Genomic DNA, 105,483 nt, shown 5'->3' on the forward strand with positions numbered 1-105,483 from the left:
GCAACGCGTTGCGCTGAGTCCTGAGGCTGTTGCAATGAAGATGAGAATCAAGGTTTAACATAAATTTGATTTTCAATTTCGAGCATTCTCGTGAAATTCAAGTCAAAAAAAGGTATATTAGGCGAGTGGTTAGTTTGTGGGCCTCAACGGCGGGCGCTGTAGCTTGCGGGGGCCTTACGAAAGGAGACACAATGGCAGTAAAGGTTGCTATTAACGGCTTCGGTCGCATCGGTCGTCTGGCTTTCCGTCAGATGTTCGGTCATGAGGGCTCCGAGATCGTCGCTATCAACGACCTCACCTCTCCCGATATGCTCGCTTACCTGCTGAAGTACGACTCCACGCAGGGCAACTACGCTCGCGATCACGAGGTCGTTGCTGGCGAGGATTCCATCACCGTTGACGGCAAGGAGATCAAGATCTACAAGGAGGCCGACGCCAACAACCTGCCTTGGGGCGACCTCGACGTCGACGTCGTTCTCGAGTGCACCGGCTTCTACACCAGCAAGGCTAAGGCTCAGGCCCACATCAACGCTGGCGCCAAGAAGGTCGTCATCTCCGCTCCGGCCGGCAGCGATCTGCCCACCATCGTGTACAACGTCAACCACGAGACGCTGACCGCTGAGGACAACATCATCTCCGCTGCTTCCTGCACCACCAACTGCCTTGCCCCGATGGCCAAGGGTCTGAACGACTTCGCTCCCATCGTGTCCGGCATCATGACCACCATTCACGCCTGGACTGGCGACCAGATGCCGCTCGACGGCCCGCAGCGCAAGGGCAACAAGCGTCGTAGCCGCGCCTGCGCCGTCAACATCGTCCCCAACACCACCGGTGCTGCCAAGGCTATCGGCCTGGTTCTCCCCGAGCTCAACGGTAAGCTCATCGGTGCCGCCCAGCGCGTCCCGACGCCGACCGGCTCCATCACCAACCTCTACGCTGTCGTTGACAAGAAGGTCACCGTCGACGAGGTCAACGCCGCTATGAAGGCCTACGCTGCCACCATCTCCGAGACCTTCGGTTACAACGAGGACGACATCGTCTCCACCGACATCATCGGCGAGACCCACGGCTCCATCTTCGACGCCACTCAGACCATGTGCTCTGATCTCGGCAACGGCCAGACCCTCGTTCAGGTCACCTCTTGGTACGACAACGAGAACTCCTACACCTCTCAGATGGTCCGCACCATCAAGTACTTCGAGAAGTTCGTTGCTTAATTTAGCTTTTAGCGAATAGCTCGTTGAGCGTCTAAAGAAGGGCGCGGCCTCATAGGGCTTACACCCTAGGGTCGCGCCCTTTTTATAGGAAATCGTCTGCCGTAATGGGAGGCAGACACGTACGAAAGGTAGAAGCAAACATGGCCTTTACCAAGAAGACCGTCCGCGACATCGATGTCGACGGCAAGCGCGTTCTCGTCCGCGTTGACTTCAACGTGCCTATCAAGGATGGCGTCGTTGGCGACACCACCCGCATCAAGGCTGCCCTGCCCACCATCAACTACCTCGTTGAGCACAACGCTCGCGTCATTCTCATGAGCCACCTCGGCCGTCCCGATGGCACTGGCTTCCAGCCCGAGCTGTCCCTCGAGCCCGTCGCCAAGAAGCTCGCTGAGCTCTCTGGTCTCGACGTTGCCTTTGTCGCCGACACCTACGGCGAGAAGGCTGCTGAGGCTGTTGCCTCCGTCGAGCCGGGCAAGGTCCTCGTTCTCGAGAACGTCCGTTTTGACAAGCGTGAGAAGAAGAACGATCCCGAGATCGCCAAGAAGCTCGCTTCCTATGGTGACGTCTTCGTTCTCGATGCTTTCGGTACCGCTCACCGCGCCCAGGGTTCCGTCGTGGGTCCCGCCGCTTACCTGCCTGCCGTCGCCGGCTTCCTGCTCGAGAAGGAGGTCGACACGCTGACCGGCATCTTCGCCGAGCCCGAGCGCCCCTTCGTCGCTATCGTCGGCGGTTCCAAGGTTTCCTCCAAGATCGGCGTTCTCGATCACCTCATCGACTCCGCTGATACCCTGATCATCGGTGGCGGCATGGCCTACACCTTCTTCCTGGCTCAGGGCCTGACCGTCGGTCAGTCCCTCAAGGAAGAGGACTGGGTCGAGCGCGCTGGCGAGATGCTCAAGAAGGCCGAGGAGAAGGGCGTCAAGATCCTGCTCCCCATCGACAACCGCGTTGCCGATCACTTTGGCGAGGACGCTGTCCCCGAGGTTGTCGCGTCCGACGCTATCCCCGACGATCGTGAGGGCATGGACATCGGCCCCAAGACCGAGGAACTTTACGCCGAGGCCGTCAAGGGTGCCAAGACCGTGTTCTGGAACGGCCCCATGGGTGTCTTCGAGTTCGACAACTTCGCTCACGGCACCCAGGCTATCGCCGAGGCCGTCGCCGAGGCCGACTGCACCTCGATCATCGGCGGTGGCGACTCTGTCGCGGCTGTCAACAAGTTCAACCTGGCCGACAAGATGAGCTGGATCTCCACCGGTGGTGGCGCTTCCATGGAGCTCGTCGAGGGTAAGGCCCTGCCCGGAGTGGAGGCGCTTCTCGATGCCTAATCGCACCCTTCTTATCGCTGGTAACTGGAAGATGAACAACGACGTCGCTGAGGCCGCCAAGCTCGCCGACGAGCTGGCTCAGGCTCTGCCCGAGGTTCCGGCTGGCGTCGAGGTGCTCGTCTGCCCTCCGACCATTGACATCACCACGGTTCATGACCGCATTCAGGCTGCCCCCATCGCCCTCGGTGCACAGAACGTGTACTGGGAGGCCAAGGGTGCCTTCACCGGTGAGTCCTCTTGCGACATGCTCAAGTCCGCTGGCTGCACCTACTGCATCATCGGCCACTCCGAGCGTCGCGACTACTTCCACGAGACCGACGAGGACCAGAACAAGAAGGCCAAGGCCCTCGTTGCCGCCGGTCTTGTTCCCGTCTTCTGCTGCGGCGAGTCCCTCGAGGTCCGCGAGGCTGGTACCTATGTCGAGCACGTCGTGAACCAGGTCAAGGCTGGCCTTGCTGGTCTTGAGATCACCTGCCCCAAGCAGGTCGTCGTCGCCTACGAGCCCATCTGGGCCATCGGCACCGGAAAGACCGCTACCGCTGAGGACGCCCAGGAGGTCTGCGGCGCTATCCGTGAGACCCTCAAGGAGATGTTTGGCGAGGAGCTCGCCGACGGTATCCGCGTCCTGTACGGTGGTTCCGCTAAGCCCGGCAACATTGCCGAGCTCGTCGCCAAGCCCGACGTTGACGGCGCCCTCGTGGGCGGCGCTTCGCTCAAGGCTGCCGACTTCGCCTCTATGGTCGTCAAGGCAGGCGAGTAGGACATATGGCACAGCGTCATCTTCCTGCACTCCTGATCATCATGGATGGCTGCGGCCTTGCTCCGGCTGATGGCGAGAACGCCGTCGCCGCTGCCAAGACGCCCTTCCTTGATAGCCTGTACGAGAAGTATCCTCACACCACGCTCGGTGCTTCGGGCGAGGACGTGGGCCTTCCCGACGGTCAGATGGGCAACTCCGAGGTAGGCCACCTCAACATCGGTGCCGGCCGCATCGTGTTCCAGGAGCTTTCGCGCATCAACAATGCCATCAAGGACGGCTCCATCGCCAAGAACGAGGTCTTCGTCAAAGCTATGGACGACGTCAAGGCCGAAGGCAAGACCCTGCATCTCATGGGCCTTATGAGCCCTGGCGGTGTTCATTCTCACATGAACCACGTCGAGGCTCTGGTCAAGATGGCTGCCCAGCATGGCGTCAAGACCGTTCGCGTCCACGCCTTCATGGATGGCCGCGACGTCGACCCGCAGTCCGGTGCCGGCTACATGAGCGAGTTCTGCGCTTTCCTGGCTAAGATCTCCGAGGAGACCGGTTGCGACGCTCGCGTTGCCACCGTTTCGGGCCGCTATTGGGCCATGGACCGCGACAACCGTTGGGAGCGCATCCAGCGCGCCTACGACGTCATGGTCAACGCGTCCGATGCCGATACCGACCCCGTTGCCGGTATCAAGGCCTACTACGAGAAGGATCCGCGCGGCGACGAGTTCGTCGAGCCTTTCGCGGCCCACAACGAGGGCATCCACGAGGGCGACGCGGCCATCTTCTTCAACTTCCGTCCCGACCGCGCTCGTCAGATGACCCGCGTGTTCACGGACAAGGAGTTCGATGGCTTTGAGCGCGAGCAGATTAAGCTCTCGCACTTTGTGACGATGACCGAGTACGATCCGACGTTTGACGTCGAGGTCGCCTTCCCCAAGACGTTCCCCGAGAACGTCCTGGCCGACGTTATCGCCGCCAATGGCCTGAAGCAGCTGCACACCGCCGAGACCGAGAAGTACGCTCACGTGACGTTCTTCCTCAACGGCGGCATCGAGGAGCCCAAGGAGGGCGAGGAGCGCGTGCTCGTCGCTTCCCCCAAGGTCGCTACCTACGATCTGCAGCCCGAGATGAGCGCTCCCGAGGTTACCGAGAAGCTTGTCGCCGCTATCATCGAGGATCGCGCTGATTTCTACATCGTGAACTTCGCAAATTGCGACATGGTTGGTCACACCGGTGTCTTCGACGCCGCCGTTAAGGCCGTCGAGGCTGTTGACGATGCTCTGTCCAAGGTTGTCCCGGCGATTCTCGCCAAGGGCGGCTTTGCGCTGATTACCGCCGACCATGGCAACGCCGATCACATGTTTGACGTTGCTTCCGACGGTTCCAAGCATCCGTTTACGGCTCACACCACCAACCGCGTGCCGTTCATCATCGTTGATGATAAGGCCAAGCTCACCGGTATCGAGGACGGCCGTCTTTCCGATATCGCTCCGACCATGCTCACCATGGCTGGTATTGAGCCTTCCGCCGAGATGACGGGTCGCGTGCTCGCCACCGAGGCCTAATAGAAAACAAATACCGTTTTCTAGTAAGGGGGTTGTCCACAACCGGACGACCCCCTTTTTGGTATTTCTGCCATTTCTACCCCGTCCCTAAATGGCAGGTGGGGGAGTGTTGGAGGTTGTGGTACAGTACTGGAGTTTGAATTGTTCTATTAAGGAGCTTATCTATGGGTCCGTTTCAGATTCTTCTGTTTGTCGTTTGGGCTGTTTCTGCCGTGGCGCTGACGATTCTCGTTCTGATGCATTCCGGTAAGGGCACCGGCGTTTCGGATATGATCGCTAGCTCGCTGTATAACTCCAGCTCTGCCACGGGCGTCATGGAGCAGAACCTCGATCGCCTGACGGTAATTATGGCCGTCGTTTTTGCCGTGTGTGTCGTTCTGTGCATGTTCTTCTTCCCGCAGGGCATCGTCGGCTACTAAGCATCGGCGTATATACGTTTGTAAAGGGTCCCGCATGTGCGGGGCCCTTTTTGTTTACAGAGTTGTAACAGAGCCAAAATATCCCCACATACTTCGCCCAACTAAAGAAATTCTCGACCGTTAACCGGAATCAGCGCCAAATTGTGCATAAAATGCGCTACTGTATTGCAAAACGTTGGTCTGTTGTGCATAACCAGCCATAGCAGCGGGCGGCGTTTTGATGGTTCGGATCGGATTGTCTCGACATATGTCCGACTGAACATTTCTTTGTCCTATCTCATAAGGAGGATGGCATGGCTGATTCTATGTTCCACCAGCCCGTTATGGGTCGTCGCGCCTTTGTTGGCGGCACCCTCGCTGCGAGCTCCATGGCTTTTCTTGCCGCATGCGGCAAGAAGGGCGGCGACGCTTCCGGTTCTGAGTCCGGTTCGACGCTGAACTTCTACATCAACAACCCGGTCTGCATCGACCCCTACAACGTCCAGGAGGATCAGGGCACTCAGGTCGAGTACCAGCTCTTCGACGCTCTGACGGAGTACGATAACGAGAAGGGCGAGATCGTTCCGCTGGCTTGCGAGTCCTTTGAGGCTAACGACGACGCCACCGAGTTCACCTTCAAGATCAAGAAGGCCAAGTTCCATAACGGTGACGACGTTACCTCCAAGTCCTTCAAGCTCGGTTGGGAGCGCCTGGTCAACACCAAGTCGGCCATCGCCACCGAGTATGGTCCTTCCGAGGTCTCCTATCACCTTTCCATGGTCGAGGGCTATGACGATCTGGTTGCCGGTAAGGCTACCGAGCTGACCGGTGTCACCTGCCCGGATGACGAGACCCTCGTCGTCAAGCTGACTTCTGCCTACGCCGACTTCCCCTTCGTCGCCTCTCACCCGGCTCTGTCCCCGGTCCCCGAGTGCGCCGAGACCGATGTCAAGAGCTTCTATCTTGCCCCGGTCGGCAACGGCCCGTTCATGATGGACGGCAAGTGGGAGGATGGTCAGGAGATCAACCTCAAGAAGTTCGACGATTATTATGGCGACAAGGCCAAGATCGACGCCATCCACTTCCAGGTCATCAAGGACGTGGAGACCGCTTACAAGGAGTTCCAGGCCGGTAACCTTGATGTCTGCGACGTTCCCGTTGCTCAGATCGACGCCGCCAAGAAGGACCGCGGCGAGTCCAAGGATGGCTACACCATGAGTGATGGTGCGCGCATGCTGCTCGGTTCCGAGCCTTCCACGTACTATCTGACGTGCAACACCACGGCCGAGCCGTTCAACAACGCTGACCTGCGTAGGGGCATCTCCCTGGCTATCAACCGTGAGGCCATCTGCAAGACCATCTTCAAGGGCACCCGTACCCCCGCTGACGGCATCGTTCCTCCGGGAATCGCCGGCTACAAGGAGGGCGCATGGGAGTTCTGCGCCTACGACGTCGACAAGGCTAACGAGTACCTCGACAAGGTCGCTCCCGCTGGCGCTAACGGCGATCGTGGCATCAATGTGACCCTGTCCTACAACCAGGACGGCGGCCACAAGGAGATCATGGAGTCCATCATCGGCGACCTCGCCAAGGTGGGCGTCACCGCCGTCTCCGATACCCCTGAGTGGTCTGCCCTGCTCGAGCAGTATCAGAATTTCAACTATCAGTTCGGCCGTCTGGGCTGGATCGCCGATTACCCGATCATGGACAACTTCCTGTATCCGCTGTTCCACTCCGACTCCCTGGGTGGCGACAACCGCTCCGGTTACAGCAACCCCGACTTTGACGCCAAGGTTGACGAGGCCCGTGCCACGGTTGACGACGACGAGCGTATCGCCAAGATGCAGGAGGCCGACGCCATGGTCGCCGCCGACTGCCCGGTCATCCCGGTGATGTTCTACACGCACACCATCGCTGGCTCCGACCGCGTCAAGTACCTCTACGTTGATCCGCAGAAGCACGCCGATCTGGGTACCGCTGAGCTCGCCTAAGAGTTTGCAGCTTCCGTGAGGGTCAAGTATTTACGTAGACCTCATGGGAAACATACAGTTCCCCCTAACCTGGGGTAAACTGGCTGATGGTAATTTTGGGATGCCGGTCTGGCGATCGGCATCCCATTTAGGTTAATCCCTAGATAGGGGAGTGGTATGGGTAAGTACATCGTTAAACGTGTGCTTCAGTTCATCCCGGTGTTTTTGGGCGTCACGCTGATTCTGTTCGCCCTCCAGAATATCGTGCCGGGAGATCCGATCAAGCTGATCGGTGGAGACAAGGCTCTGTCCCCCGAGGTAGAGCTTCAGCTTCGCGTACGCTATCACCTGGTCCAGACGGACGAGGACGGTAACGCGATCCTTGACGAGAACGGCGATCCCGTTCAGACGTCGCTTGTAGACCGTTATCTGTATTACATGAACGGTCTGCTTCATGGCGATCTGGGTAATTCGTACCAGCGCAAGCTGCCGGTTACGGAAATCTTTGCCCAGAAGTATCCGTATACGGTCAAACTCGCCGCGTGCGCCATCGTGCTCGAGGCGATCATGGGTATCGGTGCGGGTATCATTTCGGCGGTAAAGCGTTATTCCTTCTGGGATATTTTGGTAACGCTGACCACGTCGATCCTCGTTGCCGTTCCCGCCTTCTGGCTCGGCATGCTGCTGCAGCTGTTCTTCGGCGTCATCCTTAAGGACCTCACCGGCGGCGCATTCTCCATGCCGATTTCGGGTGCCGGCGGTTCCAGCTCTCAGTATCAGGATTGGATGCACTATGTGCTTCCGACCATTACGCTGGCTTCGGTTTCGACCGCTTATGCTGCCCGCATTATGCGTTCGCAGCTGCTTGACGTCATGAACCAAGATTACATCCGTACGGCAAAGGCCAAGGGTCTCTCCAATCGCGCGATCATCATCAAGCATGCGCTTAAGAATGCACTCATCCCCGTCGTTACCTATATTGGTGTCGACTTTGGCGGCATGCTTTCGGGTGCTATCCTGACCGAAACGGTCTTTAACTGGCCCGGTATCGGCTATGAGGTCTATCGCGCCATCAGCATGCGTGACTGGCCCATCGTTATGGGCGGCGTTACGCTCATCGTCGTCGTCGTCATGGTGATCAACCTGCTCGTCGACATTAGCTATGCATTCCTCGACCCGCGCATCCGCCTTGGCGGTCCGTCGGATAAGGCCTAAGGGAGGTACGTCTCATGCAGGAAACTGATTCTCAGTCTCAGGAGCAGGCTACCGCCACCAAGGCCGCATCTGCTCCCGCCAAGTCCCGCACGCTGTGGGGCGACGCTTTTAAGCGTCTTCGCAAGAACAAGCTCGCCGTTATCGGTGTCTGCTGGATCATCGTCGTCGTTTTGGTTGCCCTGACCGCAGATCTGTGGGCTAAGCCCTGGCTCGGTTCGCCGACGGCTTCCGACTCGACCACCATGGCCGAGACGTCGTTGCTGGCTCCGTGTGCCGAGCACCCGTTTGGCACCGACGCCCTTGGCCGCGACATTCTCGTTCGTGTTATCTACGGTGCACGTGTTTCGCTTTCCGTCGGTATTATGGCCACCGCCATCTCCACGGTGATCGGTCTGGTCATGGGCGCCCTTGCCGGTTTCTATGGCGGCATCTGGGATACGATTATCATGCGCTGCGCGGACATCTTCCTGGCGTTCCCGTACGTGCTGTTCGTCGTCGCCATGATCGCCGTTATCGGTCGTGGTCTTCAGAACGTCTTTATCGCCATCGGTATTCTCGGCTGGCCTTCGATTGCGCGCGTCTTCCGATCCGCGATCCTGACGGTCAAGGAAAACGACTATGTTGACGCTGCGCGCGCGATGGGCGCATCCGATGCTCGTATCGTCGTGCGTCACATCTTCCCGAACTCCGTCGCCTCCATCGTGGTCTACGCGACCATGAACATTGGTGGCGCCATTCTGACCGAGTCCGCTCTGTCCTTCCTCGGCATGGGCGTTATTCCGCCTACGCCTTCGTGGGGCTCCATGATTCAGGACGGTCAGCAGTATCTTCTGACTGCTCCCTGGATGATGATCATGCCCGGTCTGGCAATTCTCTCGACGGTGCTCGCCTTCACCCTGCTGGGTGACGGTTTGCGCGACGCCCTCGACGTCAAGATGAAGGACGCATAAGGATGAAGAAGAACAAGAACTATGTGGACCTGAAGGACCAGCCGGTTCCCGAGGGCCAGCATCTGCTCGAGGTCGATGACCTTAAGATGTATTTCCACACCGAAGATGGCGTTGTTCGCGCTGTCGACGGTGTCTCCTACACGCTCGATCGCGGCGAGACCCTCGGTGTCGTCGGTGAGTCCGGCTCCGGTAAGTCCGTGACCGCCATGACCATCATGGGTCTTATCTCGATGCCTCCGGGAAAGATTGAGGGCGGCGACGTTCGCTATCGCGGCCGTTCTATCCTCGAGATGACCGAGGAAGAGATGCAGCACATTCGCGGTAACGACATCGCGATGATCTTCCAGGATCCTATGACCTCCTTGAACCCGGTCTATAAGATCGGCAAGCAGGTGGGCGAGGGCCTTCGCTTGCACCGTGGCTACTCCAAGCAGGAGGCGCTCAAGCGCGCCACCGAGCTCTTGGACCTCGTGGGTATTCCCGAGCCCGAGAAGCGCGTCAACGAGTATCCGCACCAGTTCTCCGGCGGTATGCGTCAGCGCGTCATGATCGCCATGGCTCTTGCCTGCGATCCCGATATTCTGATTGCCGACGAGCCCACGACTGCTCTGGACGTTACCATCCAGGCTCAGATTATTGAGCTCATGCAGGAAATGCAGGAGAAGAACGGCAACGCCATCATCATGATTACTCACGACCTGGGCGTTGTCGCCGACATGGCCGACAAGATCATGGTTATGTATGCCGGCCGTCCCGTCGAGTTCGGTACTGCTGACGAGATCTTCTATGAGAGCCGTCATCCCTATACTTGGGGTCTTATCCGTTCCATCCCGGAGCAGGCCATCGATGAGAAGAAGCCGCTTACGCCGATTCACGGCAATCCGCCCTCGCTCATGAACCTGCCCCAGGGCTGCGTCTTCTCCCCTCGTTGCCCCTATGCGACCGACAAGTGCCGCAAGCAGCGCCCCGAGCGCGTTGTCACCGAGTCTGGTCATTACTCTGCGTGCCACTACTCCGGTGACCCCGAGTTCCTCAAGAACGCTCCTGAGACGTCCCGTACGCGCAAGGATTCCGAGAAGGGAGGCGAGGCGTAATGGCAGATACCAACGAGCGTACTCCACTGCTGAAGGTCGAGCACCTCTCTAAGGAGTTTCCCGCTGAGTCCGGCATGTTCGCCAAGCGCTTCTCCAAGCGTGTCGTCTCTGCTGTGAATGACATTTCGTTCGAGATTTATCCGGGCGAGACCTTTGGCCTGGTCGGCGAGTCTGGTTGCGGTAAGTCCACCACGGGCCGCACCATCATGCGCCTGACCAAGCCGACGGCAGGTAAAGTGTTCTTCCAGGGCAAAGACGTTGCCGAGATGAGCAAGCATGAGATCAAGGACATGCGTCGTGAGATGCAGTTCATCTTCCAGGACCCCTATGCTTCGCTCAATCCTCGTATGACCATTGGCGAGATCGTCTCCGAGCCCATGACCATTCATGGCGTGGGTACTAAGGAGGAGCGCATTGAGCGCGTCCGCGAGCTGCTGGACGTCGTCGGCCTGAACCCCGAGCACATCAACCGTTATCCGCACGAGTTCTCGGGCGGTCAGCGCCAGCGTGTCGGCATCGCCCGCGCGTTCGCTCTGAAGCCCAAGCTGATCATCTGCGACGAGCCCGTTTCCGCTCTGGATGTTTCCATTCAGGCCCAGGTTCTGAACCTGCTCAAGGAACTTCAGGACAAGTTCGGTACGGCGTATCTGTTTATCGCCCACGACCTGTCCGTCGTGCAGCACATCTCCGATCGCGTTGCCGTTATGTATCTGGGTAAGATGGTCGAGGTTTCGGACTGGAAGACACTCTATAGCGAGCCGCACCACCCGTACACGCAGTCACTGCTGTCTGCCGTGCCGGTGCCCGATCCTGATATCCAGAAGACCCGCAAGCGCATCATTCTTGCCGGCGATCCGCCCTCACCGCTGGATCCGCCGTCGGGCTGCCGTTTCCACACTCGCTGCCCGATCGCGCAGGGCATCTGCTCCGAGAAGCTTCCAGAGTTTAAGGAAGTTGCCCCGGGTCACTGCTGCGCCTGCCACTTCGCGGAGCCGTTCCCGATCAAGGAATCTCACATCGACCTGTAGTCGGTTGTTTTCGTCCGGGCCCGCCCTGGTGTTACTTTTCAGAACGTCCTCGGACATGCAAGTAACCCCCGCTGCGCACTTCGTGCGGCGGGGGTTACTTGCGTCCTGCGGAGTATTCTGAAAAGTAACACCAGGGCGGGCCCTGCGGTAACGCGGCAGGGAGGGGTGCGATTCCTTGATCGCTCACTAACTCTAATAGGAAATTGAGCGAGGCCGGAGCTTTAGCTCCGGCCTCCTTATACAAGGGCTCGGCAAAGCCGAGCCACAAACTTTTTATCAGCCCCCAGAACATATTTGGGAATTGTGTTTGGAGAATGTGGCCGTAGGCCCCGAATCGGTGCTGCCTCCCGGCGCATTCCGCAGGGGGAGCGATATTTTGCAGCACGAAGTGCGTAGCAAAATATCGCTCATGCCCGAGGACGCGCCGGGAGGCAACACCGATCCGGGACCGAACATATAGATCTACCAGCGCATTTACAAATTCGTAAACTTTTTTCAAAAAAGTGCTTGCACAGTTCTCGAATCATAGGTTATTATCTTCCTCGTTGAACGCGCGGGTTCAACAAAACGAACCGCGAATCAACAACATAGCATGTCGGAGTGGCGGAATTGGCAGACGCGCTAGCTTGAGGTGCTAGTGACCGCTTTTTGGTCATGCGGGTTCAAGTCCCGCCTCCGACACCATCGCATTTGAGAAGCCTCTTCGGAGGCTTTTTTGTTACCGATAGACGGTGGGGTCCACGATGGAAACGCTTGAACGCAACGAGTGGGCAGACGTTGCCCAACTAGTCGAGATCACGAGCGATGCTGTCATCATCTGCGAGCTCGACGGAACCATTCTGCATGTGAATAATCGCTTACTTGGTTTGATGTGCGAGGAACGCGCCGACGTCATCGGTGGAGATGTTAAAGACGTCCTTTACTCGTCCGCTTTTGAGCGTGCGACGGAACATCGTCTGCCATTTGAAACTGATGGCTCCGAGAGCGAACTGATGCTCAAACTGAGTGACGGCTCTTTTATTCCCGTCTTGGTTCGTGCGGGCTCCGTAACGCCTCCGCGCATCTTTGGGCGCCGCGCGCCACGTGTCCTGGTGGCACTTCACAGTATCGAGGAACAGTATTCTCACGACCGGCAACTCAAGCGTGCGTTATCGGAGCTTAGAGTGGCGAACAAGCGTCTCTCTGGCACGCTCTCGGTCATTATGAGTACCGTGGGCTCCGATGAGTTACCCAGCCTGCTTGATACCGTTTTGAACCAGCTTGTAGGAACGCTCGATGCTTCGGGTGCTGCTATCTATTTTTCTGAGAGCGGCGGCTTTAAGCTCCGCGGTGTTTCCAAGGAGCTGCTCGACAGCTACCTGCCCGAGTTTTTGCCGTATGGCGCTGGCATTCCGACGTATGTTCTTCGCGAGTCGCGTGCCTGTCGCTTGTCGATTCAACAGGACCTTGAGGGCGATAAGGCCGCCTCCGGTATGTTCATGGACCTGGATAATCGTTCTAAGCACCTGTTGCGCATGCAGGATATGCCTCCGTACCGCAGTGAAATCTGTCTTCCCGTTTTTTACGGTACGCAGATCCTCGGCGTGCTTGAAGTTGGTTGGAAACGCCCCCAGGCACCGCTCGCTTATGATGTTAATGTACTTGAGGTCATTTGCGATTACCTGTCTATCCAACTGGTCGGCATGGCATCGAGCCTTCGCTCCCGTCGCACGGCCGAGCTTGGCCGCTCGCTCAATGTCTTGCGGGATGAGTTGTTTACCTTTCTAGACGATTCTGCCGCGGCTACCCAGGCGGTATCGTCCGAGATCTGCAATATGCTCAACTGCCATTTTTGCCCTATTGAGTATGACGCCAGTCTGGATTCCTACGTCATAGATTTTGAAGGCGGCAGTCGCGTTGCTTTGCCGGACGATCCCGAGAAGCTTTTCTTTTCCACGACGGCGCCAGCGGCACGTTTGGGGGCTGCCCCTGATGGCTTTGAGGCATCTGTTTTGGGCGGCACGAGTGCCGAGGACCTTAAACACGTCCGTATAACTCGCGTTGACGAATCGATGCCTATGGGAGGCTGGCTTAGAGCGCATGGCCTGCCTTGCCAGGGTCTCTACGTCGACGCCGGCATCGAGGCGGGGCGCCCACGCCCTGAGGGCGATGGCAAGCACAGTAACGACGCAATCGTTCCTGCTTCTGTTGCGAAGGGGCCGACGACGCGTGCGCTGCTGCTTCGTGATGGTAGCCAAGAGCCGATTGATGACCTTGAATATGACTACTTGGTGCACTTGGCTCATGACTTTGAACTGATCTATGAAGGCGAATCTCAAAAGCGCGAGGAACGCCATATCGCCCAGACCCTCCAGATTGGCATGAGAAATTCACTGGGGGATGTTCCGGGAATCGCCGCCGATTCGGTGTACCTGTCGGCCACGAACTCGGCGTTGGTCGGCGGCGATTTCTATACGCTCATCCGTCTTCCCGACGATTGCGCCGTCATGATTCTGGGCGATGTGTCTGGCAAAGGCATTGAGGCTGCATCGATGTCCGCGCTCGTCAAGACGGCCCTGACGGCATATGCCTGGGAGGGCGCTGGACCGGCCCGCATGGCACGCTCCCTTAACAGCATGCTCATGGGCTTTTCGAGGGTCGAGACGTTCGTGACGGCCTTTATCGCCAAGATTGACCTTAAAGCCGGACGCGCAACGTATTGTTCGGCGGGCCATCCTCCGACCATGGTCATCAGGCCAGAGTCGATGCCGCTGGGTGGCGACGAGGCTCGTGGGGGAGAGGTCGAGCTGCTTGGATGCCAATCGGGGGTAATCGGTGCCTTTGAGAGCATGGTGTACGAGACAGGCGTGTTTACGTTCGCTCCTGGTGACATGCTATTTATGTACACCGACGGAACGATTGAAGCACGCGATCGCTCGGGTGCTTTCTTTGGCGAGCAGCGCCTTCGTGACCTTCTGCTCTCTGTCTCGGGTGAGGGCGTATCGGGAATCTGCGGCAAGGTCTTGGGCGAGCTCGACCGATTTACCGAATCGGCGCTGGACGATGACATTGCATTGGTGTCCCTTGAGTTTTTACGGGGTCGTTCATAGACGACGCTGGGCGGGCTGAATCCGTACGGTTGGGGAAACGAATGCATCGAGTGGGCTTTTTTGGGGAACCATGGTCGTATGAATGAGTGGAATGACATAGCGGTTTTGACGCCACCAGGCGATATCGACATCGCCACGGTGCCTGCGCTGCGTCGGCGGTTGGATGCTTTGATTGGCCGCGGCGTGCGTCGTGTCGTCATCAACTGTCAGGCTGTTAGCTTTATCGATTCGACGGGCTTGGCATTCCTGCTTACGCGCGCTCGTGAGCTCATGAGGCGAGAAGGCCTGCTTTCGCTCGTCAATGCATCAGCTGAAGTTGTTCGCTTTTTGGAGATTGCTCGTCTTGTCGATATCCTTCATGTCGCGGGGCCGGCACGGGAGTCTATTCCCGCCATTCCGGTGGGGGAGCTGCCTCGCTGGAGTAAGAGCGTCGAGGTCCGTCAGGGTATCGAGAATCTTCCATACTACCGACATCGCATCGCCGAACTCCTTGAATCGCTTCCGTTGCGCCGTGACGAGCGCTACGATGTCGCATTGGCGTCGGGGGAGGCGCTGGGTAATGCCTATGACCATGCGGGCGGTATCGGGTGCGTCCTGACGGTTCAGGCCTATGGCGATCGCGTTGTGGTTGAGGTGCTTGATCGAGGTGCCGGCTATTCTATCGATGAAACGAGCGAACCGGTCGCATCAGAGGAGCGCGGCCGTGGTATCAAGCTTATGCGTATGCTCGTCGATAACGTGGAGGTTGCTCGTCGTACGGACGGCGCCGGCACGCGCGTGCAGATGGTGAAGCTGTTTAGCGGAGCGCTGGAATCGTGTGCCTAGCCAATCGCTTTAGCGCGTTTGGCTACTAAGAACATGCGGCAGACAAGTTTTTTGAAAAAAGTACTTGCGTCTTTTGGACAACTCGCGTAAATTAATAACCCGCAAGCGGACATGGCTCAGTTGGTAGAGCACAACCTTGCCAAGGTTGGGGTCGCGGGTTCGAGCCCCGTTGTCCGCTCCATTGCATTTCCGGACCGTTTAGGCGGTCCTTTTTCGGCGAAGTGGCCAAGTGGTAAGGCAGAGGCCTGCAAAGCCTTTACCCCCGGTTCGAATCCGGGCTTCGCCTCCAGGCAACATCCGGGCGCTCCGGCGCCCGTTTTGTTTTACATATGCGGACATGGCTCAGTTGGTAGAGCACAACCTTGCCAAGGTTGGGGTCGCGGGTTCGAGCCCCGTTGTCCGCTCCAAACGCAGCAGCCCGACTACTACGGTAGCCGGGCTTTTTCGTACCCATCGCTTGGGCTCGAACCCGAGAGGGAGCGAGCGTTTTGGGGCGTGGCTGTGGCGTTGTTTGCCGCGAATGTCAGCTTTGGGCGTATCATCGTGGGCATCTCGCAAAACCTCGTTGCAAGGGAGATTCATCCCATGGCTACAGAAAAGTCCTCTTCGCGCTCATGGATGTCCGATGCCGCGATCTATCAGATCTACCCGCGCTCGTTTAAGGATTCGACTGGTTCGGGTCTGGGCGATATCGCGGGCATTACCCAGCAGATGGACTATCTTGAGCGGCTGGGTATCGAGGCCATCTGGCTGAGCCCGTTTTACCCATCGCCTCTTGTCGATGGCGGCTATGATGTGGCGGACTACTGCGATGTCGACCCACGTCTCGGCTCGCTTGATGACTTCGATGACATGATCGCTGCGGCTCATGCGCGCGACATCAAGGTCATCGTCGACATCGTGCCCAACCATTCGTCCAACCAGCACCCCTGGTTCAAAGCCGCTCTTGCCGCCGGCCCCGGATCGCCCGAGCGCGCCCGTTATATCTTCCGCGATGGTCGCGGCGAGCACGGCGAGCTGCCTCCCACCAATTGGAATGCCAACTTTGGCGGCCCCGCCTGGACGCGTGTTGCGGACGGTCAGTGGTATCTGCACATGTTTACGCCCGAGCAGCCGGACTTTGACTGGTCATGCCCCGAGGTTCGCGCGTTCTTTTGCGATGTTCTGGCGTTTTGGAGCGATCGAGGCGTCGATGGCTTTCGCATTGATGTGGCGCACGGTCTCGCCAAGGATCTCGACCGCGATGACCTCGACCGGTGGCATCTCGCCGAGGGCGATGACATGGTTGAGGACGGCACCCATCCGCTGTGGGACCGCAACGAGGTCCACGAGATCTATCGCGAGTGGCGCCGCGTGTTCGACCGCTATGATCCGCCACGCAGCGCCGTTGCCGAGGCGTGGGTGCTGCCCGAGCGCCAGTATCTCTACGCGCGTCCCAGCGAGCTTGGCCAGACATTCAACTTTGAGTTTGCCAAGGCCACTTGGACCTATGATGACATGCACGCTGCAATCGAGGAGGGCTTGAAGGCAGCTATAGAATCCGATTCCGCCTCGACCTGGGTGCTCTCCAACCACGACGTGCCGCGCGTGGCGACGCGCTATGCCCTGCCGCAGATCAAGGCGACGCGCTACCACCAGATTGCGCTCGACTGGCTCTTACGCGACGGGTCGTCTTATGACGAGGAACGTGAACTCGGCGAGCGCCGCGCGCGGGCGGCCCTTTTGCTCGAGCTGGCGCTTCCGGGCTCGGCATACGTGTATCAGGGTGAGGAGCTCGGCCTTTTTGAGGTGGCTGACATTCCGTGGGCCGCACTCGAAGATCCTACTGCGACCAATACGCACGGACCGAAGCGCGAGAAGGGGCGCGACGGCTGCCGTGTGCCCCTGCCGTGGGTGGCGGCGGACGATCCCGCGCAGGGCGGATCGTTTGGGTTTTCACCGGCGGACGCCGATGCGGCGCCCCATCTGCCGCAGCCTGCATGGTTTTCCGATTACGCTGCCGATAGGGAAGAAGCGGACCCGACATCGATGCTTGCGCTCTATCGTGACGCCCTCTGGCTGCGGCGCAAGCTGCGCGGGTGCGCCAACGATCTTGCGTGGCTCGATCTTGACGGGCGCACCGGCCTTGCGGATGGTGCCGAGGGCGCTGAGGGCGGCGTCATCGCCTATCGCCGCGACAACGGCTGGGCGTGTGTGACGAACTTCGGTGCAGCGCCCGTGGAGCTGCCTGCGGGCAGGGTCCTGCTCGCCTCATCACCGCTTGCAGACGGTAAGCTCGCGCAGGACAGCTCTGCCTGGATCATGCTCGGTGAGATGTAGGGGTCTCTTGCGGCGAGCTTGCGTTTGCCTGCGCCTTCCGCGGCGGCTGATGTCTTCGCGAGGTTCGCGAGGGCGTCGCAAAACTTTTCAAAAAAAGTTCTTGCATTTGGGTGGATCATCCCGTATATTGAATCCTCGCAGGCGGACATGGCTCAGTTGGTAGAGCACAACCTTGCCAAGGTTGGGGTCGCGGGTTCGAGCCCCGTTGTCCGCTCCATTTGGGCGTTTAGCTCAGGGGGAGAGCGCTTCCCTGACACGGAAGAGGTCAGAAGTTCAAATCTTCTAACGCCCACCAAATGTTCGCAGCTCAGAGGCATCGCCTCTGGGCTGTTTTGTTTTGGTCGCCAAATGGGTCGCCAAATACGTCACCAAATTTCGAGTTTTTGATCTTCCGGGATGCTTCTCAGTAGTCATCCGAGGAAACTCTCGTCTTCTCCGTTTGCATACACATATCTTTCAAGGATTCGTGCCGCGGTTGCATGAGGCTCGGCAAGGCACGACCGCAACATGTTGGTCAAGCATAATCTTTTGGATTCTTTTGGCGTGAGCGGCTTGGTTTTGGTAGGATTTGTCAGCGGCTTGACTAAGGGGGTTTTATAACTGCCATGCAGGTAGCCGTGTTGGTAACGTTTTACCGACTTGTCAAATACCCCTCATTTTTAATGCGTCTGCAAAATGACTAATTGCTTTGACCTGCTGAAACACTATATGTTGTGTTTGACCTAAAAAAAGAATACAGGATATAGATGCGTCTTTGTCGTATGATAGATAGCGGACAGAGAACGAAGACCTTAACTGCCTCTTTTGAACGTGTCCTTGAGCCGCTTGATCGGCTTCTGGGAATGTCCGCATGGAGGCTTATGGTTTATCGAGAACACAGATTGCGCGACGGCGCCGCAAGACAGGGACAGGCCCTGCCGGGCATCGTTTGGCTCTGAAGCGCAATGAGACTACGACGCGAAAGAGGCAAGAGGATGAAGATCATCAAGCGCAGCGGCACCGAGGTTGTCTTTGACATCGATAAGATCGTCAATGCCATCCGCGCCGCCAACTTGGAGGTCGAGGAGAGCTCTCGTCTAACCGACCGCCAGGTGGTTTACGCGGCACAAAACGTCGCCGAGGCATGCGAGAACGCGGGCCACACCGTTTCGGTCGAGGAGATCCAGGATTTGGTCGAAGACGAGATCATGCGTCTCGACTGCTACGAGGTTGCTCGCCACTACATCATCTATCGCTATGTTCAGAGCCTGAAGCGCCAGAAGAACACGACCGACGACAAGATTTTGTCGCTGATCGAGTGCAATAACGAAGAGGTCAAGCAGGAGAACTCTAACAAGAACCCGACCGTCAATTCCGTCCAGCGCGACTATATGGCCGGCGAGATTTCCAAGGACCTGACTCAGCGCGTGCTGCTGCCCCAGGAGATCGTGGATGCCCACAATGAGGGGCTGATCCACTTCCACGATTCCGACTACTTTGCCCAGCACATGCATAACTGCGACCTGGTGAACCTGGAGGACATGCTCCAGAACGGCACCGTTATCTCGGGCACGCTGATTGAGAAGCCGCACAGCTTCTCGACTGCCTGCAACATCGCGACGCAGATTATCGCCCAGGTTGCTTCCTCCCAGTACGGCGGCCAGTCTATTTCGCTGACCCATCTCGCCCCCTTTGTTGAGGTGAGCCGTCAAAAGATTCGCGGCGAGGTTGCCCGCGAGCTCGAGGAGCTCGGTGTTTCGGCATCTGCCGAAAAGGTCCGCGAGGTCGTTGAGGACCGTCTGCGTGACGAGATCCGTCGCGGCGTCCAGACGATTCAGTATCAGGTCGTGACCCTTATGACCACAAACGGCCAGGCGCCGTTTGTGACGGTCTTTATGTATCTCAACGAGGCTCGCTCAGCGCAGGAGAAGCACGACCTTGCCATGATCGTGGAGGAGACGCTTCGTCAGCGCTATGAGGGCGTTAAGAACGAAGCCGGTGTGTGGATTACCCCGGCATTCCCCAAGCTTATCTATGTACTCGAGGACGATAACGTTCACGAGAATTCCCCGTACTTCTACCTGACCCAGCTGGCTGCCAAGTGCACCGCCAAGCGCATGGTGCCCGACTACATCTCCGAGAAGAAGATGCGCGAGCTCAAGCTGTCTAAGGGCGAGACCGCCGGCAACGGCGATTGCTACACCTGCATGGGTTGCCGCAGCTTCTTGACGCCCGACCGCTCCGGTAACGGATTTAACAATGTGGCCAACGCGCTGAACTATGACCCGAACAAGCCCAAGTACTACGGTCGCTTTAACCAGGGCGTTGTGACCATCAACCTGCCCGATGTCGCGCTGAGCTCGCATCAGGACATGGACAAGTTCTGGAAAATCTTCGACGAGCGCCTCGAGCTGTGCCACCGCGCCCTGCTGTGCCGTCATGAGCGTCTGATGGGCACGCTTTCGGATGCCGCGCCGATTCTTTGGCAGTACGGTGCCCTGGCGCGTCTGAAGAAGGGCGAGACGATCGATAAGCTGCTCGTGGGCGGCTATTCCACCATCAGCCTGGGGTATGCCGGTCTGTATGAGTGCGTCAAGTACATGACGGGTCACAGCCACACCGAGAAGGAGGGCACGCCGTTTGCCATGGCCGTCATGCAGCGCATGAACGACAAGTGCGCCGAGTGGAAGGCCGAAAGCGATATCGACTTCTCGCTGTACGGCACCCCGCTTGAGTCGACGACCTACAAGTTCGCCAAGTGCCTGCAGCGTCGTTTTGGCATTATCCCGGGCGTGACGGACAAGGGCTACATCACCAACAGCTACCACGTCCACGTGTCCGAGGAGATCGACGCATTCGACAAGCTCAAGTTCGAGGGCATGTTCCAGCAGCTTTCGCCGGGCGGTGCTATCTCCTACGTCGAGGTTCCCAACATGCAGGACAACCTCAAGGCTGTCATTCGCGTGATGCAGTACATCTACGACAACATCATGTACGCCGAGCTCAACACCAAGAGCGACTACTGCCAGGTGTGCGGCTACGATGGCGAGATCAAGATTGTCGAGGATGACGGCAAGCTGGTGTGGGAGTGCCCCAGCTGCGGCAACCGCGACCAGGAGAAGATGAATGTCGCCCGTCGCACGTGCGGCTACATCGGTACCCAGTTCTGGAACCAGGGTCGAACCGAGGAGATCCGCGACCGCGTGCTGCATCTCTAATAACCATCCCAGGCTGCCCCGTAGCGAGGCCCCGGACCTTTACTCGCTATTTCGGACAGTCCTGGCTCACGACGGAGGCGCCACTGGCGCCTCCTGTTCGTGCGGAACTCATATCGAGCAAAGGTCCAGGCCCTCGCTACGGGGCAGCCGAGCTGACGTAGCTGAGATGCAGCACACAGCCTGCTCACTCCTCGAAGTTCTTAGCGGAAATGAGTTGACCTGCGACAACGGTCTGCTTGCGATAACGGTTGAGCTGCAGCATTGTTTTTATTGGACCTCGAACCCTATACTCGATGTTCGCTGAGTTCATTGAGTATCGCTCGCGAGGGGTCTGGAGTATATCGTCCCGCCCGCAGTTTCGCAGGCCGAAGGCCGAGAATGTTTGAGGACGGAATGATATACTCCAGACCCCCAGGAAGGTTACTTATGAACTACGCGAACATTAAGTATTTCGACATTGCTGATGGGGAAGGCGTTCGTACTTCTCTGTTTGTGAGCGGGTGCCGTCGTGGGTGCAAGAATTGCTTTAACTCTGTTGCGTGGGACTTTGCTGCGGGCGAGCCCTTTGATCGTGCCGTCGAGGACAAGATTATCGAGAGCCTCGATCATCCCTTTATTGACGGCCTGACGATTCTGGGCGGAGAGCCCATGGAACCCGAGAACCAGGCGGGGCTCGTTGAGTTTGTCGAGCGTGTTCGTGCCGCTTATCCTGCGGGGTCAGGAAAGACCATTTGGTGTTTTACCGGCGACGCGCTCGAGGAGCTTATGCCGGGTGGTCGTCACCATACTGAGGTGACGGACCGTATCCTTGCCTGCCTCGACATGTTGGTGGATGGCCCGTTTGTTCAGGATCTTTATGATATCTCGTTGCGCTTTAGGGGCTCGAGTAACCAGCGTGTGATCGATATGAACGCTACGCGCGACCGCGCTGTGCGTGAGGGCGTTGCGCTTTGCGACGCTGTGCAGCTTTGGCGGGACGATCCAGTCTATTCAACCCATACTATGTAGCTTGTGGTCGATGCCGGAGGGCGTGGTACCATAGCGCGAACGTGAAATCGGAAAAGTGAGGCCCAGATGGTCGATCAGGAAAAAGTCGAGGCCGCCATTAAGCTGTTGCTTGAGGGCATAGGCGAGGACCCAACTCGTGAGGGCCTGCTGGAGACCCCGGCGCGCGTTGCCCGTATGTATGGTGAGATCGCCGGCGGCATGGACCAGAGTGCTGAGGAGCACCTGTCCAAAACCTTTGCCGTCGCTTCGAACGATTTGGTTATCGAGCGCGACATCACGTTCTACTCGCTGTGCGAACATCATCTGCTGCCGTTTTATGGCAAGGCCGCCATTGGTTATATCCCTAACGGTCGGGTGGCTGGGCTTTCCAAGCTCGCCCGCACGGTTGAGGTTTATGCCCGTCGTCTTCAGCTGCAGGAGCAACTGTGTGCACAGGTTGCCGATGCCCTCATGGACTATCTCGCTCCCCAGGGAGCGATTGTGTTGATGGAGGCCGAGCATATGTGCATGACGATGCGTGGCGTGCAAAAGCCCGGCACCAAGACCGTGACGCTCGCTCGCCGTGGCGTCTTTGAGACCGATCCCGCGCTCGAGGAGCGTTTCTTTAGGATGCTGGGCCGCTAACCATGAGAGTCGTCAACGACTTTACATCGAAGACCGATGAGGGGACGTCGCGTCGCGGCTTTATGGCTTCGGGCCTGGCCCCCTTTGGTGCCATGCCTCGCATTGATTACATTTGTGCCAACGGGCTGTTCCGGCGGCACCTGGGCAACATTGCACGGTTGGAATCGGGGCGCATCTTCTGCCGCCACGGTATTGACCATCTGCTCGATGTCGCTCGCATTATGTGGATCAAGAATCTCGAGGAACAGCTCGAATTTGACCGCGAGGTCATCTACGCCACGGCACTTCTTCACGATATCGGCAAAGATGAACAGTATGAATCGGGTATATCCCATGATGTTGCAAGCGAACGCGTCGCTGATGCGATTCTCGGCGGCATGCCCGATGACGTGGCGTTTGAGCCGGCCGATGCCGCAGCCATTAAGACGGCCATTCTGGGCCATCGAAAGCTGCGCGTGAACAGCCAACCGCTTGAGCGTCTGCTCTATGCAGCCGACAAAGCGTCGCGTGCCTGCTTTGCATGCCCCGCGCGCAACGCTTGCAACTGGAGCGATGATAAAAAGAACCTGTCTATTCGCGTGTAGTTAGTTTGCGCGGTCGGGGTTCTAAACGAAGGAGACGATCGCGTTGAGTAACAAGAAACTGCCCGAGAATGCAACCAAGACCGAAGGCGCCGAGCTCGCCCGCCGTGGAAGGGGCGAAATATCCACCGCAACGGCGGTGCCTCACGTGAGCTATGACGATCTGCGCCATGCCGATCGCATTGTCATTGACGGTCTTGAGGTTTTTGCCAACCATGGCGTGTATCCCGAGGAGAACGCGCTGGGTCAGAAGTTCATCGTTTCTCTGGTGCTCTATGCCGACCTGCGCGCGGCGGGGGAGCACGATAACCTGGACGCTTCGATTGACTACGGCTCGGTGTGCCACGATGTCGATGGCTATCTGCGCGAGCATACGTTTAAGCTCATCGAGGCGGCAGCCGAGGGGACAGCCCAGATGCTGCTGCGCCGTTATCCCTCGCTGCTTGGTGTGCGCATAAAGCTCGATAAGCCGTGGGCTCCTGTTGGCCTGCCCCTGGCAAGCTGCGGCGTCGAGATCGAGCGCGTGCGCTAGTCGACGCTAGAGCTTGTTGAGGGGTGGCTGCTTGAGCCGCTGAGACAGTGCTCTATTGTTGGGACAGTACGTGTCGAGCAGGGCGTGAAAGCGCTGATTGTGGCTCGGCTCGAGCAGATGGACGAGCTCGTGGGCGACAACCATGTCGAGGCATTCGACAGGGTAGGCGGCGAGCTCGCGCGCGATGCGAATGGCGCCGGTTTTGGGTGTGCAGGAGCCCCAACGCGTTTTCATGCTGCGCACGGAGACGCGGGCCACGGTGACGCCCATTGCGATTTCGTACGCGTGCACGATGTCGCGTAGCGCTGCGGTGACCTCGGACGCGTAGAGCTGGTCGATGTGGGCTTGGAGCTCATCGGACGTTAGGCCGTCGAGGATTGCGTGCCGCTTGGCCTGTGGGCCTTCGTCCGATTCATCGGTACCCATAAAACTTGCGAAGGTGGCCTGTTTGGGTCGCGGTGCGGGTGATGCAAAGTTGTGATCGAGTGCATCCTGTACCGTGATGGGCTTGCCCCAAAGTGCAATGATGGACGAGGGGCTGAGCGGCTCTCGTGCCGTCGCCTGACGTTGCTCGCGCTGGGCAAGTCGGCTGATAATCCAGGCGCTGTTGCGCTTCACAAACGCTTCGATACGCTCGCGGCTGGCGCCGATCGGTGCGCTGGCGTGGACCTCGCCGCTCGATGTGACGCGTAGGTTGAAGTTCTTGACGCGCTTTTTGGTAACGACGACGGGGATGGTCGTCCCATCCGGTCGGGATGCGGAAATCGTAAACTGCTGCGTCAAAAGCGGTCCTTCAGATCGGGGACGGGCCGGCATGTCGACCGTTCGGCATGCCGGCCCGCTCAAGGGATGTGAAATTAATAACGCTCGAAGAAGGCAAGCGCGTTGTCGCTGCAGAGCTTTTGCATCACGGTCTTGCCAAAATGCTTGGAAAGCATGTTCTGGAACTCGGGCATCTTGCTGGCATCGGAGAGGAAAGCGGGCACCGTGGCGCCGTCCCAGTCGCCGCCGAGCGCGATGACGTCCTCGCCGCCCAGGTCGAGCCAGTGCTCGATATGCGCCGCCAGCTGGTCGAAGGTGACGTCTGCGGCGGTCTTGTCGGTTGCGTCGTTGGAAAGGAACTCGCTGCAGTAGTTGAGGCCGACGATGCCACCCATGTCGCGAATGGTGCGGAACTGGTCGTCGGTAAGGTTGCGTTTGGCGCCGCAAACCGCACGGGAGTTGGAGTGGCTGGCGACGAAGGGACGCGTGGCGCGGGCGGCGACCTCGTCAAAGCACTCATCGTTGAGGTGGGAGACGTCGAGCACCATGCCGGCGTGCTCCATCTGCGTAAGCGCCTCGATGCCGGCGGCGGTGAGGCCGGCGTGGGTGTCGTGGCCGCTCGCGAGCGGTCCCTGCGCGTTCCAGCTGAGTGACGACATAAGCACGCCCAGGCTCTTGAGCACCTCGATCAGCGCGGGGTCCTCGGCAAAGAACGTGGCGTTTTCGATGGTGTGGATGCAAGCGACCTTGCCGTCCTTGAGCGCGGGGCGAATGTCTGCGGCGCTGCGCACGTTGACCATACGGTCGTGGTTGAGCATTGCCTGGCCGCTCATATGCGCCATGATCTGCGCCTGGAAACGCGCGGCGTGGGCGGTGGGAATCTCGTCGGGGACAAACGTGGCGAAGCACTGTGCCCACGGCGTGTTGCCGATCTTTGCGAGCGAGATGGCACAGGCGTTACCCTCGATGAGGTCGAAATCTTGCGGATGCGTTTCGTCGCCGGGGAAATAACCGTCGGTGCCGGCGGTAAAGCGCAGGTCGAGATCGAGCGTGGCCCAGCCGATTCGGTCGGCAGTGTCGCAGTGTAGGTCAAATACGGGATATGCCATGGTTCCTCCGGTTGCAGCGTTTCTTTGCAAACTGTCATTGAATTGTATGACTAGGGTATAGTTAGCGCCATATGTTCACGGCGGCCCGCGTTGTGCGCCGTCCTTATCACGGAGGTTACCATGTCCAACCAGGGCAAGAAGGTCAAGACCCATTATCGCGGCACGCTCGATGACGGCACGCAGTTCGATAGCTCCTACGATCGCGGCGAGCCGCTGGAGTTCACCTGCGGCGCCGGTCAGATGATCAAGGGCTTCGACGCCGCTGTTGTCGACATGCAGGTGGGCGAGAAGAAGACCGTGCACATTCCTGCTGCCGATGCCTACGGCGAGCACAATCCCGAGATGGTTCTGACCTTCCCGGCCGAACAGGTTCCCAACATCGAGCAGATCGAGAAGGGCATGAAGCTTTTCCTGTCCACGCCGAGCGGTATGCCCGTTCCCGCCGTGGTCATCGACGTAACGCCCGAGGCTGTGACGCTCGACGCCAACCACGAGCTGGCCGGCAAGGACCTCAACTTTGATATCGAGCTCGTTGAGGTCGAGGGTTAGAGTATGCCTGAACGCTTGGTTTCGACGACATGCTTGGGAAATCTCAACGATCCGTCCTATGAACTCCTGCTTCGCCGGAAGTTGGGCGGCGTCTTTGAAGTTGACGAGCTACTGTTCGATTGGGACCGGGCTGATGTATGCGCGTTTGCGGGCGTGACGGAGCTGGGGCGCACGATCGATGTTCGGCTGGATGCTGCCGACGGCGGTCGTCTTGCCGATGGCGACGTGCTCGCCATCGACCGTTCGGGCATGGTGCCCGTGGCGGTTGTCGTGCGCCTGCGCAGCGCCGAGGTTTATTTGGTCGAAGTCGACCGCATGGATCCGATTGCGCTCGCGCATGCGTGCTGGGAGATCGGCAATATGCACGCGCCGCTTTTCCGAGGCGATTCGGACGAGCATACCGTGCGCATGTATACGCCGGTGCAGCCTGTTTTGGGCCGCATGCTCCGGGGCGTCGAGGGTGTTCGGCTCTCGGTGGTTACCCGTGAACTCGATGCGGACCGGCGCTTTGCATCGAGTGCGGCGGAGGCCGTCGTGAGCATGGCTCCCGACTTTACCATCGTAAAAAAGACGCGCGGCTAAGCGCGTATATACGCAAGGCGGGCTTTGAGGGGCGACCAATCAAGGTCCGTCTTGCTGTTGATAGGAGGCTTTGGGGAAGCATATGGGTCTTGAGGGAATCAAGCTGATTGCATGCGATTTGGACGGCACGTTGCTGCATCCGGGGGAGCGCGAGCCGCGTTCCGAGGCCTTTGAACTCATCGATGAACTGCATCGTCGCGGTATCGTGTTTATGCCGGCGAGCGGCCGTCAATATGCGAGCTTGCGCTACCTGTTTGCCCCGGTGGCCGATGAGCTCGCCTATGTATGCGAAAACGGAGCCCTGGTGATGAGCGAGGGGCGTGCCGTTGTCAAGCGCTCTATGGAGCGTGACCTGGCGATGGATATCGCGAATGCCGTGGTCGCCTACCCCCATGCCGACGTTACCCTTTCCTGCGAGGGGCACCTCTACACCATAAGCGGCAACGATGCGTTCGTCGACCATTTGCGCTATGAGGTCCACTGCGATGTGGCGGTGGTCGACCGCCCCGAGGACATCGACGAGGACGTCATTAAGATTGCCTTCCAGACGCCCGAGGTGGATCAGCCGGCGGCCCTGGAGTATTTCGAGTGCCTCTTTAGCGACCGTGTCGACGTGATGACGTCGGGAACCGAGTGGACGGACTTTATCGGCTTTGATTCGGGTAAGGGTTCCGCGCTTGCCGATTACGGTCGTGCCCTGGGAATTTCGCCCGATGAGATGATGGCGTTTGGCGATAACGAAAACGACCGCGACATGCTCAACGTAGTGGGCCATCCCTATCTAATGGAGAGCTGCAATCCCTCTATGCGTGGCATCAACGACCGCGTCCGTTACGTACGCACGGTCGAAGAGGAGCTGCGTCGTCTACTTGCTGAGTAGGCATGTCCCAAACATCTACCGGCAGTCGGGGCAGAGACCCTCGAAGATGGTGTAGTGCGACGTGACGTGCCAGCCGATTTGCTCGGACGCCTTGGCGTCGAGCTGGGCGTCGAAGGGGAGTGGCACGTCGATGACGCGGCTGCACGAGGTGCAGATGATATGTGCGTGCGGCTCGATGGTGCGATCGAAGCGGCTGCCGCCCGGCGTCTTGATGGAGAGGATCTCGCCGGCGTCGGCCAAGAGATTGAGATTGCGGTAGACCGTACCGCGGCTGATTTTGTCATCCTGCGCGCGCACGACGTTGTAGATTTCGTCGGCGGTGGGATGGTTATAGCTTTGGCGCACAGCGTCAAGAACCAGCTTTCGCTGCCTGGTATTCCTTCTTTGCACCGCCATGCGCCTCGCCTCTTTTCTATCAACGGTCGTAGGTAAATGATATCGTATTTAGCACACAATACTAATAACGAGGAATGAAACCGTCTTCATTGGCAAGTGGGGCTCGGGCCTGGGCGTCTACGAGGCGAAAACGCGTTCCCATGCGCTCGTAGGAGGCGTGAAGCGCCTCGAGATGAGATAGGATGTTTGCCGGAGCTCCCTGTATCTCCATCTCGACCGAGCCGTCTTCCATGTTACGCACCCAGCCGGTGAGTGCGCGTGCCTGCGCGAGGTTGGTGTTGGTAAAGCGAAAACCGACGCCCTGGACTTGCCCCGCCCAGCGCAGGAAATAACGCAGGGGAGTGTCTTGAGTGGCCTCGTCGCTTGCGAGCACAGTAAGCCTGCGGCGCAACTCGAGCTCAATGTTTGATGGTTTTTGAGGCTCTCGACTGCCGCCGGTGACGCTGGAGAAGAACGCATCGAAGAAGCCCATCGCTAGGCCTGCTTGCCTGCGTCGGACGGGAAGGTAATGCCGGCCTGCTGGCGCACGGCATCCATGATGCGCAATGAGACGAGCGTGACATCGCGGTAGTGGCCAAGTTCGTGACGTCCCGCCGGGGTCTCCCAAATCTCCTCCTTAACGTTATCGATGCCGCCGATGGCGGTGATAAAGTCTGTGAGTTCGTATTCCATAGTGTTGCTCGATTTGGGCAGGTCGAGCACGCGGCCGTTGTCGCCCTGTTCGCGCGGTGCCTCGGTCGCCGAGCCGCGTACGACATCGCCGCGATAGTCGATGCGGACATTGCGGGGCGCGGACAGATGGTCGATCTGGATAGTGCCACGCTCGCCTTCGATCTGCGAGGGCAGCAGGTCATTTGTTATTTTGGAGTGCGCGAGCTCGACGGAGATACGCCCTCCGCCGTAGCTGGCGAGAATGGAACCGCAACCGTCGATGGGACCATGGGTGAGCTCTTGCGTTGAGGGGTCGAGCAGCGTGGTCATGCTGGTGAGACCAGAGGGCATGCCGAAGATCTCGACCATGGGCTCGACGGCGTAGACGCCAATGTCCATGAGGGAACCCGATGCCATATTGCAGTCGAAGATATTGGTGGCGCGCCCCGCGAGAACCTCGTTGTAGCGCGAAGAATACTTGCCAAAGCGCAATGAGGCGCGGCGGATGGGGGCGATCTCGCCCAGGACGTCCTCGATGGCGTGGAAGGCGGGATCGTGGAGGGGACGCATGGCCTCGAGGGCCACGACACCTGCTGCCTCGGCAGCGCGGAAGACTTCCAGAGCCTGCGCTTCGGTGGCGCAGAAGGGCTTCTCGACGATGACGTGCTTGCCACCGGCGATGCAGGCAAGGGCCTGCTCGTAGTGGAGCGCATTGGGGCTGCCGATGTAGACGGCGTCGACGTCGGCGGCTGTCGCGAGCTCATCGAGTGAAGTAAAGTTTCGCTCGCCACCGCGCTCGGCGGTAAAGGCAGCACCGCGATTGGCATCGCGTGAAAGCGTGCCCACAAACGCGGCTTGGTCGTTGGCGTTGACGACTTGGATAAAGTCGTCAGTGATCATGGATGTGCCGATGGTCGCGATGCGCAGCATACGTCCCCCTTGCGTTGTTTGGTCTACAGGATGAGTGTAGCGCGTGGGGATATAAAGCTGCGCGAAAACGCTATTACAGGTCGCTCTCGTTAAAGCCGGCGTCGATATCGAGGTTGCTGCCGTCGGCCGCCGTGGTGGCGAGCTCATCGCAGCGCTCGTTGAGCTCGTGACCGGCGTGACCCTTAACCCAGATGAACTCAACCTTGTGCTTGCTTTTGGCGGTGAGTAGGCGCTCCCACAGGTCGCGGTTCTTGACGGGTTGCTTGTTGGCGGTTTTCCATCCGCGCTTTTTCCAGCCGTCGATCCAGTGCTTGTTAAAGGCGTTGACGACGTACTGCGAATCGGAATGGACTTCGACCTCGCAAGGGCGGTTGAGCGCCTCGAGCGCCACGATAACGGCCATGAGTTCCATGCGGTTGTTGGTGGTCTTGGCGTAGCCGCGCGAAAGCTCGGAGGTGAAGGTCTTGCCGGCGGGGTTGGTGTATTTGAGCACGGCGCCGTAGCCGCCGCGTCCCGGATTTGATCGGGCCGAGCCGTCGGTGTAGATGATGACCTTCACGGGCTTCCTTTCGTTGAGTGCATTTCATGTGAGTGACCATTGTAGCGCCATGCCCGCCGGGGGCCAGCAATCTACGATTTCTACCCCGTCTTCCGACTGTTAGTTGGCATGGATGATGCGGTTGAGCTCGTCGAGGTATTGCTGCAAGAGGAGAGAGGGCTTGCGCTCGTCGTGCATGATGTAGCCAACGTGCATCGTTGGGGCGTCTGCTAGCGGGATCGATGCCATGCCCCATTGCATTTCATTGGAGAGGACACCGGTCGACAGGGTGTAACCGTTCGACGTGATAAGTAAGTTAGTAAGTGTTCCGCGGTCCGAGATTCGTATGTTGCGGTCGCAAGGGATATAGCTAAAAGGTTCCTCGGCGTAATAGAAGGAGTTTGAGGTTCCCTGCTCAAAGCTGTAGCGCGTATAGGGCGTGAGGTCGGCAAGGGACAGCTGCGGGCGGCGTGCGAGCGGGTGGCGCTCGCTAACGAAGACGTGGACCGTCGCGTCGAATAGGGGATGGAAGCTTGCGCGGGCATCGGCGAAGGCCTTCTGCAGAACGCGGGCGTTAAAGTCATCCAGATACAGAATGCCGATATCGCTGCGAAACGCACGGACGTCATCGATGATCTGCGATGTGGTGGTCTCGCGCATGATGAACTCGAACTTGCTGTCGCGGCAGCGCTCGACCACGTTGACAAAGGCCTCGACCGAAAAGGCGTAGTGCTGGGCGGAAATGGCGAGGCGGGCTTGCGGGGTGCCGCCGTCCTCGTAGCGCGCCTCGAGCATGTCGGCCTGCTCTACGACCTGGCGCGCATAGCCCAAAAGCTCGGTGCCGTCGTTGGTGAGCGTGACGCCGCGGCTGGAGCGCGTAAAGATCTCCAGATGGAGCTCTTGTTCTAGGCTTTTGACGGCGTTTGAGATGTTGGACTGAGCGGTATAGAGGCGCTGAGCTGCGGCGTTGATTGAGCCGGACTCTGCCACGGCGATCAGAAAGCGAAGCTGCTGAAGGGTCATCGGTGCCCGTCCTTTCGATAGTTATCTATAAAACAGATAACAAGTTAGCGCTTATAAGTGATTGACCGAGGGAGACAATGCTCGTACTATTCAAAACACACAAAGGCGGTAGGTTATTAAGCCGACCACGGAATCGGGGCGCGAAAGGAGGCCCGCATATGAATTGCTTACCAAGACGAATGCCGGGCTCCTGTTTGCGCCCGTCGGCGTGATCAGGAGACAGCGACTTACTTCTCTCTTTTTACTTACTTTCGTTCGATCAAGGAGATCATCATGAGCCGGTTCATCAACAACCCCGAGCACACCTTTGGTTTCGATACCCTGCAGCTGCACGTTGGCCAGGAGAGCGCCGATCCCGCATCCGACTCCCGTGCCGTGCCTATCTACCAGACCACGAGCTATGTGTTCCGCAACTCCCAGCACGCCGCCGACCGCTTTGGTCTTGCCGACGCCGGTAACATCTACGGCCGTCTGACCAACTCCACCCAGGGCGTCTTTGAGGACCGTATCGCCGCGCTCGAGGGTGGCGTGGCCGGTCTTGCCGTCGCCTCCGGTGCCGCTGCCATCACCTATACCCTGCAGGCTCTTGCCCAGGCTGGTGACCACGTGGTGGCTCAGAAGACCATCTACGGTGGCTCCTACAACCTGCTCGAGCATACGCTCTCCCAGTTTGGCGTCGAGACCACCTTTGTCGATGCTCATAACCTGGAAGAGGTTGAGGGTGCCATCAAGGACAACACCACGGTCATCTATCTCGAGACGCTCGGCAACCCCAACTCTGACATCCCCAACATCGACGCCATCTCCGAGATCGCCAAGAAGCACGGTCTGCCGGTTGTCGTCGACAACACCTTCGGCACCCCGTATCTGTTCCGTCCGCTGGAGCATGGCGCCAACATCGTTGTCCACTCCGCAACCAAGTTCATCGGCGGCCACGGCACCTCGCTGGGCGGTGTGATCGTCGATGGCGGCAACTTCGACTGGAAGGCGAGCGGCAAGTATGCGCAGATCGCCGAGCCCAACCCCTCCTACCATGGCGTCTCGTTTGCCGAGGCTGCCGGTCCCGCCGCCTTCGCGACCTATGTCCGCGCTATCCTGCTGCGTGACGAGGGCGCCTGCATCAGCCCGTTCAACGCCTGGGTCCTGCTCCAGGGCACCGAGACTCTGTCGCTGCGCGTCGACCGTCATGTCGAGAACACCAAGAAGGTCGTTGAGTTCCTGGCTGGTGACAGCCACGTCGCCAAGGTGAACCACCCGAGCCTGCCTGAGCACCCCGATCACGAGCTCTATCAGAAGTACTTCCCCAACGGCGGCGCTTCGATCTTCACCTTTGAGATTAAGGGTGGCCAGGAGGCAGCTTGGAAGTTCATCGATCATCTGCAGGTGTTCTCGCTGCTCGCCAACGTGGCCGACGTCAAGTCGCTCGTCGTGCACCCGGCTACCACCACGCACTCCCAGCTCTCTGCCGAGGAGCTCGCCGAGCAGAACATCACGCCCTCCACGATCCGTCTTTCCATCGGTACCGAGAACGCCGAGGACATCATTTGGGATCTGAAGCAGGCCTTCGCCGCGCTGGACGAGTAAGGCGACTTGTGCAAGGACCCCTTGCGACTCGATAGGTATAACTGCATAAAATGCCTGCTCAAGGCGCCTGCGCAAGCAATGGTTGCGCAGGCGCCTTTTTTGCATAGGAAGGGCGCTATTACAGGGTTTTTGGCATGCTTTATGCATTCGAGTTGTGGAAAACTCCTGTTGAGAGGATGTGAGTTTTACGCAATTGACGTGCGCCTTTTGAGTAAAACCGCAGGTCGCGATTTGCTCGAGGTACTATGCAGCGCGATCGAATCACACGCAGCTCAAACGCAGCAAAAACGCACTACGGAGGTTTCCAGCTACATGAGGATCGATTCACGAAAACCGAAAGCCGCTGCCCTTTCCGCCGCTCTGACCGTGGCACTTTTGGCGGGCGCCGGTGCAACTGATGCCCACGCCGCAACACTGTCCGATACGGTTGGATCTACGCCGTCCGAGGCGACGCTGGTACAGCCCGTTGATTATCGCGGCGATGGTTATGGTTCCATGCAGGAGTGGAACGCCTCGATGGAGGCCAAGCGCGATTCCCTTGAGATGCGCGCTCAGATCATTATGAATATGTATGGCGACTATGCTACCGATGACGAGCGCGCTGTGCTGCAGGGTTGTATCGACGGTGCGGGTAGTCTGTTGACGATGGGGGAGGTCGACGCGAAGTCGACCGAGCTCGATGAGCTGCGCACTGCGCTTGAGAATGCCAAGCGCGAAGCGCTCGAGGCCGCTGCCGCCGAGGCGGAGGCTGCCGAGGCCGCCCAGGCTTCGTATTACAACGCCGGCTCCGGCTCGTCTTACACGTCTGCTGCGTATTACGCGAACGGCTCGGGTCTGACGCGCTCGAGCGGCGTCAATAACTATAACGGCCGCCGCGAGACTTATTACAGCAGCAACGTGTTGTATCACCACCGCACGGGCGAATGGACGCAGGATTCTGAGGGCTTCTGGCGCGATTCCGACGGCTATTACGTTGTTGCCGCGGGCGATATGGCCCAGGGCTCGACCTTTACGGGCTCCAAGGGTGATTGCAAGGTCTATGACTCCGGCTGCGCCGCCGGAACCACCGACTACTACACCGGTTGGTAATCTGCCATCAGAGCAAAATAGGCACATGATGGGCGGGCGTCTTTACTGAGCTTTTAGGCAACGTAAAGCCGCCCTTTCTTTATGTGCGTTTGAGTTAACAGAGCCCTTACCGTGGCGGTACGCTGGGCGTATGCATGCGGGGCACACTGGTTCATGAGAAATAAGGTCTTTCTCGTGGAGGAAGTGGTCTCATGAACGCTCGAGATATCGCTATCGCCGCCGTCGCATTGGTACTTGGCTGTCTTGGCCCTACAGCTGCGTTTGTCGCAGGCATGCAGGGCTCGTGCGGGGCTGCTCCTATTGTGGTCGGCGCGCTCATCGCATCAGCGCTGCTGGGAAGTGCGGGCGTGACCCTTTGCCGCGATGACGAGGACGAGACGCCGCAGGTGCGGCGCTAGCCGTTGTGAAGCTGGTTTTGCCCATAGATGAAGAAGGAAGCCGCCGCAAGGGGAGTGCCCTTTGCGGCGGTTTTTGATATTGAGACTGTTGGATGCGGTGCGGCGGCGTTACCAGCTTGCCTCGATATCACGGATGCGCCGATAGAGCCATTCGTTCTGCGGCGCCTGGATATCGTGCTTGGCCGCGAGGCGGCGGACGGTGCCCGCGAACTCCTCGACCTCTGTTTTGCGCTGCGCGACGCGGTCCTGCGCCATCGAGGGCATGCCGGCGGTGCCGAGCCCCTCGATGAGATGCACCATTTGCGTTAGGTCTGCCTCGGTGAGCTCGATACCCTCGGCGTTGGCGACTGCAAGCGTCTCGCGCATGGCGGAGACAAAGCGACGACGCTGCTCGGAGCCCTGTTCCGTGGCGCTTCCGTACGTACCGCCGTAGGCCATGCAGGTCTGGTTGATGCCGTCGTTGAGCATAAGCTTGGCCCACATGCGGTGCGCGATGTCTGCCTCGACGGTGTGTGCGATGCCGCAGCGCGTGTAGAGCCCGTCGATGGCGGCGACGGTCGCGGGGTCGGTGCCGGCGGCCGCACCAAAGCGGATCTCGCCCGCATTGGTAAAGGTGAGCGCGCCGTTGAGAAACACGGCGTCCATGCCTTGGCATATTCCGAGGACGGTGTGCTCCCAGCCAAAGCGCTCGGCAATCTTCTGCTCGCTCGTGATGCCGTTGCACAGCGACGCGATCAGCGTGTCGGGTCCCACGACGCTTTCCAGGGTTTTGAGCGCCACATCGAGCCCGGTTGTCTTGACCGTGAGGATGACCAGGTCGACGGGCGTCGCCTCGCTCGCGCGGACGGACTTGAGCGCGCAGGGCTTGCCGTTGACGGTGAGCGCATCACCCGCGTGGCGCTCAAAGCGCGCGTCGTCCATAACGTATTCGGCGGCGTCGTTGCCGAGCGCTTGGGCGATCATGCTGCCGTAGAGCAGGCCCACGCCGCCCTTGCCGATGAAGGCGACCTTGTTGATCTGCATGTGAATCATCTCCCCATAAAAGGGCGCCCGCGTATGGGGCGCCTGATGGATTGTATGCCGCCGGGCCATGTCGCGTGCACCGGATGGCCGTATTTAGAAGAACAAACGCATGGGAACTTATGACGCGGGGCAGACCGCAAAGACACGTGCGGGATATCCGACGCCATCACGCACCTTGGGGAAGGTGCAGAAGATGACGGCGCCCGTGGCGGGAAGCTCGTCTAGATGGTCCATGACCTCGATCTGATAGCGATCGACCGAGAGGATGTACTGTTCGCCGGGGTAGGGGTAGGCGTCCTCACGCGTGGTCACGCTCGCCGGGTCGGTGTCAGCCGGCTCGTGGCCGATGGCGCCGATGTCGCGCTCTTCAACGAGCCACTTGATGGCGTCGAGGTCCCAGCCGGGGTAGTGGGGCTGGCCGTCCTCGTCCTTGTTCTCGAGGTCGGCGAGCTTGGACCAGTCGGAGCGGAAGGCGACGAAAGCGTCCTCGGGAATGCGACCGTGCTCATCCTCCCAAGCTTTGAGGTCCTCGATGGTCAGGATAAAGTCGGGATTCGCGGCGCACTCCTCGTGCTTGTCGATCACGCAGAGCGGATGCATAAACTCGATGGGTTCAATCTCTCCAAGGGAACGGCCGTCAACATGGAAGTGGCGCGGTGCGTCGACATGCGTGCCGTACTGCGAGGCGACCGAATACTGGAAGCAACGCATGGGGGCGAGCATGTCCTCGGGCGTGCCGGGCAGGTAGTCGAAGAGCTTGGTGGACTCAAACGGCTTAAAGCCAAACCAGTGCGGGGTGTCGCATGAGAGCGTGTGGGTGAGGTCGACCCAGCGATAATCGTTGCTTTTGAGCTGGGAGGCGAGGTTCCAAAGGTCGAGCGCGGGCATGGGCGGCTCCTTTCATCGGGCTTTTTGCTGATGTTAAAGCGGTGCCGTGACAGCTCGATTTCTGCTGCGTTACGATACGTTCTCGATTGCGATTCCACGATGTTTCGGCCGCGTGACCATTGTGTTTCGCCTTGCCGGGGCGCTGATGGCGAAAGGAGGGGCCGTGCAATATCGCGTTGACCCCAAAAGTGGTAACCGAATATCCGCTCTGGGTCTGGGCTGCATGAGATTTCCCGGTGCGCCGGGACACCCCGATGCGAAGACAGCCGATGCCATCATTTCCCGTGCGGTGGAGCAGGGGATTAATTATCTGGATACCGCGTATCTCTATCCCGGTAACGAGGTGTGCGTGGGCGCCTCACTTGAGCGCCTGGGTCTGCGCGACCGCGTGTTGCTCGCGACTAAGTTGCCGCACGCTTCGTGCAAGTGCGCGGAGGATTTCGACCGGTTCTTCGACGAGCAACTGCGCCGCCTGCGGACCGACCATATCGACTATTACCTTATGCACAACATCACTTCGCCCGCCCAGTGGGAGCGCGTGGTGGCGTTGGGCATCGAAGACTGGATTGCGCACCAAAAGGCTGCGGGGCGTATTCGCCAGATAGGTTTTTCGTATCACGGCAGTGCGGCGGACTTCCTGACGATGCTCGACGCGTATGACTGGGATTTTTGCCAGATCCAGTACAACTACGCTGGAGAGCGCTACCAAGCGGGAACGGCGGGACTTATAGCAGCCGCCGAGTGCGGGCTCGCGGTGTTTGTGATGGAACCGCTTTTGGGCGGACGCCTGGCGGGCAAGCTGCCTCCGCGGGCCCGCGCCGTGCTCGATGACGTACGCGATCCGTACCTGAAGACGCCGGCTGCTTGGGGCCTTTCGTGGGTGTGGAACCATCCTCAAGTCACGATGCTGCTTTCGGGCATGACCGATACCGCGCAGGTGGACGAGAACGCGGTGCTGGCCGATCGGGCCCTGCCGGATTCGATGACAGCCGCTCAGCTCGATACCATCGCACGCGTGCTGGCGGAGTTTGAAAAATCGAATCGCGTGCCCTGCACGGGATGCGGCTACTGCATGCCATGTCCCAAGGGTATTAACATTCCCGGCTGCTTTGCCGCTTACAACGCGAGCTATGCGCACAGCTGGTTTACGGGGCTGTCGCAATACTTTACGGCGAGCGCGGTGCGCACGAGCGAGCCCAAGCTCGTGAGCAATTGCGTCAAGTGTGGCAAATGTGCGCGTCACTGCCCGCAACACATCGATATCCCCGAGCGTCTCGACGACGCGCGCCGACGTTTCCAGCCTGGCCCCGTAACGGCCGCGCTTAAAGTCTTCAGCAAAACTCGCTCCTCATGACCCTTTTATATCTTGTGATGGAATAGTTCCTGTTTGCGGCAGAATAGGGCGATAGCAGGAACTATTTCGTCGCAACTGAAGGGGGGCTGTCGTGGGCCATCGGGATTCATGTGATGATTTGCGTGAGGTTCGTTGGGGCGTTTTGGGCGCTGGGCACATTTCGCATCGATTTGCATCGTCGCTCAAGAAGGTCGACGAGGCACGGCTGGTGGCTGCGGCCGGCCGCACTCCTGCACATGTCGAGGAATTTTGTCGAGCGTTTTCGATTGATGCCGCGCACAGTTATGCCACGGCTGACGATAGCGACGATGCGGCTTATGATGCGTTGATTGCCGATCCCGATGTCGATGCAATCTACTTGGCTATTCCGCATGGCATGCATGCGCATTGGGCTTGTCGGGCACTGCGCGCGGGAAAGGCCGTGCTGTGCGAAAAGCCGGCCGTTTTGAATGAAGAAGGGGCCCATGCGATCGCCTCTGTTTCCCGTGAGTGCGGTGTGCCGTTTATGGAGGCGATGAAAAATCGGTTTTGTCCGATGCATACTCGCGTGAAGGGTTTGCTTGCGTCGGGCGAGCTCGGCTGTATCGTCTCGATCGAAAGCGTGCAAAAACTCGATTATGGTGAGTCCCCTTCGAGTTATCTGCTCGATCCGTTGCAGGGTGGCTGTCTATATGACATGGGCTGCTATGCGGTCGGGTGGTTTGAGGATCTGCTTGCGGGTGCGTGCGATGTTTCGTCTCGTGAAGTTCGCTGGCGTGACGTATTAGGCGGCCGCGTGGATTGGGCCGATGAGATCCATATGAGTGTCGGCGGTATACCCATTCATATGGTGTGCGACGGCAAAGCAGCATATGAAAGCCGCTTAATGATTGCCTACGAACGGGGTTCGGTGGAAATCGAGCGCCTCCATCGCCCCGAGCTCGCCCATGTGAAGTACTCCGACGGACGAATGCTCGAAATTAATGCCCCGTTTGATGTCGATGATTTCTACGGCGAAATTCAGCATGCGACGCAGCTCGTCCAGACGGGAGAGCTTGAAAGCCCCGTTATGCCTCTTGCCGCCACGCAGCGCTGCGCGCAGATAATCGATGCGATTCGCTTGACGCTCTAGGCTGCGGTGCTGGTGCTCAAGGGGGCTCGGCGGACCTTGCCCCTGATGCCCCTTTTATATCTTGCGGTGGAATACGGTCTGTTTGCGCCAAAATAAGGCACCAATAGACCGTATTTCACCGCAACTGATGAGGGGGAGTTGGAGATGCTGACGATCGGGTGTCATCTTTCGACGACGAAGGGCTATCGGGCGATGGGGGAGACGGCGTTGTCCATTGGCGCCAATACCTTTGCGTTCTTTACGCGCAACCCGCGCGGTGGCAAGGCAAAAGACTTTGACATGGATGACGTGGCGGCTCTGCGCGAGCTTATGGCACAAAACGACTTTGGACCGCTGGTGGCGCATGCCCCGTATACCTATAACCCCTGCTCGGCCAAAGAGCGGGCGCGCGAGTTTGCCCTGGAGGCCATGGCAGAGGACCTGCGGCGCATGGAAGCGCTGCCCGGCAACTACTACAATTTTCACCCCGGTGCGCATGTGGGACAGGGGGCGGACGCCGGCATTCAGATGATTGTCGACACACTGTGCCAGGTGATGTTTGAGGGGCAGCAGACGACGGTATTGCTCGAGACCATGGCAGGCAAGGGCACCGAGGTGGGCCGTAGCTTTGAAGAGCTGGCGTGCATTATCGAGGGCGTTGCCGCCAAGTGCCCAGAGCTGTCCGATAAGCTGGGCGTTTGTTTGGACACCTGCCATGTGAACGATGCCGGCTACGACATCATCCATGATCTGGACGGCGTACTCGACGAGTTCGATCGCGTGGTGGGTATCGATCGCTTGCATGCTGTACACATCAACGATTCGAAGAACCCTTGTGGCGCCCATAAAGATCGTCACGAGTGCATCGGCAAGGGATACCTTGGCAGCGAGGAATTTGGTGGCGGTATGCAGGTTATGCAGAATATTGTATCGAATGGCCGTTTGCGTTCACTGCCGTTTATTTTGGAGACTCCGAACGAACTTGCAGGTTATGCAGCTGAAATTAGACTATTAAGGTCATTGCAGCAGTAATGACTGTCATAAAGTAGAGTATTCCATTCACGTTATGGGTTTGTTTCAATCAGTTTTCTCATTGCAGATTCGTAATTCCGGGTGCATAATAGCCAACAGTTTTTGCAGACCTCTGAATCAAACGAGGTCACCGGAAGGAGACTGATTATGAAGCTCAAGAAGCTTGGCGCATTTGCCGCCACGGGTGCCATGGCGCTCGCCCTTGCTCTGACGGGCTGCGGCTCGTCCAACGCCACCTCTGGTTCTGATGCCGGTTCCAGCAGCTCTGACGACGCTAAGGTCGAGAAGGTCGACGGCTCCAAGGAGTACGCACTCGTCAAGGACGGCACGCTGACCGTCGGCACCTCTGCCGAGTACGCCCCGTTTGAGTACAAGGACGACAACGGCGATTATCAGGGCTTTGACCTTGAGCTTATCAAGGCTATCGGTGACAAGCTGGGCCTGGATGTCGAGTACGTCAACAACGACTTTGACACGCTCGTCCCCGGCGTTGCTTCGGGCGCCAAGTACGACGTCGCCATCGCGGCTATCACCGACACGCCCGAGCGTGAGAAGGAAGTCGCGTTCTCCGACTCTTACTACATGGACGATCAGGCTATCGTGACCAAGGTCGATAACACCGACATCACGGCCGACAACTACAGCGAGAAGCTCAACAACGCCGACGCCACGATCATCGTCCAGTCTGGCTCGACTGCCGAGGCCTTTGCCCAGGAGAACTTCCCCAAGGCAAAGATCGTCCCCTACAAGGACGCTACCGAGTGCTTCAGCGCCCTGCAGTCCGATAAGGGCGACGCCGTGGTCACCAACCGCTCCGTCGCCAGCCAGCTGACCGCCGAGCAGTTCAACACCTGCCAGACCATCAAGCAGATCAGCACCGGCGAGGAGTACGCCATCGCCATCAACCAGGGCAACACTAAGCTCAAGGACGACATCAACCAGGCTATCAAGGACCTGACCGATGACGGTACCGTTGACGCCCTTATGGCTAAGTACAACATCAAGTAAAATAGCTACTTGATTGCACGCGGGCCCTTTCCGTTTTGGCGGAGAGGGCCTTTGCGTTTCTTGAATGGGCGTCATCCCGCCCCGTTATGTCGGCAACTTAAACGTTAGGAGCCACCTTGTCTCGATTGAACCAAGGAGCCATGGGCAAGAGCCATCCACTGCCCTCGATGCTTCAAAAGCTGGCCTGTGCCCTGGCTGTGGTGCTCGCCCTGGTATGCGCGGGGGCCTGCGTGCCCTCGACTGCTCAGGCACTTGAGACCGCAAAGATCACCGCCCGACCCAATACCGGTTCGGGTAGCGACGTAGTCGGTGGCACCGAGACTCGTATCACCTGGGAGGTCCAGGCCAATGCCGACGAGGAACTGAGCGGTCTTTCGCTGACGTTTGCCGATGGCACGACCTTTGGTGCGGACGACACGCGTCTGACGATGCTCTCGGGCGATGACCTTATGGACCGTACGCCCATGAAGCCTACGTGCAAGGTCGACGGCCAGACGCTCAAGATCGATTTTGGCGAGACGGCTCCGGCCGGCGGCTATTTCCGCGTCGAGGTCTACGGCGTGACCTTCCCCGTCGAGGGCGGCGACGAGGCCTTTAGCGGCACCTACACTTTGGCCGATGGTTCGACCAAGAAGATCTCCAAGATTCCGTCGGTGGAGATCAAGGACGTGACGGCATTCGATAACTTCCTGGCCGACCTTAAGGAGCAGCCGTGGGTCGAGGCATGGAACTCCAACATGTTCCTTCGCCTGTTCCTGAACCCGGTCATTTTGGTCCAGAGCCTGCCGATCGTCTTCAAAGGCTTCCTCATGTCGCTCTCGATCGTGCTCGTGGCGTTTCCGCTGGCAATTCCCTTCGGTTTCGCCCTGTCGCTCATGCGCATCTCCAAGTCGCGCATCCTGCGTTGCCTTGCCGGTATCTATGTGAATATCATTCGCGGTACGCCGGCGTTCCTGCAGATCTACATCGCGTTCTTTGGCCTGCCGCTGGCCGGCGTCAAGGTTGACGACTATGTGCTGGGCGTCATCGTCATGGCCATGAACTCGTCCGCCTACCTGTGCGAGATCTTCCGTGCCGGTATTCAGTCGATCCCCAAGGGCCAGAACGAGGCTGCGCGCTCGCTGGGCATGAACGCCTTCCAGACACTGCTCTACGTTATGATTCCGCAGACGTTCCGCAATGTCCTGCCAACGTTGACCAGTGAGTTCATCCTGCTTTACAAGGATACGTCGCTGCTCGCGGCCGTGGGCGTGGTCGAGATCGTCATGAACGCCCGCACCATCGTGGCCACGACGGGCTCTATTACACCGTACGTGGTTGCCGCCCTGTTCTATCTGGTCATCACCCTGCCGCTCGCTCGCTTGGTGAGCGGCCTTGAGGCGAGGCTTTTGGGCACGGCCGAAACTAAGAAGAAGCGTCCCGCCAAGAGCGCCGGACAGGTCGTCGCGACGCCCGCCGATCACATCGCCGGTCTGTAAGGAGGTCCTATCATGAGCGAAACCAATAACTCGAACGAGGTCGTCGTCAGCATCAAGAACCTCCAGAAGGCCTTTGGCGATAACGTGGTCCTGCGCGATATCGATCTGGATGTGCACAAGGGCGAGGTTGTCGTAGTTCTGGGTCCCTCGGGCTCGGGTAAGTCGACGATGCTTCGCTGCATCAACCGTCTTGAGCATCCCACGAGTGGCTCGATTGTCGTTGAGGGTGTGGACGTGTGCGCCAAGGGCGTCGATCTTAACAAGGTGCGCACGCATCTGGGTATGGTGTTCCAGCAGTTCAATTTGTTCCCGCACCTCTCAGTCAAAAAGAACGTCATGCTCGCGCAGCAGAAGGTGCTCAAGCGCAGCAAGGAAGAGGCCGAGAAAATTGCCGTCGAGGAGCTGACCAAGGTCGGTCTTGCCGAGCGTATCGACTTTATGCCGAGCCAGCTCTCGGGCGGTCAGCAGCAGCGCGTTGCCATCGCCCGCGCCCTGTCGATGAACCCGCACGTCATGCTCTTTGACGAGGCCACCTCGGCGCTCGACCCCGAGCTCGTGCGCGACGTCCTGGGTGTCATGCGCGACCTGGCACGCGACGGCATGACCATGATCGTCGTGACGCACGAGATGGGCTTTGCCCGCGATGTCGCCGACCGCGTCGTCTTTATGGACGGCGGCGTCATTGTGGAAGAGGGTACGCCGAGCGAGGTCTTCGACCACCCCAAGAGCGAGCGCACCAAGGCGTTCTTGGGAAATATCTCGTAGCCGGTTGATGTAACTGCCGTTACAAAAGAGCGGGGGCTGGACTTGAATCCAGCCCCCGCTCTTTTGTAGGGATGGGGATGCGCTGTGATACAGGCTCTTTTGGAGGCCTGGTTTCGTTACGCGAGCTCGGCTCCGAGGGCCTTGCAGGCCACCTCGCCCTCATCGTCGGGCGCATCGTAGCAAATGACGGAGTCCACGACGTTGACGCCGGCCTCGTCGGCGTCGGCCTTCCAGTTGTCCATCCACTCGCCCTCGGCCCACGAATAGGAGCCAAAGAGGACGACCTTCTTGTCGCCGAGGGTCTCCTTGACCTCGTCCCACATAGGCTGAAACTCGTCATACTCAAGCTCCTCGGAGCCCATGGCGGGGCAGCCGAAGGCGAAGGCATCATATTCGGCGGCCTTGTCGGCAGAGAAGTCGGCGCAGGGGATGACCTCAGTCTCGGCACCCGCGGACGTGGCGCCTTCGGCGACGAGGTTTGCCATGGCCTCGGTGTTGCCCGTGCCGCTCCAGTAGACGACGGCGATCTTGCTCATGTTGAGTCCTTTCAGTTGTGCGGCAGGTTGCCGCGGCTTCTATGTTCTATCGGGTTGCCTGGGCAAGTTGCGCCAAGCTGCAGCCCTGCTGATAGACAAAGGTGAGGTATTGAGTGCAAGCGCGGTAGGCGTCAAACATCGCAAGCGCTTGCTCGACATTCGTGTAGACCTTCCAAGCTCCAAAGACCTTGTAGTTCTCGCCGCGCTGGACGATAAACTCGTGCACGTCGTCGTAGGGATATCCAAGGAAGTAGCCTATTTCGTGCGGAAACTCGCAGGTGCAGTCGTTGCTGCAGCTAGCTTGCTGGGGTAGTGCGCATCGAGTCTGGCTACAAGCGCATTCCGCGACGTTATTGCTCGCGAGCGTGATGCGTGATGCCAAATGCACAAGGCATGTCGAAAGGTCTCTCGTGTCGTAGCCTTCCGAGGCGAGCGCTGTTTGGGCGCGAGGGTCTGCGAAATAGGTGGCGAGGCTTTTGGCTCGGTACACGTACACGAGTGCTCCGCAGGGCCGCCAGACCAAAACACTCAGGTGGATGCCGAGCGGGTCAAGCTCGCGATTGCACTGGGCGATAACGTTGAGCAGGCGTGCTCGACGTTCTGCGATGGTTTCGGTTGTGGTCGAGCCGTTCCCGTGGGCGTAGGTGCCTGGATAGGTAAAGAGCGATGCCGGCTTGATGCCCGCGAGCGTGGGAGAGCAGTTGCGCACGACCGCTGCCTGAAACGTTGGGATATCTATGGTTCGAGTCACGGCGCTCCTTACGGATCTAAACTGTTAGCCTAGGAAAACTTATACACGAAAGTAAGCCATGGTCAACAAAAAAGTTTGAAGAGGGAAACTAATTGACCGAACAGACATGATTTTGGGTTAAGATGGGGACACCCCATGGGGGTATCTAGATAGTGCTACTTGAAAGGGGAGCGCATGAGTGACTTGCTCAACCCTGCGAATCTCATCGTGCTGGCCGTCATTGCCGTCGGCATGTTTTTTGGACTGCGTCGCATTGCCGCTTCGACACACGGGAAGAGTTGTTGCAGCGATGGTGCGAGCGGCAAGAAGGCCAAAAAGGTTGTTGTGGTGGATACCGATGCGTCACACTATCCCTATAGCGATGAGCTGCTCATCGGCGGCATGAGCTGTGAAGGCTGCGCTCAGAATGTAGCCAATGCCCTCAATGCGCTGGATGGTGTGTGGGCTACGGTAACGTACGCGGACCACACAGCGCGTGTGCGCTCCAAGCGGCCGATCAATCGCGGTGTCCTTGAGACTGCCGTGAGAGATGCGGGTTACTACGTCATGACGCTGTAAGCGTCGCTCTGGGTGCGCTTCCTTGGCTAGGCTCGTCCGCGCAGCTCGATGTCTTGGATGTCGTCGAAGTCGATGGCGATGTCTCGGAGCTTGAGGAGCTTGAAGGCGGGGAGCGCCTCGTCGAGGATGCCGGTGCGGCTGCGATAGCCGTATGTATCGTAATAGGTGACACGAACCAAGTCGCCACGTTTGAGACCCTCGAGTTTTTTAGAGAGCACGAGGGCTTTTTCTTCCGTGAGCTCACGTTTTGGCTCGACGGTGATTTCCTGCTTGCGCACGAGTTCGTAGTATCCCGTGAGGGCGGCAAAGGGCATAAACTGCGCGGCACGGCCGGCACGGACGGCGCCGTTGGCGGTGAGCTTGGGGTCGGCGGATCGACGTCTTCCCTCGGGGTCCGCTAGACGTTCAAAAGGCGTCGGTGGCCGCATCGGCTGTTGTTGGGACTTAGGCACGATGTCCTCCTACCTGATCGTTGCGTTCGCGCGCGGTGGCGCCGGCGGTAAAGCTTAATCCCTTGACGAGCGCGTTCTTGCCGTACTTGTCTTTCACGGCCAGGACGGCGCGCGCCAGGTCGCGCTCGCGCTCATCGGCCTCGATATCGCTGAACAGATCGATGGTGGCAAATTCCTCGGGCATGAGGTTGCCAAATCCCAGGTTGATGCGCTTGACCGGTCGTTTGGGATCGACGGTCTGCGCCCAGAGCTCATCGAAATAGCCCATGATTTTCTTAAACGAATTAGTGCGCTCGGGCAGCTTTCGCGAGGCGTTGGAGTGCGCAAAGAGTGCGGCATAGCCACCACGCGGTTTGCCGCCATGCTCTCCCACAAAGATGCCATCGATTGCCTGCGCTTCGCGCACCAGGCGACGCCTTTCGTCATCGCGCTGGACGGGCTTGGGAGCACGGGGCGCGAGCTCGGAGCCGTCGGTCGCTGCGGGTTCGATGCCCGAGGTACTCGAGCGCAGGTGTCCGCAGCCGTCTATATACTGCGCCGTGCCGCTGGCGTTGAGCCGGCGTATGTCGGCGCGCTCGCTTGCATAGCCCACAAAGAGCGAGATGCTGTCGCACACCACGTGCTTGTCGATCAAATCCAGCACGGCGGCATCGACCATTTCGCGCAAGACGGTGTAGGCCTGCTCGTAGGCATAGCCCTTCGAGAGCACCTGCCCCGTGGTGGTCGAGGTCGCTTGCGGGCGATAGGCTTGGATATCGGCGATGGTCGTTGGCTCGCGCCCAAAGGCGTGGTCGATAAGATATTCGGCATTGACGCCGAGCTCATCGTAAAGCAGGTTTTCGTCGAGCGCGGCGACGCCCATCAGATCGTAGACGCCGTACTTTTCGAGGCGGGCTGCCACGCCGGGGCCGATGCCCCAGATATCGGTAATGGGACGATGAGGCCAGATCTCCTTGCGAAAGGTCTCGTCGTCGAGTATGCCGATGCGGCTGGGTACGTGCTTGGCGGTAATGTCGAGCGCTACCTTGGCCTGGAATAGGTTGGGGCCGATGCCGACCGTCGCCGTGATGCCGGTGCGCCCCAAGACCTCGTCGCGCAACATGCAGGCGAACCCTTCGGCATCGGTGTGATAAAGGTCCAGATAGGGCGTCACGTCGATAAAGCACTCATCGATGGAGTAGACGTGCACGTCCTGGGGGCTGACGTATTCCAGATAGATACCGTAGATTTTCGCCGACACCTCCATGTAATGCTGCATGCGCGGTACGGCCGTGATGTAGTCGATGCCATCGGGAATTTCGAACAGACGGCAGCGGTTGTGTATCCCGAGGTCCTTCATAGCCTGTGTGATGGCGAGGCAGATGGTCGTGCGCCCGCGCGATTCGTCGGCAACGACCAGGTTGGTGGTGAGCGGATCGAGCCCACGATCGACGCACTCGACGCTGGCATAAAACGTCTTGAGGTCGATGCAGATATAGGTGTGACGCTCGTGCCCCACGCGTCCTCCCATCAAACACATGTTCTTATCGAATACCTGTTCGATAATACCTGCTCGACCGGACACCGTCAAAACCTGCCCCTTTTTGGCAGGTATGGTCGTGCGGCTGCATCGGGTTTTTAACGCAGCCCTAAAGAGTGCGTAACAGCTCGGAAAAGCTCGCTTCGTAGCATGAGCCTAATGAACGATACCGCCTATACGCACGGAAGGGTTGTGGGAAAGATGGTCAATTATGGGTTTGGTATGCCGACGCGCCTTGTTGCGGATGGAGATGTGGCTCGCTGGTGCGGGCGATTGGTCGCTCACTACGGTGGCACCAAGGCGCTGGTTGTACTGGGCGGTGACAAGCATACGCGCGATGAGCTCGTCTCGGCAGCACTCGGCTCGCTTGATCGAGCTCTGCTCGAACGCGTGCTTTTTCGCTGCGGCTCGGTTGAAGGCGACGGGGGAGACGAGCTGATCGACGAGGCCGTGGCCCTGGCGACCGATGAGGGCGTGGACTTTGTCCTGGCGATCGGCGATGCCGATACGGCGGGCTTTGCGCGCGAACTCGCTCGTCGCATGGCCGTACTCGATGCCGGCGAAGACGGTTTTGCCCCTTATGGATGTATCGTCTCGGAGGGCAAAGTGCCTGCCGTCGTGGGGGCCGGCGAGGTTCCCGTTTTTGCCATCATCGCGCCCGAACTGCTGGAGGGCATCGGGTCTCCTCTGCGTGAGTTGCTCGGTAGCGTCTGCGCTGCGGCCTAATATTTGGCATAAAGGGATAGGTTATTTTTGATTGGTAAAGCGTTTGACCTGCCAAATTAAACCTGTCCCTTTTTGGTCGGTTGCCGTTTGGGGGCCGATTGGCAACGCTCGCTGATTATAGTCTTGACCTGCGCTAGAATAGTGGCATCTGAATGTCCGGGCGCATGGAGGCGTGCGCCCGTATGCTGAGGAGGACTCTATGGCAACTGTTGCCGCACCTATCGATGCTACGTCGACTGCCGCTTGGAAGGCGCTCGAGGCCCATCAGGAGAAGCTCGAGGCCGAGGGTATCGACCTCAAGGCCTGGTTCGCCGCCGATGCCGAGCGCGTGAACAAGCTGAGCTTTGACGCCGGTGACCTGCACTTCGACCTGTCCAAGAACCTGGTGACTGATGAGACCGTCAAGCTGCTGTGCGATCTTGCCCGCGAGGTGAAGCTCGAGGAGCGCCGCGACGCCATGTTCTCCGGCGAGCACATCAACACCACCGAGGACCGCGCCGTCCTGCACACCGCGCTTCGCCGCCCGGCAACCGAGAAGGGCCAGCTCATCGTCGACGGCCAGGATGTCGTCGCCGACGTGCACGAGGTCCTCGACCGCATGTACGCCTTTGCCGAGCGCGTGCGCTCCGGTGAGTGGAAGGGCGTTACCGGCAAGAAGATCGAGCATCTGGTGTCCATTGGCATCGGCGGCTCCGACCTGGGCCCGGTGATGGCTTACGAGGCTCTGCGCCCCTATGCCGACGCCGGTATCGACTGCCGCTACATCTCCAACATCGACCCCAACGACCAGGCCGAGAAGCTCAAGGGCCTGGACCCCGAGACCACGCTCGTGATCATCGTTTCCAAGACCTTCACCACGCTCGAGACCCTCACCAACGCCCGCGAGGTCAAGACCTGGATGCTCGAGCAGCTCAAGGCTCAGGGCGCCATCGATGGCTCCGATGAGCAGAACGCCGAGGCTGTGGCAAAGCACTTCGTCGCCGTTTCCACCGCACTCGAGAAGGTCGAGGCTTTCGGTATCGACCCGGCCAACGCCTTTGGTTTCTGGAACTGGGTCGGCGGCCGCTACTCCGTCGACTCCGCCGTGGGCCTGTCGCTGATCGTCGTGCTCGGCCCCGAGCGTTTCCAGCAGTTCCTTGAGGGCTTCCACGCCATCGACGAGTACTTCTGCAACACCCCGCTCGAGAACAACGCCGTCGCGCTGATGGGTCTGCTCAACGTCTGGTACGTCAACTTCTTCGGTTCCAAGAGCCACGCCGTGCTGCCGTACTGCCAGTACCTGCATCGTTTCCCGGCCTACCTGCAGCAGCTCACCATGGAGTCCAACGGCAAGCATGTCCGCTGGGACGGCAGCGCCGTGACCTCCGACACCGGTGAGATCTTCTGGGGCGAGCCTGGCACCAACGGCCAGCATGCCTTCTACCAGCTGCTGCACCAGGGCACCGTGGTGGTTCCGGCCGACTTTATCGCCTTCGCCAATACCGCCAACCCCGCAACCGACAGCGGTCAGGATGTCCACGAGCTGTTCCTGGGCAACTTCCTGGCCCAGACCAAGGCGCTCGCCTTTGGTAAGACGGCCGACGAGGTTCGTGCCGAGGGCACGCCCGAGCAGATCGTCCCGGCCCGCTGCTTTGAGGGCAACCGTCCGACGACCTCGATCTTCGGCGACACGCTGACCCCGTTCGCACTCGGCGAGCTCATCGCCCTGTACGAGCACATCACGTTTGTCGAGGGCACGGTCTGGGGCATCGACTCCTACGACCAGTGGGGCGTCGAGCTGGGCAAGCAGCTTGCCAAGCAGATCACCCCGGCCTTCCACGACGACGCCGCCAAGGCCGAGCAGGACGCTTCGACCCAGGCGCTCATCGAGTTCTATCGCGCTCATCGCAAGTAGTTTTTACGGCCGAGTTGGCTTATGGCTGAAAGGGGCCCGTATCCGTTGGGATGCGGGCCCTTTGCTATTTGGATAGGATGGAATGTATCGGGAGGCGCCTCGACGGGCATCTCAATCGTCGAAGGCACGCCGTTCATGTTTGGGACAATATGACATTTTTCCCGTTGCAAACAGCGCCGCCGTGGGTGTTCTGTATGATGGCTCAGACAAGGTTGCTCAATGACGGGGAGGCATATATGGCAATCAAAGCCATCGCAATGGATATCGACGGTACGCTCACCAACGATCAGAAGGTGATCAGCCCGCGTACGCGCGAGAAGCTGCTCGCGGCACAGGAATCGGGTATTAAGCTCATCTTGGCTTCGGGTCGTCCCGCCTGGGGTCTTCACGCCTTGGCGCAGGAGCTCGACCTTCAAAACCATGACGGTCTGTTAGTTGCCTTTAATGGCGCGCATGTGGTCGACGCTCAGACCGATGAGGTCCTTTTTGACCAAGCCATGCCGGCTGACGAGCTGCACCGTCTGATTGATCATCTGCGCAATTTTGACGTGATCCCTATGATTTCGCTCGGTCGGGACCTGCACGTCGTGGACTCGTATCGCTGCATGATTACACTGCCGGACGGTTCGCAGAAAAACATCGTCAAATACGAGCGCGATGCGTGCGATCTTAAGATCCGCGAGGTCGAGAGCTTGCATGAGGTCGTGGACACTTATCCCGTGGACAAGCTGCTGACGGCGGGTGATCCGACCTACCTGCAGGCGCATTACGAGGAGATGTATGCGCCCTTTACCCAGACGCTTTCGGGCATGTTTACGGCCGACTGGTACTTTGAGTACACGGCGCCCGGTATCGACAAAGCCCGTGCGCTCGACGGTGCCCTGCCCAAGCTCGGTATCGATGCCAGCGAGGTCGTCTCGTTTGGCGACGGCCAGAACGACAAGTCCATGATTGAGTGGGCCGGCACCGGTGTTGCCATGGGCAACGCCGTCGATGAGGTTAAGGCAGTTGCCCAGATGGTAACCGCCAATAACAACGAAGACGGTATTGCAGTGGCGCTGGATAAGCTGCTGGGTTAGAATCGCCGATTAATGCATGGTTTGGGCGCCTGCTTGCGGGCGCCCTTTTGTTAGGGAGGGTGCCGTGTCCGCATTTCCGTTCGACGCCGTTATCTTTGACATGGACGGTGTCATTGTCGATACCGAGTATTACTACCTGGGCGAGACTGCCGCGTTTGCCAAGGAGCTTGGGCTTAACCTGACTCAAGAGGAGTTGAATGGGCAAGTCGGTACCTCGCATCAGTTCTTCCTGCATATGCTGGTCGATTGGTTTGAGCGTGCCGGTAAGGGGCATTTCACTGGCGAGGAAGCGTTGGCCCGTTGGGATGAGTGGGCGCATAAGCGTCCGCGCGACTATCAGGCTTTGATTAACCCGGGCGCCGTGGATACGATTCGAGAGCTGCCGCGCCGTGGCGTTCGCGTGGCGCTTGCCAGCTCGTCTCCCATGGATAGCATCGAGGAAGTGCTCAACGCGTGTGGGCTGTCGGATGCCTTTGAGTATGTGGTGAGCGGCGAGCAGTTTAAGGAGAGCAAGCCCGAGCCCGACATCTACCTGCATGCGCTGGACCTGCTGGGGCTGCCCGCGAATCGCTGCTGCTGCGTTGAGGATTCGGTGCCTGGCATCACTGCCGGCAAGCGAGCCGGCCTGACGGTCATTGCCAAGCGCGAGGAGCGCTTCGGCTTTAGCCAAGATGCTGCGGATAAGATTATCGACCAGCTGCCCGATTTGTTGGAACTCGCGTAGGGCCGGGGTGGTACGGCGGCTATTACAGCGATCTCGTTGGGACGAGAGGGGAGCGGCACTATGACATTCAACGTTAGCGCTCTTGGGTTTGGCGATAACGTCGTCGATCGTTACGAGCATATCCACACTATGTATCCGGGTGGCAATGCGGTGAACTTTGCCGTGTATGCCAAGAAATGCGGAGCCGCGCGCTCCGCGTATATGGGCATCTTTGGAAACGACGCCGCGGCTGAGCATATCATCGCGAGCCTTGAGGACGAGAGCGTCGAGCTCGCCAAATGTAAACAACTCATCGGCGAGAACGGTGCGGCTCGTGTTACCGTGGTCGATGGTGACCGCGTGTTTCTGGGGTCGAACGAGGGCGGCATCCGTGGTGATGCGCGCTATGTGCTCGATCGCTTTGACCTTGCGTATATGAAGCAGTTCGACGTGGTTCATTCGGGCAACTATTGCTTTACCGAGCGCGAGCTGCCCAAGTTGAAGGCAGCGGGCGTCACGGTCTCTTTTGACTTTTCGGACGACTCCACCGACGAGTACTACGAGCAAATTGCGCCCTACGTCGATTTTGCTTTCTTTAGTGCGGCGGATGCCGCGGGTGAGGACGAGATTCGCGAGCGTCTGGCATGGGTGCAGGGCTTGGGTCCGCGTTTTGTATCGGCCACGGCTGGCGCTGAGGGCTGCATTGCCTACGACGGCGAGCGTTACTATCGGCAGCATGCCAAGCCTGTGGCAGATATGAAGGACACCATGGGAGCGGGTGACTCGTTCCTGACTTCGTTCCTGATGTGCTATCTCGACGCTGTCAAGCGTGGCAACGATGACGCTAATGCTATTGAGCGCGCGCTCGACTTTGCGGCGGGGTTTGCCTCGACTGTATGCGGCATGGAAGGCTCCTGGGGCCATGGAGCGCCGATTTCCGAATAGGTGAGCAGTCCCGGGAAGTCGAATCGTTGTCTTCTCGGGACCCTGTGGGCAAAAAATGCCAAATATGAGTACTGTCACTATTTTAGTAACAGCGAAATTAAGCTTTTGAGGCCCTAGTTGAATGTCCGAGAGCGATAAAAGCCTGTTATACGCGGCTTTAGCCATGCTAAAACACCCTGATAATGAACGGTTGTGCATTATCAGGGTGTTGTTTTGTCGCAAAATGATGTGACTAGCTTTGCAACAGTACTCATATTTGGCATTTTTTGCCCACCGGGATCAGCGGAAGTCAAATATGGAGCGCGAATTTCCTAAAACGGTCGATTCGACGCTCTCCTCGGCGCAGTTTTTAAGTTCGGCGATGTGCAGGGAGGCGCTTTTTAGCGATGTGATGAGCTGTCGCGCGCTTGCATCTGCTTGCGGTTCGGCTGGAGCGTCGGTTTCGAGCAGCAGACGGTCGAGTGGAATCTGTCGGGCGTATTCACGACCGCGCTTGGTAGCGAGCATCCGCTCGTTCACGGAAAAATAGCAGCCTGCGTTTCGCGTACGGACGAACTCGTTCGAGGTGCCGCTAAACCAGTGAAAGATGATGGCGGGGGAGTTGGGGCTTGGGGTGAGTAATCCATATGACTCAAGGGCGTCCAGTACGGTTCCTGCTGAACGAACAGCGTGAATTGATATCACGCGCCCGGCGAGAGGGTGCTGCACGAGTGCATCGCAGAGACGGTCAAGTGCCTGTATTTGAAGCGGTTCGCTTCCGGCAAAGCGCGCAGAAAAGTCGAGTCCTACCTCGCCGATATAGCGCTCTTGGTCAGCAACTTCGCAAAGCAGATTGACTTCGGCAGGACCGCAGCGGCCGTCGGCGAGCCACCAGGGATGGAGGCCGGCGCCCGCGATAATGTTTGGGTATCGGCTGGCCCGCTTTTTTGCTGCCGCGAAGTCGCGTGGGTCGACCCCGCAGTCAAAGAGCCCCAGACCCAACGCCGCCGACTCACTGGCTGCAGCATCGGGGCTGAGCATCAAATCAAGATGACAATGCGTGTCAAAGAATCGCGGTTCCATCGCAGGGCATCCTGCTAGTCCAAGCGCTGGCCATCGGCGCGCACGCGCTCGCACCCGCGCCCGCTGATCTGGCGGATAACCTCGCCGGCAATCATCTGACCCATGATGGGCGGCATAAAACTGGCAGTTCCCAGCTCGGTGCGCTCGTGGATGTTGGAAGGGTCGCGGGGTTGGGTTTTAACCGATTCCTCGCAGCTAAACAGCACGTGCAGGCTCTTGATTCCGCGCTTCTTACATTCTTTGCGCATAATGCGGCTCATGGGGTCACGTACCGTATCGAAGATGTCGGCAAAGCGGAGGCACTCGGGATGGAGCTTGTTGGCCCCGCCCATGGAACTGACCAAACGGATGTCGTGGTCCTGAGCATATTTGGCAATGGTGAGCTTGGCCGAGATGGTGTCGATGGCGTCGACGACGTAGTCGAGCTTGCCACCCGTCTGCTCCAAAACGCTCGCGAAGAAATCATCGATGTTGTCGCTCAGCAGGTATTCGGTGCGCTTGATAACGGTGGCAGCGGGATTGATGTCGTTGATCATGGCTTCCATCACGTCCACCTTGCGCTTGCCGATGGTGCTATGAAAGGCGATGGCCTGTCGATTGATATTGCTGGGCGCGACGATATCCTTGTCCAGAATCACAAAATGACCGATGCCGCCGCGGGCAAGTGCCTCGCAGCAGTTGGAGCCCACGCCTCCACAGCCGAGTATCAGCACCGTGGCGTTGGCGAGCTTGTCGAGTGCCTCGCGGCCCATGATGATCTCGAGCTTGGTATCGCGTGTCTCGTTGGGAGTTGCGGCTGCGGTTTCGGTCATAGACATCCTCCGATGGGGAAGCGAATCGTGTTTTAGCTATCGCCATTATAGGTAATCGCCCATAGGTTGCGATGGCGCTTACTTTGATGTGGTTTGAAGCATTTCGATTAGATAGTTAGACAAACATCTAAATATCGAGTATAGTGTGCGCGTTATGAGAGATGGTGAGAGGAGGTCTTATGCCGGGAGAGGGTTTTAAAGCGCTGGCCGATCCTACACGACGGCGCATTTTAGAACTGCTGCGCGAGGGCAATTGCACGGCCGGGGAGCTTGCCGAGCATTTTGACATCAGCAAGCCATCATTGAGCCATCACTTGGCGACGCTCAAAAACGCCGGGTTGGTGACTGACGAACGTCATGGCCAAAACATCGTTTACAGCTTAAACACCACCGTCATGCAGGACTTGATCGGTTGGTTTATGGGCTTTACAAACACTGAAGGTGATAAGGATGAATAACGAAAACAAAGGCATTCATTCCACGGGGGTATCGTCGCGCGTGTGGATTGCGCTGGTCGCTCTATGCGTCGCCAATGTCGCAGCGCATCTGATAGTGATGCCGAGCTTGCCTGCGCAGATTCCCACGCACTGGGGCGCGAACGGCGCCGTCGACGGTTGGGGTCCTAGCTGGATGGCCTCCGCGCTCGGCGTGCTGCCTCTGGCGCTTCTCGCAATGTTCTGCGTGGTGCCGCGCGTCGATCCCAAAGGTGAGGCATATCGAACCTCGGGTAAGTTCTATCAGGGCTTCGTAATCGCCTTCACGCTGCTCATGTGTGCCATAAGCTGGCTGGGGGAGCTAACGGTGTGGGGCATCGTGCCGGTGGTAGGAACGGTCAATTTGCTGGTATCAGGCGCTATCGGCTTGCTCTTTATTGGTATGGGCAACTACTTACCGCGCGTAAAGCAGAACTACACGCTCGGTATCAAGACGCCCTGGGCGCTTGCCGATCCCGAGAACTGGCGCCGTACGCAGCGTTTTGGCGGTGCCTGCTTTATGGTGCTGGGCGTTGGCCTGATTGTGATGGGCGTGGCGGGTAGCGTGCTTTCGAGTGAAGTCGTCGCCGCGGTGATTGCGGTTCTGGCGTTTGGTTCAGCTGGAGCTGCCTACGTCTATTCGTATCTGCTGTGGCGTAAATCGCAGCGAGCCGCTCGTTAAGGTTGCGGAAAACTAGCGTACGCAGTTCATAGTATGTTCCGGGGGATTTTTCCCAGGTAGTATTAGGGGGTGTGGGCAACCATGCCCCTTTTTCGTTTAGTTTCAGAGCTGGTTTCCTCATTTCGTTTCCACTAAAGCGAATCAAGAATAGGGAAACAGAAGGTAGAAAGGATAAAACAGGCAAATGGCGGAGTTTATCTACCAGATGTATCAGGCTCGTAAGGCCCATGGCGACAAGGTAATCCTTGACGACGTGACCCTGAGCTTCTACCCCGGTGCCAAGATCGGCGTCGTGGGCCCCAACGGCATGGGTAAGTCGACCCTGCTCAAGATCATGGCCGGTATCGAGGAAGTCTCCAACGGCGATGCCAGGCTTACCCCCGGCTACACCGTGGGTATCCTGCAGCAGGAGCCGCCGCTCGACGACGACAAGACTGTCATCGAGAACGTGCGCATGGCGTTTGGCGATATGATTGCCAAGGTCGATCGCTTCAACAAGATCGGCGAGGAGATGTGCGACCCGGATTGCGATATGGACGCCCTCATGGCCGAGATGGGCAAGCTCCAGGACGAGATCGACGCCGCCGACGGCTGGGATATCGATTCCAAGCTCGGTCAGGCCATGGACGCCCTGCAGCTGCCCGATTCCGACATGCCGGTCAACGTGCTCTCTGGCGGCGAGCGCCGTCGCGTGGCCCTGTGCAAGCTGCTGCTCGAGGCTCCCGACCTGCTGCTGCTCGACGAGCCCACGAACCACCTGGACGCCGAGTCGATCCTGTGGCTCGAGCACTTCCTGCACAACTACCAGGGCGCGGTGCTTGCCGTCACACACGATCGCTACTTCCTGGATAACGTTGCCGAGTGGATCTGCGAGGTCGACCGCGGTCACCTTTATCCCTACAAGGGCAATTACTCCACGTATCTGGAGACCAAGGCCGCGCGTATCGAGGCCCAGGGCAACCGTGACGCCAAGCTCGCCAAGCGCATGGAGGCCGAGCTCGAGTGGGTACGCAGCTCGCCCAAGGCTCGCCAGGCCAAGAACAAGGCCCGTCTGGCTCGCTACGAGGAGATGGAGGCCGAGGCCCGCGCAAGCCAGAAGCTCGACTGGACCGACATCCGCATCCCTGTGGGCCCGCGTCTGGGCAACAAGGTGCTCGAGGCCCATCACCTGCACAAGGAGTTCGATGGCCGCGTGCTCATCGATGACCTTTCGTTCACCCTGCCGCGCAACGGCATTGTGGGCGTCATCGGCCCCAACGGTGTCGGTAAGACCACGCTGTTCAAGACGATTGTGGGCCTGGAGCCGCTGACTTCGGGCGAGCTCGAGGTGGGCGAGACCGTCAAGATTTCTTACGTCGACCAGAACCGTTCCGGCATCGACCCCGATAAGAACCTGTGGGAGGTCGTCTCGGATGGCCTGGACCACATGATGGTCGGCGAGACCGAGGTTCCGAGCCGCGCTTATGTGGCGAGCTTTGGCTTTAAGGGCCAGGACCAGCAGAAGCGCGCTGGCGTACTCTCCGGTGGCGAGCGCAACCGTCTGAACTTGGCGCTTACGCTCAAGCAGGGCGGCAACCTGCTGCTCCTCGACGAGCCCACGAACGACCTCGACGTCGAGACGCTGTCCTCGCTCGAAGCGGCGCTGCTCGAGTTCCCGGGCTGCTCGGTGGTCATCAGCCACGACCGTATGTTCCTGGACCGCGTCGCCACGCACATTCTGGCGTGGGAGGGCACCGACGAGAACCCGGGCAACTGGTATTGGTTTGAGGGCAACTTTGAGGCCTATCAGGCCAACCGTATCGAGCGCCTGGGCGAGGACGCAGCCCAGCCGCATCGCATTCACCGCACGCTCACGCGCGACTAGTTTGATGTGACAAAGGGACAGTCCCTTTGTCACATCAATTGAGAAAATGAAAAACGCGGCGAACGTTTTTGTGACGTTCGCCGCGTTTTGTTACTCGGCCGGGGCGTCGACCTTGTCGATGGCCCAGGTGGCTCCGAGGCCGCCGGCGGTGTTGCGGCGGATGCGCACGGTGACCTCGCGGCGCTCGCCGGCCTGTGTGTAGCGCAGGGGGAAGCTTGCGCGGTTTCGCGCGGCCTCGATGGTACCGCGCTCGCGGGCGATCCAGTAGTACTCGCCGACAATGCCGAGGGTATCGGCGCCGTAGGGGAGATAGGTCGACAGCTGGTGCAGAAGCGGGCCGGGGCAGAAGACCTCGCTTGCGAAATCGACGGGGAAGTCCTCGGGGATGGCGGGCGTTGCAGGTGCGGGGGCCGGTACTGCAGCGGGGACCGGAGCCGGTGCGGGAATCTGGTCATAGACAGGTTCGGATGCGGACTCGATGACGGGTGCAGACTCAGGCACCGGTTCCGGCTTAACTGCGGAATCTGTCGGTTCCACGGAGACGGATGTGTCTTCAGTCTCGGTTTTGGCATCGGCTTGCGGGGCGTCCTCTGCCTCGACAGGCAGCTTGGCTTCGACCGGCGTGGATGCCATGGTGGTGATGCCGGCGTTGGCGTTCTCGGGGTCATAGACGACCGTGAGCGAGATGGCGGGCTGCGGCGTCTCGGGCTCCGGCGCCGACTCGGTAGCGCCTTGATCGGCGGGCTCGTCGGACTGATCGTCCTCGGCCTCGTTGCCAAAGACATCGCTGTTTTGGAACGCAGACGTCTCGGGTTGGTTAGCGGCTTCTTCGGTTGTCGACTTGGGGGCCTCGTTGAGCTCCACAGCGGCTTCCTGCTCTGACATGACTTCGGGATCGGTCATGGCGGCGATTTCGGTTTCGGCTTCTGCTGCTACCTCAATAGCGACTTCGATCTCTGTCTCGGGCTCGGGCTCCGGAGCGACTTCGGCCACGGGCTCGGGACGCTTAACGTGCTTGGGGCGTACAGCCTTGAGGTCTTTCTCGCCGCGCTTTTTCTTTTTGTAGGACTGCTTGGCACCCTTGGCAGCCTTGGGCTTGTCCTCGCCTTTGGCAAGGGCGGTATCCCAGGCCTCGTTGGCGATGACGGTGGCATACAGGCGACCGCCCTTAAAGACGGTCAGCTTAATGCAGTCGTCAAGCGCCTCGAGCAGCTCGCGCGTGGATTCGAAGCCCAGGTCATAAGCGGTCATGTCGCCAGCGGCGAGAGCCTCTTCGACCTGCGACATAAACGTTTGCTTGCCGCATCCAATCGCATCGCGCAGCAGGCGATACAGATAGATGCGGTTGCCCAGCGAAAGCGTGGGCCTAACTATTGTCTTGCTCATGGCAAATCTCCTCTTTACACATGTAAAGCATCTTACCATCGCATGGCGCTCGCCATGGCGGCGCCCAAGGCAAACGGGCGCGAACCGCTGTCGATTCGCGCCCGTTGTACAGGTTGCCTATCTGGGGATGCAGCGCCTAGTTGCCCGATGTCGTGCCTTGGCTTGAACTGTCAGATGTCGTGCCGGACGCGGTTCCGCTCGAGCTGTTAGTGTTGCTACTGTCTGCTGCACCCGTTCCCGACGTGGTGTCGCTCGTCTGGCCTCCCGTGTTCGGCTGTGAACCGTCAGTTGTTTGGCTTGAGTTGGTCGTGTCGGACGGCGTGCCACTGTTGGCCGTAGAGGAATCGGTGCCCTGCGATTGGTTTTGGGTGTTCGAGGACGAATCGGCTGAGGCAGAACTGTCTTGCGTGTCGTCCGTCTGTGCCTGCTGATCCTGCGACTGGGTGTTGCCATTTGCATCGCTCTCGGTCGTGCGCGACGACAGGATTGGCTCGGGACGCTCGCCCAGACCCTCACCGGCAGTGGTGATAAGGATGGCGCCGGCGCAGGCGATGACCGCGACGATGGCGATGGCGATCGAGAAGACGATGACCTTCTTTTGCGTCTGGCTGCGCTCTGCTGCCGCCTTGGCGCGCAGGCTGTCGGGGGCGACGCGCGCCGTGGTCGCGCGCCCCGCAATTTGGCGCATCTCCTGCGTAGTTGCGGCGCCGCCCAAGTGCTCCTCGGCATTTAACTCAACGGGCTCATAAGCACCGGCGGGGTAGTCGTCGGCGGCGTGCGTACCTTTGAGGGCTTCGGCGCTGGCAGAGATAAAGTGGCGGTAGACCTGCGAGGACACAACGGTGATGACCGAGCTCACGGCGGCACCAATTACTGAACCAGCGATGCCGATCTTGGAAGCAAGCGCGACGCTCGTGGCAGCAGCTGCGGCGCCGGCGATGATTTGGGGAATGGAAATGTCGTCGAACAGGCCCTTTTTGGGCGCGATGGCCATGGTTTGTCCGATGGAATGGTTCTCGTGCACGCCGTTGTTGAGCGCGGCCGGTGTCATGACGCGCGTGCGCGGCGCGTCGGTGTACTTGGTTGTCATACGGGGTCCTCCCGGTGTAAATCTGCTTCGTTTCGTTTAGCCATCAGGGTACCCACCAGATGTGAATCGTACATGACATTTAACAGATACCATCAACTCATCAATAGCTCACCAAGTTGGTGGGATGCGGTTACACCTGGCGGTTGAACTACAATAGGGCTTGCTAATTGTTGTGAATGGCGTCTACGCACGGGAGCATTCTTATGAATCTTCACCTTTCTCAGTCTGATGGCTTTTTGCGTGTGGCGGCGGCGTCGCCGCGGATTCGCGTGGCCGATGTCGAGGGCAATGCCGAGGTTGCGCTGGCGGCTGTTCGCGAGGCTACCGAGCGCGGCGTTCGCGCACTGGCGCTGCCCGAGCTTAACCTGACCGGCTATACCGCGGCCGATCTGTTCCATAACCGCACATTGCTGCATGCCTGCGAGGCTGCTCTGGTGCATATCCTCGATGAAACCCGCGAGCTGCCGATTGTCTTTACCGTCGGCCTTCCCGTTGCGGTGGCCGAAAACATCTACAACTGCGCGGCCGTGTGCTGTGCGGGCGAGCTTTTGGGCCTTACGGCTAAGAAGTATCTGCCCAACTATGGCGAGTTCTACGAGCGCCGCTGGTTTGCCCCGGCGCCTGCCGATCCCGTGTGGGTTGAATTTGCCGGTCAGGGTCCGGTGCCGCTTGGCTCGGGGCTTGTCTACCGCTGCTGTGATGAGGGCGCCGAGGACCTGGTGCTGGGCGTTGAGGTCTGTGAGGACCTGTGGGTGCCGGCGCCCCCTTCGACCGAGATGGCGCTTGCCGGTGCGACGGTGATTCTCAACCCGTCGGCCTCGGACGAGATTATCGGTAAGGCAGATTACCGCCGCAGCCTTATCTCTAACCAAAGCGCGCGCCTGTACTGTGCCTATGCCTACGCGGATGCGAGTGAGGGCGAGTCCACGACCGACATGGTCTTTGCGGGCGAGAACCTTATCTACGAAAACGGCTCCAAGCTCGCCGCCACCAAACTGCTTACATGTGATATGGCCATCGCCGACGTTGATCTTGACCGCCTGCTTGCCGAGCGCCGCCGCTCGACGACGTGGACGCGCGCGGACGATGCACCGGAGTCCACGACCGTTGATTTTTCGTTTGAGGGCGTGCTGACAGACGAACCTGTCCTGCGCGATGCACTCGGCATCGACCGTGTCTTCCCCCGCGCGCCTTTTGTGCCGGCAGACCATGGTGACCTGGCCGAGCGCTGCGAGACCATCCTCGACCTGCAGACCGCGGGCCTCAAGACGCGCCTTGCCCATACGGGTACCAAGGCGGCGGTCATCGGCCTTTCGGGCGGCTTGGACTCCACGCTGGCGCTGCTTGTGACCGTGCGCGCCTTCGATGCGCTGGGACTGCCACGCACAGGTATCACTGCCGTGTCCATGCCCGGCTTTGGCACCACGCACCGCACCAAGTCCAATGCCGAGTCGCTCGCGCGCGACCTGGGCGTGAGCTTCCGCGAGGTCTCGATTCACGCGGCCGTGGAGCAGCACTTCAAGGACATTGAGCACGATCCGGCCGTGCAGGACGTGACTTACGAGAACAGCCAGGCCCGCGAGCGTACGCAGATTCTGATGGATCTGGCCAACCAGGCTGGCGGCTTTGTCATCGGCACGGGCGACCTGTCGGAGCTGGCGCTCGGCTGGGCTACCTATAACGGCGACCACATGAGCATGTACGCCGTCAACGCGAGTGTGCCCAAGACGCTTGTGCGCCATCTGGTGCGCTATGCCGCTGATGTTTTTGGCGGGCGTATTGCCGAGGTCTTGCTCGATATCCTCGATACGCCGGTGTCCCCCGAGCTTCTGCCGCCCACGGGCGACGGCGAGATTGCGCAGAAGACCGAGGATTTGGTGGGGCCGTACGAGCTGCACGATTACTTCCTCTATTACCTGCTGCGTTTTGGCTTTGAGCCAGGCAAGATTTACCGCATGGCGCTCAAGAGCTTCGAGGGCGTCTACGACGCCAAGACCGTCCACACGTGGTTGCGTACGTTCTATCGTCGCTTCTTTGCCCAGCAGTTTAAACGCAGTTGCCTGCCCGATGGTCCCAAGGTTGGCTCGGTGACGCTCAGCCCGCGCGGCGATTGGCGCATGCCGAGTGACGCCAGCTCGCGACTGTGGCTTGCGCAGATCGACGCGCTCAATCCAATTGACTAAGGTTGGCTAAATTGAACCAATGCGGGGGTTGCAAGCGTTACACTTTTGCAATCTGATGGCCCGTATCGCGCGGCGCTCTTGTCGGAGCGCCGCGTTTTTCATATCGAAAGGTGGCACCATGCAGGCATCGCAGCGTCTCGACCGCTTTGGCGCGGAGGTCTTCGCCTCGCTCAACAACAAGCTTCTTGCGCTGAAGGCTCAGGGCAAGACCATTTACAACATGAGCGTGGGCACGCCCGACTTTAAGCCGTACGACCACGTGGTCGAGGCGCTCACGCAAGCGGCCCAGGACCCCGAGATGTGGAAGTATGCCCTGCGCGACCTGCCCGAACTCAAGCAAGCCGTGTGCGATTACTATGAGCGTCGCTTTGGTGTCTCCGGCATTACGCCGTCTATGGTGCAGTCGTGCAACGGCACGCAGGAGGGCGTGGGCCATTTGGGCCTGGCCCTGCTCGATCCGGGTGACACTATTTTGGTTCCCGATCCGTGCTACCCGGTCTTTGAGGCGGGCGCCAAGATCGCCGATGCCAAGCTCGAGTACTATCCGTTGGTCGCCGAGCATAATTACCTGCCCTATGTGGCGGGTATCGATCCCGAGGTGGCCGATCGTGCCAAGTATATGATCGTGTCGCTGCCCGCAAACCCGGTCGGCTCGGTGGGCACGCCCGAGGTCTACGAGGAGATCATCGCTTTCGCCCGCGAGCACGACCTGCTCATCGTCCATGACAACGCGTACTCCGACATCGTGTTCGACGGCGAGCCGGGCGGCAGCTTCTTGCAGTATCCTGGTGCGCTTGAGGTGGGCGTGGAGTTCTTCTCGCTTTCCAAGTCGTTTAACGTTACCGGTGCGCGTGTCGGCTTTTTGGTCGGCCGCGAGGACGTGGTCTCTGCCTTTGCCAAGCTGCGCGGCCAGATCGACTTTGGCATGTTCTTCCCGATCCAGAAGGCTGCTATCGCCTGCCTGAACGGTCCGCGCGATGAGGTCGAGGCGCAGCGTCTGAAGTACCAGGAGCGCCGCGATGCCCTGTGCGACGGTCTTGAGGGCCTGGGCTGGGAGCGTCCCAACGCGCATGGCTCTATGTTTGTGTGGGCCAAGCTTCCCGGTGGTCGCACCGATTCCATGGCGTTTTGCGAGGAGCTCATGGAGAAGGCCGGCGTTGTGGTGACGCCGGGCGCGAGCTTTGGTCCTTCGGGCGAGGGGCACGTGCGCATGGCGCTGGTCTTGCCGCCCGACCAGATTGCTTTGGCTGTCGAGGCCATTCGCGAGGCGGGCCTGTATTAGAAAGGTATTTCGGCTCGTCAATAGCTCGAAACCGATTTCGTGCAGTTATTTTACGATTTCTGCAAACAATTTCGGTAAACGGTCGATTTTTGGCTGCGAATAGGAGCATAATCAAAGTCCCGATTGGATGTATTGGGATTACGGCAAGCCGCTCGGGTCGTTCCCGGGCGGCTTGCTTGTGGAGAGAGATGGGAGTTTCTAATGGTTAACGAGAAGAAGGTCGCTATTGTCGGCTGCGGTTTCGTTGGTTCGTCTTCGGCGTTCGCGCTGATGCAGAGTGGTCTGTTCTCCGAGATGGTCCTCATCGACGTGGACAAGAACCGCGCCGAGGGTGAGGCCCTGGATATCGCGCACGGCATGACGTTTGCCGAGCCGATGAAGATCTACGCCGGCGATTATTCCGATGTCGCCGACGCCGCCATGATCGTCGTCACCGCTGGCGCTGCCCAGAAGCCCGGTGAGACTCGCCTGGACCTGGTAAACAAGAACGTCAGCATCTTTAAGTCCATTATCCCCGAGATTAAGAAGTCCGGCTTCGACGGCATTCTGCTCATCGTCTCCAACCCGGTCGATGTTCTGACCTACGCCGCCATCAAGATGTCCGGCCTGCCCGAGGGCCACGTCATCGGTTCCGGTACCGTGCTCGACACCGGCCGTCTGCAGCAGATGCTTGGTGCCCATGTCGAGGTCGACCCGCGCGATGTCCAGGCCTATGTCATGGGTGAGCACGGCGATTCCGAGTTTGTCGCTTGGTCCAGCGCTCAGGTTGCCGGCGTTCCGCTGAACACCTTCTGCGAGCTTCACGGTCATCTGGAGCATGAGGCTGCCGAGAAGCGCATCGCCGAGGACGTCAAGAACTCCGCCTACACCATCATCGAGAAGAAGCACGCCACCTACTATGGCGTCGCCATGGCCGTCAAGCGCATCTGCACTGCCGTCATGCGTGACGAGCAGACCGTTCTGCCCGTTTCCTCGCTCATGGTGGGCGAGTACGGCCTGTCCGATCTTGCCATCTCCATGCCGACCGTCGTTGGCCGCGACGGCGTTGTCTGCCGCGTCCCCGTGCCGCTGAACGATGACGAGCAGCATGAGCTTACCGCCTCCGCCAAGGCCCTCAAGGACATCATCGACAGCGTCGACTTCTCCTGCTAAATCGACTTCTCCTGCTAAATCAAGCTCGCTAGAGCGAAAAGCTACAATGAAGGCGTCCGGGTCCACGCGGCCCGGGCGCCTTTTTGATGCAAAGTAACCTGACCCCAATGCACCATAGTTGATGGGAGGGCCATGTCGGATTCCTCTAATTATTTGACCTATGCCCAGACGACGTTTGATTCGTTTGAGGAGCAGCCGTTCTGTGCGGTGGATAGCCTGGTCTTTGCGTGGCTGTCCTATTTGCGTTTGCCGGGTGATATGGCGGAGCTGACGAACTGGCAGGGCCTAGACGTACGCGAGCTGCTGCGTGCCGAGTGCTACCGGGACATGATTGGCGACCTGTGGGATCCGGAGGGGAGCAGGGCCTTGTTGGAGGCCGTGGCAGCAAGCCCTCGCTACCGTGGCGTGCACGTTTGCGGTTATCGTGCCGTGAGCGATGTGGTGGCGACAGAGCAGTTTGCAGCCATGGCGTTCCGGTTTCCGGCGGGGTTTAGCTATCTTTCCTTCCGGGGGACCGACAGTACGATTGTGGGCTGGAAAGAGGACTTTAACATGGCGTTCCGGTGTCCTGTGCCGGCCCAGGAATCCGCGGCGCGTTATGTAGACGAGGCGGCGGACGCGATTGACGGGCCGCTTTTGTGCGGAGGTCATTCCAAGGGTGGAAACCTTGCGGTGTACGGTGCGGCGATGTGCTCCGATGTCGCCCGTGAGCGAATCGAACGGGTGTATTCCCATGATGGTCCTGGCTTCGTCGAGGAGTTCCTGAACGGCAACGCCTTTGCCGATCTTTCCGGCCGCATCGATAAGACGCTACCTCGGTCGTCGATCTTTGGCATGATGTTCGAGACACAGGAGGACTATGCCATCGTTGAGAGCACCGAGTTCAGCCTGCTGCAGCACAATCCCTTTAGCTGGGTGGTTGATGGTCGCGACTTCGTGTACTGTGAGCGCCTGTCCGCCGGTGCTCGATACGTTGATGGCTCCATTCGCGAGATGCTGCTTGCAGTGGGGCCTGCCGAGCGCGAGCGTTTTGTAGATGCATTGTTCTCCGTGTTTGAGGCTACGGGTGCTGAGCGGTTTGCGGATATCGCTGGGAATCTGCGCGAGAGCCTGCCCGTGATGCTCCAGGCTGCGCAAGGTTTCGACAAGGATACGCGACGCTTTGTCTCGCAGACCATCGTGGCAATCCTTAAATGCGCGCTGCTGCCCAAACGACCCCAGATCGACATGTCCACTGCCGGTAAGAGTCTGGCAGAACAGCTCGAGGCTTGGCAGTCCGAGCTTCTGCGCTAGCCATTGGTGCAAAGCAACCTGTCCCCGATGCACCAATCTTCGATGCGCTCGGGAGGGCTCGACCGCTATACTGGTTCGTGCCGAAATCGATCTAGAACGGAATGCCGTATATGAAAATCAATCACGCGATTCTGCATATCCTGGACTTTGACTCTGCCGTCAACGTTATGAGCCAGCGCGAGCTCGATATCGAGAGTCGTACCGTGCGCAACTTCGTGACCACGCATCTGCGCCGCGCACGTACCTCGGCCGACAATAAACGCGCCACGTTTGCCGAGAACTCTGCGTTTGGCGGCGAGCTCAAGGGCTATTTCTTTGGCGAGCGCGAGTTCGTGGACCTGTCGCAGCAGATTGCGGAGTTTATCTCCTCCGAGCTCACCAAAGCCGAGAAAGCCGAGTCCACCGACGTGCTCGTGGCCGATTTTGACGACGATGAGGATGCCCGCTGGTTTGCCGTGATGCTGCTGGGCTCCAAGCAGGCTTTTATGCACGAAGTGGGCCGCGAGGAGGGAGAGGTGCGCAACGACATCGCGCGCCACTACGCCATTCTGCCGAACCCCTCGCAAAAGGTGCCGAGCTATGCCATCGTGCGTGCGAGCACCATGGAGATCGGTTACGTGGACAAGAAGCGCAAGATTGCCGGTGAGGACCGTATGCTTATCCCCGATGGCCTGCTGCAGTGCGACACGGGCGTATCAGGCAAGGAGGTCATCGACACCGTGACGCGTGTGGTCGAGGAAGTCGCCGAGGAGCACGGTGCCAATACGGCCGTGGCGCTCGCCAAGGTTAAGGCTGCCGTCGCCGAGAAAGTCGAGGATGACGAGGAGCTGCCGCCCTGGGATATCGTCGATGAGGTCTTTGAGGACGAACCGGTTATCAAGGAGAGCGTGCGCGCGGCACTGACTGAGGAGAAGGTGCCTGAGCGTGTGCCCGTGGAGCGCAAGCAGGTCGAACGCGCGGCCGTGCGCAACCACAAGATTCGTACCGATACGGGCATCGAGATCAGCTTTCCGGCCGAGATGGGCTCGAACTCCGAGTACATCGAGTTCGTCAACGAACCCAACGGCCTCATCTCCATCGAGCTCAAGAATATCGGCAGCATCGAGAATCGATAAGTTGCGTTACGCCTACAGCGGGAAAGCAAAGGCCGAAGCCCTTTGGGTCTTCGGCCTTTTTGCTTGGAGCTCAATTGAGTTGCAGACTGAGCATAAGTCAGCGAAAGCGCCCCTAAGCGAGCAAGGTGACGTGAAAGAGGAAGGAAGCGTACTTTGGTACGCGACCGACGATTGAACGTCAGATTGCCGCTTAGGGGCGTTTGTAGCGTCGACCGGTCCGTCGTTCGTTAGAACGACGGAACCAAAGGTGCAGCGTCGAGCCGTTACGCGGGTTGGTAAACCCGCGTAACTATTAAAGTTGACGTAAGCCCTCTTCCAGGCCGGTCTTGCTGTCGGTCTTCTCGTCGCGCATCTTGATGACGCGGGCGGGGACGCCGGCCACGACGGCACCGGCGGGGACATCCTCGACGCACACGGCGCCGGCGGCAACGACAGCGCCCTTGCCTACGTGCACGCCCTCCAAGACCACGGCGTTGGCGCCGATCATGACATCGTCCTCGATGATGACGGGCGTGGCGCTGGCGGGCTCCACAACGCCTGCCAGCACGGTGCCGGCGCCGATGTGGCAGTTCTTACCCACGGTGGCGCGGCCGCCCAGCACGGCGCCCATGTCGATCATGGAGCCCTCGCCGATAACGGAGCCGATGTTGATGATGGCGCCCATCATGATGACGGCGCGGTCGCCGATCTCGACGCGGTCGCGGATGATTGCGCCCGGCTCGATGCGGGCATTGATGCCCTTAAGGTCGAGCATGGGCACGGCAGAGTTGCGGCAGTCGTTCTCCACATCGTAGTAGTCGATGGAGTCGGCATTGGCATCGAGGATGGCCTTGAGCTCTTCCCAGTCGCCAAAGACGGTCTTGCCACGACGGCCGCCGTAGACGTGCGCATTGCCCCACTGGACCTTCATGCCGGGCTTCTCGCGCACATACAGCTTGACGGGCGTCTTTTTGGGCGCGGTGGCGATGTAATTGATAATCTCCTGGGCATCCATCTCGGCTGCGTTACTCATATGCTGTTTCTCCTTTGCGTGGGTACGGTAGGTAACTGGTTAGGCGAACATGACCTGGTCGAAGGTGTAGAAGCCGGGGTCGCGGACGACGAGCTTTTGAGCGGCGGCCAGAGCGCCGTTGACAAAAATCTGGCGGCTTGTGGCGCGATGGCTAAGCGTGACTTCCTCGTCCTGGCCAAAGAAGCTTACCTCGTGCACGCCGGCGACGGTGCCACCGCGCAGCGAGTGCATACCGATCTCCTTGGGGTCACGCGCGCCGCACATGCCCTCGCGACCGTAGACAGGATGATAGCCAGCCTCAGGCTCGGCCTCGACCACGGCGTCGAGCAGCAGCTTTGCAGTGCCGCTGGGGGCGTCGACCTTTTGGTTATGGTGCGTCTCGACGATTTCGCAGTCAAAGCCGGGCAGCTCGCGTGTGGCCTGTGCTACCAGATGACGCAGAGCTGCGATACCGATGGAGTAATTTCCGGAGTGCATGACGCGGGCGTTTTGACCCAGCTCGCGCAGGCGATCCATCTGCTCGGGTGTGTAGCCCGTGGTGCCCGAGACCAATGCGGCGCCTGTACGCTCGACATAGGCGACGACGGCGTCGAAGGTCACGACGTTCGAGAAGTCGATGATTACATCGGCCGTCGGTGCGCTCTCGAGCTCGGACAAGTCGAAGCCGATCTGGGCGACGATGTCAAAAACGGGCTCTCCAGCGGCGTTGACAATGCCCTCGGCGGTAGTGCGGATCAGCGAGCCCATGCGGCCCGTTCCCATAATGACGGTCTTAATCAAGCAGACCAGCTCCCTTCAGAGCATCGGTAAGTGCGGCTCGCGTGTCGTTGGCCATGGGGCACAGCGGCATGCGGTAGTTTGCCTCGATCATACCCATCTGGGCGAGCGCTTCCTTAACGGGGATGGGGTTGACCTCGCTAAAGAGGGCATTGATGAGCGGCTGGCCGGCAATCTGGATATCGCGGGCGCGCTCCACGTCGCCGTCCAGATAGGCGCGGCACATGTCGTGCACGAGTTGCGGCTGAACATCGGCCCACACACTGATGGTGCCCGAGGCGCCCAGGCTCATGAGCGGCACGGTGAGGGCGTCCTCGCCCGAGTACATGCGGAAGTCATCGGACAGCAGGTGGGCGATCTTGGCCGCGTAGGCGACGTTGCCCGAGGCTTCCTTAATACCCATGATGTTGGGGTGCGCGGCCAAGCGCTCTACGTTGCGCTCGCTGATGCCGCAGCCGCAGCGGCCGGGGATGTTGTACAGGATGCAGGGGATATCTACGGCATCGGCAACGGTCTTAAAGTGCTGGTAGATGCCCTCCTCGTTGGACTTGTTGTAGTAGGGGGTAATGAGCAGCAGGCCGTCGGCGCCCAGGCCCTGATAGGTGAGCGACTTGGTGAGCATGGTCTGCGTGGAGTTGGAGCCCGAGCCGGCGATGACGGGGACACGGCCTGCAACCTGCTTGACCACCGCGGCGACAACGGAGTTGTCCTCGTCATCGGTCATCGTGGCGCTCTCGCCGGTGGTGCCCAGGGTGAGGATGGCGTCGGTACCGTTTTGCAGGTGGAAATCGATAAGGCGCTCGAGCGCGTCAAAGTCGACGCTTCCGTCCTTTTTAAACGGCGTGACGAGGGCGACGATCGAACCCTCGAGGTTGCGGATATCCATGTTCTTCTCCTTCGCTTCCGCGATCTGGATGCGTTTGTTCCACTGAGCGGCGACGGCCAGACGCTCGTCCTGGGCGCGACGGCGGGCACTTTCGGCGCGCGACTTGGCCAGCAGCTCTCGGCCGCTCGGCAGCACGTCGAGCGTGGCAAAGTAATCGCCCGGGCGCTCAGCACGGCGGATGAGGTCGGCCGAGCCATCGGGGCGCAGCAGCACCTCGGCGGAGCGCAGACGGCCGTTGTAGTTGTAGCCCATGGAGTAGCCATGCGCGCCGGTATCGTGGATCACGAGCAGGTCGCCCATGTCGATATGCGGCAACTCGCGATCAATGGCGAACTTGTCATTGTTCTCACACAGATTGCCCGTGATGTCGTAGGTGTCCGTAACGGGTGCTGCGGTCTTGTCGGCGCCACCCGGCTGTCCCATCACCGTAATGTGGTGGTAAGCGCCATACATGGCAGGACGGATCAGATCGACGGCGCTTGCGTCCACGCCGATATAGTCCTTGTAGATCTGCTTTTCGTGGATGGCCTTGGTCACCAGGCAGCCGTAGGGGCCCATCATAAAGCGACCCATCTCGGTGCAAATCGCCACATCGCCCATGCCGGCGGGAACCAAGATCTCGTCGTAGGCCGCGTGTACGCCCTCGCCGATGGCACGGATGTCGTTAGCCTGCTGCTCGGGCAGGTAGGGGATACCCACACCGCCGGACAGATTGATAAAGGCGACATGTGCGCCCGTTTCACGCTCCAGGCGCACGGCAAGCTCAAAGAGGATGCGCGCAAGCTTGGGGTAGTAGTCGTTGGTGACGGTGTTGCTGGCAAGGAATGCGTGGATGCCAAAGTCCTCGGCGCCCTTGGCCTTGAGCATGCGGAAGGCCTCGAAGAGCTGCTCGGTGGTCATGCCGTATTTGGAGTCGCCGGGGTTATCCATGATGCCGTTGGAGAGCTGGAATAGGCCGCCCGGATTAAAGCGGCAGCTGACCGTCTTGGGGATGGGTCCCGCAACGCGCTCAAAGAACTCGATGTGGCTGATGTCGTCAAAGTTGACGATGGCACCCAGCTTGTCGGCGAGCTCAAAGTCCGCCGCCGGTGTGTCGTTGGACGAGAACATGATGTCGTGTCCGGTGATGCCCAGCGAGCGGGCGATCATGAGCTCGGTATAGCTCGAGCAATCGCAGCCGCAGCCGTATTCGTTGAGAATGGAGATGAGTGCCGGGTTGGGGTTGGCCTTGACGGCAAAGTATTCCTTAAAGCCCGGGTTCCATGCAAAGGCGTCGCGCACCTCTTGCATGTTGCGTCGGATGCCTGCCTCGTCATATAGATGAAATGGCGTGGGGAACTGCTCGACGATATGCTCGAGCGTCTCCTTGTCCACAAACGGCTGCTTGGCCGCATATGCCTCGTTGGGGGTTAATGCCATGTCCCGTAAACCTCGCTATCCAGACGGCGCCATCTGCGCATCGAATCCGCATAGCGTGGACCCAATGTCCGGATAGCGCTCCCGCATTGCTGCAGACAGTCCTGCGGGTGTTTCCCGCAGGCCCACCAGGTTGTTCGTGCCCGAAAAGCCCAGTTCGGCGGGTTTCGCCTCCCCACGGGGTCAAAGCCTGCCGGCTCACCCGCGGTTCTTCGTGCCCGCGCCTCTATCAAGTGGTAACGACCCTATCACGTTGCACTTTACCAAACAAGAGTATTCGTATATAACGTTTAAAAAATGCAGGGATATGCTGGAAATAAGGGTGTAGCAATCTTGCGGCACAATAGATGGCAGCCGACGCGCACCTACGAAAGGAACCAATATGGCCGAGCTCCAAGAACTCCGTCGCTACCGCCGCGACTTGCACAGGATCCCGGAGCTCGACTTCGATCTTCCGCAGACGATCGCCTATATCGAGGGCGTGTTGGCACCGCTCACCTGCGAGGTGACCCATCCGTGCCCCAGCTGCGTCTGCGCTTTCTTCGACGCTGGCGTTGGCGCCGCGCATGCCACGGCGATTCGCGCCGATATGGATGCGCTGCCCATTGCCGAGGCAACGGGGGCAGCGTTCGCTTCGACCCATCCCGGCAAGATGCATGCTTGCGGGCACGATGGACACATGGCCATGGCGCTTTCGGCGGCAACCTTTGTCGACCGTACGATCCGTGAGCAGCCGGGCGCCATTAAGCGCAATGTGCTCTTTGTGTTTCAGCCGGCCGAGGAGACGACTGGTGGTGCCAAGACGGTGTGCGAGAGCGGCGTGTTCGAGCGCTACGGGGTGGATCGCATCTTCGGCTTCCACGTGTGGCCCGATCTGCCCGCCGGCACGTTGGCGAGCTGCTCCGGTCCGTTGCTGGCGCGTTCGAGTGAGACACACATTCATATCCATGGCACGAGCATCCATATCGCTAAGACCTATGGCGTTCCGGTCGAGGAGTCGCACGATGCGGCGCTGGCGGCTGCCAAGTTCTTGGTTTCCGAGCGCGAGCTCATGGACGAGTTGGGTGTCGACGAGCCCTGCATTGGTAAGTTCGGCCTGCTGCAGGCCGGCACCGTCTGCAATGCGGTGGCGGGGGAGGCCCATGTTGCCGGCAGCCTACGTGTGTTTACGGACGACATGTTCGACCGCGCGCGCGAGGGCGTGCGCCGCGTGCTGGACGATGCCTGCGTCGCAACGGGCTGCACATATGACCTCGATTTTGCCGAGGGCTATCCGCCGGTCGATAACGACCCCGAGCTGTTCGCCCACATTGCGCCTGTCTTGTCCGAGCTGCAACTCGTGGATGAGCCTTTGCTGATTGCCGAGGACTTCGCTTTCTATCAGCGCCATCTGCCAGGTGTGTTCTTCCTCCTGGGTACGGGCGTGCCGGAGGGACAAGATAATCCGATCGATTCGGATGGCTGTCCCGCCTATGCCACGAGCGCCCTTCACACTGATACCATGCTCTTTGACGAGGAAATCCTACTCAAAGGCCTCGATGTCTACAAACGATTGCTTGGCTTGGAGTGACGATGGAACGACGCCGACAGTCTGCCGTATATAGTCCGGGTGGATGCGGATGCGGTTTGCTGCTGCTTCCGGTCATCGCTGTGAGCATTGGCGTGATGTTTGTGTTTGCTGGGCTGGCTGCGGCGGCACTCGTACTGTTTATCACCGCCATCGGCGTGACGGTCTGGCTGTGCCGTTCTCGCGAGCAGCGCCGCGCCGACGGTAAGACCAATGTCGGCTGGGTCGTCTTCCTGATCATTGCGTACCTATTGAGCATCAGCTACCTGGTGTTCTTTGTCCTAATGATGATCAGTGCCTTTACCGGGAAATCCGTCACGGTGGGTTGATGCGCTGCCAGCAGACGGTCACGCAAAGTGCGTTTGCTCGGCGTCTGGATAGCTGCATTGGCCGTTTACCGCAACCTTAGCCCTCAGCTAATGAATTCAAGTTCAATCCTTTCTACGATGTGCTGTGTGCCGGCACGGTAGCCGGATCGTAGGAAGGATGAATAATGGCAAAAGAGGGAAAGAAGCCGATCGGCAAGATTGTCCTAGGCGTCATCGTGGTGCTGGTTATCGTCGGTGCCGTGGGCTCCATGGGTGGCAATTCAACCGATTCGTCTGCGAGCGATTCGGCAAAATCTGCCGAGACGACACAGCAGGCTGAGGAGCAAAAAGAACCGCAAGAACCGTATACCATTGCTGACGAGGCTGAAGACACCTCCAATCAGTTTGCCTATAAGATCACGGGCACGCTGACCAATAACACGGACAAGGAAAAGAGCTACATTCAGATTGAGTATGTTCTGTATGATGCCGATGGCAACCAGGTTGGAACGGCTCTTGCAAACACCAATCATCTGAAGGCGGGCGGCTCCTGGAAGTTCGAGGCGCTGGGTACGGTGTCTCCCGACCAGGTTGCTAGCTGGGAGCGTTCGGACGTAAGCGGTTTCTAGCATGTTGCATGCACTGGGGGAGGTGAAGTCGTATGCCCGATAAAAAGCTGACCGAGGAGTTGCTCAATGAGCTTCTCGATGCGCCGAACATCGATGGCTATATCAGGGAGCACGACTTTGCCGCCCCGTCGCTTTCGGACTACCTGAAGCAGCTGCTGCGGGAAAAGGGCTTGGAGCGTTCGCGCGTGGTGCGTATGGCCGACCTCAACGAGACCTTTGGCTATCAGATCTTTACTGGTTCGCGCAATCCGAGTCGCAATAAGGTGCTGCAGATTGCCTTTGCGATGGCGCTGACGCTCAAAGAGGCCAACCGTGCACTGACGGCTGCCGGGGTAAGCGTCCTTAACTGCAAGGATCGCCGTGATGCGATTATCATCTTTTGCATCGATCGCGGGTGCAGCCTCCAAAAGGTCAACGAGGAGCTGTATCGCTTTGGCGAGGAGACGGTGAGTTAGCGGCTGATATCTGAGCCGGCGGAGCTGCCGAACAACGATGCAAACGAACGGGGCGTGGATGCCATGGGGTGTCTGCGCCCTGCGCTATGATGGAGGCTATGGATACTCAGACCCCAACATATTTCGATGACGAGCTGACCGCAGCGCTTGCCGAGCACCTGGCGTCGCTCGATCGCGACGACAGCTATCGCGTGGAGCGTGTACTTAAGCGCTCGTCCGTTGAAACAACTGAGCTCGTGTACTTTGAAGGAACCGGCGGTGGTTCGCTCGGCCCCTTTGTCCGTAAACGCATCGATGCTTCGGCTCAAATCGGCGGGGCATACGAGCGTCTGTTTGCCGCTCAACGGGCGGGCAGGCGTTTTGAGCACCTGCCCAGAATCGTCGATTGCCGTCGTGTGGGCGACGAGCTTAACGTGGTTATGGAATATATCGAAGGGGAGACGCTCGGGGTGCTGGTGGACCGTCTGGGAGCCACCCCCGATTATGCATGTGAATTGTATCCTGCCCTTTGCGACGCCGTGGGCGAGCTCCATGCCGGTTTTGCAATGGCGGGGGAGACGTCGGCGCCGGTGATCCATCGCGACCTCAAACCGTCGAATATCATCGTGACAGGTGCGAGCCGTACGCTCGATGACGGCCTGACGTTTTCGTCGCTGGTGATTATTGACTTGGGGATCGCGCGCGTGTGGCGCGATGGCGCCGATGCAGACACCGTCAAGTTTGGCACGCGACCCTATGCGCCGCCCGAGCAGTATGGGTTTGGGCAGACGAGTGTGCGCAGCGACGTCTACGCACTTGGCGCCCTGTTGTTCTTCTGCTTGACGGGAATCGACCCTAAACCAGGGCTCGACATGCGCGAGCAATGCGAGGCGCGTGGCATTCCCACTCCACTTGCCGATGTCATCTGCATGTCGATGGCGCTCGACCCGGCTAAGCGTTTTGCGAGCGCGGAAGCGTTGGGACGGGCTACGCGCGCGGCATACGATCTGAGTCGCCCCGTGCGGCCTCCTGCTCCTGCGCCTGTCCGTACTCCAGACTCGGAGACGGTGTTGACGCCCCAAGGGCTCCAGAACCCCGCAGGGCTTCCTAGGCCTGCCGCCTCTGTTGCATGCGGTCTGCTCTCTCGCGTTCCGGAGTCTCTGGGGCGCATTTGGAATACGCTTGTCTGCTTCTCGCTACTTGTGTTCTTTGCCGGAAGTCACTTTGCCGTCTTTCACCCCACGGGAGCAAACCAAGGCTACCCGACGTGGCTTCTCATAATCGAGTATTTTTTCTTTGTCGATGGCCTTATGGTGCTTATGCATTTTGCGCTGCTCGATAAGCGCCGTCTTCGTCGGCGATTCGTACTGCTCGACAGCTATCGCGGCAAGAAACTCGCGAAACTCTGGCTCAAGGCATTGGGTGTGCTGCTCCTATGCATGATCGTCATAGTCGCGATCGCCAATGCGACCGGCGTCGTCGATACCTCCGCTACCTAAAAGAAAAGGGCCCCATTGGGGCCCTTTGCAGTTGCGCTTAGATGCGGTTCATCTGAGCGGCGACTTTGTTGTACCAGTCCTGCCACGTGGGCGGGCAGTACTTTTTGGCCGCTGCCGGGGTAAGGGTGGAGCCGTAGTTGGCGCCCAGATAGGCAACGTGAGCGGAGATGCCCTCGCTCCAGCTGCCAAAGCTGCGCCAACCGCCGCCACGGGCACTCCAGCCCCAGGCGTTGTAAGAATTGGCGCAATAAGCACCCTTGGTGCTCTCGATGCAGGCGATGGCGGGGGACCAACGGGGGTCGACACCGGTATTCCAAGCGGCGACGGCAAAGTTATAGCCCTGGCCTGCCATGGGGGAGCCGGCGAGATAATTGTCGATGCGGCTCGTCCACTCATTAATGAACGAATCGTAATCGGAGCTACCGGTATTGGCGTTGTTCACCGTGGTGTCGATGGTGGTGTTGGTGTTGGTGGCCTGGCTGCTGGAATTGCTGCCGCTTACGCCCTCGCCCGAGAGCTTCTCGGCGGCAGCGGCCTTATCGGCCTCAAGCTTGGCAAGCTCGGCGGCATTTTCCTGCTCGGCTTTTGCCTGTGCCTCGCTGCGGAGCTGCTGGGCCTGCGCCAGCGCATCCTCGGCGTTTTTCTGCTCTGCCTCAAGCTGTGACTTGGCCTGCTGGAGCTCGGCCTTGTTCTGCTCGAGTTCGGTTTGCATATTATTGAGCTCTTCGATCTCGTCGACGCTCGAGCTCGTGATCTGGTTGGTGTATTTGCAGGTCGTGATGAACTCACCCAGGCTCTGCGCGTTGACCAGGAAGCTCACGATGGGGTTGGTGCCCTTCTGATACTTGTACAGATCGCGCATGGCGGAGCTTGCCTTGGCCTGCTGCTCGGGAAGCTTAGCCTCGATTTCCTCGATGCTTGCCTCATTGGAGTCAATCTGCTTTTGCAGGTCATCGAGTTTGGTGCGGGCGTCGTTGTAGGCGCTCGTGGCGGCTTCGATCTTCTGCTGGGCTGCGGAAAGCTGGTCCTGCGTTGCCTGCGAGGCGGCATACGCCGCAACGGGGGAGAGCATCGGCGTGGCCGTCAGCGCAACGGCGAGTGCGGCGCTCGTGATGATACGAGCCGGCTTCGACGCAATGAGCGCTGCGGCGCGATGATTCGAATGCTGCATCCAGTCCCTCTGCAATCAATCGTAGGTTATGGTTCGAACGGTATTCTACTACTGCTTTCGACCTCAACTTGAACCTTAAAGGTTCCAAAGGGTCAAGTTGAACTTGAGGCTTTGGCTTTGACCTGCAGTTATGATGAATTGTTGAGAAACCATAGAGTTCAACTTTAACGTTACGGAACCCTGTCGAGAGGGTTTTTGTTTATCAAAAGTCGCCTCATGTGGGGTTTTGCAACTACAGGGTCCCATCACGGCGAGGGCGGATTTCATGCTGGACGATTACGTCGATTGCCATAGATACGGTGGAGCTTTGGGCGCCGGCGGCTTGGCACGCTAGAATAAATCAGTTGCGCAAAGACCGCCCCGTTGTGTGGGCAGTTCATGATAGGAAGTTTCCATGGCATTGCAGTTTACAGAGCGCGAGTTCATTCCCGTGCTGCTCGGTGGCGACATCAACGCCTATTCGGTGGCGCGCGCCTTCTACGATGAGTACCAGGTCAAGAGTCTGGTCTTTGGCAAGTACCAGACGGGTCCCGCGTACCGCAGCCAGATTATCGACTACACGCCCAACGTGGATATCGACACCATGCCCGTGATGCTCAGGACCGTCAACGGCATTGCCCAAGCGCATGCCGATAAGACGATTGTCCTTGTGGGCTGTGGCGATAACTATGTTGCCCTTGTGGCTCAGGCCAAGGATGCCCATGAGTTGGCGGATAACATCGTCGCGCCTTACGCTCCCTACAGCATGCTTGAGCAGTGTCAGAAGAAGGAGATCTTCTACGAGCTGTGCGAGAAGCATGGCGTGCCCTATCCGCATACCTTTACCTTCACCATGGCGATGCTGAACGCTCAAGGCGAGGCGCCTGCCGAAGTGCTCGACCAGATCGATTTTCCCTACCCGATGATTCTGAAGCCTTCTGACGGCATCATGTGGTGGCAGCACGAGTTCGAGGGCCAGAAAAAGGCCTATGAGATTGCCGACCGTGCCGAGCTGGAACAGGTCATTCGCGACTCGTATGCCAGCGGCTACACCGACGACCTGATCTTGCAGGATCGCGTGCCCGGCAATGACGAGTACATGCGCGTACTCACCAGTTATTCCGACCGCAACGGCAAGGTGCGCATGATGTGCCTGGGTCACGTGCTGCTCGAGGAGCATCAGCCTCACGGTGTCGGCAACCACGCCTGTATCATCACCGAGCCCAATGACGAGCTCATGGGCGGCGTGCGCAAGTTGCTCGAGGACCTTCACTTTGTGGGCTATTCCAACTTTGACGTTAAGTACGACGAGCGCGACGGCTCGTTTAAGTTCTTCGATTTCAACACGCGCCAAGGTCGCAGCAACTACTACGTCACTAACAGCGGCTTTAACGTTGCCAAGTATGTGGTGGACGAGTATGTGTTCAACCGCCCGTTTGAGCCGGAGTTTGTGACGGCGCAGGACGAGGCGCTGTGGATGGTCGTTCCCATGGGCGTCGTCGACAAGTACGTCAAGGATCCCGAGCTGCGCGCTAAGGTGCATCGCCTGGACAAGGAAGGCAAGGGCGCCGACCCTTCGTTTATGAAGGGCGACTTTGTCTTTAACCGCTGGCTGCGCATGTGGCACACCAAGCTGCGCCACTTTAAGCTGTTCAAGACGTATTACAAGTAGATGAGTGCGGCGCCCGTCCGGTTTACATCGGGCGGGCGCGGGTATGATACGCGCAATTGCGCAAGCGTCACCAAGGAGGCGGCGATGGAAAAGCTGGGAGTTATCGGCGGCATGGGCGCCGAGGCCACGTCGTATTACTACGACCAGGTGGTGCGCCATACGGCTGCTGCCTGCGATCAGGAACATATCGACATGGTGGTGCTCTCCAAGTCGACCATGCCCGACCGCACGCTTGCCATTAAGACCGGCGAGCATGCCAAGCTGCTGGCGACCATGAAAGAGTGTGCCCAGGCACTCGAGTCGCTGGGCTGTGCGCACATTGCCATTCCCTGCAACACGTCGCACTACTTCTACGACCAGATCCAGTCGTTTACGAAGGTGCCGATTATCCACATGCCGCGTGAGTCGGTGCGCTATGCCCTTGCGGGTGCGGTGATGGGGGAGTGCGAGTTCGACCCCAACCTGAGTATGCCGGCCGAGCCGGTGCACAAGATTGGCATTATGGGCACCGACGGAACCGTGGGCGCGGGCGTCTACGGCCGCGAATGCGAGGCTGCGGGTGTTGAGGTCGTCTATCCCAGCGAGAAACGTCAGAACGATGTGATGTCGCTTATCTACGATGATGTGAAAGCCGGACGTGAGCCCGATATGGATAAGTTCGACCGCGTGATGTGGGAGTTCGCCCGTAGCGGCTGCGACCGTGTCATTCTGGCCTGCACCGAGCTATCGGTGCTGCAGAAGTATCGAGAGATGCCCGAGATCACCCTCGATGCCATGGATGTCCTGGTGCGCGAATCCATCATCCGCAGCGGCGCCCCCTACCGCCTCTAGCTTCCGACCTGTCAAAAAGGGACAGGTTAATTTTGGTAGGTTTTATCTGATGAAACAGTAAAGGCCTCGGCTCGTTTGGTGCGAGCCGAGGCCTTTTGCGTTGGGCGGTTGCTGCCGGTGGCGAACTAGAACAGGAAGCCGATGGCGATGAGGGCGATGCTGACGATGAGCACGGCGATGTCCAGGCCCTTGATGGGGTAGCGCTTGTACGAGCTGGCGCGTGTACGCAGATAGAAGCCGCGCTGTTCTGCCGCCAAGGCTGTGGCATCGGTCTTGCCCACGCTCGAGATGAGCAGTGGCACGCACAGTGGCAGCATGAGCTTAAGCTTCTTGATGGGGTTCTTGGTGTCGTACTCGACGCCGCGTGCGGTCTGCGCTTCCATGATGGCGTTCATCTCCTGACCAAACACCGGCACAAAGCGTAGCGCCGTGGTAAAGGTGAAGGCATAGCGATACGGCACGTGCAGCACCTCGACGCAGGCGTTGGCAAGGTCGTTGAGCTTGGTCACTGTGAGCATGAGGATGAGCGGTAACGCCACACCCAGCAGGCGCAGGCAGGCCTTCGATCCTGTGATGAGGCCCGTGTCGGTGATAAAGCCCCACACAACGTTGCCATCGCGCATAAAGGCCAGCTGGAGCACCAGCATGATAAGCGCGAGCGGAATCAGCAACTTGAGCAGCGAGAACAGACGGTCGACGACACCGGCATAGGCACCCAGCGCAAGGGTGAGTGCCAAAAAGCCCAGCAGCGCCACGTAGGTGTCGGACAAGAAGATGCCGACGATGATGGCGGCGGCGAGGCCCAGTTTGACGACGGGGTTCAGGCGATGCAGTAGCGTATCGCCCGGCATGTAGTCGATGACGTTAACCACGGCGGACCATCTCCTTGGTAATTCGAACGACATCGGTGACCTCGCTCACCTGCGCAAAAGCGGGCGAGACGGAAGATGCCAGACGGCGCGAGAGTTCAATAACCTGGGGAGGCTCCACGTAGGCACGCCGCATGAGATCGATGTTCGAGAATAGCTCGTGCGTGCGGCCGCGGCCGAGGATGCGACCGTCGGCCATTACTACGATACGCTCGGCAAAATCCGAGACGACTTCCATATCGTGGCAGACCATAATCACGGCGCAACCGCGCTCGGCCATGGTGCGCACTGTTTCCATGACGGTCATGCACTCGCGGTAATCAAGGCCGCTCGTGGGCTCGTCGAGCACGACGATCTTGGGCTCAACCACTACGACGGAGGCAAGCGCCACCATTTGTCGCTGGCCGCGCGAAAGCGAGAAAGGTGCCTCATCGGCAGGCAGGCCAAAGCGGTCGATAACAAGTTGAGCACGACGCAGAGCCTCGGCACGGTCGATGCCGGCAAGCTCCAGGCCAAAAGCGACCTCGTCGAGTACGGTATCCTTGCAGATCTGGCGGTCGGGGTTTTGGAAGAGGGTTGCGACTTCGCGGGCGATGCGGCTCGTGGGAACGGCCGCGGTATCCAGTCCCGTGACGCGCACGCTGCCCGAGGCGGGCTTGAGCAGGCCTGTGAGCAGCTTGGTGAGCGTGGTCTTGCCGGCACCGTTTTGGCCGACGATGCCCACGAGCTCGCCGGGATAGAGCGTCAGGTTGAGGTCGTGTACGGCGGCGCCGCCATTGGGATAGGCAAACTCAACATGGTCGAAGGTGAGTACGGGTTCGGCGTCCTTGGCATGAGGGCGCAACGACGGTGCATGCGGGGAGCCGGCGGGCGCCTGGGCTTCGCTGGCTGCGCGTGCGGGGTCGACGATGCCCGAAATCAGGCGCTCGGCCTCATCGACATCCAAGCAAGGGGTACCGCTTACCAGGCCATCGGCCTCGAGGCTATTGAAGATACGCGTGACGCGAGGGCAGTCGACGCCGATGGCACGGAGCTCGTCGGTATGCGCGAAGACCTCGTGTGGCTCGCCCTGCAGCGCGATTTCGCCATGGTTGAGCACGAGCACGCGGTTGCAGTACTCCGAGAGTAGGGCGACCTTTTGCTCAACGACGACGATGGTGATTCCAAGCGCGCGGTTTGCCTCACGCAGCGTCTCGAAGACCAACGTGGAGCTGGCGGGGTCGAGTGCCGCGGTGGGCTCGTCGAGAACCAAGACGCGCGGACGCATGGCGAGGATGGCAGCGATGGCCACCTTTTGCTTCTGTCCGCCCGAGAGGGTGGCGATCTCGCGGTCACGCAGGTCGCTGATGCCGACGGTCTCGAGCGTTTCACTCACGCGCCGCTCGATCTGGTCGTGGGGAACGCCAAAGTTCTCGAGGCCAAAGAGCATCTCGTCCTCGACGACCGAAGCGACCATCTGCGTGTCGATATCCTGCAGCACACTGCCGACGATTTGCGACACGTCGGTGAGCGAGGCTTCGCAGGTGTCGTGGCCGTCTACCATGACGGCCCCAAAGAACGTGCCGGTGTAGTGGTGGGGCACGGCACCCGACAGGCAGGCGGCAAGCGTGGACTTGCCGGCGCCCGAGGGCCCGATGATGCCGATGAAATCTCCCTTGTTCACGCTGAGCGAGATGTGGCTGAGCGCCCGCTCGGTCTGCGTGCCATAGGAGAACGAGACATCGTCGACGTTGATGATCGTTTCCATGGATACCTTTCATAGTCATTGGGGACGTTCTTTAATGACTAGTCGTTTAAGAACGTCCCCAAGAGTTAACTGTTTGGGACAGTCTTTGCCGGTGGAGCACGGAGACGGCTTTACGAGGGGCCCCAGGTTGGCGCGAAAGAGGAGCGAAGCGTACTTGGGTACGCGAGCGACGAATGAACGCCAAGATGGGGTGGCTCATAAAGCCGAGCGGGTTAGTTGAGCTTCAGGGCCTTCTGAATGGGCAGATAGAGGGCGCCGACCAGAATGGCGTTAAAGACGGCGGTCATGGCGACGACGGGCAGCATAGCGGCGGCGAGCTCGCCGACCACGCCAAGCATGGCCATCTTGATAACCATGAAGATGACGCCGGAGACAAAGGTGGTCACGAAGGTTGCGACGATGGCGACGGCAGGCTTGACCTGACCGTTCTTGCCGGCGGCGTTGACGATGCCGGCCATGAGCATGGCGGCGATGCCCTCGGCGGCAAAATCGACGAACGGCGAAGTGGTGGTGATCTGGATCACGGCAGCCGAGATGAGGCCAATGACGAGCGCCTGGCCGATGTTGGGGCGAACGACCAGGATGGTGAGGCAGAAGGCCGAGATGATGAACTCGGGGCTGATCATGCCGCCCGAGATGCCCGAGATTGCCTTGCCGACGGTGAAGTTGAGGATGAAGCCGGCGGCGAGCAGGATGGCGAGCAGGACGAGGGCGCGGACATCGAGTTTGCCGCGATCGGCGGTATGGACGGTGCGGGGCTGGGTGGCGGTGGTGTTCTGAGACATGGTGAAAATCCTTTCGGAAGGGGATTGCAAGAGAAAAGCGGAGGCGCGTGATGCGAATGCGATCGGGCTCGAGATAGAAAAAGGCCCCCGGTCGAAACCGGAGGCCTTCCAATCACCTAGAGCGCAAAAACAGGCGTGAGGGACTCACTGTCGACCGATCGTATTCGCATCACGCCACCACCAGTTGTTGAGAGATTTCATCGTGTTCTTCATGTTGGTGGCTCCTTTCGTGATGCCGTGGCGCGGTCGCACCTAGTTGCTGTTGCGCTGCACTATAGCACAGCGAAGTGTGTGCGGGGAAATCTTTTTTAAAAAGATTTCAGGCGGGTTTCCCGTCGGTCAAAAGAGCGGGCTAAGCGGGCGAGGCTGCCATTGCTGCCTTGTCCGCTCAGCTAAGACATGAGGGCTTTAGGCCTTCTTGCGACGATAGATCACGTAGGCGCAGACACCGATGATGACGACGGCGCCAACGGCCATGGCGGCCATGTTGTTGCCCTCGGACTTCTCCTCGGTGACCTCTTCCTCTTCGGCCTCGGGCTCGGCCACGTCCTCATCGGAAAGGGCCTCGTCGGCGTAGGTGATGGACTCGACCAGGCAGTCGTTGTCAGCATCGTAGTCACTCGGGACGAACTCCTCGGAGAAATCGCCCTCCTGGAGGTAGTCGCGCATCTCCTCGAGCATGGCCTTGCACTTAACATAGGTGTTCTTGGTTGCAGCCTTGCCGGCCTTGTTGGCCAGGGCGGTGCGGGCTTCGGTGCCTTCTTCGGCCTGCATGGCCTCGTCGACGGTCAGGTTCTGCTCGATGAGCTCCTTCTGCAGGGCGTCGAGATAGGCGCGGACGCCGGTGGCGCAGTGGTCGCGGTTCTCATAGGCGAGCGTGTTGATGTCCATGAGGACGTAGTTGATGGAGTTCTTGGGCTCCTCGTTGTTCACGACGTCTTCCTCTTCGCAGTGATCGAAGGAGACATCCTGATCGCTGAAGTAGGGGCTGACCTCGGTGAGCAGTGCGGAATAGAGGGGGATAGCGACGGAGAACTCGGCGTTGGAGAGCATCTCCCACTGGATGGTCGCGATCTCGGGGTCCATGCCGTGACGGATCTGGAAGGTGTGGATTTCGGTGTTGCGGTTGGAGCCGATGGCATACGCGCCGTCGGTGTTGGCGTTGAGGCCGGCGACATTCTCGCCGCGAGCGGCGAAGGAACGAATCATCTCAAAGGTGTTCCAGTCGGACTTGCCGGGCGTAAAGAACAGCGGCTGCATTTCGTGGACCAGGGCGCCGGTCGTCGCGCGAGCGTCTTCGCGCTCGTCCTTGACGATCTCGTAGTCGGTGCCCTCAGCAAGCGGAGCCATGAAGTAATCGCGGCCCTGGATATAGCGCGACCACTGGTGCATGCCGGCCTCGCCAATCTCCTCGCCGTAGGTCTTGGCGACGTCGAACTTGCCGTCGGTGTACTCGGCAAAGCCCTTCTCCTTAGGCATAGACTCGATGCCCTCGGAGTGGAGGCAGTTCTCGGTGTCGTCGAGGTCGACGTCATAGGTGAGGTTGCCGATGTTGGGGTTGAGCGAGGCGATATCGTCAGTGAGCCTCATGGCGATCCACTGATGGCCGGAAAGCGCTGCAAACAACCAGGTCTCGTTGTTGTCGGCAATGATGATCTGGTCGTTGGAGCAGACGCCCTGCTCGTCAATCAGGCTGCCGAGGAGCTCGACACCCTCGCGGGCCGTGGCACTCTCGCCCAGAATGACGCTGGCGTAGTTGTATTCGCCAATGCCAGTCTCCTCGGTGATGGGGTCGGCCTCTTCGGCCTTCTCGTTATAGGAGGTGCTCAACGTGGCAGAGCAGGAGACACCCTTCTCGTTGATGCCTGCCTCGGAATATGCGTCGTAGCGATCTTCCCACTGCGAGGGGTTGTCGCGAACGAAGGTGTAGCGGTAGGTTGCGCCCTTGGACTTGTACTCAAAACCGGACTCGACCGAGGTGTACTCGTTGCCGTCCTTGTGTGCGGGCTCAATGCCAAAGTGCTTGATGTAGCGCGGACCGAAGTCCTCGGAACGGCCGTAGTACGTGTTGCCGTCTGCCGTGAGCTTGCTGCCCATGTAGATCTGGGTGCAGGCGAGTGCCGAAGTCGGCATGGCCATGATAGCCGCTGCTCCAAACGCAAGGCCGCAGCCGAGCTTCTTGAGCGTGTTGACAGGATGAGTAAACCTCATAATCCCTCCCAACTGTTGAAACCCCGCGAAACCGTACGGAGTTTCAGCTAATAAATACATCTACTAGCCTAAAGGAAGTGTAAAGAGTATTCACTCGACAACAGCCTTTGCTCGATGAGCGTGAAGAAATATACGATGAACGGATAATAATACTCATTTTATGGCTTTAGTTAAATAAAGGCACCCTGCATTTACTGTAGCTGAATAAAGCATTAGACGGCGGTCAAAAAGAAAACTCTCCCGCTGTTTAGGATTTGCATAAACAGCGGGAGAGTCGATAACTGGATGAATATCATACCAATGTGGATTTACTTCTTTCGGCGGTGAATCACGTTGATGGCGTAACCGACGAGCATGGCCAAGACGATGACAATAAAGCCGATCAGGGGATTGTCGTTCATAGGGTCCTCCTATTTTCCGAGCGGGGAGAATTCGTCGACGATGAGGTCGAGGCATTGCGGAAGCGCGCGGGCTCCAAAGACGCCCGAATTGCTGGAGATAATCTCGCCATCGAACTGCATGCCCAGTGACGGGGTGCAGGTGATCTTGGCTTCCTTGGTCTGGATGATCTTGAACTGTGGGCGCCCGAGTACCTTGCCGGCGGGGTCAAGCGCAGCGGTGATCACGGTAGGCAGCAGCTGCACGGTGCGCACGGGTTCGATGACCGCAATGTCGACCATGCCGTCGTTCATGCGGCAGTTGGGGAACAGGTTGATGTCGTTTTGGATGACCGAGGTGTTGCCGGCCATGCAGCAGATGCCATCGAGCTCCTCGACAATGCCGTCATGCTCGATGGTAAAGTGCGCCACCGTGGGGTTGGGCGTGGCGAGCGCGGAGAGGAAGTAGGCGATCTCGCCGATGTCGTTTTTGGCAGGGGTGGCCTTCATCATGATCTCGGCGTCGAAGCCCGAGCCGGCGATGATGATAAAGCCGTGGCGCTTTTCGTTGCCGTTCTCGTCGAGCCAAAAGAGCTCGCCCATGTCCACTTTGACCGTGCGACCGGCACGGCAGGCCTTGGCAAGTGCCGCTGCCTCGGGGGCATTACCGATGTTGTTAAAGAACAGGCAGGCTGTGCCGGAGGGGAAGACGAGCGTGGGGACGCCGCATCCGCGCATTTGGTCGAGTACGTTGGAGACGGTGCCGTCGCCGCCCGAAATCACCACGCGATCAAACTCGCGCACGTCTGCCACGGCGTCTTCGGGTTCCATGCCATCGCCGATAAAACGCATCACGACCTCGTCGCCGCCCTGCGCGAGGGCGTGCGTGAATGCGTAGATTTCATCTGAGCTGGGGCCCGATGCCGGGTTGTGGATGATAAGGCAGCGCATACTTACGTTCCCGTTCTGTGACTAACCGAGTATAGTTGTAAGGCAATGCCGATATCCTACCCGTGTTTTTCGGGCCTAACCTTATTCGATGGGTTGATATGTACATTTCCACACATCAGGCTCTACTCGACTTTTGTCAGCGCGCCCGTGAGTTTGACGCGATTGCCGTCGATACCGAGTTTTTGCGCGAGCGCACGTTCCATCCGCGCCTGTGCCTGGTCCAGATTGCCACTCCTGCCGAGAGCGTCGCGGTTGATCCGCTGGTGATCGACGACCTGTCTCCCTTGGCCGAACTCATGGCCGACGAGAGCGTGACCAAGGTGTTCCATGCTTGCTCGCAGGACATGGAAGTTATGCTTCATACCGTAGGCGTGTTGCCGCGTCCGATTTTTGACACGCAGGTGGCCGCCGCCTTTTTAGGCGAGCGCCAGCAGATTTCCTACGGCGCGCTCGTGCAGACGTTTTGCGGCGTCTCGCTGCCCAAGACTGAGTCGCTGACCGACTGGTCGCGTCGCCCGCTGACCGATAAGCAGATTGAGTACGCGATCGATGACGTCAAGTACCTGATCGTCGCCTATACCGAGATGATGAGCCGTCTGCGCGAGCTGGGCCGCGTGGACTGGGTACTCGACGAGTTGCGCCCGCTGGCTGACGAGTCGCACTATCGCGCCGATCGCCACGAGGCGTTCCGCAAGGTCAAGCGCATCAATTCGTGCAGCCGTCACCAGCTGGGTATCGCGCGCGAGCTCGCCGCCTGGCGCGAGGACTGCGCCGAGCGCCGTAACATCCCGCGCAAGTGGGTCATGTCCGACGACACGCTGCTTGCGCTCGTTAAGCGCAATCCCGTCCGCGTTGAGGAGTTCCGTAGCATTCGCGGTACCGACCAGCTGGGGGAGCGCGACGTGGACGGTGCGCTCATGGCCATCAAGCGCGGCGCGAGCTGCCCGCACGATCGCCTGCCGCTCATGGTGCGCGGACACCGTCAGATCTCGCCGGAGCTGGAGAGCGTGACGGACCTGATGTATGCGCTCATCCGCCTGGTTGCCGAGCGCTCGGGGGTGGCGACCTCGGTCATTGCCTCGCGCGATGACCTGGCCGATTACATCGAGCATCCTGAGCAAAGCCCCCTGCGCGAAGGCTGGCGTTTTGAGCTTGTGGGTTCGCGCCTGGACGATCTGCTTTCCGGCAATATGGGGCTCACCGTGAAGGACGGAAAGATTGAGTTGTTATAGGGAAGCCTAGTCTGCTGAGTGGGTAGAATGCCTCCAACGTGTAACTCGATTTGGAGGAATTCGCATGCCCTATTACTATGGATATGGCTTTGGCATCGACCCGCTGTACCTGCTGGTTGTTCTTGTCTGCACGGTGCTTGGCCTTGCTGCGCAGAGCTATATCAATTCGACGTACAAGACGTGGTCCAAGGTTCGCTCGGACGGCGACACGGGTGCCACGGTCGCTCGCCGCATGCTCGACGCCAACGGCTGCAATGCCGTGGGTATCAAGGGCGTCGCTGGTGAGCTTACCGACCATTACAACCCGCAGGACAATAACCTGTATCTGTCGGATTCCAACCGTTCGGGCGGCTCGGTCGCAAGCGTTGCTGTCGCTTGTCACGAGGCAGGCCATGCCGCGCAGCGTCAAAGCGGCTATGCCATGATGAAGGTACGTACCGCCCTCGTGCCGGTCGTCAACTTTACCCAGAACACCTGGACCATCGTGCTGCTCATGGGCCTGTTTATGAACATCGCGGGACTCACGACCATCGCGCTGATCTTCTTCTCGTTTAGCGTGCTGTTCCAGCTCGTTACGCTGCCGGTCGAGATTGATGCCAGCCGCCGCGCCGTGGCGTACATCGAGCAGTCGGGCATGAGCTCCAAGCAGGTCAACGGTGCCAAGAAGGTGCTGACGGCCGCCGCGCTTACCTATGTGGCTGCGGCGCTCACCTCGATTATTCAGCTGCTCTATCTTATGGCTCGCTACAACAGAAACTCCAACCGATAACAAATTGGGTCGCTGGGCGCCGCGGGAATTTGTGTCCCCGCGGCGCTGTACTATGTGTTGGACTTGAATTTGCGCAGGGCCAGAGCCTTTGTGCACGATGACGAAAGGAGGCTGCGTGGCAGGCTGGAATCTAACCGGCAATAGCGTTTCCGCCGAGTTCGACGGTTCGGACGAGCAAGAGCGTAAAGAGCTCAGCGTGAGCCAGGCGGTAGAGATCGCCGCCGGTGCGCTCGATGCTATTCCGCAACTGACCGTCCTGGGCGAGGTCACGGGTTTCCGTGGTCCCAATGCCCGAAGCGGCCACTGCTACTTCCAGATTAAAGACGACTCGGCCGCCGTCGACTGCATCATCTGGAAGGGCGCCTATCTCAAGCGTACCTTCGATCTGCGTGACGGCATGCAGGTGAGCTTTAAGGGCAGCTTCAATCTCTATAAGGCCACGGGCCGCATGAGCTTTGTCGCTCGCTCGTTTTCGCTGGCGGGGGAGGGTCTGCTGCGTCAACAGGTGGCGCAACTGGCCGAAAAGCTACGCCGCGAGGGCCTGATGGACGAAGCGCGCAAGCGCCGCATCCCGGTGTTCTGCTCCCGCGTGGCGGTCGTCACCTCGCTTTCGGGTGCCGTAATCGACGACGTCAAGCGCACATTGCGTCGTCGCAACCCGCTCGTCGAGCTCGTCTGCGTGGGCGCCAAGGTTCAAGGCGAGGGTGCGCCGGCCGAGCTCATTGAGGGTTTGCGCCGCGCCGCTTCCATTACGCCGGCGCCCGACTGTATTTTGCTGGTGCGCGGCGGCGGTTCCTTTGAGGACCTCATGACCTTTAATGACGAGGAGCTTGCCCGCGCGGTGGCGGCTTGTCCTGTGCCCGTGGTGACCGGTATTGGCCATGAGCCCGATACCTCGATTTGCGACATGGTGAGCGACCGCCGCGCCTCCACGCCCACGGCGGCGGCCGAATCGGTGGCGCCGGCCATGACGGAGTTGGCCGATGTGCTCGAGGCGCGCCATCAGCGTCTGGGTGCCGCGATGGCATCGATGATTGGGTCGGCCCAGGTCGACCTGGAGATGCTCGATCAGCGCGGTCGCCGTGCCTGGGATACCTATACGGCTCGCTTGGGTGATGCGCTCGATGCCGCTGCGTGTCGCCCGTGCCTCAACGACCCCACATTTATGGTCGAGCGTCGCGAATCGGAGCTTGCACTGACTGCCGATCGCCTGTCGGGCGCCATAGTACGCTCGGTCGGGACATTCCGCTCCAACTTTGAGCGCTTGCCCGAGCGTCTGATTACAAGCACCTCGGGGCTCGATGGTAAGCGCCATGCGCTCACGCTTGCGAGTTCCCGCCTAGAGCATCAAGGGCGCACGATGCTCAGCAAGCCAGCGTCCGACCTGAGCCGTGCGGCAGCGTCGCTCGATGCCCTGTCGCCGCTCAAAGTGCTTGCTCGCGGCTATTCCATCGCGTACAGCGATGATGGTGTGGCTACGAGTGCCAAGACCTTTAAGCCTGGCGACGCCATTCGCGTGCGCATGGCAGACGGCAACGTGGCAGCAACGGTCGATACGGTCGAGTAGACCGCGTTTCGCAGTGATAGACCCTTAGGAAAGGAAACAGATATGGCAGAGAAGACCCCGGTCGAGCAGCTTACGTACAAGCAGGCCTCGCAGGAGCTGGAGCTCATCATCCGCAGCCTGGAGTCGGGCGATATGGAGCTTGAGGAGTCGCTCGAGAGCTACACCCGCGGCGTCGAGCTCCTCAAAAGCCTGCGCACCCGCCTGTCCGATGCCGAGCAGAAGGTCTCGGTGCTCCTTAAGGACGTCGACGGCAACGACGTGCTCGCCGACGGCGAGGCCGCCAACACCGATGATAACCTTTCGTTCTAAGCATCTCGACCAAATATAATTACCTTGGTCTGTAAGAAAGGAACCAGCTATGTGCGATTGCATCTTCTGTAAAATTGCCAACCACGAGATCCCCTCGACCGTTGTCTATGAGGACGACCAGGTCATCGCCTTCGACGACCTCAACCCGCAGGCGCCGGTCCACACGCTCGTGATCCCTAAGAAGCACTACAGCGACATCGCCGACAACGTATCCGCCGAGACCATGGGCGCCATGGCTCACGCCATCCAGGAGGTCGCCAAGGCCAAGGGTCTGGAGGACGGTTTCCGCGTCATCTCCAACAAGGGCGTCAACGCCGGCCAGACCGTCATGCACTTCCACATGCACGTCCTCGGCGGCAAAAACCTGGGCGAGAACCTCATCTGAGGGCGCTTGGCCCGTCGACTTGGCTGCCTTTGGAGTAATCTATGCAGCTTTCTCAACTCGAATACCTTCAAGCGGTAGCGAACTATGGCGGCGTGCGCAAAGCAGCTCGCGCCGTTCATGTGAGTCCGCAGGCCGTTTCGTCGGCAATCAAAAAGCTGGAATCTGAGTATCAGATTGTTTTGCTCGACCGATCGGCGGGGGAGGCTGTTTTGTCTCCGGCGGGCAGAGAATTTGCGCGTCGTGCGCGCGTGATCCTGGCACAAGTCGACGATCTCAAAAAGTACGCTCAATCGAGGGGCGACGGCGTTTCGCCCGATGGCCACTTTCGTCTTTACGCCCCCTGCCTTCATGGGCGGGGGCGCCTTTTTGCCGAAAGCTGGTATGACTCGTTTGAACGCTCGCACCCTCAGATTCACCTTGATGTGTGGCATCAGCCAACGGCCACATGCTTTGAATCACTTGTGCTTGGCATTTCGGATGCGGCTATCTCATTCGAGGAACCACGGGACAGCGTCCTTTCTTCAAAATATTTGGGTGAAAAGGAGCTCAAGGTTCTTTCATGCCCAGCGGGTCATCAATCTGTGGGCGCCATGACCATTCGCGAGTTACTGGGCGGCAGGCTCGCTGTTCCCATTAATTTGTCACCCTGTCTCAATGCAATCAATCAATGTCCCGAAGCCCAGCTCGTCAATTTTCGCTTCCGTGATGTTGAATACGGAAACAGGGCGCAGACTGAGTTTCTTCAAGCCGGGGGATTGATATTGGGTTTGTCTGGGTCCTCTCTTGCGTCGGATGGATCAGAAGTGAGTGAGTGCTCAATTGAAGGTTCGCGTGATGTAACCTTGCCTATCTACTTTTGCTATCGGCAAAATTCCTGGACTGATCGACACCAGACGGTTTTTCTGCACCTATTGCGTCATCTTGCTTCGTGAGATTAATTGGCTTCGAGGCATCAAGTGATTATTGACGCCTTGTAACACATAGCTGACAGCTTTGCCCTCATGCTTTTCCAAGATTCCGATTTAGATTGCTGACTCTTGGAGGGTGGAGCATGAAAAACCGTACGGTTTTGCTTTATATGACGTTCGTTTTTCTGTCGAACTTCAGCACCATCTTGTATTTTCTAACTGTCTACCTTGAGTTCGTCGGACTTTCGATGGTATCGATTTCTAGCATGATGATTGCATATCAAGTGAGCAAGTTCATCCTTGAAGTTCCCACTGGCTATATTGCTGATAGGTTTGGACGAAAGACAAGCGGTCTCGTTGGCGTCGTGGGAATGCTTGGATACTACGCCGCCCTGCTTCTCGTCCGTTCTCCCCTGCTTTTAATCGGTGCGTTCGCTCTCAAGGGTTTTGCCGTTGCGTGTGTGAGCGGATCCATCGAAGCGATTTACATTGACAGCGTCTCTCAGGACCAGCTCGTAAGACTTAATGTCGTTGAGCGATTTGTTTTCTATGCCTCTTATGCCATCTCCGCTTGCGTGGGCGGTTTCATTTCGTCCGTCGGTGCATATCTCATTGGTCTTTCGGCAGATATCATCGCAATGGTGTTGACGTTGGTTGTCGTTGTCTGCATTCCTGAGATGCGAAGAGGGGGTACTGCGACGACACCTGAACATGGGATTAGCCCGAAGATGATCGGTGCCGCTATTGCGGGTAATGGCATTCTTCGTTCAGCGTTCATCATGGACTGTTCTCAGGCATTTGCTTTTGTCGCCCTGGAAGACTTTTTCTCACTGCTGCTTGCGGGTCGCGGAATGAATGCCGTCGCTTCGGGTGTGACCATTGCGGTCCAGCTCCTTGCCTCGGCCTCCATGGGACTTATTGTGCCCTGCGCGATTGCTCATGTCGACAAGGGCCGCTTTGCGCGTATTTGCGGCATCGTGCGCCTTTTCCTGACAGCTTTGTTTTTGATTCCCCTTACTCCGGCTAATTTGCTGCCCGTGTTCTATGTGCTGCAGACGGTTGCGTACTCGTTATTTGCTCCAATTAAATACTCAATTTTTCAAAAGGCAGCCGATTCTTCGATGCGCTGTTCACTGATTTCGGTTCAAAACCAGATGGTGGCGGTGGGCGCCATCCTTTTCTATCTGTTCAATGCTGTGTTGAGCAGCATCGCGGGCATTCGAGTCGTATTGCTTGTCGCGCTCGGGATTTCTTCCCTTGTGTATATCCCCGCGCTCTTTCGTCTTACAAGCCAAAGGTCATGAGTATTTGGGCACCGATAACTTATATATCAACGCAATAAACCCGAGCGCGAGGGCGTTTGGGTTTATTATTGATGCGTATGTAACCTGGCGGCGCCACACCGCCTGTTAGTAGGGAGACACATGAACGTTCTGGTCGTCAACGCAGGATCTTCGACCCTTAAGTATCAGGTCATCGATACCAAGTCCCACAAGGTGTCCGCAAAGGGCTCCTGCGAGCGCGTCTGTTTTACCGGCGGTACCTTCACCCACGCTGCCAACGGCTCCAAGAAGGTGACCGAGAACATCGAGTTTCCCGACCACAAGGTCGCCATCGAGGTCGTCCTGAAGGACCTCGAGGCCAACGGCGTCAAGATCGAGGGTATCGGCCACCGTATCGTTCAGGGCGGTTGGTACTTCGGTGATTCCTCCCTCGTCGACGAGGACGTCCTCGCCAAGATCCGCGAGGTTGCTCCGCTCGCCCCGCTGCACAATAACCCCGAGGCCAACGTTATCGAGTACTGCCTCGAGCAGTATCCCGATCTGCCCAACGTCACGGTTTACGACACCGCTTTCCACTTCAACATGCCCGAGGTCGCCAAGACTTACGCCCTGCCCAAGGACGTCTGCGACAAGCTGCACATCCGTAAGTACGGCGCCCACGGCACCAGCTACCGCTACATCTCCAAGAAGGTCGCCGAGATGACCAACGGCGAGGCCCGCAAGGTCGTCGTGTGCCATATCGGCTCCGGCGCTTCCCTGTGCGCCATCGAGGACGGCAAGTGCATGGACACCACCATGGGCTTGACGCCGCTCGACGGCGTTATGATGGGCACCCGCTGCGGCTCCATCGACCCGGCTACCGTGTGCTACCTGCAGCGCGAGGGCGGCTACACCTTCGACGAGGTCGACGAGATGATGAACAAGAAGTCCGGCCTTTTGGCTGTGACCGGTGGCAAGACCAACGACTGCCGCAATGTCGAGGAGCTCGCTGCCGCTGGCGACCCCGAGGCTCAGCTCGCCTTCGATATGTTCGTCTACAAGATTGCCGCCAAGGCTGCCGAGATGGCCACTTCTATGTGCGGTATGGACACCCTGGTCTTTACCGCCGGCATCGGCGAGCACGCTCCGGCCGTCCGCGCCGGCGTTGCCGACCGCCTGGCCTTTATGGGCGTCAAGATGGATCATGCCCGCAACGCCCTGCGTGGTGACGGCGCTTGGTGCCTGTCTGCCAAGGATTCCAAGGTCAAGATTTTCGTCATCCCCACGGACGAGGAGTTCATGATCGCTTCCGACGTCGAGCGCATCGTCAACGGCAAGTAATTGCAAAAGGGGAGGGGCTGGACGACCGAGCGCCGTTCGGCCCCTCTTTTGTGCTCGTTGGGCGATATGCCTGATAGTAATTTATTAAGTTGTGATAACTTCTTATTAACATGCGGCCGCCTTAAGGGGTCTGCGCCGACCGTATCGCACTGCAAAGGAGTCTCATGAACGTACTTGTTGTCAACGCCGGTAGCTCAAGCCTTAAATATCAGCTTTTGGATACCGATACCCGCGAGGTTTTCGCCAAGGGCAACTGCGAACGTATCGGTTCGGACATGGGCATCTTTGGCCACTCCGAGAACGGTGGCGCTAAGCAAACCGAGGAGGTCCCCTTCCCGGACCACCGTTCGGCTATCGCACGTGTGCTCGAGGAGCTCGAGAAGACCGACTTTACGATCGATGGCATTGGGCATCGTATTGTTCAGGGTGGCTGGTACTTTGACGATTCCGCGGTCGTCGACGATGAGGTCATGGCTAAGATTCTCGAGGTGGCACCGCTTGCCCCGCTGCACAACTACGGCGAGGCAGCGGCAATCGAGTATTGTCGCGAGAAGTATCCGGAGCTGCCCAACGTGGCCGTCTTCGACACCTCGTTCCACATGACTATGCCCGAGGTCGCCTACACCTACGCCCTGCCCAAGGACGTGTGTGACAAGTACCACGTGCGCAAGTACGGCGCCCACGGTACGAGCCACCGCTATGAGTGGATGATGGCCAAGGAGATCCTGGGTTCGCGCTGCCACCGTCTGCTTTCGTGTCATCTGGGCAACGGCGCTTCGCTCGCCGCCATTGAGGACGGTGTATGCCGCGATACCACGATGGGTCTCACGCCGCTCGACGGCCTGATGATGGGCACCCGTTGTGGTTCCATTGACCCGGCTACCGTGTGCTACCTGCAGCGCGAGGGCGGCTACAGCTACCAGGAAGTCGATGACATGATGAACAAGCAGTCTGGTCTGCTTGCCATCTCGGGCATCTCCAACGACGCCCGTGACATCCGTACGCGCGCCTCCGAGGGCGACGAGCGCTGCCTGCTCGCCTTCGATATGTTCGCCTACAAGGCCATGCAGCAGGCCGGCTCCATGATCGCTTCAATGGCGGGCGTGGACACCATTACCTTTACCGCCGGCATCGGCGAGAATGACTGGTCGATCCGCAAGGCCTTCTGCGACTGCTTCGAGTGGCTGGGCGTGCGCATCGACAACAACAAGAACCGCGAGGCCGTGGGCAACGGTCCGCAGGTCATCAGCGCCGCCGGTTCCGCCGTCACGGTCATGGTCATCCCCACCGACGAGGAATACATGATCGCCCACGACGTCGAGCGCCTGACCAAGAACAACTAACGCATTCGTCTGTAATTGACAAAAAGGCCTCCAGAGCAACAGCCCGGAGGCCTTTTTACTAGCAGGCGGAAATTCCAGTTCCAAAGTGATCATCGCCGGCAACGCCTGCGCTCCCAGCAACGTCACCCATTCGTTCAGATCCTCAGCCCCAGCTCGTAGCCAAGCCGCCGCCCACTCCAGATTCCCTGACTGCTGCGTGACGGCAGGGACCCTGCAGGGCAAAGCTCTGAAAACATTCCGCAGGACGCAAAGAGGCTCCGCCGCGCGAAGCGCGCAGCGGAGCCTCTTTGCATGTCCGAGGACGTTTTCAGAGCTTTGCCCTGCAGGGTCCCGAGGGGATATGTAAGCTATTCAGCCATCTGAGCCTGGACGGCGGTGATGGCTACGACACCCACGATGTCGTCGGCAGAGCAGCCGCGCGAAAGGTCGTTAACCGGCTTGGCGATGCCCTGCAGGATGGGGCCGTAAGCGTCGGCGCCGGCGAAGCGCTGGACCAGCTTGTAGCCGATGTTGCCGGCCTCGAGATCGGGGAACACAAGCACGTTGGCCTTGCCGGCAACGGAGGAGCCGGGGGCCTTGAGCTGGGCGACGGTGGGGACGATAGCGGCATCGAGCTGCAGGTCGCCGTCGATGGCGAGCTCGGGTGCCTTCTCCTTGCAGAACTTCACGGCCTCCTGGACCTTCTTGGCGACCTCGCCACCGGCGGAGCCCATGGTGGAGTAGGAGAGCATGGCCACGTGCGGCTCAACATTGCCCATGAAGGTGGACCAGGAGTGAGCGGAGGCGATGGCGATCTCGGAGAGCTCGTCGGAGGACGGGTTGATGTTGAGGCCGCAGTCGGCGAAGATCAGCGTGCCGTCGGTGCCGAACTGCGGGGTGTCGGTGCACATCACGAAGAAGGCCGAGACCAGCTTGGTGCCCGGGGCGGTCTTGAGGATCTGAAGCGCGGGGCGCAGGGTGTCGGCGGTGGAGTGGCAGGCGCCGGAGACCAGGCCGTCGGCGTCGCCCATCTTGACCATCATGGTGCCAAAGTAGGTGGCGTCCATCACCTGGGCGCGAGCCTGCTCGATGGTAACGCCCTTCTTGGCGCGGAGCTCGGCAAACTTCTGCGCGTACTCCTCGTGCTTCTCGGCATTGCGCGGGTCGATGACGGTGGCGCCGGGAACGTTGATCTCGTTGGGATCGCCCAGGATGACGATGTTGGCCAGGCCTTCCTCGATGATCTTGTTGGCCGCGACGATGGTGCGCGGATCCTCGCCCTCGGGCAGGACGATGGTCTTAAGGTCGGCCTTGGCGGCAGACTTCATACGGTTTAGGAAATCGCTCATGTTACTCCTTACAAGCGTTTCGCTAAGCTCCAGGCGCCCGGCTGTTCACGAATAAACCCGCTGCTAGCGGGTCTACCTTTCAATTATGTTCGCCGCTGTGCTTGAGCTTTCCTTGTGTGGCAAGCTCATTATAGGACGCATTAGCGCTATAATCGCTCTGATAAATATGTCTCGAAGAATGTTCGAGAAAAGCCCAGCTAACGAGCCCGTGGCTTTTGACAAGGAGTATCGATGCAGATTACCTCAGGCCTGCCTGAAGGCTTTAACGCCGGCGCGTACGACATGATTGTCGTCGGTGCTGGATATGCCGGTGCCGTTTGCGCCCGCCGTCTTGCCGAGACTATCGGCTATCGTGTTGCCGTTTTGGAGCGCCGTAGCCACATTGCGGGCAATGCCTATGACTGCACTGACGAGGCCGGAATCCTGATCCACGAGTACGGTCCGCATATCTATCACACCTTTAACGAGCGTGTGCATAATTTCCTGTCGCGCTTTACCAAGTGGACGGATTATCAGCACAAGGTGCTCGCCAACATCAACGGTACCCTTATGCCCGTGCCTTTCAACCATGCGAGTCTCAAGCTCGCCTTTGGTGACGAGCGCGGCGAGGAGCTGTATCAGAAGCTCGTGGAGACCTTTGGCAAGGATGTCAAGGTGCCCATCATGGAGCTGCGTAAGAAGAACGACCCGGATCTTGCCGAGGTCGCCGATTACGTCTACGAGAACGTCTTTTTGCATTACACCATGAAGCAGTGGGGCCAGACGCCCGACCAGATCGATCCCTCGATCACCGGCCGCGTTCCCATCTTTGTGGGCGACGATGACCGCTACTTCCCGCAGGCTCCCTTCCAGGGTATGCCGCAGGACGGCTACACGGCGTTGTTCGAGCATATGCTCGACCACGACCTGATCGACGTGTTCTGCGACGTGGACGCCCGCGATCTCTTTGAGATCGACGAGACCACCGTCAAGATCGGTGGCAAGGCCTACGGCGGCGAGATCGTTTATACCGGTCCGCTCGATGAGCTGTTCAACCTCGACTTGGGTGCGTTGCCGTACCGCACGCTCGATATGAAGTTCGAGACGCTCGATATGGACCAGTTCCAGCCCGTGGGCACCGTCAACTACACCACGAGCGAGGACTACACGCGTATCACCGAGTTCAAGAACATGACTGGCCAGGTCCTGCCCGGCAAGACCACCATCATGAAGGAGTATTCCAAGGCCTATACGCCCGGCTCGGGCGAGACGCCCTATTACGCCATTCTGGAGCCCGAGAACCGCGAGCTCTACGAGCGCTATCTCGAGCGCGTCCAGAACTTGACGAACTTCCACCCGGTGGGTCGCTTGGCCGAGTATCGTTACTACGATATGGATGCCGTGACCAACTCCGCCCTCGATCTTTCGGATGAGATTATCGCCTGCCATGCATAAAGTCATAACATTCGGTATTCCCTCGTATAACGCCGCCAAGGACATGGACCATTGCATCACCTCCATTCTGGAGGGGAGCAATTATGCCACCGACATCGAGATTATCATCGTCGATGACGGTTCCAAGGACGAGACGGCCGCTAAGGCCGACGAGTGGGAGGCGCGTTACCCCGGCATTATCCGCGCGGTGCATCAGGAGAACGGCGGCCACGGTATCGCCGTCCTTTCGGGCTTGCGCGAGGCGCAGGGCACCTACTACAAGGTTGTCGACTCGGACGACTGGCTTGACGGCGCTGCCCTTTCGACCATGCTGTCGATTCTGCGTGGCTTTGAGGAGCGCGACCAGCGCGTTGACCTGTTTATCTCGAACTACGTGTACGAGAAAGTTTACGAGGGAACGCATACCGCTATTGGCTACAAATTTGCCCTGCCGCGCAAGAAGATCTTTTCCTGGGATCAGATCGGTCATTTCCGCCTGGACCAGAACCTACTCATGCACAGCCTGTGCTATCGCACGGATGTGCTGCGCGAGTCCAACCTTCCCATGCCGCCGCACACGTTCTATGTGGACAACATCTACGCCTACGTACCGCTGCCGCGTTGCAAGACCATGTACTACGCCGACATTGACCTCTACCGCTACTTTATCGGTCGCGAAGGCCAGAGCGTCAACGAGGCAACGATGGTCAAGCGTCTGGACCAGCAGTTCCGTGTTACGCGTATCATGATGGAGTCGTACCACTTGTACAGCGATGTTGAGTCGTCGCGCCTGCGTTCGTACATGATGGGCTACTTCACCATGATGATGGCGATTTGCTCGGTACTCACCAAACTTTCCGAGGAAGATTGCGCCGACGAGCGCCTAAAGACGCTGTGGAATGATTTGAAGGCCTACGACGAGCGCATGTATCGTCGTGCCCGCTACGGCGTGGTCGGGTTCTTCACCAATCTGCGCGGACGGGCCGGAGACAAAACCGCACTCGGCCTATACCGTCTTGCCTCAAAGATCTTCAAATTCAACTAGCTGCTGAGTAATCGCTGCTGATAGGTTGACTGGGCCCCTTGGCCTTTAGTTTGCTACTGCGAGCAGGACTGTTCGCAGTAGCAAACTAAAGGCCAAGGGGCCTCTGCTATAAGAATCGATTGTCAGGTTATTTGAATTTGAAGATCTTCGACGCGCGGTACACAGGGGCCTGGGCTGAAAAGAATCTGGTTGGTAGGTTGCCCGGTGGGATTTGGTTATGTTTGTCGCGAGTTCCGCACGAGCCGAAGAGCACTTAATGTGCTCTTCGTGCGAGCCAGGACTGTAGAGCAGCAAACATAACCAAACCCCACCGGGCAACCGGACGAGCTAGTTTACTTTGCGGCGCCGGGTATGCCGTGGGAGGTTTTGGCGTTTTTGGCTCCGTTTACGATGGCGGTTTGCAGGGCCCTTACGGCGAGCATGCCCAGCAGGTCTAGGGGAACGGCGGCGCTTGCCTGGGCGCCTAGTTTGCCACTGGCGAGGGTGTAGATGGTGTCGCCGTCGTTGGTGGTATGTGTCGGGCGAATGGCGTGCGCGTAGGCATCTGCTGCCATCTGGGAGACCTTGGTGGCTTGTGCCTTAGTGAGTTCCACGTTGGTGACGATGCAGCTGATGGTGGTGTTGGTGCGGTCGAGCGGCATCTGCATGGATCCGGCGGCGGCAAAGGCTGCGAGTTCCATGTCGACGATCTGGTCGCTATCGGCTGCGGCGCGCATACCGGCGACCCACTCGCCGGTGAAGGGGTCGACAACGTTGCCGCAGGCGTTGACCGAGACCACGGCGCCCACCTTGATGGGGCCGAGCGCCACGGCGGCAGCGCCAAGGCCGGCCTTCATGCAGGTGGCGGGGCCCATGAGCTTACCCACGGTAGCGCCCGTGCCGGCGCCTACGTTGCCCTGTTCGAGCTTGGTGGGGGTGTGGTCGAGCGCCTCGCGCACGGCGGCGATGCCGGCCTCAATGTCGGGACGCACCGTGGGGTCGCCAAAGGCAAGGTCGAAGATACAGCTGGAGCACACGATGGGCACCTGCGTGGGGCCGACGGGCAGACCAATGCCGCGGCTCTCGAGTTCGCGGGCCACGCCGCTTGCAGCCTCGAGGCCAAAGGCCGATCCGCCCGAAAGGCAGACGGCGTGGACCTTATCGACGGTGTTTTCGGGACGCAGCAGGTCGGTCTCACGCGAAGCGGGGGCACCACCACGTACGTCAACGCCGCCGGTGGCACCCTCGGGCGCCACGATTACGGTGCAGCCGGTGCCAGCCTCCTCGTCCGTATAGTTGCCAAAGCAAAAGCCATCGACATTGCAAACATCGATGGCTTCGAGCAGTGTGTCCATGTGTTCTCCTATCGGTTTTCCGCCGGGCCTTATGCCCGGTCGGGATCCGTACGGTACGGCAAAATTGTAGGCGCTGGGGGATACCCAGCGCCAGAGCAATTACGAGAGTTTTTGAATCGCGCGTGCGACGCGAGCGATGGGCAAGCCCACCACGTTGTAGAAGTCACCCGAAATATCGTGCACAAGCATGCGGCCGCCTGTGCCTTGGATGCCGTAGGCCCCGGCCTTGTCCATGGGTTCGCCGGAGGCAACATAGCGCTCGATCTGCTCTTCGGTAAGCTCATAGAACGTCACGTCGGTCACATCGACAAACGACAGGCTCTCGGCGGCATGCGGAGCTGTAGCGTCGCCGGCTTTAACGATGCAGACGCCGGTTGCGACCTGGTGCGTGCGGCCCGAAAGCTCGCGGAGCATGGTGCGCGCCTCGTCCCCGTCTGCCGGCTTGCCCAAAATTTGGCCGTCAAAGGTGACAATAGTATCGGCCGCGACGGTCAGTTCGTTGGGCTCGGCATGTTCGGCCGTGACGGCAGCGGCTTTGGCACGCGCCAAGCGCTCGACGAGTGTAAGCGGAGCTTCGCCATCAAAAGGCGTTTCGTCGATATCTGCGGGAATCACGCGAATGTCATAGCCCGCCTCGCGCATCAACTCGATGCGGCGCGGTGATTGCGAAGCCAAAATCATAGCTGAATGCCCTCGGCGACCTTCTCGACGGCCTTGTCGCCGGCGAGCGTGCGCAGCAGCTCAAGCGCAAAGGGGAGCGACTGGGCCATGCCGCTGGCGGTGATGATGTTGCCGTCTTGCGTAACCTTCTCGCCGGTATAGGCGCCTTCGGGGAAGCTTTTCTCAAAGCCAGGGAAGCACGTGGCGTGGCGCCCCTCGAGTAGGTCGAGCTCGCCCAGGATAAACGGGGCGGCGCAGATGGCGGCAACGTGCTTGGTCGCGGCGAACTCGCAGACCACGTCGCAGACGCGCTGATCGGCACGCAGGTTGGTGGCACCGGGCAAGCCGCCGGGCAGCACGACGCAGTCGTACTCGTCAAAGTTGATCTCATCAAAGAGCGCATCGCAGGTCACGGGGATCTGCAGCGAGCTTACGACCTCACGTGTGGGCATAATCGAGACGAGCGTGGCACGCACACCGCCGCGACGCATGACATCGACCATGGTCAAGCATTCAATAGTTTCAAAGCCATCGGCGGCGAGAACGGCAACGCTGGGCATGAGGGTTCCTTTCATAGGCGGCATACAATTAGCCGTCTTATACCCCGAAGACCTCCGCTTGCCACGCTCGATTTCTCAATGATTTATCTGAGCAATGATTGAGTGGCTAGTTGCGCCTAAGGTGGACGACGGTCTCGCAGTGGAAGGTTTGTGGGAACAGATCGACTGGCGTGATCTTTACGGGGGAGAAGGTGCCTTCTTCGACAAAGCGTTTGAGATCGCGCGCCAGGGTGGCCGGGTCGCAGCTCACGTAGGCGACATCGCGAGCACTCGTGCTGGCGATAAGGTCGATCGCCTCGGGGGCAAGGCCTGCGCGCGGCGGGTCGACCACCAAGACGTCGGCATCCTGGTCGGGGAACTCGCGCACCGCGTCTCCGCCAATGACGTCGACGTTATCGAGCTTGTTGATCTCCAAGTTACGGCGTAGATCGCGCACGGCGGGGCCGTAGGCCTCGACGGCGGCGACAAAGTCGCAGCGGCGGGCGAGCGGCAGGGTAAAGGTGCCGGCACCGCAGTACAGGTCCACGGCAAGCTCGTCTTCCTGCGGGTCGAGCGCTTCCATGACAAGCTCGATCAAAATCTCGGCACCCTTGGTGTTGACCTGGAAAAAAGACGGGGCAGACAAGCGCATCTGGCCATCGGCGATGTTCTCGGTCCAGGAGCCCTCGCCGGCGAGCATCTCAACCTTGGAGACGCGACGGGCCTTCTTCTCGCCCTTGCTCATCACACGCACGATGCTCGTGGGATGAGCGGCGTCCGCCAGCACGCGGGAGACTTGCGAGCGCGGAAAAGAGCCTGTGGGTGTCCAGAGTGCGACCTCGAGTGCCTTGGTGCGGCGTGATGCGCGAATGCCCACGCGTTCGAGCCCTAAGTCATGGCCGCCGCTTAGATAGTTGAGTGCGCCGACGACCGATTTGAGCGCCTTCGGGAAGCGCTTATCGAACAGCGGGCACGCATCGACGGTCACGATTTTGCTGGGGTTGACACCGTGCATGCCAAGGCGCACGCGACCGTTGACGACGGTCGGTTCGAGCTCGATTTTATTGCGGTAGCCCCAGTCGTCCTTGGTGTGGCAGATGGGCTGTACCAACTTATCGACCTGCTCAGGAGCGAACTTGCCGATGCGCTCGAGCGTGGAGCGCAGGTTTTGCTCTTTGGCGGCAAGCTGTGCCGTGCGTGAGAGATTGCCCCACGAACAGCCGCCGCAGATGCCAACGAAGGGGCAGGGGGGCTGAATGCGATCGGGGCTCGGCTCCAGAATCTCGGTCGTGCGGGCGCGCATGAACGACTTGCCGTCCTGTACGACTTCGGCTTCGACGGTGTCGCCTGCCACGGCGCCCTGCACAAAGACGGCCTTGCCGTTGTCGGCGTGCGCCAACCCGTCTGCGCCGTAGGTCATCGATTCTATAGTGAGCTTCATATCCCTGCCTGTCATTCGTGTTGTTGTTCGCACCATGGTAGCAGGGAAAAGCGCCCCGCATCCGAGGCTTTCCTCAAATGCGGGGCGCTTCTACAAACTGCTTCTACAAACGACTATTTCGTCTTGCCGGTAATGAGCGTCTTAAGACCCAGGCCGATCAGGCCCAGGCCCATGCGCACACGACCGGGGCGATGGCGCTCGATGGCCTTGGTCTTGCCGGCGGGCTTATCGCGACGGGCGCTCGTCTCGGGTGCGGGCTTGGTGACCTGCGGCTCGGGCTGAGGTACAGGTGCGGGCTCGGGCTCAATGACGGTCGCCTGGACCTTTTGGACTTTGGGTGCTACCGGCTGCGGCTCGGGCTCGGGGGCGGGTTTCGCCTCAATGACGGGCTCGGGCGCGGCCTCGGCGTTGCGATAGGCGCGCTCCAGCAGAGCTTCCTGCGAGTTGAAGGGTTTCTCACCCTCTGCGCGCTCCACGGGGACCCAGGTGCCGTCGCTCGTGAGGCTGCGGGCCTTCACGTTGTCGCGCAGCTGCATACCCATGTACTCGTGCACCAGGGCGCGGCAGGTGGGGTCGAGCACAGGGAAGGCGATCTCCACGCGGTGCTCGGTGTTGCGTGTCATCATGTCTGCCGAGCTCAGGTAAATCATGTCCGAGTCCACGCCAAAAGCGTAAACACGGGCGTGCTCCAAAAAGCGTCCGACGATGGAGCGGACATGCACGTTCTCGGTCTTGCCCGGAACACCGGGCTTGAGGCACGAGATGCCGCGGATGATCATGTCCACGCGGACTCCAGCGCACGATGCCTCGGCGATCTTGTCGATAACCTCGCGGTCGGTGAGCGAGTTGAGTTTAAAGAACACGCGGGCGGGCTCGCCAGCGAGAGCGCGCTGAATCTCGCGATCCAGACCGCGCATGATGAGCGGCTTGAGGCCTACGGGCGCCACGCCCAGGAAGCGGTAATCGCCGCGCAGATTGCCCAGCGACAGGTTGCGGAAGAACAGGTTGGCGTCCTCGCCGATACCGGGGTGGGCGGTCATGAGCATAAAGTCGCTGTAGAGTTTGGCCGTCTTCTCGTTAAAGTTGCCGGTGCCCAGCAGCGTCAGGCGCGTTAGCGCCATGCCCTCGCGATAGGTGAGCTGACAGATCTTGGAGTGGCACTTAAAGCCCTCGGAGCCGTAGATGACGGTGCAGCCGGCCTCTTCCAGGCGCTCGGCCCACTCGATGTTGTTCTGCTCGTCAAAGCGCGCGCGGAGCTCCATGAGCACCGTGACCTCCTTGCCGTTCTCGGCGGCATCGATCAGCGACTCGCACAGGCGGCTCTGCTTGGCCACGCGGTAGAGCGTGATGCGCAACGAGATGCACTCGGGGTCGTAGGCGGCCTCGTGCACCAGATCCAGGAAGGGATTCATGGCCTCATAAGGATAAAAGAGCAGCTTGTCGTGCTGCAGCACCTGCTCGCGGATGGAGCGGGTCATATCGATGGTGGGGTTGGGCTGCGGCTTAAACGGCGTAAAGAGCAACTCGTTGCGCAGGTGCTCGGGAATCTTGCCCTCAATGCCAAAGACGTAGCCCAGGTCGAGCGGGATATCGCAGGTAAAGACCGAGCGGCGAGAAAGCTCGAGCGCCTTGCGGATGGTCTTGAGCGTCGCCTTCTCGAGCGACCCCGAGACCGCGAGCACTACCGGCTGCAGACGCAGGCGCTTCTTAAGGATGCGTTTCATGTGCTGGCGGTAGTCCTCTTCCTCTTCGACGCCCTCGCCGTCCGGATCGATGTCGGCGTTGCGGGTGACGCGGATGAGCGCGCGGTCGAGTGGCTTGTAGGAGCCAAAGCAGCTGTCCAGGCAGGCGAGGATGACGTCCTCGAGCAAGATGTAGGAGTAGGTGCCGGTGGGCGAGGGGATCTCGACCACGCGGTTCATCGAGGCGGGAATCTCGATAAGGCCCAGCAGGCTCTCCTCGTCGGTGACGCCGTCCAGGCCGCAGGCCAGGTAGAGTGCGCCGTTGCGCAGGTTGGGGAAGGGGTGGCGCGGGTCAATCACCAGCGGTGAGATGACCGGCGACACGTAGGCCTGGAAGTAGCGGGTTACAAAGGTGCGCTCCTCGGGCGTAAGTGAATCGATGCGGGCGCGGTGAACGCCCAGGGTGTCGAGCTTGCCCTCGATGCTCTTAAAGATGGACTCCCATCGGGTAAGGAGCCCGGGCATTTCGGCCATGACGGCATCGACCTGTTCGGAGGCGGTCATATTGCTCTTGTTGTCGACAGGCTGTTTTTTGAGCTCTGCCAGATCGGACAGGCCACCCACGCGCACCATGAGAAACTCGTCGAGGTTGGACTCGAAAATCGAGACGAACTTTAGACGCTCGAACAGCGGAACGGTCTCGTCGAAGGCTTCGTCAAGCACACGGTTGTCAAAGCGCAGCCAGCTGAGCTCTCGGTTCTGCGTGTACGAGAAGTCGCGCGGCGGTTTGCGCAGCTTTGCGGCGGCTTGCTTTTTTTCGATTTTGCTCGGCATATGTATCTGTCCGTTCAGTCCCCGCAGGGGACGGTTGCCTAACACTATTCACTATTGTCTCAATTTAGTCGACCTATGGCACGGACGTATCGCGTGAACGGTATCTTTACCTACTTCTTACGCTGACAAGCCATAGAGCTGACGCCCGTCGCGTTGTGAAAAACGGTCTATATCCTCACTCAACTGGTGAGTATGTGTGAATAAGAATGATAGGTAGCTGAATATCATCGAATACAGACAGAAACACGAACAAGCGTCATTTATATACATAAAACCGTTGTCGATATGCAATTCCTAATCGAAAGATTGGAGTTGTAATTGCGAATGATTTTTGAGAAAAAAGAGCGTTTACCTTAGAAAAGTTACTTTAGAACGCCGAAGTACATCATGGGGGAATCACATGCGATATACCGTTCATCGCACTTTGTTGACCGTTCGGGGGCGAGGTGGAATTGCGGGTGATTTTTGGATATAACTAGAGCTGTCAGCAAGCAGCGTCCCATATGGAGGGGCGCTGATACATTCGGCCAGTAAGGCCCGAAAGAAAGGTAGGAGGCCATGACGAAAGGTCTGCACGTGCCTTCCGA

At 59.3% G+C, this 105,483-nt stretch carries 94 protein-coding genes, 6 tRNA genes and 1 riboswitch; of the genes, 68 read left to right on the top strand and 32 right to left on the bottom strand.

All coding sequences use genetic code 11. The annotated features are described in order from the left end of the window. Positions 1 to 191: 191 nt before the first annotated feature. The 24 genes from gap (at position 192) to folB (ending at position 23,697) form a co-directional block, all read left to right on the top strand. The gene (gene gap, locus CHY22_RS05685; protein WP_022094880.1) at positions 192 to 1,217 is read left to right on the top strand and encodes a type I glyceraldehyde-3-phosphate dehydrogenase; all 1,026 of its coding nucleotides are present in this window, start codon (positions 192 to 194) and stop codon (positions 1,215 to 1,217) included. Between the two features lie 140 nt (positions 1,218 to 1,357). Next, positions 1,358 to 2,548, top strand: coding sequence for a phosphoglycerate kinase (locus tag CHY22_RS05690; protein ID WP_089572943.1), 1,191 nt, complete (start codon positions 1,358 to 1,360; stop codon positions 2,546 to 2,548). After that, positions 2,541 to 3,308 (top strand): triose-phosphate isomerase, encoded by a 768-nt coding sequence (tpiA, locus tag CHY22_RS05695; protein WP_089572945.1) that lies wholly within the window; start codon positions 2,541 to 2,543, stop codon positions 3,306 to 3,308. Before CHY22_RS05690 ends, tpiA begins: the two co-directional genes overlap by 8 nt. 5 nt (positions 3,309 to 3,313) lie before the next feature. Beyond that, positions 3,314 to 4,867 carry a 2,3-bisphosphoglycerate-independent phosphoglycerate mutase gene (gene gpmI / locus CHY22_RS05700; RefSeq protein ID WP_089572947.1) on the top strand — a complete coding sequence of 518 codons (1,554 nt, stop codon included), beginning with the start codon at positions 3,314 to 3,316 and terminating at the stop codon, positions 4,865 to 4,867. A 164-nt stretch (positions 4,868 to 5,031) separates the two neighbouring features. Next, on the top strand, positions 5,032 to 5,286 hold the full coding sequence (gene secG / locus CHY22_RS05705) for a preprotein translocase subunit SecG (protein WP_006236144.1): 255 nt from the start codon (positions 5,032 to 5,034) through the stop codon (positions 5,284 to 5,286). A 293-nt stretch (positions 5,287 to 5,579) separates the two neighbouring features. After that, complete coding sequence (locus CHY22_RS05710; protein WP_117648301.1) at positions 5,580 to 7,256, top strand: ABC transporter substrate-binding protein; 1,677 nt, start codon at positions 5,580 to 5,582, stop codon at positions 7,254 to 7,256. 156 nt (positions 7,257 to 7,412) lie between these two features. Further along, a complete protein-coding gene (locus CHY22_RS05715) occupies positions 7,413 to 8,450 on the top strand; it encodes an ABC transporter permease (protein ID WP_089572952.1) in 1,038 nt (345 codons plus the stop codon). A 14-nt stretch (positions 8,451 to 8,464) separates the two neighbouring features. Continuing rightward, positions 8,465 to 9,400, top strand: a complete 936-nt coding sequence (locus tag CHY22_RS05720) for an ABC transporter permease (RefSeq protein ID WP_089572954.1) — start codon at positions 8,465 to 8,467, stop codon at positions 9,398 to 9,400. Between the two features lie 2 nt (positions 9,401 to 9,402). Then, positions 9,403 to 10,494 (top strand): ABC transporter ATP-binding protein, encoded by a 1,092-nt coding sequence (locus CHY22_RS05725; RefSeq protein WP_089572956.1) that lies wholly within the window; start codon positions 9,403 to 9,405, stop codon positions 10,492 to 10,494. Beyond that, positions 10,494 to 11,522, top strand: a complete 1,029-nt coding sequence (locus tag CHY22_RS05730; protein WP_089572958.1) for an ABC transporter ATP-binding protein — start codon at positions 10,494 to 10,496, stop codon at positions 11,520 to 11,522. Before CHY22_RS05725 ends, CHY22_RS05730 begins: the two co-directional genes overlap by 1 nt. Positions 11,523 to 12,116: 594 nt before the next feature. Then, positions 12,117 to 12,206 (top strand) — tRNA-Leu (locus CHY22_RS05735). A 59-nt stretch (positions 12,207 to 12,265) separates the two neighbouring features. Further along, entirely contained in the window at positions 12,266 to 14,611 is a 2,346-nt protein-coding gene (locus tag CHY22_RS05740; protein WP_089572959.1) for a SpoIIE family protein phosphatase, read from the top strand. 78 nt (positions 14,612 to 14,689) lie between these two features. After that, the gene (locus tag CHY22_RS05745) at positions 14,690 to 15,436 is read left to right on the top strand and encodes an anti-sigma factor antagonist (protein WP_089572961.1); all 747 of its coding nucleotides are present in this window, start codon (positions 14,690 to 14,692) and stop codon (positions 15,434 to 15,436) included. Positions 15,437 to 15,541: 105 nt separating this feature from the next. Further along, positions 15,542 to 15,617 (top strand) — tRNA-Gly (locus tag CHY22_RS05750). A gap of 34 nt (positions 15,618 to 15,651) precedes the next feature. Further along, positions 15,652 to 15,725 (top strand) — tRNA-Cys (locus CHY22_RS05755). A gap of 42 nt (positions 15,726 to 15,767) precedes the next feature. Then, positions 15,768 to 15,843: transfer RNA gene (locus CHY22_RS05760), tRNA-Gly, on the top strand. 178 nt (positions 15,844 to 16,021) lie between these two features. After that, a complete protein-coding gene (locus tag CHY22_RS05765; protein WP_143759214.1) occupies positions 16,022 to 17,755 on the top strand; it encodes a glycoside hydrolase family 13 protein in 1,734 nt (577 codons plus the stop codon). Between the two features lie 141 nt (positions 17,756 to 17,896). Continuing rightward, positions 17,897 to 17,972 (top strand) — tRNA-Gly (locus tag CHY22_RS05770). Positions 17,973 to 17,975: 3 nt separating this feature from the next. After that, positions 17,976 to 18,050: transfer RNA gene (locus CHY22_RS05775), tRNA-Val, on the top strand. A 679-nt stretch (positions 18,051 to 18,729) separates the two neighbouring features. Beyond that, positions 18,730 to 20,952 (top strand): anaerobic ribonucleoside-triphosphate reductase, encoded by a 2,223-nt coding sequence (gene nrdD / locus CHY22_RS05780; protein WP_089572965.1) that lies wholly within the window; start codon positions 18,730 to 18,732, stop codon positions 20,950 to 20,952. A 426-nt stretch (positions 20,953 to 21,378) separates the two neighbouring features. Further along, complete coding sequence (gene nrdG, locus CHY22_RS05785; RefSeq protein ID WP_089572967.1) at positions 21,379 to 21,960, top strand: anaerobic ribonucleoside-triphosphate reductase activating protein; 582 nt, start codon at positions 21,379 to 21,381, stop codon at positions 21,958 to 21,960. A 66-nt stretch (positions 21,961 to 22,026) separates the two neighbouring features. Further along, positions 22,027 to 22,584 carry a GTP cyclohydrolase I FolE gene (gene folE, locus CHY22_RS05790; RefSeq protein ID WP_022094399.1) on the top strand — a complete coding sequence of 186 codons (558 nt, stop codon included), beginning with the start codon at positions 22,027 to 22,029 and terminating at the stop codon, positions 22,582 to 22,584. 2 nt (positions 22,585 to 22,586) lie between these two features. Beyond that, entirely contained in the window at positions 22,587 to 23,168 is a 582-nt protein-coding gene (locus tag CHY22_RS05795; RefSeq protein ID WP_199408778.1) for an HD domain-containing protein, read from the top strand. Between the two features lie 43 nt (positions 23,169 to 23,211). Further along, positions 23,212 to 23,697 (top strand): dihydroneopterin aldolase, encoded by a 486-nt coding sequence (gene folB, locus CHY22_RS05800; RefSeq protein ID WP_055251396.1) that lies wholly within the window; start codon positions 23,212 to 23,214, stop codon positions 23,695 to 23,697. A 6-nt stretch (positions 23,698 to 23,703) separates the two neighbouring features. On the opposite strand, the gene CHY22_RS05805 is transcribed toward folB, so the two are convergent. Further along, positions 23,704 to 24,480, bottom strand: a complete 777-nt coding sequence (locus tag CHY22_RS05805; protein ID WP_233502862.1) for a SprT family zinc-dependent metalloprotease — start codon at positions 24,478 to 24,480, stop codon at positions 23,704 to 23,706. Positions 24,481 to 24,554: 74 nt separating this feature from the next. Beyond that, positions 24,555 to 25,568 carry a membrane dipeptidase gene (locus tag CHY22_RS05810; RefSeq protein WP_089572972.1) on the bottom strand — a complete coding sequence of 338 codons (1,014 nt, stop codon included), beginning with the start codon at positions 25,566 to 25,568 and terminating at the stop codon, positions 24,555 to 24,557. 120 nt (positions 25,569 to 25,688) lie between these two features. Here CHY22_RS05810 and CHY22_RS05815 point away from each other — a divergent pair, with 120 nt between their 5' ends. The 3 genes from CHY22_RS05815 (at position 25,689) to CHY22_RS05825 (ending at position 27,579) form a co-directional block, all read left to right on the top strand. Further along, positions 25,689 to 26,117 carry a peptidylprolyl isomerase gene (locus tag CHY22_RS05815; protein WP_035138874.1) on the top strand — a complete coding sequence of 143 codons (429 nt, stop codon included), beginning with the start codon at positions 25,689 to 25,691 and terminating at the stop codon, positions 26,115 to 26,117. Positions 26,118 to 26,120: 3 nt separating this feature from the next. After that, positions 26,121 to 26,699, top strand: a complete 579-nt coding sequence (locus CHY22_RS05820) for a hypothetical protein (RefSeq protein WP_089572974.1) — start codon at positions 26,121 to 26,123, stop codon at positions 26,697 to 26,699. A gap of 82 nt (positions 26,700 to 26,781) precedes the next feature. Continuing rightward, positions 26,782 to 27,579: an HAD family hydrolase gene (locus CHY22_RS05825; RefSeq protein WP_089572976.1), complete on the top strand. Its 798-nt coding sequence runs from the start codon at positions 26,782 to 26,784 to the stop codon at positions 27,577 to 27,579. Positions 27,580 to 27,594: 15 nt separating this feature from the next. Here the strand turns inward: CHY22_RS05825 and CHY22_RS05830 are convergent, their stop codons facing one another. The 5 genes from CHY22_RS05830 to CHY22_RS05850 form a co-directional block, all read right to left on the bottom strand. Then, positions 27,595 to 27,975 carry a transcriptional repressor gene (locus CHY22_RS05830; RefSeq protein ID WP_172677978.1) on the bottom strand — a complete coding sequence of 127 codons (381 nt, stop codon included), beginning with the start codon at positions 27,973 to 27,975 and terminating at the stop codon, positions 27,595 to 27,597. Positions 27,976 to 28,036: 61 nt separating this feature from the next. After that, positions 28,037 to 28,447 (bottom strand): acylphosphatase, encoded by a 411-nt coding sequence (locus CHY22_RS05835; RefSeq protein ID WP_089572979.1) that lies wholly within the window; start codon positions 28,445 to 28,447, stop codon positions 28,037 to 28,039. Positions 28,448 to 28,449: 2 nt separating this feature from the next. Then, the gene (locus CHY22_RS05840) at positions 28,450 to 29,556 is read right to left on the bottom strand and encodes a Gfo/Idh/MocA family oxidoreductase (RefSeq protein WP_089572981.1); all 1,107 of its coding nucleotides are present in this window, start codon (positions 29,554 to 29,556) and stop codon (positions 28,450 to 28,452) included. A 73-nt stretch (positions 29,557 to 29,629) separates the two neighbouring features. Then, positions 29,630 to 30,115 carry a ribonuclease HI gene (rnhA, locus tag CHY22_RS05845; RefSeq protein ID WP_089572983.1) on the bottom strand — a complete coding sequence of 162 codons (486 nt, stop codon included), beginning with the start codon at positions 30,113 to 30,115 and terminating at the stop codon, positions 29,630 to 29,632. A gap of 99 nt (positions 30,116 to 30,214) precedes the next feature. After that, positions 30,215 to 31,117, bottom strand: a complete 903-nt coding sequence (locus CHY22_RS05850) for a LysR family transcriptional regulator (protein ID WP_055251412.1) — start codon at positions 31,115 to 31,117, stop codon at positions 30,215 to 30,217. Between the two features lie 273 nt (positions 31,118 to 31,390). Between CHY22_RS05850 and CHY22_RS05855 the strand changes: the two genes are divergently transcribed. The 3 genes from CHY22_RS05855 to CHY22_RS05865 all read left to right on the top strand — a co-directional run bounded on the left by CHY22_RS05855 (position 31,391) and on the right by CHY22_RS05865 (position 34,188). Continuing rightward, positions 31,391 to 32,701, top strand: a complete 1,311-nt coding sequence (locus CHY22_RS05855; protein ID WP_089572985.1) for an O-acetylhomoserine aminocarboxypropyltransferase/cysteine synthase family protein — start codon at positions 31,391 to 31,393, stop codon at positions 32,699 to 32,701. Between the two features lie 312 nt (positions 32,702 to 33,013). After that, positions 33,014 to 33,790: a hypothetical protein gene (locus tag CHY22_RS05860; protein WP_089572987.1), complete on the top strand. Its 777-nt coding sequence runs from the start codon at positions 33,014 to 33,016 to the stop codon at positions 33,788 to 33,790. Between the two features lie 191 nt (positions 33,791 to 33,981). Further along, positions 33,982 to 34,188, top strand: a complete 207-nt coding sequence (locus tag CHY22_RS05865; RefSeq protein ID WP_089572989.1) for a hypothetical protein — start codon at positions 33,982 to 33,984, stop codon at positions 34,186 to 34,188. 108 nt (positions 34,189 to 34,296) lie between these two features. Here CHY22_RS05865 and CHY22_RS05870 read toward each other — a convergent pair whose 3' ends face one another. Together CHY22_RS05870 and CHY22_RS05875 are read right to left on the bottom strand one after the other, a co-directional pair. After that, on the bottom strand, positions 34,297 to 35,211 hold the full coding sequence (locus tag CHY22_RS05870) for a 2-dehydropantoate 2-reductase (RefSeq protein ID WP_233502863.1): 915 nt from the start codon (positions 35,209 to 35,211) through the stop codon (positions 34,297 to 34,299). Between the two features lie 117 nt (positions 35,212 to 35,328). Further along, complete coding sequence (locus CHY22_RS05875; RefSeq protein ID WP_089572994.1) at positions 35,329 to 36,099, bottom strand: cyclase family protein; 771 nt, start codon at positions 36,097 to 36,099, stop codon at positions 35,329 to 35,331. Positions 36,100 to 36,262: 163 nt separating this feature from the next. Here CHY22_RS05875 and CHY22_RS05880 point away from each other — a divergent pair, with 163 nt between their 5' ends. The 6 genes from CHY22_RS05880 to CHY22_RS05905 all read left to right on the top strand — a co-directional run bounded on the left by CHY22_RS05880 (position 36,263) and on the right by CHY22_RS05905 (position 42,826). Then, entirely contained in the window at positions 36,263 to 37,453 is a 1,191-nt protein-coding gene (locus tag CHY22_RS05880) for an aldo/keto reductase (protein ID WP_089572996.1), read from the top strand. A 91-nt stretch (positions 37,454 to 37,544) separates the two neighbouring features. After that, positions 37,545 to 38,564: a Gfo/Idh/MocA family oxidoreductase gene (locus CHY22_RS05885; RefSeq protein ID WP_233502864.1), complete on the top strand. Its 1,020-nt coding sequence runs from the start codon at positions 37,545 to 37,547 to the stop codon at positions 38,562 to 38,564. Positions 38,565 to 38,708: 144 nt separating this feature from the next. Next, the gene (locus tag CHY22_RS05890; protein WP_089573000.1) at positions 38,709 to 39,575 is read left to right on the top strand and encodes a deoxyribonuclease IV; all 867 of its coding nucleotides are present in this window, start codon (positions 38,709 to 38,711) and stop codon (positions 39,573 to 39,575) included. A 147-nt stretch (positions 39,576 to 39,722) separates the two neighbouring features. Next, positions 39,723 to 40,583 carry an ABC transporter substrate-binding protein gene (locus CHY22_RS05895; protein WP_089573002.1) on the top strand — a complete coding sequence of 287 codons (861 nt, stop codon included), beginning with the start codon at positions 39,723 to 39,725 and terminating at the stop codon, positions 40,581 to 40,583. 116 nt (positions 40,584 to 40,699) lie between these two features. Continuing rightward, on the top strand, positions 40,700 to 42,061 hold the full coding sequence (locus CHY22_RS05900) for an ABC transporter permease subunit (protein WP_233502865.1): 1,362 nt from the start codon (positions 40,700 to 40,702) through the stop codon (positions 42,059 to 42,061). Between the two features lie 12 nt (positions 42,062 to 42,073). After that, positions 42,074 to 42,826 carry an amino acid ABC transporter ATP-binding protein gene (locus CHY22_RS05905; RefSeq protein ID WP_055251428.1) on the top strand — a complete coding sequence of 251 codons (753 nt, stop codon included), beginning with the start codon at positions 42,074 to 42,076 and terminating at the stop codon, positions 42,824 to 42,826. Between the two features lie 116 nt (positions 42,827 to 42,942). Here the strand turns inward: CHY22_RS05905 and CHY22_RS05910 are convergent, their stop codons facing one another. Together CHY22_RS05910 and CHY22_RS05915 are read right to left on the bottom strand one after the other, a co-directional pair. Further along, positions 42,943 to 43,362, bottom strand: coding sequence for a flavodoxin (locus tag CHY22_RS05910; protein WP_089573004.1), 420 nt, complete (start codon positions 43,360 to 43,362; stop codon positions 42,943 to 42,945). Positions 43,363 to 43,408: 46 nt separating this feature from the next. Next, the gene (locus CHY22_RS05915; RefSeq protein WP_089573006.1) at positions 43,409 to 44,113 is read right to left on the bottom strand and encodes a DUF3793 family protein; all 705 of its coding nucleotides are present in this window, start codon (positions 44,111 to 44,113) and stop codon (positions 43,409 to 43,411) included. A 174-nt stretch (positions 44,114 to 44,287) separates the two neighbouring features. Here CHY22_RS05915 and CHY22_RS05920 point away from each other — a divergent pair, with 174 nt between their 5' ends. Then, positions 44,288 to 44,671: a heavy metal-associated domain-containing protein gene (locus tag CHY22_RS05920; protein WP_089573009.1), complete on the top strand. Its 384-nt coding sequence runs from the start codon at positions 44,288 to 44,290 to the stop codon at positions 44,669 to 44,671. Between the two features lie 26 nt (positions 44,672 to 44,697). Here CHY22_RS05920 and CHY22_RS05925 read toward each other — a convergent pair whose 3' ends face one another. Both CHY22_RS05925 and CHY22_RS05930 read right to left on the bottom strand, forming a co-directional pair. After that, the gene (locus CHY22_RS05925) at positions 44,698 to 45,123 is read right to left on the bottom strand and encodes a hypothetical protein (protein WP_233502866.1); all 426 of its coding nucleotides are present in this window, start codon (positions 45,121 to 45,123) and stop codon (positions 44,698 to 44,700) included. Further along, positions 45,116 to 46,633 carry a DNA repair protein gene (locus CHY22_RS05930; protein ID WP_168170429.1) on the bottom strand — a complete coding sequence of 506 codons (1,518 nt, stop codon included), beginning with the start codon at positions 46,631 to 46,633 and terminating at the stop codon, positions 45,116 to 45,118. The genes CHY22_RS05925 and CHY22_RS05930 overlap by 8 nt, the downstream gene beginning before the upstream one ends. 231 nt (positions 46,634 to 46,864) lie before the next feature. Between CHY22_RS05930 and CHY22_RS05935 the strand changes: the two genes are divergently transcribed. The 5 genes from CHY22_RS05935 (at position 46,865) to CHY22_RS05955 (ending at position 51,989) form a co-directional block, all read left to right on the top strand. Further along, positions 46,865 to 47,368, top strand: a complete 504-nt coding sequence (locus tag CHY22_RS05935; RefSeq protein ID WP_168170427.1) for an iron-containing alcohol dehydrogenase — start codon at positions 46,865 to 46,867, stop codon at positions 47,366 to 47,368. Between the two features lie 199 nt (positions 47,369 to 47,567). Then, positions 47,568 to 49,262: a glucose-6-phosphate isomerase gene (gene pgi / locus CHY22_RS05940; protein ID WP_089573015.1), complete on the top strand. Its 1,695-nt coding sequence runs from the start codon at positions 47,568 to 47,570 to the stop codon at positions 49,260 to 49,262. 236 nt (positions 49,263 to 49,498) lie between these two features. Then, positions 49,499 to 50,341: a Cof-type HAD-IIB family hydrolase gene (locus CHY22_RS05945; protein WP_168170428.1), complete on the top strand. Its 843-nt coding sequence runs from the start codon at positions 49,499 to 49,501 to the stop codon at positions 50,339 to 50,341. Between the two features lie 64 nt (positions 50,342 to 50,405). After that, on the top strand, positions 50,406 to 51,065 hold the full coding sequence (locus CHY22_RS05950) for an HAD family phosphatase (protein WP_311774750.1): 660 nt from the start codon (positions 50,406 to 50,408) through the stop codon (positions 51,063 to 51,065). Between the two features lie 60 nt (positions 51,066 to 51,125). Further along, entirely contained in the window at positions 51,126 to 51,989 is an 864-nt protein-coding gene (locus CHY22_RS05955; protein WP_089573021.1) for a PfkB family carbohydrate kinase, read from the top strand. A 279-nt stretch (positions 51,990 to 52,268) separates the two neighbouring features. On the opposite strand, the gene CHY22_RS05960 is transcribed toward CHY22_RS05955, so the two are convergent. After that, positions 52,269 to 53,051: a TatD family hydrolase gene (locus CHY22_RS05960; protein WP_089573023.1), complete on the bottom strand. Its 783-nt coding sequence runs from the start codon at positions 53,049 to 53,051 to the stop codon at positions 52,269 to 52,271. A gap of 14 nt (positions 53,052 to 53,065) precedes the next feature. After that, positions 53,066 to 53,863, bottom strand: coding sequence for a tRNA threonylcarbamoyladenosine dehydratase (locus CHY22_RS05965; protein WP_089573025.1), 798 nt, complete (start codon positions 53,861 to 53,863; stop codon positions 53,066 to 53,068). 179 nt (positions 53,864 to 54,042) lie between these two features. On the opposite strand from CHY22_RS05965, the gene CHY22_RS05970 reads away from it, so the two are divergent. The 3 genes from CHY22_RS05970 (at position 54,043) to ettA (ending at position 56,882) form a co-directional block, all read left to right on the top strand. Beyond that, complete coding sequence (locus tag CHY22_RS05970; RefSeq protein ID WP_022094448.1) at positions 54,043 to 54,321, top strand: autorepressor SdpR family transcription factor; 279 nt, start codon at positions 54,043 to 54,045, stop codon at positions 54,319 to 54,321. Next, the gene (locus CHY22_RS05975; RefSeq protein ID WP_089573029.1) at positions 54,314 to 55,018 is read left to right on the top strand and encodes an SdpI family protein; all 705 of its coding nucleotides are present in this window, start codon (positions 54,314 to 54,316) and stop codon (positions 55,016 to 55,018) included. Before CHY22_RS05970 ends, CHY22_RS05975 begins: the two co-directional genes overlap by 8 nt. A 184-nt stretch (positions 55,019 to 55,202) precedes the next feature. Then, on the top strand, positions 55,203 to 56,882 hold the full coding sequence (ettA, locus tag CHY22_RS05980) for an energy-dependent translational throttle protein EttA (protein WP_089573031.1): 1,680 nt from the start codon (positions 55,203 to 55,205) through the stop codon (positions 56,880 to 56,882). Positions 56,883 to 56,972: 90 nt separating this feature from the next. Here the strand turns inward: ettA and CHY22_RS05985 are convergent, their stop codons facing one another. Together CHY22_RS05985 and CHY22_RS05990 are read right to left on the bottom strand one after the other, a co-directional pair. After that, positions 56,973 to 58,268 carry a hypothetical protein gene (locus CHY22_RS05985; protein WP_089573034.1) on the bottom strand — a complete coding sequence of 432 codons (1,296 nt, stop codon included), beginning with the start codon at positions 58,266 to 58,268 and terminating at the stop codon, positions 56,973 to 56,975. Between the two features lie 136 nt (positions 58,269 to 58,404). After that, positions 58,405 to 59,358: a hypothetical protein gene (locus CHY22_RS05990; protein ID WP_089573036.1), complete on the bottom strand. Its 954-nt coding sequence runs from the start codon at positions 59,356 to 59,358 to the stop codon at positions 58,405 to 58,407. A gap of 203 nt (positions 59,359 to 59,561) precedes the next feature. On the opposite strand from CHY22_RS05990, the gene CHY22_RS05995 reads away from it, so the two are divergent. From CHY22_RS05995 to CHY22_RS06015, 5 genes are all read left to right on the top strand, one after another. Then, complete coding sequence (locus tag CHY22_RS05995; protein WP_233502861.1) at positions 59,562 to 61,541, top strand: NAD(+) synthase; 1,980 nt, start codon at positions 59,562 to 59,564, stop codon at positions 61,539 to 61,541. A 118-nt stretch (positions 61,542 to 61,659) separates the two neighbouring features. After that, entirely contained in the window at positions 61,660 to 62,823 is a 1,164-nt protein-coding gene (locus CHY22_RS06000) for an aminotransferase class I/II-fold pyridoxal phosphate-dependent enzyme (RefSeq protein ID WP_089573041.1), read from the top strand. Between the two features lie 201 nt (positions 62,824 to 63,024). Further along, on the top strand, positions 63,025 to 63,975 hold the full coding sequence (locus tag CHY22_RS06005) for an L-lactate dehydrogenase (protein WP_089573042.1): 951 nt from the start codon (positions 63,025 to 63,027) through the stop codon (positions 63,973 to 63,975). Positions 63,976 to 64,107: 132 nt separating this feature from the next. Then, entirely contained in the window at positions 64,108 to 65,268 is a 1,161-nt protein-coding gene (locus CHY22_RS06010; protein ID WP_089573044.1) for an Mbeg1-like protein, read from the top strand. A gap of 110 nt (positions 65,269 to 65,378) precedes the next feature. After that, on the top strand, positions 65,379 to 66,383 hold the full coding sequence (locus tag CHY22_RS06015; protein WP_022094136.1) for a nucleoid-associated protein: 1,005 nt from the start codon (positions 65,379 to 65,381) through the stop codon (positions 66,381 to 66,383). Between the two features lie 292 nt (positions 66,384 to 66,675). On the opposite strand, the gene dapD is transcribed toward CHY22_RS06015, so the two are convergent. Genes dapD through dapA form a run of 3 tightly spaced genes read right to left on the bottom strand, consistent with a single transcriptional unit; the run spans position 66,676 to position 70,477 of the window. Continuing rightward, positions 66,676 to 67,395 carry a 2,3,4,5-tetrahydropyridine-2,6-dicarboxylate N-acetyltransferase gene (dapD, locus tag CHY22_RS06020; protein WP_089573046.1) on the bottom strand — a complete coding sequence of 240 codons (720 nt, stop codon included), beginning with the start codon at positions 67,393 to 67,395 and terminating at the stop codon, positions 66,676 to 66,678. Positions 67,396 to 67,434: 39 nt separating this feature from the next. Beyond that, entirely contained in the window at positions 67,435 to 68,175 is a 741-nt protein-coding gene (dapB, locus tag CHY22_RS06025) for a 4-hydroxy-tetrahydrodipicolinate reductase (protein ID WP_199408777.1), read from the bottom strand. Next, positions 68,168 to 70,477: a 4-hydroxy-tetrahydrodipicolinate synthase gene (dapA, locus tag CHY22_RS10195; RefSeq protein WP_089573048.1), complete on the bottom strand. Its 2,310-nt coding sequence runs from the start codon at positions 70,475 to 70,477 to the stop codon at positions 68,168 to 68,170. Before dapA ends, dapB begins: the two co-directional genes overlap by 8 nt. A gap of 65 nt (positions 70,478 to 70,542) precedes the next feature. Further along, positions 70,543 to 70,711, bottom strand: a riboswitch (Lysine riboswitch). A gap of 145 nt (positions 70,712 to 70,856) precedes the next feature. On the opposite strand from dapA, the gene CHY22_RS06035 reads away from it, so the two are divergent. The 5 genes from CHY22_RS06035 to CHY22_RS06055 all read left to right on the top strand — a co-directional run bounded on the left by CHY22_RS06035 (position 70,857) and on the right by CHY22_RS06055 (position 74,911). Continuing rightward, positions 70,857 to 72,044, top strand: coding sequence for an N-acetyldiaminopimelate deacetylase (locus CHY22_RS06035; RefSeq protein WP_089573049.1), 1,188 nt, complete (start codon positions 70,857 to 70,859; stop codon positions 72,042 to 72,044). A 2-nt stretch (positions 72,045 to 72,046) separates the two neighbouring features. Beyond that, positions 72,047 to 72,370 (top strand): hypothetical protein, encoded by a 324-nt coding sequence (locus tag CHY22_RS06040; RefSeq protein ID WP_143759215.1) that lies wholly within the window; start codon positions 72,047 to 72,049, stop codon positions 72,368 to 72,370. Between the two features lie 164 nt (positions 72,371 to 72,534). Further along, positions 72,535 to 72,978: an FxLYD domain-containing protein gene (locus CHY22_RS06045; protein WP_089573052.1), complete on the top strand. Its 444-nt coding sequence runs from the start codon at positions 72,535 to 72,537 to the stop codon at positions 72,976 to 72,978. Between the two features lie 32 nt (positions 72,979 to 73,010). Continuing rightward, positions 73,011 to 73,433: a transcriptional regulator gene (locus CHY22_RS06050; protein WP_089573054.1), complete on the top strand. Its 423-nt coding sequence runs from the start codon at positions 73,011 to 73,013 to the stop codon at positions 73,431 to 73,433. A gap of 98 nt (positions 73,434 to 73,531) precedes the next feature. Continuing rightward, positions 73,532 to 74,911: a protein kinase gene (locus tag CHY22_RS06055; RefSeq protein WP_158551201.1), complete on the top strand. Its 1,380-nt coding sequence runs from the start codon at positions 73,532 to 73,534 to the stop codon at positions 74,909 to 74,911. Between the two features lie 37 nt (positions 74,912 to 74,948). Here the strand turns inward: CHY22_RS06055 and CHY22_RS06060 are convergent, their stop codons facing one another. Continuing rightward, positions 74,949 to 76,082: a glucosaminidase domain-containing protein gene (locus CHY22_RS06060; protein WP_089573058.1), complete on the bottom strand. Its 1,134-nt coding sequence runs from the start codon at positions 76,080 to 76,082 to the stop codon at positions 74,949 to 74,951. Positions 76,083 to 76,476: 394 nt separating this feature from the next. Here CHY22_RS06060 and CHY22_RS06065 point away from each other — a divergent pair, with 394 nt between their 5' ends. Further along, the gene (locus CHY22_RS06065) at positions 76,477 to 77,733 is read left to right on the top strand and encodes an ATP-grasp domain-containing protein (RefSeq protein WP_089573060.1); all 1,257 of its coding nucleotides are present in this window, start codon (positions 76,477 to 76,479) and stop codon (positions 77,731 to 77,733) included. A gap of 84 nt (positions 77,734 to 77,817) precedes the next feature. Continuing rightward, positions 77,818 to 78,564, top strand: a complete 747-nt coding sequence (locus CHY22_RS06070) for an aspartate/glutamate racemase family protein (RefSeq protein ID WP_055287235.1) — start codon at positions 77,818 to 77,820, stop codon at positions 78,562 to 78,564. Positions 78,565 to 78,689: 125 nt separating this feature from the next. Here CHY22_RS06070 and CHY22_RS06075 read toward each other — a convergent pair whose 3' ends face one another. The 5 genes from CHY22_RS06075 to CHY22_RS06095 all read right to left on the bottom strand — a co-directional run bounded on the left by CHY22_RS06075 (position 78,690) and on the right by CHY22_RS06095 (position 85,504). Then, positions 78,690 to 79,436, bottom strand: coding sequence for an energy-coupling factor transporter transmembrane component T (locus CHY22_RS06075; protein WP_089573065.1), 747 nt, complete (start codon positions 79,434 to 79,436; stop codon positions 78,690 to 78,692). Further along, the gene (locus CHY22_RS06080; protein ID WP_089573067.1) at positions 79,429 to 81,180 is read right to left on the bottom strand and encodes an energy-coupling factor transporter ATPase; all 1,752 of its coding nucleotides are present in this window, start codon (positions 81,178 to 81,180) and stop codon (positions 79,429 to 79,431) included. The genes CHY22_RS06075 and CHY22_RS06080 overlap by 8 nt, the downstream gene beginning before the upstream one ends. A gap of 212 nt (positions 81,181 to 81,392) precedes the next feature. After that, on the bottom strand, positions 81,393 to 81,965 hold the full coding sequence (locus CHY22_RS06085; protein ID WP_089573070.1) for a hypothetical protein: 573 nt from the start codon (positions 81,963 to 81,965) through the stop codon (positions 81,393 to 81,395). A gap of 408 nt (positions 81,966 to 82,373) precedes the next feature. Continuing rightward, complete coding sequence (locus CHY22_RS06090) at positions 82,374 to 84,176, bottom strand: C69 family dipeptidase (RefSeq protein ID WP_158551200.1); 1,803 nt, start codon at positions 84,174 to 84,176, stop codon at positions 82,374 to 82,376. 410 nt (positions 84,177 to 84,586) lie between these two features. Then, positions 84,587 to 85,504: a diacylglycerol kinase family protein gene (locus CHY22_RS06095; RefSeq protein ID WP_089573075.1), complete on the bottom strand. Its 918-nt coding sequence runs from the start codon at positions 85,502 to 85,504 to the stop codon at positions 84,587 to 84,589. 98 nt (positions 85,505 to 85,602) lie between these two features. Here CHY22_RS06095 and rnd point away from each other — a divergent pair, with 98 nt between their 5' ends. From rnd to CHY22_RS06140, 9 genes are all read left to right on the top strand, one after another. After that, a complete protein-coding gene (gene rnd, locus CHY22_RS06100) occupies positions 85,603 to 86,736 on the top strand; it encodes a ribonuclease D (protein WP_089573077.1) in 1,134 nt (377 codons plus the stop codon). A 64-nt stretch (positions 86,737 to 86,800) separates the two neighbouring features. After that, positions 86,801 to 87,505 carry a zinc metallopeptidase gene (locus CHY22_RS06105; protein WP_089573079.1) on the top strand — a complete coding sequence of 235 codons (705 nt, stop codon included), beginning with the start codon at positions 86,801 to 86,803 and terminating at the stop codon, positions 87,503 to 87,505. Positions 87,506 to 87,620: 115 nt separating this feature from the next. Then, positions 87,621 to 89,072, top strand: a complete 1,452-nt coding sequence (xseA, locus tag CHY22_RS06110) for an exodeoxyribonuclease VII large subunit (RefSeq protein WP_311774749.1) — start codon at positions 87,621 to 87,623, stop codon at positions 89,070 to 89,072. Positions 89,073 to 89,114: 42 nt separating this feature from the next. Next, on the top strand, positions 89,115 to 89,381 hold the full coding sequence (gene xseB, locus CHY22_RS06115) for an exodeoxyribonuclease VII small subunit (RefSeq protein WP_006234311.1): 267 nt from the start codon (positions 89,115 to 89,117) through the stop codon (positions 89,379 to 89,381). Positions 89,382 to 89,430: 49 nt separating this feature from the next. Next, the gene (locus tag CHY22_RS06120) at positions 89,431 to 89,766 is read left to right on the top strand and encodes a histidine triad nucleotide-binding protein (protein WP_089573080.1); all 336 of its coding nucleotides are present in this window, start codon (positions 89,431 to 89,433) and stop codon (positions 89,764 to 89,766) included. 41 nt (positions 89,767 to 89,807) lie between these two features. Beyond that, a complete protein-coding gene (locus CHY22_RS06125; protein ID WP_089573081.1) occupies positions 89,808 to 90,698 on the top strand; it encodes a LysR family transcriptional regulator in 891 nt (296 codons plus the stop codon). 119 nt (positions 90,699 to 90,817) lie between these two features. Further along, entirely contained in the window at positions 90,818 to 91,978 is a 1,161-nt protein-coding gene (locus CHY22_RS06130) for an MFS transporter (protein ID WP_089573082.1), read from the top strand. A gap of 120 nt (positions 91,979 to 92,098) precedes the next feature. Beyond that, the gene (locus CHY22_RS06135) at positions 92,099 to 93,277 is read left to right on the top strand and encodes an acetate kinase (protein WP_006234305.1); all 1,179 of its coding nucleotides are present in this window, start codon (positions 92,099 to 92,101) and stop codon (positions 93,275 to 93,277) included. A gap of 164 nt (positions 93,278 to 93,441) precedes the next feature. Continuing rightward, the gene (locus tag CHY22_RS06140) at positions 93,442 to 94,620 is read left to right on the top strand and encodes an acetate kinase (protein ID WP_089573083.1); all 1,179 of its coding nucleotides are present in this window, start codon (positions 93,442 to 93,444) and stop codon (positions 94,618 to 94,620) included. A gap of 347 nt (positions 94,621 to 94,967) precedes the next feature. Here the strand turns inward: CHY22_RS06140 and pta are convergent, their stop codons facing one another. Continuing rightward, complete coding sequence (gene pta / locus CHY22_RS06145; protein WP_089573084.1) at positions 94,968 to 95,948, bottom strand: phosphate acetyltransferase; 981 nt, start codon at positions 95,946 to 95,948, stop codon at positions 94,968 to 94,970. 231 nt (positions 95,949 to 96,179) lie between these two features. Here pta and glf point away from each other — a divergent pair, with 231 nt between their 5' ends. Together glf and CHY22_RS06155 are read left to right on the top strand one after the other, a co-directional pair. Continuing rightward, complete coding sequence (glf, locus tag CHY22_RS06150; RefSeq protein ID WP_089573085.1) at positions 96,180 to 97,382, top strand: UDP-galactopyranose mutase; 1,203 nt, start codon at positions 96,180 to 96,182, stop codon at positions 97,380 to 97,382. After that, positions 97,375 to 98,406 (top strand): glycosyltransferase family 2 protein, encoded by a 1,032-nt coding sequence (locus CHY22_RS06155; protein ID WP_089573086.1) that lies wholly within the window; start codon positions 97,375 to 97,377, stop codon positions 98,404 to 98,406. Before glf ends, CHY22_RS06155 begins: the two co-directional genes overlap by 8 nt. A 332-nt stretch (positions 98,407 to 98,738) precedes the next feature. On the opposite strand, the gene CHY22_RS06160 is transcribed toward CHY22_RS06155, so the two are convergent. From CHY22_RS06160 to ppk1, 5 genes are all read right to left on the bottom strand, one after another. Then, the gene (locus CHY22_RS06160) at positions 98,739 to 99,740 is read right to left on the bottom strand and encodes a P1 family peptidase (protein ID WP_089573087.1); all 1,002 of its coding nucleotides are present in this window, start codon (positions 99,738 to 99,740) and stop codon (positions 98,739 to 98,741) included. Positions 99,741 to 99,839: 99 nt separating this feature from the next. Continuing rightward, complete coding sequence (locus CHY22_RS06165) at positions 99,840 to 100,421, bottom strand: Maf family protein (protein ID WP_089573088.1); 582 nt, start codon at positions 100,419 to 100,421, stop codon at positions 99,840 to 99,842. After that, positions 100,418 to 100,960: a DJ-1 family glyoxalase III gene (locus CHY22_RS06170; RefSeq protein WP_055287259.1), complete on the bottom strand. Its 543-nt coding sequence runs from the start codon at positions 100,958 to 100,960 to the stop codon at positions 100,418 to 100,420. Before CHY22_RS06170 ends, CHY22_RS06165 begins: the two co-directional genes overlap by 4 nt. Positions 100,961 to 101,066: 106 nt before the next feature. Beyond that, positions 101,067 to 102,395: a 23S rRNA (uracil(1939)-C(5))-methyltransferase RlmD gene (gene rlmD / locus CHY22_RS06175; protein ID WP_089573089.1), complete on the bottom strand. Its 1,329-nt coding sequence runs from the start codon at positions 102,393 to 102,395 to the stop codon at positions 101,067 to 101,069. Positions 102,396 to 102,493: 98 nt separating this feature from the next. Then, on the bottom strand, positions 102,494 to 104,896 hold the full coding sequence (ppk1, locus tag CHY22_RS06180; protein WP_233502859.1) for a polyphosphate kinase 1: 2,403 nt from the start codon (positions 104,894 to 104,896) through the stop codon (positions 102,494 to 102,496). Positions 104,897 to 105,483: the final 587 nt, after the last annotated feature.

The organism is Collinsella sp. TF06-26 (assembly GCF_002232035.1).
Lineage (GTDB): Bacteria > Actinomycetota > Coriobacteriia > Coriobacteriales > Coriobacteriaceae > Collinsella.

What these genes read in the sequence shown, in the direction of transcription:
- gap (WP_022094880.1), top strand. Translation starts at nt 192, where the DNA reads ATGGCAGTAAAGGTTGCTATTAACGGCTTCGGTCGCATCGGTCGTCTG.
- CHY22_RS05690 (WP_089572943.1), top strand. Translation starts at nt 1,358, where the DNA reads ATGGCCTTTACCAAGAAGACCGTCCGCGACATCGATGTCGACGGCAAG.
- tpiA (WP_089572945.1), top strand. Translation starts at nt 2,541, where the DNA reads ATGCCTAATCGCACCCTTCTTATCGCTGGTAACTGGAAGATGAACAAC.
- gpmI (WP_089572947.1), top strand. Translation starts at nt 3,314, where the DNA reads ATGGCACAGCGTCATCTTCCTGCACTCCTGATCATCATGGATGGCTGC.
- secG (WP_006236144.1), top strand. Translation starts at nt 5,032, where the DNA reads ATGGGTCCGTTTCAGATTCTTCTGTTTGTCGTTTGGGCTGTTTCTGCC.
- CHY22_RS05710 (WP_117648301.1), top strand. Translation starts at nt 5,580, where the DNA reads ATGGCTGATTCTATGTTCCACCAGCCCGTTATGGGTCGTCGCGCCTTT.
- CHY22_RS05715 (WP_089572952.1), top strand. Translation starts at nt 7,413, where the DNA reads ATGGGTAAGTACATCGTTAAACGTGTGCTTCAGTTCATCCCGGTGTTT.
- CHY22_RS05720 (WP_089572954.1), top strand. Translation starts at nt 8,465, where the DNA reads ATGCAGGAAACTGATTCTCAGTCTCAGGAGCAGGCTACCGCCACCAAG.
- CHY22_RS05725 (WP_089572956.1), top strand. Translation starts at nt 9,403, where the DNA reads ATGAAGAAGAACAAGAACTATGTGGACCTGAAGGACCAGCCGGTTCCC.
- CHY22_RS05730 (WP_089572958.1), top strand. Translation starts at nt 10,494, where the DNA reads ATGGCAGATACCAACGAGCGTACTCCACTGCTGAAGGTCGAGCACCTC.
- CHY22_RS05740 (WP_089572959.1), top strand. Translation starts at nt 12,266, where the DNA reads ATGGAAACGCTTGAACGCAACGAGTGGGCAGACGTTGCCCAACTAGTC.
- CHY22_RS05745 (WP_089572961.1), top strand. Translation starts at nt 14,690, where the DNA reads ATGAATGAGTGGAATGACATAGCGGTTTTGACGCCACCAGGCGATATC.
- CHY22_RS05765 (WP_143759214.1), top strand. Translation starts at nt 16,022, where the DNA reads ATGGCTACAGAAAAGTCCTCTTCGCGCTCATGGATGTCCGATGCCGCG.
- nrdD (WP_089572965.1), top strand. Translation starts at nt 18,730, where the DNA reads ATGAAGATCATCAAGCGCAGCGGCACCGAGGTTGTCTTTGACATCGAT.
- nrdG (WP_089572967.1), top strand. Translation starts at nt 21,379, where the DNA reads ATGAACTACGCGAACATTAAGTATTTCGACATTGCTGATGGGGAAGGC.
- folE (WP_022094399.1), top strand. Translation starts at nt 22,027, where the DNA reads ATGGTCGATCAGGAAAAAGTCGAGGCCGCCATTAAGCTGTTGCTTGAG.
- CHY22_RS05795 (WP_199408778.1), top strand. Translation starts at nt 22,587, where the DNA reads ATGAGAGTCGTCAACGACTTTACATCGAAGACCGATGAGGGGACGTCG.
- CHY22_RS05810 (WP_089572972.1), bottom strand. Translation starts at nt 25,568, where the DNA reads ATGGCATATCCCGTATTTGACCTACACTGCGACACTGCCGACCGAATC.
- CHY22_RS05815 (WP_035138874.1), top strand. Translation starts at nt 25,689, where the DNA reads ATGTCCAACCAGGGCAAGAAGGTCAAGACCCATTATCGCGGCACGCTC.
- CHY22_RS05820 (WP_089572974.1), top strand. Translation starts at nt 26,121, where the DNA reads ATGCCTGAACGCTTGGTTTCGACGACATGCTTGGGAAATCTCAACGAT.
- CHY22_RS05825 (WP_089572976.1), top strand. Translation starts at nt 26,782, where the DNA reads ATGGGTCTTGAGGGAATCAAGCTGATTGCATGCGATTTGGACGGCACG.
- CHY22_RS05830 (WP_172677978.1), bottom strand. Translation starts at nt 27,975, where the DNA reads ATGGCGGTGCAAAGAAGGAATACCAGGCAGCGAAAGCTGGTTCTTGAC.
- CHY22_RS05835 (WP_089572979.1), bottom strand. Translation starts at nt 28,447, where the DNA reads ATGGGCTTCTTCGATGCGTTCTTCTCCAGCGTCACCGGCGGCAGTCGA.
- CHY22_RS05840 (WP_089572981.1), bottom strand. Translation starts at nt 29,556, where the DNA reads ATGCTGCGCATCGCGACCATCGGCACATCCATGATCACTGACGACTTT.
- CHY22_RS05850 (WP_055251412.1), bottom strand. Translation starts at nt 31,117, where the DNA reads ATGACCCTTCAGCAGCTTCGCTTTCTGATCGCCGTGGCAGAGTCCGGC.
- CHY22_RS05855 (WP_089572985.1), top strand. Translation starts at nt 31,391, where the DNA reads ATGAGCCGGTTCATCAACAACCCCGAGCACACCTTTGGTTTCGATACC.
- CHY22_RS05860 (WP_089572987.1), top strand. Translation starts at nt 33,014, where the DNA reads ATGAGGATCGATTCACGAAAACCGAAAGCCGCTGCCCTTTCCGCCGCT.
- CHY22_RS05865 (WP_089572989.1), top strand. Translation starts at nt 33,982, where the DNA reads ATGAACGCTCGAGATATCGCTATCGCCGCCGTCGCATTGGTACTTGGC.
- CHY22_RS05870 (WP_233502863.1), bottom strand. Translation starts at nt 35,211, where the DNA reads ATGCAGATCAACAAGGTCGCCTTCATCGGCAAGGGCGGCGTGGGCCTG.
- CHY22_RS05875 (WP_089572994.1), bottom strand. Translation starts at nt 36,099, where the DNA reads ATGCCCGCGCTCGACCTTTGGAACCTCGCCTCCCAGCTCAAAAGCAAC.
- CHY22_RS05890 (WP_089573000.1), top strand. Translation starts at nt 38,709, where the DNA reads ATGCTGACGATCGGGTGTCATCTTTCGACGACGAAGGGCTATCGGGCG.
- CHY22_RS05895 (WP_089573002.1), top strand. Translation starts at nt 39,723, where the DNA reads ATGAAGCTCAAGAAGCTTGGCGCATTTGCCGCCACGGGTGCCATGGCG.
- CHY22_RS05905 (WP_055251428.1), top strand. Translation starts at nt 42,074, where the DNA reads ATGAGCGAAACCAATAACTCGAACGAGGTCGTCGTCAGCATCAAGAAC.
- CHY22_RS05910 (WP_089573004.1), bottom strand. Translation starts at nt 43,362, where the DNA reads ATGAGCAAGATCGCCGTCGTCTACTGGAGCGGCACGGGCAACACCGAG.
- CHY22_RS05920 (WP_089573009.1), top strand. Translation starts at nt 44,288, where the DNA reads ATGAGTGACTTGCTCAACCCTGCGAATCTCATCGTGCTGGCCGTCATT.
- CHY22_RS05930 (WP_168170429.1), bottom strand. Translation starts at nt 46,633, where the DNA reads ATGGGAGGACGCGTGGGGCACGAGCGTCACACCTATATCTGCATCGAC.
- CHY22_RS05935 (WP_168170427.1), top strand. Translation starts at nt 46,865, where the DNA reads ATGCCGACGCGCCTTGTTGCGGATGGAGATGTGGCTCGCTGGTGCGGG.
- pgi (WP_089573015.1), top strand. Translation starts at nt 47,568, where the DNA reads ATGGCAACTGTTGCCGCACCTATCGATGCTACGTCGACTGCCGCTTGG.
- CHY22_RS05945 (WP_168170428.1), top strand. Translation starts at nt 49,499, where the DNA reads ATGGCAATCAAAGCCATCGCAATGGATATCGACGGTACGCTCACCAAC.
- CHY22_RS05955 (WP_089573021.1), top strand. Translation starts at nt 51,126, where the DNA reads ATGACATTCAACGTTAGCGCTCTTGGGTTTGGCGATAACGTCGTCGAT.
- CHY22_RS05960 (WP_089573023.1), bottom strand. Translation starts at nt 53,051, where the DNA reads ATGGAACCGCGATTCTTTGACACGCATTGTCATCTTGATTTGATGCTC.
- CHY22_RS05965 (WP_089573025.1), bottom strand. Translation starts at nt 53,863, where the DNA reads ATGACCGAAACCGCAGCCGCAACTCCCAACGAGACACGCGATACCAAG.
- CHY22_RS05970 (WP_022094448.1), top strand. Translation starts at nt 54,043, where the DNA reads ATGCCGGGAGAGGGTTTTAAAGCGCTGGCCGATCCTACACGACGGCGC.
- CHY22_RS05975 (WP_089573029.1), top strand. Translation starts at nt 54,314, where the DNA reads ATGAATAACGAAAACAAAGGCATTCATTCCACGGGGGTATCGTCGCGC.
- ettA (WP_089573031.1), top strand. Translation starts at nt 55,203, where the DNA reads ATGGCGGAGTTTATCTACCAGATGTATCAGGCTCGTAAGGCCCATGGC.
- CHY22_RS05985 (WP_089573034.1), bottom strand. Translation starts at nt 58,268, where the DNA reads ATGAGCAAGACAATAGTTAGGCCCACGCTTTCGCTGGGCAACCGCATC.
- CHY22_RS05990 (WP_089573036.1), bottom strand. Translation starts at nt 59,358, where the DNA reads ATGACAACCAAGTACACCGACGCGCCGCGCACGCGCGTCATGACACCG.
- CHY22_RS05995 (WP_233502861.1), top strand. Translation starts at nt 59,562, where the DNA reads ATGAATCTTCACCTTTCTCAGTCTGATGGCTTTTTGCGTGTGGCGGCG.
- CHY22_RS06000 (WP_089573041.1), top strand. Translation starts at nt 61,660, where the DNA reads ATGCAGGCATCGCAGCGTCTCGACCGCTTTGGCGCGGAGGTCTTCGCC.
- CHY22_RS06005 (WP_089573042.1), top strand. Translation starts at nt 63,025, where the DNA reads ATGGTTAACGAGAAGAAGGTCGCTATTGTCGGCTGCGGTTTCGTTGGT.
- CHY22_RS06010 (WP_089573044.1), top strand. Translation starts at nt 64,108, where the DNA reads ATGTCGGATTCCTCTAATTATTTGACCTATGCCCAGACGACGTTTGAT.
- CHY22_RS06015 (WP_022094136.1), top strand. Translation starts at nt 65,379, where the DNA reads ATGAAAATCAATCACGCGATTCTGCATATCCTGGACTTTGACTCTGCC.
- dapD (WP_089573046.1), bottom strand. Translation starts at nt 67,395, where the DNA reads ATGAGTAACGCAGCCGAGATGGATGCCCAGGAGATTATCAATTACATC.
- dapA (WP_089573048.1), bottom strand. Translation starts at nt 70,477, where the DNA reads ATGGCATTAACCCCCAACGAGGCATATGCGGCCAAGCAGCCGTTTGTG.
- CHY22_RS06035 (WP_089573049.1), top strand. Translation starts at nt 70,857, where the DNA reads ATGGCCGAGCTCCAAGAACTCCGTCGCTACCGCCGCGACTTGCACAGG.
- CHY22_RS06040 (WP_143759215.1), top strand. Translation starts at nt 72,047, where the DNA reads ATGGAACGACGCCGACAGTCTGCCGTATATAGTCCGGGTGGATGCGGA.
- CHY22_RS06045 (WP_089573052.1), top strand. Translation starts at nt 72,535, where the DNA reads ATGGCAAAAGAGGGAAAGAAGCCGATCGGCAAGATTGTCCTAGGCGTC.
- CHY22_RS06050 (WP_089573054.1), top strand. Translation starts at nt 73,011, where the DNA reads ATGCCCGATAAAAAGCTGACCGAGGAGTTGCTCAATGAGCTTCTCGAT.
- CHY22_RS06055 (WP_158551201.1), top strand. Translation starts at nt 73,532, where the DNA reads ATGGATACTCAGACCCCAACATATTTCGATGACGAGCTGACCGCAGCG.
- CHY22_RS06060 (WP_089573058.1), bottom strand. Translation starts at nt 76,082, where the DNA reads ATGCAGCATTCGAATCATCGCGCCGCAGCGCTCATTGCGTCGAAGCCG.
- CHY22_RS06065 (WP_089573060.1), top strand. Translation starts at nt 76,477, where the DNA reads ATGGCATTGCAGTTTACAGAGCGCGAGTTCATTCCCGTGCTGCTCGGT.
- CHY22_RS06070 (WP_055287235.1), top strand. Translation starts at nt 77,818, where the DNA reads ATGGAAAAGCTGGGAGTTATCGGCGGCATGGGCGCCGAGGCCACGTCG.
- CHY22_RS06080 (WP_089573067.1), bottom strand. Translation starts at nt 81,180, where the DNA reads ATGGAAACGATCATCAACGTCGACGATGTCTCGTTCTCCTATGGCACG.
- CHY22_RS06085 (WP_089573070.1), bottom strand. Translation starts at nt 81,965, where the DNA reads ATGTCTCAGAACACCACCGCCACCCAGCCCCGCACCGTCCATACCGCC.
- CHY22_RS06090 (WP_158551200.1), bottom strand. Translation starts at nt 84,176, where the DNA reads ATGAGGTTTACTCATCCTGTCAACACGCTCAAGAAGCTCGGCTGCGGC.
- CHY22_RS06095 (WP_089573075.1), bottom strand. Translation starts at nt 85,504, where the DNA reads ATGCGCTGCCTTATCATCCACAACCCGGCATCGGGCCCCAGCTCAGAT.
- rnd (WP_089573077.1), top strand. Translation starts at nt 85,603, where the DNA reads ATGTACATTTCCACACATCAGGCTCTACTCGACTTTTGTCAGCGCGCC.
- CHY22_RS06105 (WP_089573079.1), top strand. Translation starts at nt 86,801, where the DNA reads ATGCCCTATTACTATGGATATGGCTTTGGCATCGACCCGCTGTACCTG.
- xseB (WP_006234311.1), top strand. Translation starts at nt 89,115, where the DNA reads ATGGCAGAGAAGACCCCGGTCGAGCAGCTTACGTACAAGCAGGCCTCG.
- CHY22_RS06120 (WP_089573080.1), top strand. Translation starts at nt 89,431, where the DNA reads ATGTGCGATTGCATCTTCTGTAAAATTGCCAACCACGAGATCCCCTCG.
- CHY22_RS06125 (WP_089573081.1), top strand. Translation starts at nt 89,808, where the DNA reads ATGCAGCTTTCTCAACTCGAATACCTTCAAGCGGTAGCGAACTATGGC.
- CHY22_RS06130 (WP_089573082.1), top strand. Translation starts at nt 90,818, where the DNA reads ATGAAAAACCGTACGGTTTTGCTTTATATGACGTTCGTTTTTCTGTCG.
- CHY22_RS06135 (WP_006234305.1), top strand. Translation starts at nt 92,099, where the DNA reads ATGAACGTTCTGGTCGTCAACGCAGGATCTTCGACCCTTAAGTATCAG.
- CHY22_RS06140 (WP_089573083.1), top strand. Translation starts at nt 93,442, where the DNA reads ATGAACGTACTTGTTGTCAACGCCGGTAGCTCAAGCCTTAAATATCAG.
- pta (WP_089573084.1), bottom strand. Translation starts at nt 95,948, where the DNA reads ATGAGCGATTTCCTAAACCGTATGAAGTCTGCCGCCAAGGCCGACCTT.
- glf (WP_089573085.1), top strand. Translation starts at nt 96,180, where the DNA reads ATGCAGATTACCTCAGGCCTGCCTGAAGGCTTTAACGCCGGCGCGTAC.
- CHY22_RS06155 (WP_089573086.1), top strand. Translation starts at nt 97,375, where the DNA reads ATGCATAAAGTCATAACATTCGGTATTCCCTCGTATAACGCCGCCAAG.
- CHY22_RS06160 (WP_089573087.1), bottom strand. Translation starts at nt 99,740, where the DNA reads ATGGACACACTGCTCGAAGCCATCGATGTTTGCAATGTCGATGGCTTT.
- CHY22_RS06165 (WP_089573088.1), bottom strand. Translation starts at nt 100,421, where the DNA reads ATGATTTTGGCTTCGCAATCACCGCGCCGCATCGAGTTGATGCGCGAG.
- CHY22_RS06170 (WP_055287259.1), bottom strand. Translation starts at nt 100,960, where the DNA reads ATGCCCAGCGTTGCCGTTCTCGCCGCCGATGGCTTTGAAACTATTGAA.
- rlmD (WP_089573089.1), bottom strand. Translation starts at nt 102,395, where the DNA reads ATGACAGGCAGGGATATGAAGCTCACTATAGAATCGATGACCTACGGC.
- ppk1 (WP_233502859.1), bottom strand. Translation starts at nt 104,896, where the DNA reads ATGCCGAGCAAAATCGAAAAAAAGCAAGCCGCCGCAAAGCTGCGCAAA.